Here is a 112189-nt window from a genome sequence, read left to right as displayed (position 1 = left end):
AGCAAACCGGAATAGCCAGTTACAGCGATGCAAAAAAAAGCCCCTTGCGGGGCTCGTGCGGTGGATCGCGAAAATCGGTTATTAGTGCCAGCGGCCGTGACCGTAGCCGTAGCCGCGACCATGTGGGTGGCCATAATACCCGTGCCGCCAATAAGGACGGCCGTAATATCCGTATCCATAGCCGCCCACGACGACTGCCGGCGGCGGCCCATAAACGACAGGCGGTGGCGGCGCGACATAAACCGGCTGCGGGGGAGCGACATAAACCGGCGCGGGCGGCGCCTGATACACCGGATACGCCGGCACGCTGATACCGACCCCGACCGAAACATGCGCTTGTGCGACACCCGCGGCACCCAGGCCGAGGGTGCCGGCGATCAATAAACTACCGAGCTTTTTCACTTTGGTTCTCCTCGCCGCTTAGGCCGACCGGTCCATCCGGTCGCGCGGCTGCGTACTCTGAATTTAGCGAAAAACGTGCGCGGACGCTCGGGCCATTTGTTGCAAATTGCAAGGTCTGCGAATGCCGCGCGGGCGGACTGGCGATGCATCGGGCTAGGAACTGGCCGAGCGGCAAGGTGGACGGCGCACCGGCCATCTAGCTGCGTCGAGCGAACGTGCGATTGAAGTAACGCATCTTTACAAATCAAATTAAAAGCCCCGCCGGACTGACCGCCCGGCGGGGCTGTGTATTGTGTCTCGACTCCTTTTGAGGCGATCAGCCTACTTTCACATAAGCGAATTCGCGCGTGACATTAGGCGGGACATACGCCCCACCGATTACGACACGCGGCGTCAATCGCTTCTTCTGATCCCACCAGCGACGCCTTTGCGCCTGGCTCAAGAAACGCAGATGCTTTCGATAAGAGAAAATGCTCATGCGACCTCCGAACGTAGCGTTTTGAAACGTGGAGGAAAGCAGCCGCTTAAAAAGCGGACGATGCGTTTCCGTTAATCACTCTTGTCTTTAGTATTCGCGCCCGGTTCGTTCATCAATGTTCGCAAAAGAACCAAAACACGCAAGCCGCGTGCGGTGAACCACATAATCAGCAGAAAACATGCCATCGATTAAACGGCGCAATGCCGCGAGATCCGTAACGGCGTCCGATTCAATCGTTTTCTGTCGTCCTATGCTGCCATCTTTGCGTGAAACGCGCTCGCGGAAAGCGTCGTGCGGCGGCAACATCAGGGTTTGCGGCAATGCGCGCGTGCATACGCTATGCTTGCGATCTGCTTTCAGTCGACTGTGAGAGGAAACGCTCGCCGTTGTTCGACAACGCGCCCAAGCCGCCCCGCAGCCATGTTATGGTGACGTCCGGCGCGCCACCGGCATTGACGGTGGGCGGGGAACGCAAGGCGCCAGTGGCTTGCAAGAGAAAGAAATCGCGGCGCTCGCGGGCAGCGGCACGAGCGCGACGACTTCACATGACATCCAGTCCAGAGAACGAACAATGATCAAGGTCACTCATTACGACTCGCGCGACGCAGCGTGCGCGTTCGCCGCGCCAAGCCAGCGTCTATCCCGGCGGCCGTCGTAGCGGCTGCCTGCGTCATTCGTTCCTTCGCTTTTCCCGACCCCGGCGCGGCGCTCGTCCCGCGCACGTTTTCCAGAGGACCCGAGATGTTCGGCGATATCGCCCGTTTTCTGCTCAATACCGTTTTCACCCTGTTCGGCGCGGCGCTGCTCCTGCGCGCGTGGATGCAGGTCGTGCGCATGCCGCCGTACAACCCGGTTTCGAATGCCGTCATGCAGGCGACCAACTGGATCGTGCTGCCGCTGCGCAAGATTCTGCCGGGCGGCAAGATCGACTGGGCCAGCATTGTCGCCGCCTATATCGCGGCGCTCGTTTATGTGACGTTGATGGTCTATCTCGCCGGCGTCGATCCGACGGTCATGCTGCCGATGCTTCTGCTCGTCGCGGCGCTGACGGTCGTGAAGTGGGCGCTCAACCTCATCATCTGGATGACGATTCTGATGGCGCTGCTTTCGTGGCTCAATCCGCAGTCGCCGGCCATGCCGCTGCTCTATCAGATCACCGCGCCGTTTCTCGAGCCGCTGCGCCGCATCTTGCCGCGTTTGGGCGGCATCGATTTGTCGCCGATACTGCTTTTCGTGATCGTGCAGGTTCTGTTGATGGTCGTGACGCGCGTCGCGGTCTCGATGACGCTCTTCGGCATTTGAGTGAGGCCGCGCCGCCCGCGATTGCGCGGCGGCGCGCGTTGCGCTTACAATAGTCGGCTCACGCGGGCGTCGTATAATGGCTATTACCGTAGCTTCCCAAGCTACTGACGTGGGTTCGATTCCCATCGCCCGCTCCAGAATCACGAGCAACACATGAGCAGCACATAAGCAGCAATTAAGCAGCAAATAAGCGAAAGCCGCCTTCCATACAGCGAGGCGGCTTTTTAGTTTCCGCGCGACGCTTCTTCGCCTTCCGACCCCGCCATGAACGACCAATCCCACGATTCCCACGACGACGACGCGCATGCCGCCGGTGAGCGTACCGAGAGTGCGGCATCGCAGCCGCTGCATCATCGGCGCATTCGCAGTTTCGTGACGCGCGCGGGCCGCGTTTCGCCGGGGCAGCAACGCGCGATGGACGAACTGGGTCCGCGTTTCGTCGTGCCGTACGCGCCGGAACTGGCGGACTGGGACGCCGTCTTCGGCCGGCAGGCGCCGCGCGTGCTGGAGATCGGTTTCGGCATGGGCGCGACGACGGCGGAAATCGCGGCCGCGCGCCCCGGCGACGACTTCATCGGCGTGGAAGTGCACGAGCCGGGCGTCGGCGCGCTGTTGAAGCTGATCGGCGAGCAGCAGCTCGGCAACATCCGCATCCTCCAGCACGACGCGGTCGATGTGCTCGAACACATGATCGCGCCCGCGAGTCTCGACGGCGTGCACATCTACTTTCCCGATCCGTGGCACAAGGCGCGGCACCACAAGCGCCGGCTCATTCAGCCGAAGTTCGTCTCGCTCTTAAGCTCGCGCGTGAAGCCGGGCGGCTATCTGCATCTCGCGACCGACTGGCAGAACTACGCGGAGCAGATGCTCGACGTGCTGTCGGCGGAACCGACGCTCGAAAATACCGCGGACGGCTACGCGCCGCGTCCGGATTACCGGCCGGTGACGAAGTTCGAGCGGCGCGGCTTGCGGCTCGGACACGGCGTCTGGGATCTGCTCTTTCGCCGCAAGTAAGTCGCGCTGAAAAAGACAACGCCACGGCTAGCCGTGGCGTTGTCTTTTGTGCGGCACGCGAGCCGGATCAGTCCGCCCAGCTCAACCCGCCGCTATAGCCGACGATCAGGATCAGCAGCCCGAAACCGATGCGATACCACGCGAACGCCGTGAAATCGTGCGAGGCGACATAACGCAGTAGCCAGCGCACGCAGATGAAGGCGCTCACGAACGCGGACACGAGCCCGACGGCGAAGAGCCCGAGGTCGTTCACGCTGAGCGAGCGCCAGTACTTGGCCATTTCGTAGAGCGTCGCGCCGAAGATGATCGGAATGGCGAGGAAGAACGAGAATTCGGTGGCCGCGCGGCGCTCCAGCCCGAAGAGCATGCCGCCGATGATCGTCGCGCCCGAACGCGAGGTGCCCGGAATCAGCGCGAGACATTGCGCGAGGCCGACCTTGAGCGCGTCGGCGTACGAGAGGTCATCGACCGAATGCACGCGCGGCGGCGCCCCGCGATCCCGCTGGCGCGCCTCCGCCCACAGAATCACGATCCCGCCGACGATCAGCGCGACCGACACCGGCACCGGCGAGAACAGCACCGACTTGATCTTCTTCTCGAGCAACAGGCCCAAAACGATGGCCGGAATCGTCGCAATGATGACGTTGATCGCAAACCGCCGCGCGTCCGGACGGCTGCCGAGCCCGCCCACCACCGAGCCGATCTTGGCGCGGTACTCCCAGCAGATCGCCAGAATCGCCCCGAACTGAATGACGACGTCGAACGTCTTGGCTTGCGCGTCGGTGAAATTGAGCAGACTGCCCGCGACGATCAGGTGCCCCGTGCTCGACACCGGCAGAAACTCGGTCAAGCCTTCCACGACGCCCAGCACGAGCGCCTTCACCATCAAAATCCAGTCCATCCGTCAGCCCTTGTTCGCTTTTTTGCTGTGGGTGTGCAGCACTGCGCGCCGAGATTTCGAATCACTTCTCGACAATCTGAACGCGTATGCCGTTTGTAAGGACTGTGATTGTACCGGGTTCGTAAGACACGCCCGCAAATTGCAGCTCTTCCGGCTTGAACGTGTAGATCGGATAGCGGTCGAGCAATTGCGCGGCGAGCAGCGCGCCGGCCGCCGCAATTTGTTGGTTGTACTGGGCAGCGTCGCCGGTTAGCTGCGAATCGTCAACTGTTGGCGAGACGAGCACGACCGAGCGGCTCGGTGCGTCGTAGGCCAGTTGCGTCGACAACGTGAACGCGCCGTTCACCGGGTTCGGCATGAAGGGCGTGGACAGCCGCGCGTCCACGCGCACCGTGACGCGGTTGCGGTCCGCCGCCATGCCGACCACAGGATTGCTGAGCACGACATCGAAAATCTGCCGCGCGGTGCGTTCCAGCGGAAACTTGCGCGCGACCGCTTCCTGTACCTGCTTTTGCGAAAATGTGTAGTGATCCGGAATAAACGGAAAGATGGATGCGGCATGCGCCGTCGATACGAGCGCGAGTGCCGGCCACGCGGCGAGCGCGCCCAGCAGCAACCGGCGCCTGAGCGGCGCGACGGGTCGTGGCATGCGGGAATCTCCTCTACTGAATGTCGTGACGGTGCTTGGACACACGAAGTTCATTGCGGTTGCGTGTCGATTTCGAGCCGCGCGAGCCATTGAACGGCGTGCTCGCGCGTTTCGCCGCACATCTCGGCCGACGGCTGCAGGCCGCCGCAGCACGCGGGCCGGCGCGGATCGCCGAAGATCTTGCAGCGCAGGTCATCGTCGAGCTGGACGCACGGCTCGCCCGCGCGCTTGCCGTTGGGCATGCCGGGAATGGCGCTCGTGATGGACGGCGCGATGCAGCACGCGCCGCATCCTTCGCGGCAGGCATGAGGGGACGAAGACGAAATTGACATGGCAAGAACGAGACAGCGGACGATCCTCCATTCTCCCATGCCAAGCCAAAGCGGCTGCGACGTTATCACGCAAGGCGCGCGCGCACGCGCCCGCGTAAGATCGGCGCAACTCCAAGGCTGCCCATGACTCTCGCCGACACCCTCTTTCGCCCGGACCTGCTCGCGCGCTACGACGCGCAAGGCCCGCGCTACACGTCGTACCCCACGGCCGTCCAGTTCACGGATGCGTTCGATCCCGCGCACTACTTCGAAGCCGCACGCCAGGGCGGCGCATCGGCGGATCTGTCGCTGTACTTCCACATTCCGTTCTGCGACACCGTCTGCTTCTACTGCGGCTGCAACAAGGTCGCGACGAAAAACCGCGCGCACGCCCGCCCGTATCTGGACCGCATGAAGCGCGAACTCGCGATGCAGGCCGCGTGCTTCGATACGCGCCGCCCCGTCACGCAGCTTCACTGGGGCGGCGGCACGCCGACATTCCTTTCGCACGGCGAGATGGCCGAACTCATGGCCGCGACCGCCGAGCACTTCAATCTCGTGCCCGATGCGCGCGCCGAATATTCGATCGAAGTCGATCCGCGCGAAGCGTCCGCCGAAACCATCAACGTGCTGCGCGAACTCGGCTTCAACCGGCTGAGCCTCGGCGTGCAGGACTTCGACGAGCGCGTGCAGCAGGCCGTCAACCGCATCCAGCCGCGCGCGATGACCGAGGACGTGATGCGCGCGGCGCGCGAGCACGGCTTCGAGTCGGTGAGCGTCGATCTGATCTACGGCTTGCCGCATCAGAGCGTCGAGAGCTTCACGCGCACGCTGGATACGATCATCGCGCTCGCCCCGGACCGCGTCTCCGTGTTCGGCTATGCGCACATGCCCGCGCTCTTCAAGATGCAGCGTCAGATCGACGAAGCGGCGCTGCCTTCGGCCGCCGTGCGGCTCGCCATTCTGCAGCGCGTGATCGAGCGGATGAGCGATGCGGGCTACGTCTACATCGGCATGGACCATTTCGCGCTGCCCGGCGACGAACTCGCCCGCGCCTTCGAGGCCGGCACGCTCCAGCGCAACTTTCAGGGCTACAGCACGCATGCGGACTGCGATCTGATCGGCATAGGCGCGTCGTCCATCGGCAAGGTCGGCGACGTCTACGCGCAAAACGCGCGCGATCTCGCCGACTACGCAGCCGCCATCGACGCGGGCCGCTTCCCCATTCAGCGCGGCGTGCGCCTCACCGCCGACGACCTCTTGCGCCGCGACGTCATCATGCGGCTGATGTGCGGCGGCGTCCTGCGGTTCGCGGACGTCGAGCGCGAACACGGCATCGTCTTCGCCGACGCCTTCGCGCCCGAACTCGCGCGCCTCGCGCCGATGGCCGACGACGGCCTCATCGACATTGCGCCGGACGCCATTCGCGTGCTGCCGGCCGGACGCATGCTCGTGCGCAACGTCGCATCGGTGTTCGACCGCTATCTGGGACAGGCCAGCCTCCGGCGCTTCTCGCGGACGATCTAGACACACGACTCATCGCGAGGTCGGGTATTTCTTACTGCGCTGGCTTAGAATGACAGCCACCTTGGGCATCCGGCTTGAATTCGCCAACCGCCCGCCCCTTTCACCGCCGATGCGCCGCGCCGCCGCCCGCATCGGACCGCCGCCGGCACGATGACCGAAGCCCGCCGCACGCTTCGCCTGCGCCGCCGCCGGCAACGCCACTGCTCGATGCCATGCCGACCACTTCGCCGCAGTTCCCCCCGCTAGCCCTCCTCGCCGCAGAACTGAAGTGCGGCCGCACGACGAGCCGCGCGCTCGTCGAGACCGCGCTGGAACGGATCGCCGATCCCAACGGCCAGGGCTCGACCGTCTTCCTTCAGGTCGATGCGGAACACGCCCGCGCCGCCGCCGACGCCCACGACGCGCTGCGCCGCGCCGGCACGGTGCTCTCGCCGCTCGCGGGCATTCCGGTGTCCGTGAAAGATCTCTTCGATGTCGAAGGTCAGGTGACGCGCGCCGGATCGCGCGTGCTCGCGAACGCGGAGCCCGCCCGCGCCGACGCCGTCACGGTGGCGCGCCTGCGCCGCGCGGGCGCGGTGATCGTCGGACGCACGAACATGAGCGAGTTCGCGTTTTCGGGGCTCGGCCTGAATCCGCACTACGGGACGCCGCGCTCGCCGTACCGGGCGAACGGGCGGGACGACGCGCGCATCGCGGGCGGATCGTCGTCGGGCGCGGCAGCATCGGTCGCGGACGGCATGGCCGCCGTCGCGCTCGGCACCGATACGGGCGGCTCGCTGCGCATTCCCGCCGCGTTCTGCGGCCTGACCGGCTTCAAGCCGACCGCGAGCCGCATTCCGAAGCAAGGCGGCGTGCCGCTTTCCAAGACGCTCGATTCGTTCGGCCCGATCGGCGCGACGGTCGCGTGCTGCGCGCTCGTCGACCGCATTCTGGCGGGGCGCGAGCCGGACGTGCCCGCCACCCGCCCGCTCGACGGCGTGCGCCTCGGCGTGCTCACGAATTACGTGACGGACGGCGTGGAAGCGCCTGTCGCGCAGGCCGTGCAGGCGGCGGTCGATCATCTCGCCGCTGCCGGCGCGCTGGTGGAAGACGTGCGCTTCGCGCCGCTCGACCGCCTGCCGGAAATCAACCGCTTCGGGCTGGTGGCGATCGAGGCGTACGCGTGGCATCGCAAGCTGATTGCCGAGCACGCAAGCGAATACGACCCGCGCGTGCTCGCGCGTCTGATGCGCGCGGAAACCGCGAGCGCCGCGGACTACATCGAACTGTGCGAGGCGCGCGCCGCCATGATCGAGGCCGCGCGCACGACGCTCTGGCAACGCTTCGACGCCATTGTCTGCCCGACGGTGCCCGTGCTGCCGCCGCGCATCGCCGATCTTGAAGCCGACGACGACCGCTTCGCGCGCACCAACGCGCTCGTGCTGCGCAACCCGACGACCTTCAATTTCCTCGATGCCTGCGCGCTGTCGCTGCCGTGTCATCGGCGCGGCGAGGCGCCCGTCGGCCTGATGCTCGCGGGCGCGCCGAACGCCGACGACACGCTGCTCTCCATCGGACGCGCGGTCGAAGCCGTGCTGGAGACGACGCGCTGACACGCCGCATCGGTCACGAAAACGCGGCTGTGTTTCGCACCGGGCGATCGCGCTAGAATTCCTGCGCGATGCCCGCCCGGTCAGGTGCTTCCTTCTCGAAACGTTGCGAAACAATGAACAACCATCTACATCAATTCACGATGCACGAGGACGACCGCGCGCTGCGCCGCGAGCGTCGGCTCTTGACGCTCTTGGGCTTCGTGTGTCTCGCGCTCGTCGCCGGGGCGCTGTATCTGCAGTTCTTCCATGGCGAAGACCCGTGTCCGCTTTGCATCATCCAGCGCTACTTCTTCGTGCTGATCGCCGTGTTCGCGTTTCTCGGCGCGGGCTTCAACGGCTGGCGCGGCGTCGCGCTGCTGGAGGCGCTCGTCGCGCTTTCGGCGCTCGGCGGGCTGGCCACGGCCGCGCGGCACGTCTACATTCAGGCGAATCCCGGCTTCAGCTGCGGCTTCGACGCGTTGCAACCCGTCGTCGACAGCCTCCCGCCCGCGCGCTGGCTGCCGCAAGTCTTCAAGGTGGCGGGGCTTTGCGAGACCGCTTATCCGCCGATTCTCGGGCTCTCGCTGCCGCAGTGGTCGCTGGTCGCGTTCGCCATTATCTTCGCGCTGGTTGCGTTGAGCCTCCGGTCGAGGCGCAAAACGCGGGCGGCGGCGCTTTGACTCGCCTTCGGCGCGGGCATTCACGTCCCGCGCGTCTTGCCTTTCCCTCGCATTTCACTTCCCCGCATCAGCGCTTCCGCATAATCTGAATACGATCCCAAAAATATTTTTGGGATATTGCGGTGCTATGGTCGAGGCTGGATGGCGATCTACGTGCGCGCAGTCCGCATGACATGCCCGAATTTCGGGATGCAGCGGAAACCGCGTAACGCGCGCCTGGTCCGCAATGTCCCTGCCCGGCTCATGACAACGCACACCATCCGCTTCCTGCACCGCGGCGCCGTCCGCGACATCGCCGATGCGCCCGCCACGCGCACCGTGCTTCAGCATCTGCGCGCGAACGACTGCACCGGCACCAAAGAAGGCTGCGCCGAAGGCGATTGCGGCGCGTGCACCGTGGTCGTCGGCGAACTCGATTCAGCGGGCGAGCTCGCGCTCAAGGCCGTCAACGCGTGCATCCAGCTTCTGCCGACGCTCGATTCGCGCGCGCTTTTCACCGTCGAAGATCTGCGCAACGCCGACGGCGCGCTGCACCCGGTGCAACAGGCGCTCGTCGATTGCCACGGCTCGCAATGCGGCTTCTGCACGCCGGGCTTCGTCATGTCCCTGTGGGCGCTGTATCACGCCCATCCGCGCGATGCCGGCCCGCCCTCGCGCGACGAAATCGCCGCCGCCATTTCCGGCAATCTGTGCCGCTGCACCGGCTACCGGCCGATCATCGACGCCGCCGAGCGCATGTTCGACTACCCGCCGCCGGCTTTCGACCGCGATGCGATCCGCGCAACGCTCGCCGGCTTGCGACGCGAACAGACGTTCGAGTACCGCGCTCCGGACGCGCGCGGCGAAAGTTTCGGTGCGCCGGCGTTCCATGCGCCCGTCACGCGCGCCGAATTCGCCCGCCTCCGGGCAGCGAACCCGGACGCGCGGCTGCTCGCGGGCAGCACGGATATCGGTCTGTGGATCACCAAGCAGTTTCGCGATCTCGGCGACATCCTCTTTATCGGCAACGTCGAGGAACTGAAGCGCATCGAGCGCGACGCGCAGACGCTGACGATCGGCGCGGCGGCATCGCTCGAAGATGCCTATGCCGCGCTCACCGCCGATTACCCGGAACTCGCCGAACTGTGGACGCGCTTCGCGTCGCGCCCGATCCGCAATGCGGGCACGCTCGGCGGCAACATCGCGAACGGCTCGCCGATCGGCGATTCGATGCCCGCGCTCATCGCGCTCGACGCCGAACTCGTGCTGCAACTCGGCGACAAGACTCGCACGATGCCGCTCGACGCGTTCTATCTCGCGTATCAGAAGACCGCGCTTCAGCCGGGCGAATTCGTCGCGGCGATTCGCGTGCCGCGCTCGGGCGCGGACTTGCGGTTCCGGACGTACAAGGTGGCGAAGCGCTACGATCAGGACATCTCCGCCGTCTGCGCCGCCTTCGCGATCCGGCTCGACGACAGCCATCGCGTGACGCGCGCGAGGATTGCGTTCGGCGGCATGGCGGCGACGCCCAAGCGCGCGGCGCAGGCCGAAGCGGCGCTCGTCGGCGCGCAGTGGAGCGACGACACCGTGCGCGCAGCCATGAACGCGCTCGATGCCGACTTCCAGCCGCTCACCGACATGCGCGCATCCAGCGCGTATCGGGCGAAGGTGGCGCGCAACCTGCTGCGGCGCTTTCATCTGGAGACGCGCGCCGACGCGCCGCTCGCGCTGGCCCAAGTGAACGCGTTCGCGTACGCCGCGCATGCGTCGATCTCCGAGGAGCAGCCATGAACAAGGCGAGCGAACCCATCGCACTCGATACGGCACTGGATGCCGCAGCCCGCCCCGCCGACGCCGACGCCGCGGGCGCCGCGCTGCCGCACGAATCGGCGGCGCTGCATGTGAGCGGCGAGGCGGTCTACACCGACGACATCCGCGAATTGCGCGGCACGCTGCACGCGGCGCTCGGGCTGTCGCGGTACGCGCACGCGCGCATCGTCTCGATGAATCTCGACGCCGTGCGTGCCGCGCCCGGCGTCGTCGCGGTTCTGACCGCCGCCGACATTCGCGGCGAGAACAACTGCGGCCCTGTGCTGCACGACGACCCGATCCTCGCCGCCGACGAAGTGCAGTACCTCGGCCAGCCGGTGTTCGCCGTGATCGCCGAGACGCACGACCTGGCGCGCCGCGCCGCCGCGCTCGCCAAAAGCGACGATGTCGTGCGCTACGAGCCGCTCGAAGCCGTGCTCACGCCGCGCGAAGCCAAGGCGCGCAAGCTGTTCGTGCTGCCGCCGCTGCATCTGAAACGCGGCGATCCGGACGCGCGCATCGCGGGCGCGAAGCATCGCATCGCCGGGGAATTCGAGGTCGGCGGGCAGGAGCAGTTCTATCTCGAAGGCCAGGTGGCGTACGCGGTGCCGAAGGAAGCGGACGGCATGCTCGTCTACAGTTCGACGCAGCATCCGAGCGAAATGCAGCAGGTCGTCGCGCACATGCTCGACTGGCCGACGCACGCGGTCGTGTGCGAATGCCGGCGCATGGGCGGCGGCTTCGGCGGCAAGGAATCGCAATCGGCGCTCTTCGCGTGCGTCGCGGCGCTCGCCGCGCATGTGCTGAAGCGCCCGGTCAAGCTGCGCGCCGATCGCGACGACGACTTCATGATCACGGGCAAGCGCCACGACGCGGTCTACGAATACGAAGCGGGCTTCGACGACGACGGGCGCATCGTCGGCGCGCGCGTCGAGATCGCGCTGCGGGCCGGCTATTCGGCGGACTTGTCGGGCGCGGTCGCGACGCGCGCCGTCTGCCACTTCGACAACGCGTACTTCTTGAGCGATGTCGATATCCGCGCGTTCTGCTGCAAGACGAACACGCAGTCGAACACGGCGTTTCGCGGCTTCGGCGGTCCGCAAGGCGCGCTCGTGATGGAAGTGATGCTCGATGAAATCGCGCATCGGCTGAAGCGCGATCCGCTCGATGTGCGGCGCGCGAACTATTACGGCATCGACGAGCGCAACGTGACGCCGTACGGCCAGACGGTCGCGGACAACGTCCTCGCCCCGCTCACCGACGAATTGATCGCGACGAGCCATTACCACGCGCGCCGCCAAGCGATCGCCGCGTTCAACGCGACGAACGACGTGCTCAAGCGCGGCATCGCGTTCACGCCGGTCAAGTTCGGCATCTCGTTCAACGTGCCGTTTCTGAATCAGGCCGGCGCGCTCGTGCATGTCTACAAGGACGGCTCGGTGCTCGTCAATCACGGCGGCACGGAAATGGGCCAGGGGCTCAACACGAAGGTCGCGCAAGTGGTGGCGAGCGTGCTCGGCATCGGCCTCGCGCGCGTGCGCGTGACGGCCACCGATACGTCCAAGGTCGCCAATACGTCGGCGACGGCGGCATCCACCGGAAGCGATCTCAACGGCAAGGCGGCGGAAGCGGCGGCGCTGACCATCCGCGAGCGGATCGCGGAACTGGCCGCGAAGCAACTCGGCGGCGCAGCGGCCGACGTGCGCTTTCACGGCGGCGTTGTCGAGGCGAACGGCGGGCAAATGCCGTTCGAGCAACTGGTCGCGGCGGCGTATCTCGCCCGCGTGCAGTTGTGGTCCGACGGCTTCTACGCCACGCCCAAAGTCCATTGGGACGCGAAGACGCTGACGGGCCATCCGTTCTACTACTTCGCGTACGGCGCGGCGGTGTCGGAAGTCGTCGTCGATACGCTCACCGGCGAATGGAAGCTGCTGCGCGCGGACGTGCTGCACGACGCAGGGCGCTCGATCAATCCGGCCATCGACCTGGGTCAAGTGGAAGGCGGCTTCATTCAGGGCATGGGCTGGCTCACGACCGAGGAACTGTGGTGGAACCGCGACGGACGCCTGATGACGCACGCGCCTTCCACCTACAAGATTCCCGCCGTCAACGACACGCCCGCCGCGTTCCACGTCGCGCTCTTTCGCGGCGCGGGCAACGAGAATGTCGAGCCGACCATCTTCCGCTCGAAGGCGGTCGGCGAGCCGCCGCTGTTGCTCGCGTTTTCGGTGCTGCTCGCGATCCGCGCGGCGATCGCGGGAGCTTCGCCCGATGCGCAGGACGCCCCGAAGCTGCGCGCGCCCGCCACGCCCGAAGCGATTCTCGACGCGCTGGCTTCGCTTGCCGTCGAAGCCGAGTCCGCCGCCCCGGTAAACTAGCGCCTGCGACGACGCAACAACCCGATCCTCTCCCGGAGCCTCATCCATGCAAGTTTGGCTGAACGACCTGCAACACCTGCTCGCGCACGGCGACGCCGTCGTGCTCGTGACGGTCGCGCGTGTCGAAGGCTCCGCACCGCGCGAGCCGGGCACGAAGATGATCGTCACGCGCGAGGACGCCCGCTACACGATCGGCGGCGGCCATCTCGAATGGAAGGCGATCGAAACCGCCCGGCAAGTGCTGAAGGACGGCATGCGCAGCCCGCGCATGCGCAGGCTCGAGCGTTTCGCGCTCGGTCCGAGCCTCGGCCAGTGCTGCGGCGGCGCGGTCGTGCTCGCGTTCGAGCGGCTCGACGTATCGGACCTGAACTGGGTGACTTCGCTCGCCAAACGCACGGCGGCCGGGCTTTCGACGGTGCGCAGCGTCTCTTTCGCGCCGATGCCCGACGCCGTGATGCTGTCCGATCCCGAGCCGGGCGCCGACAGCGCCGACTGCCTGTTGTGGGACGGCGCGGGCTTCGACGAGAGCGGCGCGCTGCTCACCGAAACCATCGCGCCGCGCGACTTTCAGGTGGTGCTGTTCGGCGCGGGTCACGTGGGCGCGGCGCTCGTGCGCGTGCTCGCCACGCTGCCCTGTCACGTGCGCTGGGTCGACGAGCGCGACGCCGCGTTTCCGGCCGCGCAGTTCGTGCCGGACAACGTGACGATCGAGCCGAACGACGCGCCCGACGAAGCCGTCGACAACGCGCCGGCCGGCACGTACTTCATCGTCATGACGCACAACCATGCGGTGGATCTCGTTCTGGCCGAACGCATTCTCGCGCGCGGCGACTTCGCGTTCTTCGGCATGATCGGCTCGCACACGAAGCGCAGGCAGTTCGAGCACCGGCTCGCCGCGCGCGGCATCGACCCCGCGCGCATCGCGAGGATGGTGTGTCCGATCGGCATCGACGGCATCGTCGACAAAGCGCCCGAAGTGATCGCCGTCGCGGCAGCCGCCCAGCTGCTGCAGGCCGTGGAAGCGCGTGCCGAGCTTTCCGCGTCGTCGCAACAGACCGCTTGACCCCGAGCGGAAGCCCCTAGCATCGACATAAGAACCCAGCCCATGAATCCCACACTCGCCGACAAGATCGCGCGCGCGCCGAAGGCGGAACTGCACATTCACATCGAAGGCTCGCTCGAGCCGGAACTGATCTTCGCGCTTGCCGAAAGGAACGGCGTGAAGCTCGCGTACGACTCCATCGACGCGCTGCGCGCCGCGTACGCGTTCACCGACCTGCAGTCGTTCCTCGACATCTATTACGCGGGCGCGAGCGTCCTCTTGCATGAAGCCGATTTCTACGACATGACGATGGCCTACGTCGAGCGCGCGCTCGCCGACCACGTCACGCACGCGGAAATCTTCTTCGACCCGCAAACGCATACGGAGCGCGGCGTCGCCATCGAGACGGTCGTCGCGGGCATCGAGCGCGCGCTTGCGGAAGGCGAGAAGCGCGGCCTCACGTCGAAGCTGATTCTCTGCTTCCTGCGTCATCTGTCGGAGGAAGACGCGCTCGCCACGTACGAGCGCGCGCTGCCGCTCTTCGACCAGTACGCGCACCGGCTGATCGGCGTCGGGCTGGATTCGTCGGAACGCGGACATCCGCCGTCGAAATTCGAGCGCGTCTTCGCGAAAGCGCGTGAGCGCGGGCTGAAGCTCGTCGCGCATGCGGGCGAGGAAGGTCCGCCCGCGTATGTCTACGAGGCGCTGGACGTGCTCAAGGTGGATCGCGTCGATCACGGCGTACGCAGCATCGAGGACGCGGCGCTCGTCGCGCGTCTCGCGGATGCGCGCATCGCGCTGACCGTGTGCCCGCTCTCGAACATCAAGCTCTGCGTGTTCGACGACATGACCAAGCACACGCTGAAAGACCTGCTGGATCAGGGCGTCGCGGTGATGATCAATTCGGACGATCCCGCGTACTTCGGCGGCTACGTCAACGCGAACTACTTCGCCATCGTCGATGCGCTGAAGCTCTCCGACAAAGAGGTCTACACGCTGTTGAAGAACAGCCTGGAAGCCTCGTTCGTCACCGACGAGGAACGCGCCGCGATGGTCGCGCGCCTCGACGCGTACTGGAAGCAGTAACCCCAAGCACTAACCGCACTAAAGCAAGACAGATGGATACCACAGCAACAACACAACGCGACACCACCGCCCTCGAACGATTCTTCGGCATTCGCGCGGCCGGCTCGCGCACGAAAACCGAGATCGTCGCGGGCATCACGACGTTTCTCACGGCGATGTACATCATCGTCGTCAACCCGGGCATTCTTTCGCAGGCCGGCGTGCCGTTTCCGGCCGCGCTCACGGCAACCGTCATCGTCAGCTTTCTCGGCAGCTGCGCGATGGGCCTCTATGCGCGCAATCCCGTGCTGGTCGCACCCGGCATGGGCATGAACGCGCTCTTCGCCTTCGTGATGGTCCACGGCGGCAAGATGCCGTGGCAAACGGCGCTCGGCTGTGTGTTCTGGGCCGGCGTGATCTTCGCGGTGCTCGCGGTATTCAACGCACGCAAGCTCGTCGTCGATGCGATTCCCGCGAACCTACGCCATGCGGTGTCCTGCGGCATCGGCTTGTTCATCAGCCTCATCGGGCTCGTGAACGCGAAGTTCGTCGTCGGCGATCCGGTGACCATCGTGCATTCGGCCTCGCTCAATCCGGTGGTCATCACGTTCCTGATCGGCCTCGCCGTCACGACGATTCTCGTCGCGCGCAAAGTGACCGGCGCGCTGATGCTCGGCATCGTGTTCACGACGATCATCGCCATTCCTATCGGCCGCGTCTGGGGCGACGGCACCGCGTACTGGCCCGCCGCCATCGCCACGAAAACGCTCGTGAACTGGAACGGCCTGTTCTCCGCGCCGGACTTCTCGGGCATCTGGCAACTGGACCTCACGGGCGCGCTGAAAGTGGTCTACTGGCCGTTCATCTTCGTGATGCTGTTCACGTCGTTCTTCGACGCGCTTTCCACGTTCATGGCGATCTCGGAGGCCGGCAAGCTCTTCGACGCGAACGGCAACCCGCGCAACATCCGGCAGTCGATGATGGTCGACGCCTTCTCGGCGCTCGTTTCCGCGCCGCTCGGCACGAGTCCCGCGAACGCGTATATCGAATCGGCGGCAGGCATCTCGGCGGGCGGGCGCACCGGTCTCGTCGCAGTCGTCGCGGGGTTGTGCTTCCTGCCGTTCCTGTTCCTCTCGCCGCTCCTGTCGCTCGTTCCGGCGATCGCGACCGCGCCCGCGCTCGTGCTGGTCGGCGTGTTCATGATGGAAGCGATCACGCAGATCGAATGGCATCGATTCGACGAGGCCATTCCCGCGTTCCTCGCGATGATCCTGATTCCGCTGACCTACTCGATCACCGACGGCGTCGCGTACGGCTTTCTCGCGTTCGTCGTGCTCAAGGCCGCGACCGGGCGCGCGAAGGAAATCAAGCCGGCGATGTGGATCATCGCGGCCTTCTCGCTCGTATTGCTTTCGCAGTTGTAGACATCACTAGAAATCGGAGACGTTGCACCATGACTCAGACCGCCTACCGCGCCCAGTTGCTCACCTTCCGCGAAGACCCCGCGCTCGCCGCCGACGGCGCAGTGTACGAGGCCGACGGCCTGTTGATCGTCGAGGACGGCAAAGTGGTCGCGGCGGGCGCGTACGCGTCGCTGCGCGACAGGCTCGGCGCGGACGCGACCGTGTACACCATGCGCGACAAGCTGATCGTGCCGGGCTTCATCGACTCGCACATTCACTTTCCGCAGACGGACATGATCGCGTCGCCCGCGCCGGGTCTTCTGCCGTGGCTCAACACGTACACGTTTCCGACCGAGCGCGGCTTCGAGAACCCGGCCGTCGCGCGCGAGACGGCGAGCTTTTTCCTCGATGAACTGCTCGCCTGCGGCACGACGACGGCGCTCGTCTACTGCACGGTGCACAAGCAATCCGCGGATGCGTTCTTCACCGAGAGCGAGGCGCGCAATCTGCGCATGGTGGCGGGCAAGGTGCTGATGGATCGCAACTGCCCCGAGTTTCTGCGCGACACGGCGCAATCCGGCTACGACGACAGCGCCGAGCTCATCGCGCGCTGGCATGGCCGCGGACGTCAGCATTACGCGCTGACGCCGCGCTTTGCGCCGACATCGACGGAAGCGCAGCTGGAAGCGTGCGGCGCGCTCGCGCAGCAACATCGGGATGTGTTCATTCAGACGCACGTCGCGGAGAACACCGACGAGATCAAGTGGGTCGAAAGCCTGTTTCCGGGGCACCGCAGCTATCTGGACGTCTACGATCACTACGGCCTCTTGCGGCGGCGCGCGGTGTACGGCCACTGCATCCATCTCGACGATACCGACCGGCAGCGCATGGCCGAAACGGGCGCGGTGGCGTCGCATTGCCCGACTTCGAACCTGTTTCTCGGCAGCGGCTTGTTCGATTTCGAGAAAGCTGGCGCGTCCAAGATGCCGGTCGCGCTCGCGACGGACGTGGGCGGCGGCACGTCGTTTTCCATGCTCCAGACGATGAACGAAGCGCACAAGGTCGCGCGTCTCACCGGGCATCACCTGAGCGCGACACGCATGTTCTGGCTCGCGACGACGGGCGCGGCGCAAGTGCTCGAACTCGACGACAAGATCGGCACGCTCGCGCCCGGCAGCGAAGCGGATTTCGTCGTGCTCGATCCGGCCGCGACGCCGCTGCTCGCCCGGCGCACGGCGCGCGTCGAGTCGCTCGAAGAACTGCTGTTCGCGTTCGCGCTGCTCGGCGATGACCGCGCCGTGTTCGAAACCTACGCGGCAGGCAGGCGCGTGCACGAGCGGGAGCGGCGCCGGACGACGGCGCTGGAACTGGCGGCCTGAGTATTCAAGAAGCGCCCTTCGCACGAAGGGCGTTCTTCTTTGCGGGATGGACCGGACGCGCTCATTCGAGCACAATTTTTGCGCGCTCGCTAAAGTGCAAGCTTTCGTCCATCACCGTGAAGATTCGTTATGAAGGCCGCTGCGCTTTTCTTTCGCCTAGCCGCATCCATTGCGCTCGCCATGTCGGCCGCGCCGTCGCATGCACGCGCAATCGAAGCGCAACTCGACTGCCACTCCACCGCGCACGACTTCATCGCGCCGCTTCAGCGAGAAGGTTTGATCGAGAAGAAGCCCATGCGTGTCGAGCCGAACTCGGTCAACGCATTCAAGGCGGTCAAAGGCGCGACGCTGACGGCATACGGTTTCAAGGTGTATGCGGTCGTCGGCTACCAGAAGGACGATCCGATGTTCAAACAGGGAAACGGTGAGCCGATCGCGGATTCGGCTTACGGCGTGGTCGTCTGGGCGAGCGACGACGCCGTGAAGGAAAAGGTCGACGCAGCGGGCAGCGACGCGGACGTGCACCACGTCGCGCCCTTCATCACGGCGATCTTCTGCAAAGGCCGTTAGCTGTTAATGCAGCAGTTCCGCGACGGATGCGATCAGGCGATCCATGTCGCTGGCATCGAGCGCGCCCATCGTCGAGATGCGGAACAAGGTCTTCGACAAGCCGCCCTGCCCCGCGTAGATCACGAAGCCCTTGGCCTTCAGCGCATCGTGCAGCGTTTCGTAGCTGATGCCCGCCGGCAGCCGGTACGCGCGCAGCACGACCGACGACTCGTCCGCCGGCAACGCGCTCTCGATACCCAGCGCAGCAAAGCCCGCGCGCACTTGCTCGGCGAGCGCCGCATAACGCGCGTGGCGCTTGCGCCAGCCGCCTTCGTCCTCGAACTCGCGCAACGCCTCGACGAGCGCGTAGTACGCGTGCACGGACGGCGTGAACGGCGTGTTGCGCGCGTCCTGCAACTTTGCGAGCCGCGCGATGCCGAGGTAATAGGTGCGGCTCGCGGCCTTCGCCAGCGCGTCGCGCCGCGCGATCACGAACGCCGCGCCCGGCACGCCGTGCAGGCACTTGTTCGCGGTCGCCGCCACCGCGACGATGCCGCCGCCGTCGAAGTCGATTGCTTCCGCGCCGAAGCTGCTCACGCCATCGACCAAGAGGCCGACGCCGCGCTGGGCGCACGCCCGCGAGAGCGCATCCAGCGGATTCAGGCGGCCGGTCGTCGTTTCGTGATGAATGATTGCGACGTGCGAGAACGCCTTCTCGTCGATCATGCGGATGATCGCGTCGGTGTCCGGCGCCTGCATCCATTCGTACTTCAGCACTTCATGCTCGATGCCGTACTGCGCCGCGATCTGCGCGATGCGGTCGCCGTACACGCCGTTCTCCACGACGAGCAGCCGCCCGCCTTCCGGCACGAGGCCCGCGATCATGCTTTCGACGGCAGCCGTGCCGGAGCCGGTCATTAGCACCGCCGTCCACTTCGCGGGATCGAGATCGTACGCCGCGACGAGCCGCGTTCTCGCTTCGTCCTGCAAGTCGAAGAACTCCGGCTCGCGATGGCACAGGTCCGTCCGCAGCAGGCTGTTGCGCACGCGTTCGGTCAGCGTGACGGGGCCGGGATTGAGCAGCAGCATCAGCGTTCTCCGATGTGTCGTTGCAAACGTGCGCGCACGTCTTCCGGCGTGACTTTCGGGCGCGGCAGGTCGGCGGGCGTGCCCGTGGTGATCGACAGCCGCGCGAAGCGCGCGCCTTCGGGCGCTTGCGCGTCGAAGAGGCGGTCGATCACGCCGATGTCGTCGCCGTCGAGCGCGAGCGCGTACCCGCACGCCGACGCGATCGACGCGAAGTCGACGCCGCGCGAGACGGTCGCCTGTCCGCCGGTCGATTCGTGCGCGCCGTTGTCGAGCAACAAGTGGATGAGGTTGGACGGGCCGTAGGCGCCGAGCGTCGAAAATGCGCCCATGCGCATGAGCGCCGCGCCGTCGCCGTCGAGCGCGACGACGGTGAGATCCGGACGCGACAACGCGAGCCCGAGCGCCATCGGCGTCACGCAGCCCATGGAGCCGACGAGATACAGCTGGTTCTCGCGGTCGTCGATAGCGTACAACTCGCGGCCGCAGAAGCCGGTCGAGGCCAGCACCACGGTCGAATCCTTAGGCGTGCGTGCGATCACGCGCTCAAGCGCAGCATGACGCGTCACGCGCTCGCCTGCGAATCGGTCGACCGGCGCAGCGGCTTGACCGGAGCGCACGCCCGACAGCCCGGTCTTCTTCAGTTCGTACGGCGCGACGCTGCCCTTCTGCATCACGAGCGCGTACGGGCGGCCGGTGCGGTCCATGTATTCGGTCGCGCGGTCGAGCGCCGGACCGATGGCGTCCGCTTCGGTCGGGAAAAGCTCCCACGGAATCTCCATCGTGTCGAGCATTTGCGGCGTGATCGGGCCCATCAGCGCGTGCTGCGGCTCGTCGGCGACGCCCGGCTGGCCGCGCCACGTCACGATCAGAAGCTGCGGCAGCCGGAACGTCCACGTGAGCGAGGTCAGCGGGCTCACCGCGTTGCCGAGTCCGGAGTTCTGCATCATCGCGATGCCGCGACGTTTGCGCTCGCCGTTCCCCGCGCCGTTCCCCGTGCCGCTTCCCGCGCCAAGCGCCACGCCTGCAATCAGCGCGACGGCATCGCCTTCGTTCGCCGCCGACACGTAATGCAGCGATTCGTCCTGCAGCACGTAGTTGATGAACGGCGTGAGGAACGAGCACGGCACGCCCGCATACCAGTCGAAGCCGCGCGCGCGCGCCGCCTCGACGAACTGGGCGGCCTCAATCACGCGCGTTCTCCAGACCTTCCGAGCCGATCGGCGTCTGCCCGTGTGCGAAGTCGCCCGCGCGGCGGAAGTCGTCGAGGTCGTTCACGCCGCGCCAGTGGCCGTGCACGTACTGCACTTCGATCTTCTCGCCCGCCGCGACGAGCGCATTCAGCAGCGCGGCCATGTCGAGCGTATCGAAGTCGGGCCGCGCCTGAAGCTGCGCGAGCACCGCGAGCAGGCGGTCGCGCGCACCGCTGCGCACATTGATGAGACCCATCCAGCGGCCCTGCGGCGCGCGTCCTTCGGTCAGAGCGTGTCCCGCGCCGACCACGCTTTCCAGCCACACTTTCTGGCCGAAGAGCGCGCGGTCATCCGGTTGCGAGCAGTAAGCGAAGTCGGTCGCGGACGCGCCCGATTCCGGCGTCTGCGACGAATCGACGACGACGCAGAAGTCGCTCGGCGATTCGACGAGATCGCGCAGGATATAGCTGCGAAACAGCAGGTCGCCGTAGGAGAGCACCGTGTCGCCGGTGATGTGCTTCGCGGCGCACGCGAGCGATGCCAGTTCGCCCGTCGACGCGTGCTTGTCGTTGACGACGAGGCGCACGCCCGACGTATCGATCGCATCGGCACGGTAGCCGCCGACCACGGTGATGTCGTTGATGCCTTCCTTCTTGAACGCCTCGACGAGATGGCGCAGAAGCGGCTTGCCCGCGACCGGCAACATCACTTTCGGACGATCGGCCGTCACGGCTTCGAGTCCCGCGCCGCGGCTCGCCGCCAGCACGACCGCGCTGCGCTTTTCGTTGGCGGCCGTCAGATAGATGTTCTCGGCGGCGGAGTATTCGTCGGCGTCTTGCAGGCGGAAGATCTCGTTGACCGTCGCGATGCGGTCTTCCACATTGACGAGCGTTTCGCTGTCGTGGATTTCCTTCGCGATGGCCTGCATCGCGGAAACGGCGCCGCGAATCAGATGGTTCGCCCAGATCACGCAGCTGATGCCCGCCTGACGGAACGCGTCGGTCGGCGTGCTGTAGTACTTGGTCGGCACGATCACGAGCGGACCGCGCCCGGCCCATTCGCGCGCGAAGGTCAGGATTTCGTCGGGCTTCGAGAGCTTGCTGTGGATCAGGATCGCGTCCGCGCCCGCCTGGCGATACGCTTCGGCGCGCTTGAGCGCTTCCTCCATGCCCCAGCCCGCGATCAGCGCCTCGACGCGCGCCACGATCGAAAAGTTAGGATCGCTTTGCGAATCCTTGCCGGCCTTGATCTTGCCGCAGAATTCGTCGATGTCGGCGAGCGGCTGCGCTTCGCCGTTGATGAAGCTGTTGGTCTTCGGGAACTGCTTGTCCTCGATGCACACGCCCGCGATGCCGCGCTGCTCCAGCTTCTTCACGAGCCGGCGCACGTTGTTGAAGTTGCCGTAGCCGGTGTCGCCGTCGAGCAGAATCGGCAGATCGCTCGCGTCGGCCATGAATTCGAGGTTATCGACAACCTGCGTCCAGCTCGCTTCGTTGTTGTCGCGCACGCCGAACTGCGCCGAGATCGAGAGGCCCGAGCCCCAGATCGCCTTGAAACCGGCTTCCTTCGCGATGCGCGCGGAAATGCCGTTGTGCGCTTCCATCAGGAATTCGAGGCGGCTGCTTTGCAGCATCTCGCGCAGGCGCATGGTGCGCGAGTAGCCGACGGGAATGGTTCGGGGTGCGTTCATTGTTGGGAGGCTCCTGCAAACTGACGTAGCGGTTGCAACTGCGGCAGCACTTCGTCGGCTGCGCGCTTCACGTCGTTCTGAAAGTCGATTTCGATCCACGGCGCGCCGGTCACATCGGCGATATCGAACACGTGGGCTTTTTCCAGCAGCAGGTCGCGCACCGCTTCTTCGTGCGGCATCTTCCCGCGGCCGGTTTCGACATAATCCGCGACGATATCGGCAAGACGCGCGGCCGTCTTCTCGTCGAAGCGGAAGAAACCGACCGATTCGCCGATGGTGTCGTACGCGAGGCCCGCCGCGACCTGCTTGCGCAGTTCCACCGGCACGCCGTTCTCGATGCACAGCTTCACCGGCTCGTCGCCGGCTTCGAAGTCGCGGTCGATCAGCAGGCGGTTAACGGTTCCGCCCGCGACCAGCGGTTCGATGATGCGCTCGTCGTAAAGCACGTCGGCGTCCATCAGCAGCACGTCGCCGCCGCGCGTCATCGCCTCGCGCGCGGTGTGCACGGACAGCACGCTGCCGAGCGTGAATTCCTCGTTCACGACGATTTCGGTCTTCGGCTTCCAGTCGATCGACGCGAGTTCCGCCTCGATCTGTTCGTGCTTGAAGCCGGTGACGAAGACGATTTCATCGACGCCCGCGCCCTTCAGATAATGAAGATGGCGTTCGAGGAGCGAAGCGTCGCCAAAGCGCAGCAGGCATTTCGGCTTTTGCTGGCCTTCGGGCTGAACAAGACGCAGTCCCATCCCGGCCGCAAGAATAATTGCGCGCATGGTTGTTGTTCCCTTCGAGGGTGAATCAGTCGATATCCGGCACGCGCGCAAGACGACGGCGCTGCCAGCCTTTTTCAACGAAATGCAGATAGACGATGCCCGGCACGCCGAGCAAGAGCTCGCGGGCGCGCTTGGCGAGCGAGAGCGCCAGCGCCGTTTCGGGCGGCAGGCCGACGAGGCGCGCGAGCAGCAGATAACCGCCCTCCTGCACGCCGAGCGAGCCGGGAATGGCAAAGGCCGCGCCGCGAATCGCCTGACCGAGGCTTTCGAGCAGCAGCGCTTCCGTCCAGCCGACCGGATGCCCGAGCAGATCGAGCACGATCCAGACTTCGCCCGTGCCGACGATCCAGCCGAGAAGGCTCAGGCCGAAGCTCGCCGCCACCTTGCCGCGCTCGCGATACAGCGCGTGCACTGCCGTATCGACCGCCTCGGCGCGCGTGACGAGCGACGACCAGTCGCGCTTCTTCGAGAAGCGCGCGGCGATGCCGGACGCAAAGCGCATCGCACGGCCGAAGAGACCGCGCCGCTGCGCGAGATAGAACCCGAAGATCATCGCGCCGATCACGCCCACGACCGCGAGCACCGCGATCGACACGACCGTCGACGAGCCGCCCGCCGCGTAGCTCGTCAACAGCACGACGCCGACGAGCGCGAAGAGGAGTTGCGCGACGGTCTGCATCGTCGTGCTCACGGTGATGACGGCGGCGGCGTCGCGTGCGCGCATGCCGCGCTGCGAGAGATGGCGGACCATCAGCATGGGCCCGCCGATCTGCCCGGCGGGCATCAGGCTATTGACCGATTCGCCTGCCCAGCGCGCGAGCAGCGCGTCGCGCAGCGCGACGTCGCGTTCGTTGCGGGAAAAGAGCACGCTGATCGCGCCGGCGTCGAGCGCGAGCGGCGCGAAGTGAAACGCGGCCACCGCAAAGAGGCCCCAGCCCGCGTCAGCGAGCGTCGACGCGACCGAGCCGAAACCTTGCCAGCCGAGCAGCGCGATGAACAACACCACGCCGATCGAGAGCAGAAACGTGCCCGCGCGACTCATGCCTGTCCGTTTTTGCCGCCTTTGCGGCGAAAGACCTGCTTGAAGCCGAAGTACGCGATCGAGTCCTTCATGTTCGAGATGAAACGCTGGAACGGCCGCATCTCCGGGTTCGTGACGTACTCAAACGTGAGCGACACGCGCATCTCGTTTTCGCCGAGCGGCGTGACGCGATGCCGTAGCTTGTCGCCGTCGAAGAACACGAGCGCGCCCGGCGGATACTGCACCGAGCCGGGTTCCGGCGTCGCGTTCGGCGTGCGCGTATGCAGTTCATAGTCGAGACGGCAGGACGAGTCGTCGATCACGCCGAGCAGCATGGTGTAGCGGCGCCCGTTGTAGTACGACGTGTCGTAGTGCCAGCCGATGTGATCGCCGGGGCGCGTATAAAAATAGAGCGCGTAGGCGTGAGGATCGTCTTCGGGCGAGAGTTGCAGCTTGTCGCCGCTCACCGCCCCCAGCCACTTGATGAGCGCTTCCGAGCGGTACAGGTCCGCGATGAACGGCGCGAGCTTGTCGAGCGTATGACGGCTCACGCTGCCGCCTGCCTTGTGGCCCGGCAGATAGTTGCGGTTCACGGCCGGCATCACGTCGTGCACGGCGGCGATCAGGCGTTCGGTGTAGTCGCGCGGAAGGAACTCGTCGAGATAAAGGAAGGAGCCTTGTTTCTCGTAGTCCGCGTGCAGTTTGGGCGTGGGCAGCGAGGCGAGGCGCGCGTTGAGGGTCGCGTCGATATCGCGCGACGACGGGAGGCTCGCAGGGTCCGCGTGTGACTGTCGAGGTTGCTGGTTGACCGGAGTTGCCGTATCGCTCATCTCACCGCCTGGAAATCGTTGCCGTCCTTGCGCGCGGCGTGCGCCGACTGCGCCGACTGTGCCGTCTGTGCCTTGGCGCGTACGGTGGCCTCGGCGCGCACGCGGCGCGTCACGCGCCGGTAGTCCACCGCGACGAACACCGCGAACAACGGCGCGCCGATGGCCGCCGCGATCAAGAACGGCGTCATGCCGTTCAGCACCGTCACGACCGGCAGCAGATACAGCACGTCTTCGGTTTCGAAGCCGGCGACCGAAGCCTGCTTGGTGCCGGACTTGCCGACCATCGACTCGATGCGCATGCGCAGGAAGAAAATGAGCGCGACCGCGACGCCCGCCACGCCGCCGAGCCACTGCGCGGCCGTCGCGTACGAAGGATGATGCACGGCGACGTAGAAACCGATGCCCGCGAAGAGCAGTACGGTCACGAGCGCGTCGCACGCAAGGTCGTAAAAGTGTCCGATCTTGCTCGACTGACCGCTGATGCGCGCAAGCTCGCCGTCGGTGTGATCGACGAAATTTGACAGCGCGATCAGAAGCGCGCCGAGCGAGCACAGCCAGAAGTCGCCGAGCGAAAGGTAGTACGCGCCGCCGAGCCCGATGGCAAGGCGAACGGTCGTCAGATGATTCGGCGTGACGGGCGTGCCGACGAGCGGCGTGACGAGGCGGCGGGCGAGCCGGGCGTCCCATGCGGCGGGCTCGGGAACGGCTTTCGGATGGGGCGGACACGGTTTTGTCATGACCGCGAATATATCGCTTATTGACCGCCGCTGCATATATTGCGGCGCGGTCGAATGCCCTCTGCTGGCGCGTTCCGGCGTGCCGCAAGCCACCGTCACTCAGCAGTTTTGGGCGCTGTTGCCGGTGCCGGCGCGGCCCCGCTCGCCGTCGAATCGAGCGATGCCGCCGTTTCGTTGCCGATGCCGCCGTTCTTGTCCACCGGCAGCGTCACCGTGCGCACCGTGCCGTTGCCGAGCGGGAAGTCGGCGAGCGCGCTGCGGGCGAGATACGGCATCGCGCGATACAGCGAGGCGTCTTCGGACGAATTCACCGCCGTCACCTTGTAGACCTCGCGTCCGGTCGCCCGGTCGGTCATGCGGATTTGCAGCGCGTGAATATAGACGGGGTAACTCTGGTCGACATAGCCCGTCGGACCCCACGGGCCGTATGGACCGAAGCCGCCCCACGGGCCCCAGAAGGGACGGCCGTAGTAGCCGTACCACGGCCATGGATCGTAATAGACGGGCCGGCGCACCGTCACCAGGTCGCCGCGCACCGAATACGCGAGCGCCACCCGGTAATGCGCGCTCGCTTGCGGCGCCTCCTTGAACGCGTATTTCGACAATTCGCTCGCGACGAGCGTCTCATAAGTCTTCTGCTCGATGCTGTTCTGCTGTTCGTCAGCGCGAGCGAACGCGTACGTGCGCGTGGCGTCGCTGCCGGTCCAGTCCGAGAACGCGGTCACCTGCGTCTGGACGTAGGTGGTGCAGCCCGCGAGCCATAGCGCGCCCGTCAGGCAGGCCGCGCGCATCAGGCGATGGATCGAGAGATTCATGGTCATCCTCACTTCGTTGACTGCGCTTCGGGCGACGTCGCACTGCGGCGTCCCACTCACCGGACTCACGATAGCCAACCGTTTTGTACAATGGTTCGACCTGCGGAGCCCGCATTCGTGCCGTACTCATGCACATGATCGAGCGGGCCGCCACTCTCACCGAGAAGATCTTGCCATGTCCAACACGCCCGCACCGACCGCGTCCGCTGTGATTCGCCGCGAGGACTATACGCCGCCCGCTTTCCTCATCGATTCGGTCGCGCTGGAATTCGACCTCGTGCCGTCGCGCACGGTCGTGAAGAACACCATGCGCCTGCGCCGCAACCCGGACGCGCCCGGCCACGCGCCGCGCCTCGAACTGATCGGCGAGCAACTCGAGTTCGTGCGCGCGGCGATCAACGGCGCGGCGCACGCGGATGTGCAGACCAGCGACAACGGCCTGTCGATCGGCGATCTTCCCGGCGACGCGTTCGAGCTGAGCATCGAAAGCATCTGCAATCCGGAGCAGAACACGACGCTCTCGGGACTTTACGTGTCGAGCGGCAACTTCTTCACGCAATGCGAGGCGGAAGGCTTCCGGCGCATCACGTACTTCCTTGACCGTCCGGACGTGATGGCCACCTACACCGTCACGCTGCGCGCCGACAAGGCGGCGTATCCGGTGCTCTTGTCCAACGGCAATCTCATCGAAGAAGGCAATCTGCCCGATGGCCGCCACTTCGCGAAGTGGGAAGATCCGTTCAAGAAGCCGAGCTATCTGTTCGCGCTCGTCGCAGGCAAGCTCGTCGCGCTGGAAGAACGCATCAAGACCGGCTCGGGCAAGGAGAAGCTGTTGCAGGTGTGGGTCGAGGAACACGACCTCGACAAGACGCGCCACGCGATGGATTCGCTCATCCACTCGATCCGCTGGGACGAGAAGCGCTTCGGGCTGGAACTGGATCTGGACCGCTTCATGATCGTCGCCGTGAGCGACTTCAACATGGGCGCGATGGAGAACAAGGGCCTCAACATCTTCAACACGAAGTACGTGCTCGCCAATCCGGAAACGGCGACGGACACGGACTTCTCGAATATCGAAGCGGTGGTCGGCCACGAGTACTTCCATAACTGGACCGGCAACCGCGTGACGTGCCGCGACTGGTTCCAGCTGAGCCTGAAGGAAGGGCTGACGGTGTTCCGCGATCAGGAGTTCTCCGCCGACATGGCCGCCGGCGACGCCGATGGCGCGGCGAGCGCCGCCGCCCGCGCGACGAAGCGCATCGAAGACGTGCGCGTGCTGCGGCAGATGCAGTTCGCCGAGGACGCCGGCCCGATGGCGCATCCGGTGCGCCCGGAGAGCTACGTCGAGATCAACAATTTCTACACGATGACCGTCTACGAGAAAGGCTCGGAAGTCGTGCGGATGTACCAGACGCTGTTCGGCCGCGACGGCTTCCGGCGCGGCATGGATCTCTATTTCCAGCGCCACGACGGCCAGGCCGTGACCTGCGACGACTTCCGTCAGGCGATGGCCGACGCGAATCATCGCGACCTCGCGCAATACGAGCGCTGGTACAGCCAGGCGGGCACGCCGCGCGTCACCGTTCGCGCGTCCTACGACGCCGCGAACAAGAAGTACACGCTGACGCTCGCGCAAGGCTACGGCGAGACGTCGGAAGCCGCCCGCGCGACGCAGAAAGGACCGCTGCTGATTCCGTTCGCGGTCGGTCTGATCGGCGCAAACGGGGCGGATCTGCCGCTGCGTCTGGAAGGCGAAAAGGAGCCGAGCGGCACGACGCGCGTGCTCGAATTCACCGAGCGCGAGCAGTCGTTCACCTTCGTCGATGTCGCCGAGGCGCCCCTGCCCTCGCTCTTGCGCAATTTCTCGGCGCCGGTGATCGTCGAATTCGACTACACGAATGAACAGCTCGCGTTCCTGCTCGCGCACGACAGCGACCCGTTCAACCGCTGGGAAGCCGGCCAGCGCCTCGCCACGCGCGAGTTGCTCGCGCTTGCCGGGCGCGCCGCCAACGGCGAGACGCTTTCGATCGGCGATGAAGTCATCGCGGCGTTCGCGCAAGTGCTCGACGACACCACGCTCACGCCCGCCTTCCGCGAACTCGCGCTGATGCTGCCGTCCGAGAGCTATCTCGCCGAGCAGATGAGCGTGTCGGACCCGGCCGCCGTCCACGCGGCGCGCGTGTTCATGAGCCGCCGGCTCGCGTCGCAGTTGCGCGACAAGTGGCTCGCCGTCTACGAGGCGAACCAGACGCCGGGCGAGTATCGGCCGACGCCCGAAGACGCCGGCAAGCGCGCGCTCAAGAATCTGGCGCTCGCCTATCTGAGCCAGCTCGACGATCCGAGCGACGCCGTGCGTCTCGCGCAAAAGCAGTACGACGACGCGAACAACATGACGGACCGCTCCGCCGCGCTTTCCGCGCTGCTGCTCGCGAGCGCAACCGCTGGCGCGGACGCGACCGTGGCGGACGCGGCGCTGGCGGACTTCTATCGCCGCTTCGAGAAGGAGGCGCTGGTGATCGACAAGTGGTTCGCGCTTCAGGCGACGCAGCGCGGCGGCGACGAGCGCAAGGTGATCGATATCGTGCGGCAGCTGATGCAGCATCCCGCGTTCACGCTGAAAAATCCGAACCGCGCGCGCTCGCTCATCTTCAGCTTCTGTAGCGGCAATCCCGCGCAGTTCCACGCGGTCGACGGCTCCGGCTACGCGTTCTGGGCCGAGCAAGTCATCGCGCTCGACGCGCTGAATCCGCAGGTTGCGGCGCGGCTCGCGCGCGGACTCGAGATGTGGCGGCGCTTCACGCCGGCGCTGCGCGAGAAGATGCACGCGGCGTTGAGCGAAGTCGCGTCGAAGGCGAAGTCGCGCGACGTGCGCGAAGTGGTCGAAAAGGCATTGGCGGCGTAACCGCGCTTTGCCCGTTCAGTGGCCGTCGCGCGATGTTTCGCGCGGCGGCCATTCTTGTTTATGGCGGCGACGGCCGGTGCTGTCACACGGGCGAGCAGGATCGAGCGGTTAGAATCGTGAATATTCGTCTAACGCTCACCGGAGCCCAGCATGTCCTCCATTTCAAGCCGTACCACGCTCACGAAGTATCTGATCGAGCAGCAGCGCGAACACCAGAACCTGCCCGCCGACTTGCGTCTTCTCATCGAAGTCGTCGCGCGTGCCTGCAAGCAAATCGGCTATCAGGTGAGCAAGGGCGCGCTCGGCGATGCGCTCGGCTCCGCCGGCAGCGAAAACGTGCAGGGCGAAGTGCAGAAGAAGCTCGACGTGCTCTCGAACGAAATCCTGCTCGAAGCCAACGAATGGGGCGGCAACCTGGCCGCGATGGCATCGGAAGAGATGGAAAAGATCTTCCCGATTCCGAACCGCTATCCGAAGGGCAACTATCTGCTGACGTTCGATCCGCTCGACGGCTCGTCGAACATCGACGTCAACGTGTCGATCGGCACGATCTTCTCGGTATTGCGCTGCCCGGACGGCGCTGACCCGACGGAAGCGGTCTTCATGCAGCCGGGAAGCGCGCAAGTGGCTGCGGGTTATGCAGTGTACGGGCCGCAGACGGTGCTGGTGCTGACGACGGGCAATGGCGTCAACTGCTTCACGCTCGACCGCGAACTCGGATCGTGGGTGCTGACGCAGCGCGACATGCAGGTGCCGACCGAAACGCGCGAATACGCGATCAACGCATCGAACAGCCGCCACTGGTACGAGCCGGTGCAACGCTACGTCAACGAACTGAACGAGGGCAAGGACGGTCCGCGCAAGGAAGACTTCAACATGCGCTGGATTGCGTCGATGGTCGCGGACGTGCATCGCATCCTGAATCGCGGCGGAATTTTCATGTACCCGGCCGACAAGCGCACGCCGGATCGCCCCGGCAAGCTGCGCCTCATGTACGAAGCGAATCCGATGGCGTTCATCGTCGAGCAGGCGGGCGGTGCCGCGACCGACGGCGAGCGGCGCATCCTCGATATCGTTCCGACGAGCCTGCACCAGCGCGTGCCGGTGTTCCTCGGTTCGAAGAACGAGGTGGACCGCGTGACCCGCTACCATCTCGAAAAGAAAAATTGATTCAGGGTCTTGCCAAATCGAGAATGTGGTCGCTATAATCCTGTTTCTCTGATGCCGGAATAGCTCAGACGGTAGAGCAGCGCATTCGTAATGCGAAGGTCGGGGGTTCGATTCCTCTTTCCGGCACCACAAGATTCAAGCAGCAAACCAAAACCCGCGTTCATGCAAATGACGCGGGTTTTTGCTATTGGTGGTCTCGCATTGGTGGTCTCCTATCGGTGGTCTCGAACGCGCGCGACACCGGCCCTCCCCTCAGCGCAATTGCCCGCCCCTCTCCACTGCTTCCCGATTCGGTTCTCGACGGAAATACGCAAAAGCATTTCGCATTTGGACACTCGGAATGTCGAAGTTGCGCCGAATGTGCGCTTTCGTACAACGACGAACCTTTTTCCGCTTTGCACCACAGCGTCAACGAAGGTTTCCCGGTATCGTTATATCCATAGAGGAAAGGCGACGATCCAGCGTGGACACGCCGCAGCGCCTCGCGCGACGGGGCTGTGCGCTGTCCCGACGGCCTGGTCCACTGCGGTTGTTTTTGCTAAAACTTAAGTAAGCGGGTTTATCCGCCAGCGAGAATTACCGACCGCCGCACGAACGGTCATATGCTTGATCGGTTGCCGCAGGTTCGCGCTCAAGCCGAAGCCACGCCGAACCGATAACGCTTAATTAGAGGATCAGTTAATCGGCCATTGCGGCGGCGCACGAGACATGCAGCAGCCGCGATCGCCAGCAATCGAATGTCGATGTCACCCGAGGAGAGAACCATGGACGCCAAACCGACGAAAATCCCGACGCCCGACAAGGTACATTGTCCGGACCCGGAGCCGGTAGCCGTCGAGTTTCTCGCGACCGAACTGCCCGAGCACGTGCGCGCGTTCTTCGACGAACAGCGCAAGCTGGCTTCGGTCAAATAGGCGGCTGCGCTGAACCATCACGCCGCCGTCGTGAACACGACGCCCGGTGCGCGCGGCGCGCACGGACTTCTCAGTCCGCACATGGCGCTCGCCAGGAAGCGTCACGCCCTCTCCTTCTGAAACGAGTCGGGCTGACGCCTGGCTTCGCTCGTCTGATCTCAGAGCCCGCACGACTGCGCGCCTGCGCTATGCTGGCGCTTTTGCGCGAACCGCCCAGACGATGCGCCACCGATCGGCCCCCGCTCTTCTCTCTCTTCTTCCTCGCCTGACCGTCGCCTGCACGCTGCTGCTCGCGGCCGTCGCGCCCGCGCAAGCAGATGGCGACGACACGGCGTTCACCAACCTCATCGCGCTCGTTTCGCAACGCTTGGCACTCGCGGAACCGGTCGCCCGCTACAAGTGGGCGCGCCACGAGCCGATCACCGACGCGCCGCGTGAAGCCGCGCTGCTCCGGCACGTGGACGAAAGAGCGCGCGCCGCGGACATCGATCCCGACTTCGCGCAACAGTTCTTCCGCGATCAGATCGACGCGAGCAAGGACGTGCAGAACGCGCTCTTCGCGAACTGGCGCGCGCTGAAGGCCGCGCCCGAAGGTTCGCCGCCCGATCTCGCCACCGACACGCGTCCGAAGCTGGATCGCCTGACCAGCGCGCTGTTGACCGCCCTTTCCCGTATCGAGCCGATGCGCCACGCCGATGACTGTCCGCTGCGCCTCGCCGACAGCCTCGCGCGCTGGAAGCACGTCACGCGCTATGACTCGTCGATGAACGCGCCGCTCGGGCGTGCGTTGTCGCACGTGTGCGCGGCCGGGGGCGTCGGCGCGGTCGGCTGACGTTACGAAGTCGCGCTCGCCAGCACGTCCTGCCGCAACGGCACGAATGCGAGACCGCGAGCAAGACGTTCGCCGAGAATGCGGTAGATGGCCAAGTCGAAGCGCGCAGGCTCCGCCTTCCCGCGCAATTCGCCCGCTTGCTCGAGCGACTCAGCGGTGCCGAAGTACTGCCAGTTGTCGATCACATGCCATGCGCGTTGCCCGCTTGCCGCGTCGCGTTCCTCGATTGCGACGGCGCCTGCGTGCGGCCACGGCATGCCGCGCGCATCGCCAGAACGCGACTTCGGCGCGCGATTGAGCGAAGGACGCAGCGTCGCGATCATTTGCGCTTCGGCAAGCATCGCGCCGATTTCGCCGCCCGTCGCCTTCCATTCCACGCGCCGCACGAGCGCGGCCAGGCGCAAATCTTTTGCAGGTCGGCGCGGCCCGGTCAAATGCGAACGCACGCGCTGGCGCAGCCGCACGCTGCGGCCGACATAGAGCGGTGCGTCGTCGTCGCCGAAGAACACGTACGCGCCGCAGCCGGCCGGAATGCGCTCGATCGTGTCTTCGTCGATCTGCGCCGCGAGCCGGAACCGGCGCGTCACGCGGCCCACGTGCTCCGCAACCGTCTCCGGCGCGTGCGCCCGATGCAGATGCTGCCAGAACTGCCAGAGAAGATCTGCATCGGCGAGCGCGCGATGCCGGGCGGCAGGCACGAGCGCGTGACGTTCGACGAGCGCATCCAGACCGTGCCGCGTTTCGGCCGGATACACCGCCCGCGACAGTTGGACCGTGCACAGCACGTCCGGCACGAAGCGCATGCCGATGCGCCTGAACTCGCCCTTCAGAAAACTGTGGTCGAAGTGCGCGTTGTGCGCGACGAAGAGCCGCCCGTCCATCCGGTCGAGCAGGCCGGCCGCGAGTTCGGCGAATGTCGGCGCGTCGCGCACCATCGCGTCGTCGATGCCGGTCAGCTGCTGAACGAAAGCGGGAATCGGCCGCTCAGGATTCACGAGCGAGGTCCACTGCGACACGCCTTGCGGCCCGGCCTCGACGATTCCGATTTCAGTAATGCGATCGACGCCGAACGTGCCCCCTGTGGTTTCGAGGTCGACGAAAACCAGAGGGGTGGAAGGCAGGGTGAGCGCGGGAGGGAAATGAGGGTGCATCGTGATCTGAGACAATGCGGCGGCTTCGGCCGTGCAGCGGAGGTTTCTGAATTGCCCATTCTAACGCACCGGTATCTCGCAGGCATCGGCGGAAAGTTCGGAGAAAGCGGGTGTGGGCGGCATTCCATCGGATATCTTTAGGGCATCGGCGTAAGTATTTTCACCGATTTACCGGCGCATTATGCAGTCGCAGGGGCGACCATAACGCATAAGCCTTTTGTGCGCTTCCGCTCATATTTACCGCTTTGCAATCTCGTATAAGACTCGAGTGAGCAGACCCTTCAGCGAATATTTTTCGGAAATTTGGCGTGGTAGGGCTCGCCGGGCGTCCATCGCGGGACGCAGCCTTCCCGACAAGGTTGCTGCGCCGAGCCTCTCGGGTTGCGCAGCCCCCGCGAGGCCGCGCGCGACGCGCTATGGCAGATTATCTCCCATGGGTCCGTATTCATAACGCGTATTCAATCAGCCTCAGTTGGATCACCCGCAGCTTTACTTCCCATATAACGCGCAATGCAAAAGGAGCGATGCTCCCGACTGATTATCTCGCACGGTCTTCAAGTGCCATTGCGCAAGATTAAGTGTTAACTCGCCTTGCCTGATTCTCCGCCCGAGAGGATCATTGGGATTAGAACGCTGCGTAATGAACGGGAGGATCGACGATGAATTACTTGACGCACTTTGCGCAATGGCTGAAATCACGCGTCGGTCCGTCGTTTTCACCGAGCACGCCGTCGATATCGCCACTTCCATTTGCACCGGCATGGCATGGCGACCACTGGCAAAACCTGCTTGCATCGCCGATGGACGCCCGCCGCTATGTCATGGAGGACTGGGCGACGCCGCTCGACGACGACCTGGTGCCGGACTCGGACGAAGCCGTCGGCTTGCAGACGCTTTGATCCGCCGCGACGTACAGAAATCGGCAAAAAAAGCGCGACCCAAAGGCCGCGCTGACAAAGTTTGGAGATCTTTTCCGTCAACGAAAAAGTCTGCTTCGGAAAGCAGAAATGACAGTATAGCCACGGCCATCGCAATAATTACCCTCAGGCGCAGCAATCTTCTGTTGCCGATTCCTCAACAATCGGTTTTCTTAGAGTTTTCCGATTGCCTAAGCGTGCGAATCGTGTCGCACATCTGCAACGCGGATTGGTTGACACTTAATCGCGCGACACTTTATTCAACGATAAAGCATTGAAAGTAAAGGCGAAAAACGCCTCTTTCGATCATTGCTAATCGGAGAATGATTTATTGCGCGAACTGGAACGTCCCGTCTGTAACACCGTCTTTACACTTCGTCTGGTCCGGAAACAAATGTGTCGCCCCTGGCGGCACGTTGCTCCTCCGACCGCGCCTCTCGCAGCCGGTCGCAGCGAGGTTTCCTCAAAGCCTGGGTTCCTTAGGCCCAATCTGCTCTCGGAGTTACAAAGATGAAAAAGACTCTCATGGTCGCAGCCCTCACGGGCGTCTTCGCTACCGCAGCTCACGCGCAAAGCAGCGTCACGCTCTACGGCCTGATCGATGCGGGCATCACCTACACGAACAATCAGAACGGCCACAGCAACTGGAAGGCGACGAGCGGCGCGGTCAACGGCAGCCGTTGGGGCCTGCGTGGTTCGGAAGACCTGGGCGGCGGCCTGAAGGCGATCTTCACGTTGGAGAACGGCTTCAACATCATGAACGGCACGAACGGCCAAGGTGGTCGTGAGTTCGGCCGTCAGGCATATGTCGGTCTGTCGAGCACCCAGTTCGGCGCCGTTACCCTCGGTCGTCAATATGACTCCGTGGTCGACTTCCTCGGGCCTCTGGCTCTGACGGGCACGCAATACGGCGGCACGCAGTTCGCCCACCCGTTCGATAACGACAACCTGACCAACACGTTCCGCGTCGACAACTCGGTCAAGTACACGAGCGCGAACTACGCTGGTCTGAAGTTCGGCGCGATGTACGGTTTCTCGAACCAGGCTGGCGGTTTCGCGAACAACCGTGCGTATAGCGCGGGCGTGTCGTACAACTACGGTCCGTTGAACGTGGCGGGTGCGTACTTCCAGACGAACAACAGCGCGCCGCTCAATGCAGCGGGCGCGGCAATCGCGGGCGGCGCGGTCACGGCTGACCAGGCTCCGTTCTCGGCAGGCCGTCAGCGCATCTTCGGTGGTGGCCTGAACTACGCGTTCGGTCCTGCGACGGTCGGCTTCGTCTTCACGCAAACCATGCTCGACAGCGGCGTCGGTCTGACGAACGTCGGCTCGCAAGGTCTCGGCAACATCGCGCTGGGCAACAGCGTGCGCTTCCAGAACTACGAAGTGAACGGCCGCTACAACCTGACGCCGGCTCTGTCGCTGGCAGCGAACTACACGTTCACCGATGCGCGCATCGAAGGCGTGAAGCCGAAGTTCCACCAGGTCGACCTGCAAACGGCATACGCGCTGTCGAAGCGTACCGACGTGTACCTGCAGGGCGAGTACCAGCACGTGACGAACACGGACGGCACGAACATCGGCGCGACGATCAACGGCGTTGGCATTTCGTCGACGTCGAACCAAGTCTCGGCAACGGTTGGCGTTCGTCACCGCTTCTAAGCCTCGGCTGCAGTTCTGCTTGTCAAAAAGCCGCTCTTCGGAGCGGCTTTTTTTTCGTCCGTTCGTCGCGTGACGCGCGAACTAGCGCGGATATCGCACATCAAGAATATCGATCTGCTGCACGCCCGCCGGCGTGTGCAGCGGCACCGTATCGCCGATTCGCGCCTTCAAAAGCGCCCGCGCGACCGGCGAGATCCAGCTCACGTGCCCGCGATCCAGATCGACCTCGTCGACGCCGACGATCGTCACCGTATGCACGATGCCGTCGTCGCCCGCGTAGTCCACCGTCGCGCCGAAAAAGACCTGATCGACGTTCTCCTGCTTGCGCGCATCCACGACCTCCGCGAGATCGAGGCGCTTCGTCAGAAAGCGGATGCGCCGGTCGATCTCCCGCAGGCGCCGCTTGCCGTAGATATAGTCTCCATTCTCCGAGCGATCACCGTTCGACGCCGCCCACGACACGAGCTTGACCACTTCGGGGCGCTCGTTGTCGAGCAGTTGCAGCAACTCGTCACGCAGCCGCTGATGGCCCGCAGGCGTGATGTAGTTTTTCGCGCCGGCCGGCACATCCGGCTGGGCCAGTTCGAGATCGTCGTCGCTCTCGTCGGATTCTTTGACAAATGCCTTGTTCATGATGCAAACCGATTCCAGAATTCCGCGCATCGCGCGCTGAGTGTGTAGAGGCGTGTAATCGTCAACTTACCACGGCGCTAGCCGGTCTCAGCCACTTTTCGGTCAACGCCTCTTCCTTTTTCAAACAGGCTTGGCTATAATTCCGCTTCTGCGTGCGGCTGTAGCTCAGTTGGATAGAGTACTTGGCTACGAACCAAGGGGTCGTGGGTTCGAATCCTGCCAGCCGCGCCACTTTTTCCGGTGTTTGGCTTCAAAGCCGAACACCAGCGCTTAACCAAAAGCGCGTTGAAGTCACAAGTAGTAGTACCGTTTAGTAGCACCGTTTTGCGTGCGGCTGTAGCTCAGTTGGATAGAGTACTTGGCTACGAACCAAGGGGTCGTGGGTTCGAATCCTGCCAGCCGCGCCACTTTCGAAGGGCCTTCCATCCGGAAGGCCCTTTTTGTTTTGGCCGCGCTTATCGCTACGCTTATGGTCAGGGACGCGGCGGCGACTTGATATCGCCGATGCGCGCGTTGGGCGCCGGCACATCCTCGGCCGAGATGAACGCCGTCGGCTCGCTGATCGCTTCCGCGCGCGTGCCGAGCAAGGTTTGCGGGTGCCGCAAGTAGACATCCTCGACGGTATCGCCGAACGAATGCCGCACGAACGCGCGCAAGAGCGCCACGCGTAGCGACGGCCCCCGCGCGCGCACCGGCTCGCCGTCCTTGCCGAACGTCGCGGTGCATTCCACTTCGCCGCGTCCCACGTCGCTCATTTCCAGCCGGCAGGCGCGCTCCAGCACGACAGAGGCGGCCTCCCACGACGTCGACGGCAGAAACCGCCCGTCCCACGCCTTGCCGCGGTCGTTGCCGCGGATCGAAAGCGTCGTGCCGCTGTCGGTGAAGTGGATTTCCCTGATGAAGTCATGAAGGCCGCGCGCCACCCAGTAATCGAGCGTGGGGCCTTCGAGGTCGGATGTATTCATATCGGCGCTCTCCATGCTTTCGGTCGACTGACGACCGCATGCACGCCGCGTTCCCGCGCCGGATCAGTAGTCGGCGCGTTCCCGGTCGATGCGCATGCCGCCGTCCTGATTGCGATGATGCGGCTCGTCGCTCGGACGCTCGCGCGCAATGCGCATCACGTCCAGATTCGTGCGCACCCGACGCATCACATTCGCGAGATGCACGCGATCGCTCACCTGAATGACGAAGCGCAGCAGCTTCGCTTCCTGAGAGACGTCCTCGTCCATCGCGATGTGAACGATGTTCGCGTCCGCCGACGTGATATCCGCCGCCACGCGCGCGAACACGCCCTTCGTGTTCTTCACGAGCACCTTCACGGCGACATCGAAGAGACGCCCCGGCTGCGGCGCCCATGCCACGTCGATCCAGCGTCCCGGATCGCGTCGGTGGATGCGCTGCGCGACGCGGCATTCCGTCGTGTGGATCGCCATGCCGAGCCCGATGCCGATATAGCCCATGATGTCGTCGCCGGGAATCGGGCGGCAGCACGGCGACAATTGCACCGACATGCCTTCCGTCCCGGTGATGACCACGGGCGGCGCGGTATTGGTGTTATGGTGCTCGCGATGCGGGTGATCCTCGTCGTCGGCGATGCCGTTCATCAGCACTTCGATGCGCTTGGCCATGACCGCCGCCACGCGCCGGCCGAGGCCGATATCCGCGAAGATTTCCTGACGCGTCTTGTTGCCGGTCCACTGCACGAGCTTTTCCCACACTTCCGGCGTCACGTCCGACAGCGCGAGTCCGTAGCCCTTGAGACTTTGATCGACGAGGCGCTCGCCCAGCTGCACGGATTCGTTCAGGCGCATCGTCTTCAGATAGTGACGGATGGCCGAGCGCGCCTTGCCGGTGCGCACGAAGCCGAGCCACGCGGGATTCGGCTTCGAATACGGCGCCGTGATCACTTCGACGATATCGCCGCTCTTCAACTCCGTGCGCAGCGGCAGCAGTTCGTTGTTGATCTTGACCGCGACGCACTGATTGCCGAGGTCGCTGTGAATCGAATACGCGAAGTCGAGCGCCGTCGCGCCACGCGGCAGCGGCATGATCTTGGACTTCGGCGTGAATACATAGACCGCGTCCGGGAACAGGTCGATCTTGACGTGTTCGAGAAATTCGCTGGAATCGCCCGCCTCGCTCTGGATGTCGAGCAGCGACTTGAGCCATTGATGCGCGCGCTTCTGCACGTCGTTCAGATCGGCGCCGCCGTTCTTGTAGAGCCAATGCGCCGCGACGCCTGCCTCGGCGATCTCGTGCATCTTGCGCGTGCGAATCTGGAACTCGATCGGCGCGCCGAACGGCCCGACGAGCGTGGTGTGCAACGACTGATAGCCGTTCACCTTCGGAATCGCGATGTAATCCTTGAACTTGCCCGGCACGGGCTTGTAGAGCGCATGCAGCGCGCCGATGCACGTGTAGCACTCCAGCGCGCTTTCCACGACCACGCGAAAGCCGTACACATCCAGCACTTGCGAGAACGACAACTGCTTGTCCCGCATCTTCTTGTAGATGCTGTAGATGGTCTTTTCGCGGCCGGTGACTTCGGCGCTGATCTTCGCGTCGGCGATCGTGCGCTGCACCGCTTCGAGAATCTTGCCGACCACTTCGCGCCGGTTGCCGCGCGCCGCCTTCACCGCTTTTTCGAGCGTGGCGTAGCGGTTCGGGTTGAAGTTCGCGAAGCTCAGGTCCTGCAACTCGCGATACGTGTTGTTGAGGCCGAGCCGATGCGCGATCGGCGCGTAGATATCCAGCGTCTCGCGCGCGACGCGCCGGCGCTTCTCCGGCGGCACCGCGCCCAGCGTGCGCATGTTGTGCAGCCGGTCGGCGAGCTTCACCAGAATGACGCGCACGTCGCGCGCCATCGCGAGCAGCATCTTGCGGAAGTTTTCCGCCTGCGCTTCCTCGCGGTTGCGGAATTCCATCTTGTCCAGCTTCGACAAGCCGTCGACCAGTTCCGCGACTTTCGCGCCGAATCGCTCGGCGATTTCCGTCTTGGTCACGCCCTGATCTTCGATCACGTCGTGCAGGAGCGCGGCCATGATGGACTGCGCGTCCAGCTTCCAGCCCGCGCAGATTTCCGCGACCGCGACCGGATGCGTGATGTACGGCTCGCCGCTCTGGCGATATTGCCCGAGATGCGCTTCGTCGCTGAAATGGAAAGCCGACTTGACTTCCTTGATCTCGTCGGCGGAGATGTAGCTTGCCAGCGCGTTCGTCAGATTCGCGATGGAAACGACGTCGTGCTTGCGCGGCTGCTCCGGCGTGGCGGTCGGCCCGAACAGATGGCGAAACGACTGTTCGAGAACCGCGTCGATGTATTTGCGCGCCGCGTGCGGCTTGTCGGCATCGAGAAGCGAATCCTGATCGATCTCGACGTCCGGTTCCACTGAAGCGGAGACGGGCAGCGGTGTCTGACTCATGTTCGCCTCCGTGTTCGTCTGACGCGCCGCTTGTCCATCAGTTGCGCCGGGTTTGCAAAAAGTGAAACGGATGAAACGGGTAAAAGAGGTCGAAAGAACCGCCCGTCAGACGGGCACTTTCTTCAGCATTTCGACGCCCACCTGCCCCGCCGCGATTTCGCGCAGCGCGACGACGGTCGGCTTGTCGCGGCTTTCGATTTTCGGGGTGTGGCCTTGCGCGAGCTGACGCGCGCGATACGTTGCCGCGAGCGCGAGCTCGAAGCGGTTCGGAATTTGTTTCAGGCAGTCTTCGACAGTGATGCGGGCCATGTTTGTATCCTTCTCGATGTGGGTTTTATTCTACCTTATGTGACCGATACGACTCGGCCACCGCTCGCGTCATTGCGGGTGCGTGGGATGAATGCCGAGCTCGACGAAAAGCTGCGTGTGACGCGCGTATTGCGACGTGAAGCGCAGGCGCGTGGCGGCCACGAGACAGCGCAGTTCGTTGAGCGCGCGATCGAAGTTCTCGTTGATGACGACATACTCCGCTTCCGACGCATGCGCCATCTCGCTGCCCGCCGCAAGCAGCCGCCGCACGATCACGTTGGGCGCGTCCTGGCCGCGCTTCTTCAGGCGGTCTTCGAGCGCATCCAGCGAAGGCGGCAGAATGAAAATCTCGACCGCATTGCGAAAGCGCTTCTTGACCTGCTGTGCGCCCTGCCAATCGATTTCGAGCAGCACGTCGTGGCCCATCTTCATCTGGTCCTCGATCCACAGGCGCGAGGTCGCGTAGTAGTTGCCGTGCACTTCCGCGCTTTCCAGAAACTCGCCCTTGTCGTGCCGCTCCATGAATTCGTCGACGGACACGAAGTGATACTGCACGCCGTTGGTCTCGGCCGGGCGCGGGTCGCGCGTCGTGTAGGAAACCGACAGGCGGATGGCCGGGTCCTGCGCCAGCAGCGCGTTCACGAGCGTGGACTTGCCCGCTCCCGACGGCGCGACGACCATGAACAGGTTGCCGGGATAAATGCCCGTGTAGGTGCTATGCGAGCGGTGCGTGGTGTTCGGCATGATCGAGCGTTACTCCAGATTCTGTACTTGTTCGCGCATCTGTTCGATGAACAGCTTCAGCGTCATCGACGCATCCGCGAGTTCCTTGGCGGCCGCCTTCGAGCCGAGCGTGTTCGCTTCGCGATTGAGCTCCTGCATCATGAAGTCGAGCCGCTTGCCGACCTTGCCGCCCTTTTGCAGCACGTGGCGCGTTTCCGTGAGATGCGCGCTTAAGCGCTGCAACTCTTCCGCGATGTCGATGCGAATGCCGTACATCGTCACTTCCTGGCGGATGCGCTCGGCGATTTCATCGCGCGGCACGCTCGTCGTCGTGGCATTGTCCGACGTCGCGATGCCGAGCGCGTCCTGCAGGCGCTCGACGATCTTCTGCTGATGCTTCGCGATCAGTTCGGGCACGAGCGGCGTGATGCGCGCGACGATCGCTTCCATCTCCGTCACGTTGTTGATGAGCACGCTGGCGAGCGCCGCGCCTTCGCGCGCGCGCACTTCGATGAGATCCGCGATCGCCTGCTTGGCGCACGCAAGCACCGCTTCGCGCAGCGCGTCCTGCGAGACCGAGCTTTCCGCGAGCACGCCCGGCCAGCGCAGGATTTCGCCGGTGCGCATGCGTTCGGCATCCGGAAAGACGTCGAGCACCGCGCGCTCCAGCGTGGCGAGTTGCGTGAGCGCGTCGCGATTGAGCGCGCCGGCATTGGCCGTCTGCTCGACGCGATTCAGGTTGATGCGGATATCGACCTTGCCGCGCGAGAGCTTCGTCATCAGCATTTCGCGCATTTGCGGCTCGGTGGCGCGCACGTCTTCGGGCATGCGGAAGTTCAGGTCGAGAAAGCGCGAATTCACCGTGCGCAATTCCACCGAAACGCCGACGCCTGCGCCGCCCGCGCCGTCCGCTGCGACTTCGCGCGTCGCGCTGGCATAGCCTGTCATGCTGTAGATCATGGTACGTCTCGCGATGTGCGCCTTCGCTTGCCGAAGGCCGGTTCAACGAAACGCCCGGCGCGAATGAAGGTGCGCTGGGATTGGCACGCGTTTGGCCGCCGGGCGATGAACCCGCATTATCCCATTTTTGCCGCGCGCCCCGCCCGCTCCGGGCGCGCGCCGCGCATTCCGCAGCCGGCAACGCCGCCCGGTGATTGACGATAAAATCGCACCACCTGGCGCACCGAACATTCGAATCGCGCCCGACTCTTTCTTCCCTCGCTCACCATGACCGACTCTCCCCTGCTCAAGCCTTCCATCGCCCGTCCGAGCGGCCGCCGCGCGAGCCAGTTGCGCGACGTGCGCATCACACGGCATTACACGAAGCACGCGGAAGGATCGGTGCTCGTCGAGTTCGGCGATACGAAGGTGATCTGCACGGCGAGCATCGCCGAACGCGTGCCGGCGTTTCTTACCGGACGCGACCAAGGCTGGCTCACCGCCGAATACGGCATGCTGCCGCGCGCGACGCACACGCGCAGCGACCGCGAAGCCGCGCGCGGCAAGCAGACCGGCCGCACGCAGGAGATTCAACGTCTGATCGGCCGGGCGCTGCGCTCCGTGTTCGATCTGAACGTGCTCGGCCCGCGCACGCTGCATCTCGACTGCGACGTGATCCAGGCCGACGGCGGCACGCGCACCGCGAGCATCACGGGCGCGTTCGTCGCCGCGCACGATGCCGTGACGAAGCTGCTCGCGAGCGGACGCATCGCGCAATCGCCGGTGAAGGATTTCGTCGCGGCCATTTCGGTCGGCATCTTCGAAGGCTCGCCCGTGCTCGACCTCGACTACGAAGAAGACTCGCAGTGCGATACCGACATGAACGTCGTGATGACGGGCGCGGGCGGCTTCGTCGAAGTGCAGGGCACGGCCGAAGGCGCGCCGTTTTCGCGCGACGAGATGAACGCGCTGCTCGACCTCGCCGATAGCGGCATCAAGGCGCTGATCGCCAAGCAGAAGGCCGCGCTGGAGATCGAAGGTGTCTGATTCACATGGCATCGGGCATGGCATCGGCCGCGTCGTGCTCGCGTCGAATAACGCGGGCAAGCTGCGCGAGTTTGCGTCGCTTCTGAACGCCGCGGGCATCGAACTGATCGCGCAGGGCGAACTGGGCGTGCCGGAAGCCGAGGAGCCGCATCCGACATTCGTCGAGAACGCGCTGGCGAAGGCGCGTCACGCATCGGCATTGACCGGCCTGCCCGCCCTCGCCGACGATTCCGGCCTCTGCGTGCGTGCGCTGAACGGCGCGCCCGGCGTGCACTCGGCGCGCTACGCGATGAAGCACGGCGGCGAAAAGAGCGATGCCGCGAACAACGCGCGGCTCGTCGCCGACCTCGCGAACGAGGCTGACCGCCGCGCGTATTACTTCTGCGTGCTCGTGCTCGTGCGTCACGCCGACGATCCCGAGCCGCTCATCGCGGAAGGCCGCTGGCACGGCGAAGTGATCGACACGCCGCGCGGCGCCCACGGCTTCGGCTACGACCCGCACTTCTTCCTGCCGGCGTTCGGCGCGACCGCCGCCGAGCTGGAACCGGCGCGCAAGAACGCGGTGAGCCATCGCGCGCTTGCATTGCGCGATCTGCTGCAACGACTAAAGGAACTCGCGTGAGCAGCGGACCGAAGACGATCAACATCGTGCAGGCGTTCACGTCGCCCGGAAGCATCCGGCTGACGTCGCTGCCGCCGCTTTCGCTGTACGTGCATTTTCCGTGGTGCGTGCGCAAGTGCCCGTACTGCGACTTCAACTCGCACGAGTGGAAGGACGATACGTTCCCCGAAGAACGTTATCTCGATGCATTGCGCGCCGACCTCGAACGCGCGTTGCCGCTCGTCTGGGGACGGCACGTGCATACCATCTTCATCGGCGGGGGCACGCCGTCGCTGTTGTCGGCCAAAGGGCTCGACAGGCTGCTCTCGGACGCGCGCGCGCTCTTGCCCATCGACGCCGACGCCGAGATCACGCTCGAAGCGAATCCCGGCACATTCGAAGCGGCGAAGTTCGCGTCGTTCCGCGCGAGCGGCGTGAACCGGCTGTCGATCGGCATTCAGAGCTTCAACGAGGCGCATCTGAAGGCGCTCGGCCGCATCCATGACGCGACGCAGGCTCAGCGCGCCGTCGAGATCGCGGCAAAGCACTTCGACAACTTCAACCTCGACCTGATGTTCGCGCTGCCGCAGCAGTCGCTCGACGAATGCCGGCGCGATATCGAGACGGCGATTGCGTTCGCGCCGCCGCATCTGTCGCTGTATCACCTGACGATGGAGCCGAACACGCTCTTCGCCAAATATCCGCCCGCCCTGCCCGACGACGATGCCGCCGCCGACATGCAGGACTGGATTCACGAGCGCACGCGCGATGCCGGCTACGAGCGCTACGAAGTGTCGGCGTATGCGAAACCGCATCGGCAGAGCCGCCACAATCTGAATTACTGGCGCTTCGGCGATTACCTCGGCATCGGCGCGGGCGCGCACACGAAGCTGTCGTTTCCGTCGAAGATCGTGCGGCAGGCGCGCTTCAAGCATCCGGCGACTTACATGGATCACGCGCTGTCGCAAACCGAAAGCGCGATTCAGGAAGAGCGCCAAGTCGGCCCGCGCGATCTGCCGTTCGAGTTCATGCTGAACACGCTGCGGCTGGTCGAAGGCTTTCCGGTGCATGCGTTCGTCGAGCGCACCGGACTCGCACTCTCGGCGATCGAGCCGGCGCTCGTCGAAGCGGAGAAGCGCGGCCTCATCACGCGCGATTTCGAGCGCATCGCGCCGACCGAGCGCGGCCAACGCTTCCTCAACGATCTGCAAGAGCTTTTTCTGGACGATTCGGCACGATGAGCGCACCGACGATGGCGCCGGGCTCCGTCATGCGGCATCGCCCGTTCGCGCTCTTCTGGACGGCGCGCGTGATGTCTTCCGTCGCGTTTCAGATGATGTCCGTGGCAATCGGCTGGCAGGTCTATTCGATTACGCACAGCGCGTTCGCGCTCGGTCTCGTCGGCCTCGCGCAGTTCCTGCCGATGTTCGTGCTGACGCTCGTCGTCGGGCACGTCGCGGATCGCTATGACCGGCGCACGATTGCGTATATCTGTCAGACGGTCGAGAGCGTCGCGGCGCTCATGCTGTGTCTTTACGCATGGCGCGGCTGGAATCACGCCGGCCCGATCTACGCGATCGCCGCGATCACGGGCGCGGCGCGCGCGTTCGAATCGCCGTCGATGGCGGCGCTCCTGCCGAACCTCGTCGCGCGAAACCAGTTGCAGCACGCGAGCGCCTGGTCGACGTCCGCGAACCAGACGGCGCAAATTCTCGGCCCCGCGATGGGCGGCCTGCTCTACGGCCTGGGCGCGTCGACCGTGTACGGCGCGGTGTGCGTGGCGTTTCTCGTTGCCGCATTCGCGGTCGGCGCGATTAAAATCGAGAGCGCCGTGCGCGTGCGCGCGCCGTTGTCGTTCGAGGCGCTGTTTTCGGGCATCGGCTTCATTCGCAGCAAGCCGGTGATTCTCGGCGCGTTGTCGCTCGACCTGTTCGCCGTGCTGCTCGGCGGCGCGACGGCGCTGCTGCCGGTTTTCGCGCGCGACATTCTGCACACGGGGCCGTGGGGACTCGGCATTCTGCGCGCGGCGCCGGCCGTGGGCGCGCTCGCCGGGTCCATCTGGCTCGCGCATTTTCCGCTGCGACGGCGCGCGGGCACGGCGCTCTTCGCTGGCGTAATCGCGTTCGGCATTGCGACGATCGTCTTCGGGCTCTCGCGCAACGTTTATCTTTCGCTGATTGCGCTGGCGGCGCTGGGCGCATCCGATGTGATCAGCGTGGTCGTGCGCATGTCGCTCGTGCAGTTGCAGACGCCGGACGAGATGCGCGGTCGCGTCGGGGCGATCAACTCGCTCTTTATCGGCACGTCGAACCAGCTCGGCGAATTCGAATCGGGCATGACGGCGGGCCTGTTCGGCGCGGTGCCGGCGGTGCTGATCGGCGGATTCGGGACGATCATCGTCGCGCTTTTGTGGATGCGGCTTTTTCCCGCGCTTAGGGCGACGCGTACGCTCGAAGGCTGAGGTCCTCGACGCCGACGAGTTGCGCTACAATACGCGCCTTGCTGGAGGTGTGGCCGAGCGGTTTAAGGCACCGGTCTTGAAAACCGGCGAAGGAGCGATCCTTCCGTGAGTTCGAATCTCACCGCCTCCGCCAAAATCTTGGACGCGCGCTTTTTCTTCCCGTCTAAATAATCCCTGAAACGCACGGGGGGTGCGGCTCCCCGGTCGGAACGCCTTTCGGAACACCGAGATCAACGCCCAGCGCGGGTCCCCGCGAAAGGTTTGAAACAGTTGACAGTACAGGGCAATCTCGACTGCGCATGGGGCAGCGGCAGGACCCGAGACGGACAACTCCCGCTGGAACGGAGCGTAATCGATAGACGTCTGCCAGATCAATCGAACTCCTCTGTCGAAGCGCAGTAGTCCGCTGATATGATAACGGCCCGCTGTCCAACGACGTCATAAGCACAGCGATAAGCTGTCCATTCCGTCACCGTAGTAACAAAGCCAGCCTGAACCAGGAGCCCCAAGGTCCGGCATTCGCGTTCGTGGCGGCGAAGGCAAGCGTCACCGCAGGCAGCAAACAGCGAATCGACGCATCGCCTATTCCTTCAGATCCGCAGAGGTTGCCTCTTCGTCACAACGCCGTCCACACGATGATTCCCAATTGCACGGGACGACTGAGCCGATTGGCTCTCTCCCGATAAGTGCTGATGGGATGTGCGCGAGTAAGACGAGGACTGGCGCCGCTTCGGATGGCCTGCACTGTAAGTTAGGATTCCTTCGCGTCTCACCCAGACGCCCCGTTCACCGTCTCATCGAAGAACTGCTCGAACATTCAGACAAACCGCATTGCACCCCCACTCACCGCCGAGTATCGTCGCAAAGCTTCTTCGCGCGTTCCCCGTATCCGCGTGATGGGAGCCTTCGATGGTAGGTTGGCTTGGGCCTCGCCGAGCGCGAGGCTCTTTTTTGCCGCTGCGGTCACTTCTAACGGCAAGTGAACGCCGCGCCCGTTGCCGCATCTAACCGCGCTTATGACACAGCGCGGAGACCTGCCGATGCACCGCACTCGCAGCATCCCTCTTCTGTTGGCGCTCGCCTGCTGCGGCGAAGCGTCGGCGCCGGCGGACACATTGCCCAACGCCCAATGGCGCCGCGCCGACACCACTCTCTTCGATCTGGTCCAGAACGGCTACACCATCGTCGCGGTGACGAGCGCGCCCGCGCGCGACTCGGCGTCGCCCGAAGACACTTACATTCTGCAGAGGACGAACAGCGTGTACCGCTGCGTGGAAGCGCGCGAAGCGACGCGCCCGACGTCGCCGCTGCGCTGCGCCGAACTCGTCAAGCCTTACTCCGACTAGCCCGGCGCGCAACCGCGCTCAACCCACGGGCGGTTCGCCCTCGCCGGGCTGCTGGCCCGGGTTGTCGTGCGGCGCCTGCTTGCGCCCCTGATCGTCACGCTCCGGCAGCTTGCTCTTCTCGTTATCGCTGTGTTCGGCAGGCTGCGCGTCCTCAGGACGATTCGTCTCACCAGTCATGGCTCTCTCCTTGTACGTTCGATGTATCTGAGTAGCGGAGCAAAACCCGCACCCGGAAAGCGCTAATACCGCGCGGCGCCGGCAGCGGCTACTATTTCTTTATCGCCCTCTGCGCCACTCGTCCTCACGAATCATGATTGCGACGTCCGCATCGCCCGTTCGCATCGCCGCCGCCTGGCTCGGCATCGCGCTGATCCTCGCGACGACCGCCTGCACGTTCACGCCGCCGCCGAGCGTCGTTCAGGCGCGCGCCGCCGCGCCTTCGGCGGCGCCCGGGCTGACGCTCGATCAGTACAAGGCGCGCATCGCGGAGAGAATCTTCGAGCGCAATCCTTCGCTCGTGCTGCACGGCACGCCGCAGGCAATGCTGCGGTCCTTCGTGCTCGTCGCGTTTACGGTGGACCGTAGCGGGCGGCTCGTGCAATCGTCCGTGTATCGGACCAACGGCGACGACGAAGCCGAAGCCACAGCACTTGCCTCCCTGCGTCGCTCGGCCCCGCTGCCGGCGCCGCCCGTCCGCCTTCTGGACGGCAAAGGTCAGGTCGAATTGTTCGAAGGCTGGATGTTCAACGACAACGGACAGTTCCAGTTGCAGACGTCGCACTCGCCGCAAGCGACGAGCATCGAATAGCGCGAAGTGGCGCAGCCTCCCGCGCGTTGGTGCAGATTGGCGCTCGCCGGGCGCGATCGTTATAATTTTTGGCATCCCTCGCCGGTTCCACACCGGCCGGCCTTCGCCACGCGCTTACCCCGCGCGCCGTGCGAAGCGCCTCCAAGCATGGCCCGCTCGCACCACGCCTCGCGCACCACGCCTCGCGCGAGCCCGAGCCATCGCGCCCGACTTTCCAGACGCATGCAGCGCCCATCGAGCACGTCCCGCGAATGCGAGCGCGCAGCAACAGACACTACAACGCTATAAACGGAGACAGCATGTCATCACCTTCGCTTTCCGCCGCCAAGCCCGGCGACAAAGCCCAAAGCACGTCGCGCGTGATTTTCGCGAGTTTCATCGGCACCGCGATCGAGTTCTACGACTTCTACGTCTACGCGACCGCCGCCGCGCTCGTCATCGGGCCGGTGTTCTTCCCGCACGGTTCGCCCGCCGCACAGGCGCTGTCGGCGTTCGTGACGTTCGGCATCGCGTTTCTCGCGCGGCCGGTCGGCTCGTTTCTGTTCGGACATTTCGGCGATCGCGTCGGCCGAAAATCGACGCTCGTCGCGTCCTTGCTGGTGATGGGTGTGTCGACGACGCTCATCGGCTTCGTTCCCGGCTATGCGTCGATCGGCAGCCTCGCGCCCGTGCTGCTGTGCATCCTGCGCTTCGGGCAGGGCATCGGGCTCGGCGGCGAATGGGGCGGCGCGGCCCTGCTCGCTACCGAATACGCGCCGCAAGGCAAGCGCGGCCTGTTCGGGATGTTCCCGCAACTCGGGCCGTCGGTCGGCTTTCTGGCGTCGAACGGTCTTTTCTTCGGCCTCGCGCTCTCGCTGTCCGACGAGCAGTTTCGCAGCTGGGGCTGGCGCGTGCCGTTCCTCGTCAGCGCGGTGCTGGTGGCGCTCGGGCTGTATGTGCGACTTAAGATTGCCGAAACGCCCGCGTTCCGCGCCGCGCTGGAGCGTCACGAGCGCGTGAAGGTGCCGATCGCGACGCTGTTCAGCCGCTATCTCGCGCCGACGCTGCTGGGCGCGCTCGCGATGGTCGTCTGCTACACGCTCTTCTACATCTCGACGGTGTTCTCGTTGTCGTACGGCGTCGCGACGCTCCACTTCTCGCGCGAGAAGTTCCTCGGGCTGCTCTGCTTCGCGGTGCTGTTCATGGCGATCGCCACGCCGATCTCGGCCATCGCCAGCGACCGGTTCGGCCGCAAGCCGGTGCTGATCGTGAGCTGCATCGCGGCGATTCTGTCCGGTTTCGCGATGTCTCCGCTGCTCGGCAGCGGCAACACGGCTTACGTGGCGCTCTTTCTGACCATCGAGCTGTTCCTGATGGGCGCGACGTTCGCACCGATGGGCGCGCTCCTTCCCGAGCTTTTCCCGACGAACGTGCGCTACACCGGGGCGGGCGTCGCCTACAACCTCGGCGGAATTCTGGGCGCGTCGGTCGCGCCGTATATCGCGCAATTGCTCGCCAATCGCGGCGGGCTGGCGTGGGTCGGCGGGTATGTGTCGGCGGCAGCGGCGGTCAGCCTGCTGGCGGTGCTCGCCATGCGGGAGACGCGCGACATCGTGATGGAGTGAGGGCGTGGCCGGCGCGCTAGCGCGTGCGATGACGCGCGGAAGCGGAAAAGGCCGGCCTGCCCAGCAATCATTGGAGAAGCGCTCGGCTACTGTCGCGGTGTCGTAGCTGGCGCGCTCGTCAGCGCGAAGACGTACCCGAATGAAGCGGCGTTTGCGGGCCGTCGCTGTGTCGGGGACGTCAACGAGTCCCGCGACAACGACGAGCAGCCACGCACGCCAGCGCTCACCGATCGCACCGTTTGACCGCATGCGCGGGAACGGGCCGTCGATTCATGGCGGCACGAGGCTTGGCCGTCGCGTGCCCGACGCGCGCCGCCTTGGCTGCTCTCGCCGCTTTGCGCTCCGCCCAGAACCGCGCGAGCCACATCAGAAAGCCGACGGCGATCGCATCCGCGGCGATCCCCGCCAGCCAGTGCGACGGATACCGCCCGAGGTTCTCGACGCCCATCGCGCGCAACGCCGAATCCAGCACGAGCGACACCGCCGCGCCCGCGATAAAGCATACGAGCCCCTGCTGCCCCACCGTTACGATGCCCGGAAATCGACGAGCGAGCGCGCCGATCCACCCCGCGTAGACCGCGCGCGCGATGATCCACGCCACTGCGCCGAAGCTCACGATGCGCAGCGTCGCGAGGTTCTGCTTCATGTATCCGGGCGGCGCCTGCGTTTCCAGAAAGAGCTTCGCGAACGCAAACGTCAGCGCGAACGCAACCGCCAGGCAAGTCAGCGCCCGCGCGACGCGGCCCGCGTGGAAGTCGTCGCTGATCGGCTGCACGCGCGCGAGCACGCCAGTCACGAACATCAGCTGCCACGCGAACGGATTGAAGGACCACGCCTGCGCATAGGAAGCCGGAAGCGCGTTCGCAAGCGGCGTGGCCGCGAGCCAAAGGAGCAGGCTGCCGAACATCGCGACGACGGGCCTGCGCGCGGCGAGCGGCACGACGACCGGCACGGCGAGCGCGAAAAGCGAATACATCGGCAGGACCGACGACAGATACGGCTGCTGCCGCAGCAGCGCGACATCGAAGAGCAGGCTGAACGGATGCGCGAGAAGCGCCGGCCATTCGGTGTACTGGAGCATCGGCGAATCGATCCGCAGCAGCATCAGGAGCGCGCCGCCGATGAGCATCAGCACCGCCGTCAGCAGATACGCGCGGTAGATTTCCCAGCTGCGCCGGAAAAAGCGACGGCGAGCGGCCGAATCACTCCGGCGCGTCGCAAGCGCCGTGTAAGCCGCCGCCGACGCGTAACCGCCCAGAAACACGAACACTTCCGCGGAATCGCAAAAGGCGTACTGATGCAGCGTGAAGCGCGACAGCACGCTTCCCGATATGTGGTCCACCGCGATGATCAGAAGCACGATTCCCCGAAAGAAATCGACTTCGAGCGAACGTGCCGGCGGGGAAGTCATCTGTCGAATGCTCCTCGGACTGCGGTCGGGCGCGCCTCTCGGAAGCGATCGCGCGCATACGGGGTTTGTACCTAGCGTCGAAATAAAATTCCCGTGGCAACGTAATCAGGTACGTACTTTCAAGGTAACACCCTCAGACGGTCGGCAAGCTGGCGGCGACATGGCTTTTTCGCCGGTTTCGCCGCGCCCGCTTCGACCGATCCTGGACAACAACGGACTTGCATCGAGACCATCATGTCCCTCCACCTGACAAGCTCCCATCTCGTCGCGATGATCGCCATCGCGCTCTCGGTCGCCTTGCTGCTCGCGATCCGGTTTAGGCCTGCGACCTGGCGCGGCGTGGTGTGCGAGGCGCTCCTTGCCAACCTGAGCGCGATCGCGGCGGTCGTCGCTTTCGAAATGCTGACAGCCTGACTTTTTGCGGACTACTTTCGATTTCTTTGAACTCTGGCGAGCGGGCGTGGTCGGAAGCTGTATTGCCGTTCGCGTCGCTTGATTGCGGCGCGCCCGGCTCTCTTCTCCTCTCCGCTCCTGGTTGATAGGAGCGTTTCCTGGGCGCCTGGCGAAAGCCTCGCGCCTGTTCTTTTTTCCGCGCCCGCTTTCCTGTCTTCACGCTGGCGACGCTGATTGCGTTTTGAGATCGTCGTTATAATCGGCGCTTTGCCGGTGGCTTTCGCATGATCCGCGCGCTTCGTTCCCTCTCGACTCTCACCACGCGCCGAACGCGCAGCCTCTGGCGCCGCTACGGCATCTTCTGGCTGGGCGCGATTCTCGTCGGTCTCGTCGCCGTGTATTACGCGCGGCTCATCGACTGGGGATACGGCCTCTTCATGGGCTTTCGCGCGGAACATACGTGGCTGCCGCTCATCGTGACGCCGGCGGTCGCCGCGCTTTGCGTGCTTGTCACGCGCGCGTTCTTTCGCGGCTCGGAAGGCAGCGGCATTCCGCAGGTGATCGCCGTGCTGCACAGCCCGACATCGGCGGCGGGCGGGCGTCTGCTCACGCTCAAGATTCTCGCCAGCAAGATCGCCGTTTCGTTCCTCGCCATTCTCGGCGGCTTTACCATCGGTCGCGAAGGGCCGACGGTGCAGGTCGGCGCGGCGCTCATGTTCAACATGCGGCGCTTCTATCCGCGCTCGAATTCGCTGATCGAACGCCAGCTCGTGCTCGCCGGCGCGGCCGCCGGATTGTCCGCGGCATTCAACACCCCGCTCGCGGGCATCGTGTTCGCCATCGAGGAACTCACGCGCAGCTTCGAAGTGCGCGCGAGCGGCGTGCTCATCACCGGCATCATCATCGCGGGTATTGTCGCGCTCGGGCTCAACGGCAACTACACCTACTTCGGCACCATCGACGTCGGCGCGCACTTTCCGAAGGTGCTGGCCGTGGCCGTCGTCGTGACGGCGATCGTCACCGGCATCGCGGGCGGCGTGTTCTGCTGGCTGCTGCTCAACACGAGCAAATGGATTCCCGCGCCGTTGCGCAAGCTCCATGCGTCGCAGCCGGTCGCGTTCGCCGCGCTGTGCGGGCTCGTGATCGCGGCGGTCGGCATCGTGTCGGGCGGCAACACCTTCGGCAGCGGCTACGCGGAAGCGCGCGGCCTGCTGGAAGGACGCGAGCATCTTTCGGTGTTCTATCCGCTCCTGAAGATGGTCTCGATGATCGGCTCGTATCTGCCCGGCATTCCGGGCGGGATTTTCGCGCCGTCGCTGTCCATCGGCGCGGGCTTCGGCAACGTCCTGCACATGGTCTTCTCGGACATGCAGTTGCCGATGCTGATCGCGCTCGCGATGGTCGGCTATCTCGCCGCCGTCACGCAATCGCCGATCACCGCGTTCGTGATCGTGATGGAGATGATCAACGGGCACGCGCTCGTCATCTCGCTGATGGCCACCGCGCTCATCTCGAGCCGCGTGTCGCGCGTGTTCGCCCCGCCGCTCTACGAGGCGCTCTCTGAGCGCTACATGACGCCGCTCGCACATCCCGCCGCGCCTTCGCCCGAAGTGCCGGACCCCGAGACGGAGGCCGCTGCCGAGGCGGCAACACCGCAGAAATAGCGCGCGCAAACGATAGCGCGGCAAACAAAAAGCCAGGATCGCGCGATCCTGGCTTTTTCATTTCGGTGTCCGCGACAGCACGCGCCGCGCGGACCGATGGCGGCGCTAGGCCTGTGGAATCTCGATCTTCACTTCCAGCACTTCGAGATCGTCCTGACGTTCGAGGCTCACCCGAATATCGTCATCGGAAATCTTCACGTATTTCGAAATCACGGCAACGAGTTCTCGTTGCAACGCCGGCAGGTAATCGGCGGCGGCTTTGCCACCCGCGCGCTCGTGCGCAATGATCAACTGCAAGCGTTCCTTCGCGACCGAAGCGGACTTCTTCTTCTCGCCCAGCAAAAACGAAAGAATCGACATTGCGTCCCCTTACTTGGTGCCGAAGATGCGTTGCAGCAGACCAGGCTTCTGATAGTCGGTGAAACGCAGCGCCTTGTCCTCGCCGAGGAAACGCGACACCACGTCCTTGTAGGCTTCCGCGACATCCGTGCCGTCCAGATGCACGGCCGGCAAGCCCTGATTCGATGCATGCAGCACCGCTTCCGATTCCGGAATCACGCCGATCAGGTCGATGCGCAGAATCTCCTGAATGTCGTTGAGCGACAGCATCTCGCCTTCGGACACGCGCTTCGGGTTGTAGCGCGTGATCAGCAGGTGCTCCTTCACGGGCTCCTTGCCTTCCATCGCGCGCTTCGTCTTCGACGCGAGAATGCCGAGAATGCGGTCCGAGTCGCGCACGGACGACACTTCCGGATTCGTCACGATGAGCGCCTCGTCGGCGAAGTGCATGGCCATCAGCGCGCCCGACTCGATACCGGCCGGCGAATCGCACACGATGTACTCGAAGTCCATCTTGATGAGTTCGTTGATGACCTTCTCGACGCCTTCGAGCGTGAGCGCGTCCTTGTCACGAGTCTGAGACGCCGGAAGGATGTAGAGGTTCTCGCACTTCTTGTCCTTGATGAGCGCCTGATGCAGGTTCGCCTCGCCCTGGATCACGTTGATCAGGTCGTACACCACGCGGCGTTCGCAGCCCATGATGAGGTCGAGGTTGCGCAGACCGACGTCGAAGTCGATCACGGCCGTCTTGTGGCCGCGAATCGCGAGCGCCGATGCGAAACTCGCGCTCGTGGTCGTCTTGCCGACGCCGCCCTTCCCCGAAGTCACCACAATGATTTTTGCCATACAAGTACCTTGTGTTCGTCAAATGGGTCCGCCTGCGCTTCCTGCATGAGCGCGCGCCAAACGCACCGGGCGCGCGGCTTCAGGTCAGCCGCAGCGGTTCGATCATGAGTTTTTCTTCGTCCAGCCAGATTTGCACGGGCTTGCTCGCCACGTCGGCGGGCAGCGGGTTCTCGGTCGTCCGGTAGATCCCCGCGATGGAGATCAGTTCCGGTTCGAGACACGTGCAGAAGATGCGCGCGTCCAGATTGCCGTGCACGCCGGCGAGCGCGCGGCCCCGCAGCGGCGCATAGACGTGGATGTTGCCTTCCGCGATGACCTCTGCCCCGTACGACACGAGCCCGAGCACGATGAGATCGCCCTTCGCGTAGACCTGCTGCCCGGAGCGCAGCGGCCGGTCGATGATGGTCGCCGGTTGCGGCACCGCGGGCGGCGCTTCCTTCGCGACGGCCGCTTCGATGACGGCCGCGGCTTCGGTGTTGGGCTTGGCTTCGTCCACCGATGGCTTCGGCGCGCCGCGACGATCGCGTGCTTCGAGGATCGGCAGGCCGCCCGAGTTCGCCCATTGAATCGCCCAGGTCTGCGCGGGCAGCGCGACGACGCCGACCGGCCGCATGCGCACGCTCTTGAGCAGCGCTTCCAGGTCCGCGAGCGAGATGCGTTCGCCTTCGCCGTCGCCCGAAGCCGCGAGACGCCGCACGTCGATGGCGACGACATCGTTAGCAAAGAATTCGGGAGTCGCCTCGAAGCGCCGCGTGAGTTCGGCGCGCAGGGCATCGAGGTCTGGAGTCTTGACGACGAAGAGAAGCGTGTCGACGGAGCCGCTGCGCAGTTCGAAGAAGGGCGTTTTGTTGAGCGACATAGGAACGGCCAAAAATTTTGCGTATTTTACAGGCGTACACGCTCGCGGCCATAGTTTTTAAGACCGATTTGCAGCCGCTGGAAAGGAAGAACGCGCGACGAGATGCGCCCGAAAGACTCAGGCGTCGCGCCCGGTCTTCATGTGACGCACAAACAGCGATTCGGCTTCCCGCTCGTTCGCAGGCATGGCGCGGCGATCGCCCGTGGGACCGAAGCCGAGCCGTTCGTAGAAGCGCATCGCGGTGCGGTTTTCATCGGCGATCCACGCATGCACTTCGGATACGCCCTGCTCGGCGAGCCATTGCGACGCGACGTTCACGAGCAGTTCACCGCCGCGCAGATGACGCACGGCCGGCGCGACCCACAGCGCGCTCACGAACGCGCGCTTGTTGCCGCTCTCCTCGATGTACGCATGCACGAGCCCTGCGGGATGACCTTCGGTGTACAGCAGAAACGTCGCGAGCCGGGGCGAGCTGGCGTGCAGCGCGGCGGTCTGATCGAACGACGCGGGATCGACGAGCAGCGCATCTTCGAGCGTCTCGCCGAACGCGTAGGGCGCTTCGCGCAGCGACGCCGTGCGAAGTTCGCGCAGAACCGAACCTTGTTGCGCGGCAATGCGGCTGACGGTCAGTGAGGGACTCATGCGGGCAATTATCTCTCTGGCTTTCTGGCTGTGCTTCGAACGCCTTGCAGCGGCTCGGACACATGGCCCATTCGCGTAGCTTCAACCGAACGGGCGAACCCGTCAATTCCTAAATCCTTGCAAAGTGCCTTACAGCGCACAGGGTTCGCGCGCGGCCGGTCGAGGGCGCGGCTCAGGGTGCCGGATACGCGCCCGTGCCGTCCGGCCACGGCGTGAGGACCTCGTAGCCGTCGTCGGTGACGGCGACCATGTGCTCCCACTGCGCGGAGAGCGACCGGTCCTTGGTGGTCACCGTCCAGCCGTCGCGCGATTGCTGCGTGGCCGCGCGGCCCGCGTTGATCATCGGCTCGATGGTGAAGACGAGGCCCGGCTTCAGTCGCAGACCCGTGCCCTTCTGGCCGTAGTGCAGCACTTGCGGGTCTTCGTGATACACGCGCCCGATGCCGTGGCCGCAGTACTCGCGCACGACCGAGAAGCCTTCGCGATGCGCGACCGACTGAATCGCGAAGCCGATATCGCCGAGCGTAGCGCCGGGACGCACCTCGCGAATGCCTGCGAGCATAGCTTCGTAGGTCGTCTCGGTGAGGCGGCGTGCTTCCTTGCCAGGCGTGCCCGCGTAATACATGCGGCTCGTGTCGCCGAAGTAGCCGTCCTTGATGATGGCGACGTCGATGTTGATGATGTCGCCGTCTTTCAGTTCCTTCGGTCCCGGAATGCCGTGGCAGACCACATGGTTCACCGAGGTGCAGACGGTCTTCGGAAAGCCCATGTAGCCGACGTTCGCCGGCACGGCCTTCAGTTCGTTGACGATGAACCGGTTGCAGATGGCGTCGAGTTCGTCCGTGGTGACGCCGGGGCGGACGTGTTCGGCGATCATCGCGAGAACTTCGGCGGCCATGCGGCCAGAGATGCGCAACTTTTCGATGTCGGCGGGGGTCTTGAGCGTGATGGCCATTGAGCGATGCGGATGGATTCGTGCCGCCTGCATGCGGGCGCCGGGCCGCCGTTCGCGGACGTTCGACGCGCGCCGCGCACGAGGACAATGAGGCCGATGATAGCATTCCCGCTTTCGTCGCCGGCTGCTTTCAGGCTGCATCCCTTGCCCGATCGCTGCCCTTGCGATGCGGCTTCGTCTGTGTTCAAGTGCGACGAATCGACTTTTTGTACGGAGCGTTATGAGCTTGTATCGGTTGAGTTTGGCTTGCCTTCTGGCGTCGGCTGCGGCGGCGCTCGCCGCGTGTGGATCGACGAGTGGCCCGGAACTGCGGGCATCGAAACCCGTGATCTATGTGTCCTCGGCGCGAACGGCGTCGGATGTGTCCAGCTGCCTTCAGCGCATGCTGCCGTCGGCGCAGATCACGCGCGATCAGGGCTCGACCGAGCTTCTCGTCGACTCCAACGCGTGGCTCGTGACGCTGACGCCGTCCGGTTATGGCTCGATCGTCAAGGTGCAGCACGCTGCGTCGGACGACGGCGGCGTGCCCGAGCCCGAACTGCGCTTCGATGTAGCGCGCTGCGCGGTTTGAGGGCGCTTTACGCGATACGCGCGCCCGCCTGTTCGCTCGTCTGTTAAATGATGAACGCATGGCATTCATGCGTTCGAACAGACGCCCGAAACGGAAAAACCCCGCAAGCCTGACGACTTGCGGGGTTTTGAATTTTGGCGGAAAGGGTGGGATTCGAACCCACGGTACGGGGAAACCGTACGCCTGATTTCGAGTCAGGTACATTCGACCACTCTGCCACCTTTCCGTCTACCAGCTTCCTGCTGCCGGCCTTCGCTGAACGGGTCGTTGCTCAACGAAGAATCGAAGTATATCGAAGTCGTGAAAGCTTTCCAAGCACCTTTTTGCAAATAAACATCATGCAGCCGGCGCTTCAATTCGTTCCGCGCCGCGCATGTAGGGACGCAGCGCGGCCGGAATGGTCACCGAGCCGTCCGCATTCTGGAAGTTCTCCAGCACCGCGACGAGCGTACGGCCGACCGCGAGCCCCGACCCATTGAGCGTGTGCACGAACTCCGGCTTGTTCTGCGCGTTGCGAAAGCGCGCCTGCATGCGCCGCGCCTGAAACGCCTCGGTGTTCGAGCAGCTCGAGATCTCGCGATACGTGTTCTGCGCCGGCAGCCACACTTCCAGATCGAACGTCTTCGCCGCCGAGAATCCCATGTCGCCCGTGCAGAGCGTGATCACGCGATACGGCAGTTCGAGCTTCTGGAGAATGGCTTCGGCCTGTCCGACCATCTCGTCGAGCGCCGCGTACGAGTGTTCGGGCGCGACGACCTGCACCATCTCGACTTTGTCGAACTGATGCTGGCGAATGAGACCACGCGTATCGCGGCCATACGAACCCGCCTCCGAGCGGAAGCACGGCGAATGCGCCGTCAGCTTCACCGGCAGCGCGCTCGCTTCGAGAATGCTGTCGCGCACCGTATTCGTCAGCGAAATCTCGGACGTCGAAATGAGGTACTGCGTGACCGTGTTCTCGTCGCCGCCCTTCTCGACGCGGAACATGTCGTCGGCGAATTTCGGCAGCTGGCCCGTGCCGTAGAGAATCTCCGGATTCACGATGTACGGCGTGTACGCCTCGGTGTAGCCGTGCTGTTCCGTATGCGTGTCGATCATGAACTGCGCGAGCGCACGATGCAGCCGCGCAATCGGTCCGCGCAGCAGCGTGAAGCGCGCGCCCGAGAGCTTCGCGCCGGTCTCGAAGTCGAGGCCGAGCGGCGCGCCGACGTCCACGTGGTCCTTCACCTCGAAGTCGAACGCGCGCGGCGCGCCCCAGCGCCGCACTTCGACGTTCTGCGTCTCGTCCTGGCCGACGGGCACGCTTTCGTGCGGCAGGTTCGGCACCGTCAGCATGAGGTCCGACAGGCGCTTCTGGATGTCTTCGAGCTTCGCCGCCGATTCCTTCATCGTGTCGCCGATGCCGCTCACTTCCGCCATCACCGCCGACGTGTCCTCGCCGCGGCCCTTCATCGCGCCGATCTGCTTCGACAGGCTATTGCGGCGCGCCTGCAGTTCTTCGGTGCGCGTCTGAATCTCGCGGCGCTCGGCTTCGAGCGCGGCGAAAGCGGCGACGTCGAGCGTGTAGCCTCGATCGGCGAGGCGCTTCGCGACGCCGTCCAGGTCTTTGCGGAGGAGTTGAATGTCGAGCATGGCGGGGCTGCGTTTGTTAAGTATTCGGAAACGCCGATTCTAGCGCACGGGCTCAGGCGTTCGCGGTCATCGCGGGATCGCTTGGCGAAATGCGCCTCGTGCCGCAGCGAAACGACGCTCAACGCTTCTTCGGGTCCGGATGCTCACGGCGCCAGGCTTCGTCGAGTTCGGAAAGCCGCGCGAGCTTTTCGCCGATCTTGCCTTCGAGGCCGCGCGGCGTCGGCTGATACCAGTGCGGTTCGCGCATGCCTTCCGGCAGATACGTTTCGCCCGCGGCGTACGCGTCCGGCTCGTCGTGCGCGTAGCGGTACTCGTGGCCGTAGCCGAGTTCTTTCATCAGCTTGGTCGGCGCGTTGCGCAAATGCACCGGCACGCCACGCGACTGGTCCCGGCCGACAAAACGCCGCGCCTCGTTGTACGCGTTGTAGCCCGCGTTCGACTTGGGCGCGACGGCGAGATAAATGAGCGCCTGCGCGATCGCGAGTTCGCCCTCCGGCGTGCCGAGACGCTCGTACGTTTCGGCGGCGTCGAGCGCGATGCGCGCGCCGCGCGGGTCGGCAAGCCCGATGTCCTCCCACGCCATGCGCACGATGCGCCGCACGAGATAACGCGGGTCCGCGCCGCCGTCGAGCATGCGGCAGAACCAGTACAGCGCGGCGTCCGGATTGCTGCCGCGCACCGACTTGTGCAGCGCGCTGATCTGGTCGTAGAACGCGTCGCCGCCCTTGTCGAAACGGCGCAGGTTCTCGGCAAGCGCGCTACCGAGCAGCGCGCCGTCCACCTCGGTTTTCTTCTGCTGGGCCGCTGCCCGCGCGACGATTTCCAGATTGTTCAGCAGTTTGCGGCCGTCGCCGTCGGCCGAACCGACGAGCGCTTCCCGCGCTTCGTCCGTGAACGTCAGTCCGCCGAGCTCGGCCGTGGCGCGTTCGAGCAGTTCCTTGAGCTCGTCGGCATCGAGACTCTTCAGCACGTACACGGCCGCGCGCGACAACAACGCGCTGTTCACTTCGAACGACGGATTTTCCGTCGTCGCGCCGACGAACACGAAAAGCCCCGACTCGACGTGAGGCAAGAACGCATCCTGCTGGCTCTTGTTGAAGCGATGCACCTCGTCGACGAACACGAGCGTCTGCCGCCCGTTCGCGCGATGAATCTGCGCGGTCTCCACCGCCGCGCGGATGTCCTTCACGCCGGAGAGCACCGCCGACAGCGAGATGAATTCGGCGTCGAAGGCCGCTGCCATCAAGCGCGCGAGCGTGGTCTTGCCGACGCCGGGCGGGCCCCACAGAATCATCGAGTGGGCCTCGCCCGACTCGAACGCGACGCGCAGCGGCTTGCTCGGCCCGAGCAGATGCTTCTGCCCGATGACTTCGTCGATGGTGCGGGGACGCAGACGCTCCGCGAGCGGAACGGTGCCACGGTTTTCTTCGAACATGTGCTGTGGACGCAATTGGAGCGATTGAAGCAAATGGATGCGGGCTCTCGCGCGGAGTCCGCACGCGGCGATAAGCTTGCGCTTTTTCCCGTGCGCCCGGCATCGGCCGTTCGGCCTAGTTTTCAAGCCGCGCGACGGCAGGCACAATCGCGCACGATTCGGGTGATTATGACAGCCGCGCGCCGGGCGCGAATGGCGCCGCTCCAACCGACTTCTATAGGCAGACCTTTCGATGCAGCAAGAGAACACTTCCACCTACGCGCCGCTCGTGCCGGTGCCCGCCGAGCGCCGCGCCTTCGGCGTGAGCGACGCCTTCGCGCTCTGGTTCTCGCTCGGCATCGGCTTGCTCGTCGCGCAGGCGGGCGCGCTGCTGGTGCCGGGACTTTCGCTGCCGCACGCGCTCGCCGCCATCGCCATCGGCACCGTGATCGGCGTCGTGCTGCTGGCGCTCGCGGGCGTGGTCGGCACGGATACCGGGCTCGCGGCCATGTCCTCGCTGCGGCCGACGCTCGGCGTGCGCGGCGCGTCGGTGCCCGCCGTGCTCAATGCGGTGCAACTGGTCGGCTGGGGATCGTTCGAGATCATCGTGATGCGCGATTCCGCCGACGCGCTCGCCAAACAATCCTTCCATCTCTCGATGCCGCTCGTCTGGACGCTCCTTTTCGGCGCGCTCGCGACGCTGCTCGCGGTGAGCGGACCGCTCTCGTTCGTGCGGCGCTTTTTGCGCACATGGGGCATCTGGCTCCTGCTCGGCGGGGCCGGCTGGCTCACGTGGAATCTGCTGTCGAAGCACGATCTCGCCGCGCTGATGGCGCGCCCCGGCACCGGCGAAATGGCGTTCGGCGCGGGCATCGACCTCGTGGTGGCAATGCCGCTGTCGTGGCTGCCGCTCATCGCCGATTACACGCGCTTCGGCCGCAGCGCGAGCGGCACGTTTCGCGGCACGCTGCTCGGCTACGGCATCGCGAATCTCTGGTTCTATGCGCTCGGCGCGGTGTATGGGCTGGCTGCGGGCGGCGGCGACACGCTGCTCACCGTCGCGCTCGCGCAGGCGGGCGGCGGCATTGCGCTGCTGCTGATTCTGATCGATGAAATCGACAACGCCTTCGCCGACATTCACTCGGCGGCCGTGTCCACCGGCACGTTCTGGGCGCGCGCGAGCGTGCCGATCTTGTCGGCGGCGTTCGGCGCGCTGTGCACGCTGGTCGCGCTCGTCGTGGCGATGGGCAAGTATCAAAACTTCCTGCTCTTGATCGGCTCGGTGTTCGCGCCGCTGTTCGGCGTCGTGCTGGCGGATCACTTCATCGTGCGAAAGCGCCGCGTGGATGCTGCCGCCCTCGGCCGTCTCGACGGACGCTACGGCTACTCGGGCGGCTGGCACGTGAGCGCGTTCATCGCGTGGGCGGTCGGCATCGCGGCCTATCACGCCATTAACGCGTGGCTGCCGAATCTCGGCGCGACGCTGCCGGCGCTCGCGCTCGGCGCGGTGTGCTATCTGCTGCTGGTGTCGACGCGGCGGGCGGCGGTCGCCTCGTGACCTCATCGCCAGCGCGCGAGGATTCGGCTCGCAAATCAACGCGCTAGGCGACTTGTCAGGCGCTTTTCCACAGGGCGTTGCACAGAAGTTGTGGAGAACTCTTTGGGGCGCGCGCTGTTATCTCCGTTGACGCGATGCCTTCATCGCGAATCTAGCGACGGCGCTAGCGTGTTGTGATTGCAGCTTCTTAGCAGTCGAAACTATCGAACATCTGCCTAGGCAACACGCATCGCGTTTTTTTCAACCGCGCAAGCGAAAAGTCATTGTCGAATCAATCGGAGTCCTCTTATTATCGTCTGACGCATTGACGGATCGAGTAAGACCGCATCCGCCGATGCGCGCGGTATCGAACCGCGACAACACGACCAATAAGGGGAACACGATGAACAACATGACGCTGCGCAGAGCGGGAAGCTGGCGAATTGCAATGGCAGGCGCGGCCGCCTGTTTCGCCCTATCGGCGAACGCGTACACCATGCCGGGCGGCACGATCACGTTCCGAGGCGCGCTTGTGTCGCCACCGTTCGCGATATCAGCGCGACCAGCCATGCACGCAGGCGCATCGACCACGCTGAGGCAAAACGGACGAACGGCGACCGTCGCGTTCGACGCTTTCCCGAACAGCACCCCGAATGCCGTGGTTTCGCTGATGGTCGACAACCATCGTGCGAAATCGGATGCCCTCGTCACGGACTTCGTCGACGGCAACGGCCATCGCATCGCGGCAGCCAGCGACGGTGCATTCCGCGTCGGCGCTTCGGGCGGACTGTTGTCGATGCAAAACAGATCGCCGTCAGCGATGCGCGTGACGCTCGTCACGGAATATCGCTAGACGCGCCATAAGCGACGCGCGGCTCAGAAGAGCCGCGCCGCGACATCATCCGTTGATGACGTCCGCGCCTTTCGGCACGCTGAACTTGAAGGTGTCGGCCTTGACCGGCGGGTTCTTCTGGATGTTCGAGAACGTGAGCAGCGTCACGTTGCCGAATACGTCGTGCAGTTCCATCGCTTCGAGATTGCCGTCCTTGAAGCCGATGCCGACCGTCTGGAATTGCGTGTCTTTCGCCTTCGGCGTGAGTTCGAGCCAGTCGATGCCGCCTTTCACGCCGGCATCGCGCAACGTGAAGTTCTTCTCCAGATCGTTGCTGCCGAAGAGAATGGCCGCCGGGCTCGCGCCGAGCGCGCCGCCGAGATTGCGCACCGTCACCTGGTTCAGGTCCTTGTCGTAGACGTAGAGCTTGTCGCCGTCGGCCTGCAACAACTGCGAATACGGCTTCTCGTAGGACCAGATGAACTTGCCGGGCCGCGCGAACATGAACGTGCCGGTCGATGTCGCGCCCTTGGTCGGCGTCGTGGTGCTGCTCGCGCCGTTGTTGACCTTGCCGGGCGCCTTCACTTCCTGCTGCGTGAAGTCGCCGCGCGCCGCGTGAACCTGCGACACGAACATCTTCAACTGCTCGGTGCCGCTCGCGAATGCATGCGATGCAAACAGCATCGACGCCGACAGCAGCGCCGCGCCGAGTGCCTTCTTCCCCGTGTACTGCTTCATGCCGTTGTTCTCCTTCGAAAGCCGCCCGCGCTATTCCGACTCGCGCGCGGGCGTGAGGATCTCGCGGTTGCCGTTCGACGACATGGCGGACACGAGACCCGAATTCTCCATCTGTTCCAGAAGGCGCGCGGCGCGGTTATAGCCGATGCGCAAGTGCCGCTGCACGAGCGAAATCGACGCGCGCCGGTTCTTGATGACGACCTCGACCGCCTGATCGTACAAAGGATCGGACTCGCCATCGGTCGAGCCGGTTCCGCCCGCGCCCGCCGCGCCTTCGTCGCCCTCGCCCGCCAGGCCGCCTTCCAGAATGCCTTCGATGTAATTCGGCTCGCCGTGCTCCTTCAGCTTGTCGACCACGCGATGCACTTCCTCGTCCGACACGAACGCGCCGTGCACGCGCACCGGCAAGCCCGACCCCGGCGGCAGATACAGCATGTCGCCCATGCCGAGCAGCGATTCGGCGCCCTGCTGATCGAGTATGGTGCGCGAGTCGATCTTCGACGACACCTGGAACGCCATGCGCGTCGGCACGTTCGCCTTGATGAGGCCGGTGATCACGTCCACCGACGGGCGCTGCGTCGCGAGAATCAGATGGATGCCCGCCGCCCGCGCCTTTTGCGCGATACGCGCGATCAGTTCTTCCACCTTCTTGCCGACGACCATCATCAGATCGGCGAGTTCGTCGATCACCACCACGATATTCGGCAGGCGCGTGAGCGGCTCGGGATCGTCGGGCGTGAGGCTGAAAGGGTTCGGGATCTTCTCGTCGCGCTTTTTCGCCTCGTCGATCTTCGAGTTGAAGCTCGCGAGATTGCGCACGCCCATCTTGCTCATGAGCTTGTAGCGGCGCTCCATTTCGGCGACGGCCCAGTTCAGCGCGTGACCGGCCTGCCGCATGTCGGTGACGACCGGGCACAGCAGATGAGGAATGCCTTCGTAGACGCTCATTTCGAGCATCTTCGGATCGATCAGGATGAGCCGCACCTGCTCGGCGCTCGCCTTGTAAAGCAGCGAGAGGATCATCGCGTTGATGCCGACCGACTTGCCCGAACCCGTCGTGCCCGCGACCAGCAAATGCGGCATTTTCGCGAGGTCGGCGCACACCGGATTGCCGCCGATATCCTTGCCGAGGCCCATCGTGAGCGGCGAGGCCGCCGCCGCGTACACTTCGGAACCGAGAATTTCGGAGAGCTTGACCGTCTGCCGGCGCTGATTCGGCAATTCGAGCGCCATGTAGTTCTTGCCCGGAATCGTCTCGACCACGCGGATCGACACCAGCGACAGCGAGCGCGCCAGATCCTTCGCGAGCCCGACGATCTGGCTGCCCTTCACGCCCGTCGCCGGCTCGATCTCATAGCGCGTCACGACCGGCCCCGGATACGCGGCGACCACGCTCACCTCCACACCGAAGTCCTTCAGCTTCTTTTCGATCAGACGCGACGTGTATTCGAGCGTGTCCGCGGCGATGGTTTCCTGCGTCTTCGGCGGCGGATCGAGCAATGCGATGGCCGGCAATGTGGAATCGCCCGGCAGGTCGGCGAAAAGCGGCACCTGCTTTTCCTTCTCGACGCGCTCCGAGCGCGGCGGCGTGGCGACCGGCGGCACGATCACGATAGGCTCGTGATCTTCGCTTTTCACGCGCGAGCGCACGACCTTGCCTTCGCGCTTGGATGCGGCTTCTTCGCCGAGCTTGCGGTCGCGGCCGGCTTCGCGGCGCAGTTGCGCGCCGGTGATCGCATTGAGAATGCCCTCGCCGACCTTCTCGCACACCGAGAGCCACGAGAACCGGAAGTACAGCGACAGACCGATGGCGAGCGCAATCAGCAGAAACAGCGTCGCGCCCGTGAAGCCGAGCGCATGCGAAACGTGCCGCGCGATCATGTCGCCGACGACGCCGCCCGGCGCGCGCGGCAGCGGCACCTTGAGCGACCACATGCGCAGCGCCTCGATGCCGTCCGTTGCGAGCAGCACGAGCACGAACGCGAACGCTTCGGCAAGCCAGGTGCGGTCGCGCGGCGCGTTTTCATCGTCCGACGATGCTTGCGCCGCCGGCTCCGCGATGCGCCGGTAATTCGCGACGATGCGCCGCCCGAGCAGCACGACGAGCCAGTACGACGACAGCCCGAACACGAGCAGCAGAATGTCCGACGTGTACGCGCCGACGCGCCCGGCCCAGTTGGAAATGCGATCGACGCTCACCGCGTGCGTCCAGCTCGGATCTTTCCGGCTGTACGAAATGAGCGCCATGACGAGGAAGAGCCCGAGGGCGACCTGGAGAATCCAGCGAATCTCGGTGAAGAGCCGCGACATGCGGTGCGGCAACGCCTGCGGGCTCGCGGAATAGGATGCTTTGGCCATTGATTCGGTGTCGCTTGTCGCGGCCTTTGTCGAGTGGATCGGGGCCGCATGAACGGTGACCTATTGTAAACGCTGCATTGCGGTGAAAGGCGCAAAAACGGCCGCGTTCTTGCAACCTGTAACACTCCTCACATGCCGTTCATCGCCCGTTTCTGCGTGAAATCTGCGACGCGCGCCTATCAAAGCGATTGAAAGGTTCACTCGGAACGCTTTCGCAGCGGCCTTTATAATCGAGGTTTCGCATCCAACTACGGGTCATCGGCGGCACGCATCGGGTGCCGAACTTGCTGCGCGAAGCAGAGCGCATGCACTGCCGATCCGACCATCCATAACGGACCACCATCATGTCATCACCGCAACCCGCGCCCAAACACGCCAAAGTGCTGATTCTCGGTTCCGGCCCCGCCGGCTATTCCGCCGCCGTCTACGCGGCCCGGGCGAATCTGGAGCCGCTGCTCGTCACCGGCCTCGCGCAAGGCGGCCAGCTGATGACCACGACCGACGTCGAAAACTGGCCGGGCGATCCTTCGGGCGTGCAGGGTCCGGAACTGATGCAGCGCATGGAAGAGCACGCGCGCCGGTTCAACACGGAAATCGTCTTCGACCACATCCATACGGCGAAGCTCAACGAGCGTCCGCTGCGTCTCATCGGCGATGCGGGCGAGTACACGTGCGATTCGCTCATCATCGCGACCGGCGCGTCGGCGCAGTATCTCGGCAATCCGTCGGAACAGGCGTTCATGGGCAAAGGCGTGTCGGCCTGCGCGACCTGCGACGGCTTTTTCTATCGCAACGGCGAAGTCGCGGTGATCGGCGGCGGCAACACGGCCGTTGAAGAAGCGCTGTATCTGTCGGGCATCGCGAAGAAGGTGACGGTCATTCACCGCCGCGACAAGTTCCGCGCCGAGCCGATCCTGATCGACCGCCTGCTCGCGAAGGAGAAGGAAGGCGTCGTCGACATCAAGTGGAATCACGTGCTCGACGAAGTGACCGGCGACGAATCCGGCGTCACGGGCCTGCGCGTCAAGCACACGCAGACCGGCGAAACCACGGACATTGCGCTGCAAGGCGTGTTCGTCGCGATCGGCCACAAGCCGAACACCGAGCTCTTCGCGGGTCAGGTGGAAATGAAGAACGGCTACATCATCACCAAGGGCGGCACGAGCGGCAACGCGACGGCAACCAGCATCCCCGGCGTGTTCGCCGCGGGCGACGTGCAGGACCACATCTACCGCCAGGCCATCACCAGCGCGGGAACCGGCTGCATGGCCGCGCTCGACGCGCAGCGTTATCTCGAAGCGATCGACGAAACGCCGACGCCGCACTCGATGAGCCACGAAAAGGATCGGTAAGCACGAAGGCGCGGCGCGCCTTCACCTTGACGACGCATTTCGTCGAAGAACGGGCCCCGGTTCGCGCCGCCGGCCCGTTTTTTGTTTCCTACGTTGTCGATGCCCGTTTCGCGCCGGCGTATCCGAGGATGACCGCGCCCGTGGCACAATCGGCGCGCTGCGTCGGATCGCCGCCTCCCTTCCGCCGCTGCCCGCGCAGCCGTACCTTCTGGCCGAACGATGCCGAAAAATCATCCTCACCCGAACGAACCGAAGCCTCGCCGTCCGCAGACGCCACGCCCGGCCGCTGTCGAAAAGCCTCCGGCCGCCGATCCGCGCGACGTCAAGGACGCCGTCAAGCGCGAGGGGCTCGCGGGCCTCGCCGGGCTCAAGGACGCGCTCAAGTCGGACGCCGACAAGCGCGCCGCCGAACGCGCGGCGGCGGTGCTCGCCGAGCGGGAAGCAGCGGCGCACGCGGACGAGTTTCGCCGGTCCATCGGCCAGATCGAGCCGCTCAAGACGCCGCCGCGCATGACGGTGACGCGCGTGCCCCCGCCGCCGCTTCCGCTGCAAAGCCGCCGCGACGAGGAAGCCGTGTTGCAGGAGGCGCTTTCCGACGAATACGACCCGGAAAGCCTGCTCGATATCGACGAGACGCTTTCCTACTGCCGGCCAGGCATCAGCCAGGAAGTCGTGAAGAAGCTGCGGCGCGGCGCGTGGATCGTCCAGGCGCAGCTCGATCTGCACGGCATGCGGCGCGAAGAAGCACGCGAGGCGTTGGCGGAATTCATCCGCGAATCGGTGAAGCGCGGCCTGCGCTGCCTGCGCGTGATCCACGGCAAAGGGCTCGGCTCAATCGGCAAGGAACCGATTCTCAAAGGCAAAGTGCGCGCGTGGCTCACGCAGAAGGCGGAAGTGATTGCCTTCTGTCAGGCGCGTCCGCACGACGGCGGCGCGGGGGCCGTGCTCGTGCTGTTGCAGCCGGGCGGCACGCCGCGGCACCACAATCATCCCCAAGACAAGACCCGCTGACCGAACGACCGTGCATCCGAGACTCACCCTCGCCATTTCCATCATGGAGGCGTTCGCGATCTTCGCGTATGCGCTCTCCGGCCTCATCGAAGCGAGAAAGCGGCGGCTGGACGCCGTGGGCGCCTTTCTCGTCGCGCTCGCCACGGCGTTCGGCGGCGGCACGGTGCGCGACGTGCTGCTCTCGCGCCGGCCGTTCTACTGGGTCGAGCATCAGGATTACGTGCTCGCGATCTTCGCGATGGCGATCTTCGCGCCGCTCTTTCTGCGCCTGACTTCGCGCCTGTTCGACCAGCGCGCGCTGCTCGTCACCGACGCGATCGGACTCGGCCTGTTCAGCGTGTCGGGCACGTCCATCGCGCTCGATGCGCAGATGCCCGCGTTCACCGCGACGATGATGGGCGTCACGACCGGCGTCTTCGGCGGCATCATGCGCGACGTGCTGTGCAACGAGATTCCGCTGATTCTGCGCGATTCGCGGCCCTACGCGGTGTGCGCGTTCGCGGGCTGCTGGATCTATCTCGGCCTCGCGCAACTGGACGTCGACACCATCTACAACGTGCTGCTTTCGACGGCGTTCATCCTCGTCGCGCGGCTCGCCACGTTCAAGCTGGACATTCGCCTGCCGCATTAGGGCGGGCGGGAAAACCCGTCCGTTTGCTACAATCGCGAAGTCAATCCGCCCCGTCCGGCCGCTCGCGCCGGGGCTTCGGGGCACCGGTTTCCTGTCGTCAACACGCACACAGAACATGAACATCGAGCAAGCGCGTTTCAACATGATCGAGCAACAGATTCGTCCCTGGGATGTGCTGGACCTGGACGTGCTCAACCTGCTGTCGATCGTCAAGCGCGAGAACTACGTTCCCGCCGCCTATCGCAATATCGCTTTCGCGGACCTCGAAATTCCGCTGCCGGGCGGCGAGCGCATGCTGGCCCCGAAGATCGAAGCGCGCATCCTGCAAGAACTGACGGTGCACAAGGGCGAGACGGTGCTCGAAATCGGCGCGGGCTCGGGCTACATGGCCGCGCTCCTCGCGCATCGCGGCCGCAGCGTGACGACCGTCGAAATCTCGCCGGAACTGGCCGAATTCGCGAAGCAAAATCTCGCGGCCAACGGCGTGACGAATGCTGAAGTGGTCGTCGGCGACGGCGCGCGCGGCTGGAGCCAGGGCGCACCGTTCGACGTGATCTGCGTGTCGGGCGGCCTGCCCGTGATGCCGCAGGAGTTTCTGGAACTGCTGAACATCGGCGGGCGCATCGCGGCGTTCGTCGGCACGGCGCCTGTGATGGAAGCGCAGATCATCACGCGCATCGACGAGAAGCAGTTCCGCGTGTCGGCGGTGTTCGAGACTTTCGTCGCGCCGCTGAAGAACGCGCTGCATCCGCCGGCGTTCAATTTCTGAGCGTTCCACTTTCGCCGCCGGGCCGCCGGGCTTTCCCGCACCCGGCGTCCGCTTTGCCCACACTCTCCGCGCCCGCCATTCCATGCAAAACCTGACCGCATCCGAACTCGCCGCGTGGCTCGCGGATTCTTCCCGCCCCGCTCCCGTTTTGCTCGACGTGCGCGAGCCGTGGGAACTGCAAACCGCGAAGATGGAGAACGTCGTGTCCATTCCGATGCGCGACATTCCCGCGCGCAGCGAGGAACTGGAAGACGACGCGCAGATCGTCTGTATTTGCCATCACGGCGCACGCAGCGCCCAGGTCGGCATGTTCCTCGAATCGCGCGGCTTCACGAATATCTTCAATCTGTACGGCGGCATCGACGCGTGGTCGCGTCAGGTCGATCCCTCGGTTCCGACGTACTGAATTGCTGCGGGCGCACTCGCCCGCGCCTCGTTCCACTATTTCGGCTATTTCGGCGCCCCACAAAGCAAAGGCCGCATACGCTCTCACGCATGCGGCCTTGTCACGCTGAACCCACGCCCTAGACGACGTTCATTGCCAGCGCGCTCGCCCGATAATGCTCGGCGGCCTTTTCGGCATCGCCCAGTTGCTCATGCAGGCGCGCCAGCGCCCGATGCGTCCGGATCTTGAGCGGCTCGTTGTCGGCCAGTTTGAGCGCCGATTCGAGGAACGCCTGCGCCTTGCCCCACAACTGTTGATGCAGGCACAAGCGCCCGAGCGTGAAAAGCAGGTCCGCGTCTTCCGTGCGCTCCTTTTGCCAGGCTTCGGCGCGCTGAATGAGCGGGAACGCATCGCCGCCCACGACGCAATCCGGATAGCGCCGCAGCAGCCGCGCGTCCCAGTTATGCGCGAGCGCCTCCTCGACGATCTTCCTCGCCTCCGCGCGGCGGTCCAATGCGATCAGCAATTCCGCGGCGAGATCCGCGAGACGCGGCGACTGGCGCTCCGTCGCGGAAAGCGACTGCCACAGTTCCAGCAGCGCGTCCGGATTGTGCCGCCGGTCGCGCAGCAGATTCTCCGCCGCGACCTGCCGCAAACGCACCGCGACCGCCGGATGCAACGCCTCGCGCTTCTCCAGCATGCGCACGAGCTTCAGCACTTCGGCCCAGTTCTTCAACTGCTGTTGCGCGCGCAGCGCGATCTGCTGCGCGTGAATGCGCCGCCCGCCCTGCGCCTGAATCTCCGTCAACGCGACGAGCGCGCCGTCCGCGTCGCGGCCATCGGCGCGCATGTCGGCGGTGGCCATCAGACGCGCGTCCTGCCAGTCCGCTCCGCTGATCTGCGCGAGCCATTCATCGCGACGCCCGTATTCATGCAGCCGATGCGCCGCATTCGCGCCGATCAGCCCCGCCGCGCCCTGATTCTCCGCGACGGAAAGCGCATCGCGCGCAGCCTTCTCCGCCTTCGAGAAACGCCCGGCGTACAGGTGGCCGATGGCATCGCGCAACGAAGCGTTCGCCTTCGCGAGCCGGCTGCGGGCGCGGTAAGCGGCCACGCGCTGCGGCATTTTCCAGACGCCGCGCGCCGCCCGAATCAGCGTGTACAGCGCGATGAACAGCACGACGAGCGCCACCGCGAACAGATTCAGCGACACGTCCACGCGATACGGCGGGACGACGATCAATACCTGCCCGCCATTGAAGCCGCCGACCGTCGCGACGATTACCGCGACCGCGAAGAGCAGCGCGAGCCAGATGAGTCCTCGAATCGTCATCATCCGCCTCGCTTGAACTGATGAACGGCGGCAAGGCTCGCGTCCAGGTTCGGCACGGCGACCGCGAGCGACGACTGATCGACCTGCTTCACGAGATCGCGCACGGCGGCGACCTTCTTGGACGAGGGATCGAAGTAGCGGCCGAGCGCGGCATCCGCTGCCCCGAGATCCGACTTCAGCGTGGATTCGCTGCGCGAAAGCAGCGATAGACGCGCCGACAACAGGCGCAGCTTCACGTTCTTGCGCACGAAGTAGCCCTGGTCGGGCGACGTGAGCATGGCGTCCGCATTGTCGATGCGCCGCACCGACACGAGACTGGACAACTGCTGTCCGATGCCGCTTGTGATCTGCCGCCACAGCACCTTCCAGCGCGGCTCGCCGGTGGCCGCCGCGATCGACGCGCTGTCGCCCGGCGCCGCGGCCTGCGCCCGCGCGGGCTCGATCGGCGCTTCGCCCGCGAGCGGCAAGCCGTCGATCTGCTCGATGGCGGTATCCAGCTTGATCGCGAGACCGGTGAGGTCGGTGGTTTGCGTCGACTTCAGTTTGTCGATGTCCTGCGCGATGGCCTTGCGGATCGCCACGACTTGCGGGCCGGTCGTCGCGGCGAGGCGCGTGTCGGCGCTTTGCAGCGCGAAGAGCGCGAGCTGGACGTTGCCGGTCAACTGCAACTGCTGGCTCGCGCTGGAGAGAATCTGCTCGACTTCCGCGATCGTCCAGTCGTCGCGGTTGCTCGCGAGATCCTGATACTGCTGCTGCAACGCCTGACTGTGCGCTTCGGCATCTGCGAGCTTGCCCTGCAACTGGATCAACTGCGTGTTGAGCGCGGAGGTCGCGCTCGCCGCCTGATCGGCCTTCGCGCGCAGAGCGGCGTTCCGCGCGTCGGCTTCTTCGACGCGCTGCGCCATTTCCTGTTCCTTGCGGTCCACTTTGCGGTTCAGCGCGTAGCCGCCCGCGCCCGCCGCCACCGCCAGAATGGCGATGACGAACCACAACAACACAGTGCCCGCGCCGCCGCGCCGCTTCTGTTGTTCATACGGCGTGAAGGGCGTGTTCGGCGGCAAGGGCGGTGTCACGTTCGGCTGAGGTGAAGCTTTCTTGGAATCGTTCGAGTCAGTCATGCGTGATTGAGCCGTTTGGTGGGCCGGCGGCGTGGCCGGCGATGTGTCGGTCGCTCGAGAGAATGCGCCGGCCGTCGCCTGCGCGTCGGGCTCCTGATTCGCTGCCGAGGCGTAAGGAAACAGCGCCTCCAGCGTATGCACGATGCGTTCGTCGCCGGCGCCGGACACCGTAATCCTATCAAAACCCGTTTGGCGCGCGGCTTCGGCAATGCGCGGGTGCGGGCAGACGACGGGCGCGTGCTTGAGCCGCGCGATCTCGTCGGCGGTGAGATGCTCGCGGGCGAGCTCATCCAGATTGCGCACGCCTTCCGAACTGGTGAGCAGCCACGCATGATCGCCGCCCAGCAGCGCGTGAATGCGCTCCCACTTTCGCATCGACGGTTCGGGCAGCAGACGCCGGTACGCCGCGACCTTCGTCACTTGGGCGCCGGCCTGTTCGAGCCGTTCGGCGAGCCACTCGCGCCCGCCGTCGCCGCGCACGATCAGGACGCGCCGGCCGTCGAGTCCGTTCGCGCCGAAGTGCGCCTCGATGGCGGCGTAGAGCGCCTCGGAATCGAAACGCGGATCGTCGGCCTCTTCCGACGGGCTGATCACGCGATGCGTCGGCGCATGCACGCCTTGCCGCGCGAGCGCCGCGACGCTGCCCGGCCCGACGACCGCCACCGGCACGTCCGCCGGCCACGGCGCGAAGAGGCGGCCGAACGCATGATCGACCGCGTTCGGCGACACGAACACGACGAGCGCGTAGCGCTCCGGCGCGTACAGCTCGTCGAGCGCGGCGCGAAGGGGCGCGTCGTCGGCGACCGGCGCGATGTCGATGAGCGGAAATTCGAACGCGTCGAAGCCCGCGCCGTGAAGCCGCTCGACGAGCGCCGACGACTGCCCGCCCGGACGCGTGATGACGACGGTGGCGCGGATCGCGCTCGCCATCAGGAAGCGTTCGCCGCGGGCGGCGGCTCGTTGGGCGCGTCGGCGCGGCTCATCGTCGAAAGCGCGTTGACGATCTCGCTCGCGCCCTGCGCTTCGAGATCGGCCGACACCCGCTGACCGAGCGCGAGCGCGCCAGCCAGATCTGGCGCGCGCACCGCCTCCTCGGCGCGCAGCATGCGCTTGCCGTCAGGCATCGACACCGCGCCGCGCAGAAACAGCGCGCCGTCGCGCCATTGCGCGAACGCGGCGAGGGGCACTTCGCAGCTTCCGCCGAGCGCGCGCGACACCGCGCGTTCCGCTTCGACGGCGAGTGCGGTGGCTTTGTCGTGCAGCGGCGCGAGCCACGCCGCGAGTTCCGGGCGATCCGCGCGAATTTCGATGCCGAGCGCGCCCTGCCCCGCCGCCGGCAAGCTCTCCGACGCATCGAGGCATGCGCGGATGCGCGATTCGAGGCCGAGCCGCTTGAGACCCGCCGCCGCCAGAATGATCGCCGCGTAATCACCGCGATCGAGCTTGGCGAGGCGCGTGTCGAGATTGCCCCGCAGCGGACGCACGTCGAGATGCGGAAAGCGCGCGCGGATCATCGCTTCGCGGCGCAAGCTGGACGTGCCGACCACGCTGCCCGGCGGCAGCGCCTCGAGCGATTCGAAGTTCGGCGACACGAAGGCATCGCGCGGGTCTTCGCGTTCCAGAATGGCGCCGAGCGTGAAGCCTTCGGGCAACTGCATCGGCACGTCCTTCAGCGAATGCACCGCGAGATCGGCGCGGCCTTCCGCGAGCGCGGCTTCCAGTTCCTTCACGAAGAGGCCCTTGCCGCCGACCTTGGACAGCGTGCGGTCCAGAATCTGATCGCCGCGTGTCGTCATTCCGAGAATTTTGACGTCGCAAGATGGATATAATTTGTGCAGCGCACACCGCACATGCTCGGCTTGCCACATCGCGAGCCGGCTTTCCCGCGAAGCGATGACAAGCGTGGCGGGCGGTGTCGTTGAATGCGTCTCGGAATTCATTGATGCTCGATCGAATACGGGATGAAATAACGAACAATGGTAGCACGCACGCCACGGTCCATTCGGGCATGGGCGGCGCGCGAGAGCCTTGTCCGGCGCGCCTTTCCGAGCGCCGGGAAGCGTGCTTGGCGCATGGGGAGACACATGCGCCGCGCGCGGACGCCTCGCACACGTTCATCTTGCTGGTCCGCATGACTTGCTTCGCGCGGCGCCGCACAGGCCGCCGTTTCGCCGATGGTCCCTGGCTTCGCCTATCAGAGAGCAGAGAGAGGAACTCAACGTGACGTCTTCCGCATCGGCCCGCCCGGCGCGCCGCAACGCCGCATCGCCCGACTCATCCTCCGACACGTCCATCACGGCGCCGTCGCCTTCCATTCCGAAGACGCGGGCCGCAGGCGCCGCGAAAGCGTCCACGGCGGTGGTCGACGTCGAGGAGAAGCCGGGCGTCGAAGTGATGGCGAAAGCGCCGAAAGCGGAGAAGCCGTCGAAGAAGGCCAAGGCCGCTTCGGTCGCGGACGCGAGCGTCGCCGCTGAATCCCCGGAAGCCGATTCCGCCGACCGCGCAAAGCCCGCGAGCCGCGCCCGCGACGACAAAGACCGTCCGCTCTTCGAAGACATTCGCTTTCTCGGCCGCGTGCTGGGCGAAGTGCTGCGCGAGCAGGAAGGCGACGCCGTGTTCGACATGGTCGAAGCGATTCGTCAGACCGCCGTCAAGTTTCGCCGCGAGGACGACGTGGACGCCTCGCAGACGCTGGAAAAGCGCCTGCGTGCCTTGTCGCCGGAGCAGACGGTGTCCGTCGTGCGCGCGTTCAGCTATTTCTCGCATCTGGCGAACATCGCGGAAGACCGTCACCACAACCGCCGCCGCCGCATTCACGCGCTCGCGGGCTCGGCGCCGCAGCCGGGCACCATCGCCTATGCCATCGAGCGCATGCGCGAGCAGAAGAACGTCAGCGCGACGCGCAAGATGCTGCAGAACTTTTTCGACGACGCGCTGATCGTTCCGGTGCTCACTGCGCATCCGACCGAAGTGCAGCGCAAGAGCATCCTCGACGCGCAGCACGACATCGCGCGTCTGCTCGCCGAACGCGATCAGGAACTGACCGCCCGCGAACGCGCGCAGAACGAGTCGGTGCTGCGCGCGCGCGTGACCTCGCTCTGGCAGACGCGCATGCTGCGCGACGCGCGCCTGACTGTCGCCGATGAGATCGAAAACGCGCTCTCATACTATCGCGCGACCTTCCTCGCGGAGATTCCCGCGCTCTACGCCGACATCGAAGCCGCACTCGCCGAGCACGGCCTGCCCACGCGCCTGCCGCCGTTCTTGCAGATGGGAAGCTGGATCGGCGGCGACCGCGACGGCAACCCGAACGTCACGGCGGAAACGCTCGATGCCGCCATCACGCGGCAGGCGACCGTCATCTTCGAACACTATCTGGAAGAGGTGCACAAGCTCGGCGCGGAACTGTCGGTGTCCAATTTGCTTGCCGGAGCGAGCGATGCGCTGCTCGCGCTCGCCGATGCGTCGCCGGACCACTCGCCGCATCGCACGGACGAGCCGTACCGGCGCGCGCTGATCGGCATTTACACGCGGCTTGCGGCGAGCGCGCGCGTGCGGCTGGGCGAAGGCGTGGTGGCCGTGCGCAGCGCCGGGCGCGGCGCGGCCCCGATCCGCGCGACGCCGTATGCCGACGCCGCCGAGTTCACGCGCGATCTGAACGTACTGATCGAATCGCTTGCGCAGAACCACGGCGCGTCGCTGGCGGCGCAGCGCCTTTCGCCGCTCGCGCGGGCGTCGGAAGTGTTCGGCTTCCATCTCGCGAGCATCGACTTGCGGCAAAGCTCGGATATCCACGAAGCGGTCGTGGCCGAATTGCTCGCGCGCGGCGGCGTCGTGGCCGATTACGCGTCGCTCGACGAAGCGCAGAAGCGCGAAGTGCTGCTGAAGGAGCTCGGACAGCCGCGGCCGCTGCGCCTGCCCTACGCGCAATACTCGGATCTCGCGAAAAGCGAACTCGGCGTGCTGGAAGCGGCGCGGGAAATCCGCGAGAAGTTCGGCGCGCGGGCGGTGCGCAACTACATCATCTCGCACACGGAAACCGTCAGCGATCTGCTAGAAGTCATGCTGCTGCAAAAAGAAACCGGCGTGCTGCAAGGCTGTCTCGGCAGCAAGGACGACGCCGCGCGCGACGGCCTGATGGTCATTCCGCTCTTCGAAACCATCGCGGACTTGCGCAATGCGCCCGTCATCATGGGCGAGTTCTTCGCGCTGCCGGGCATCGACAAGCTGGTCGAGAATCAGGGCCAAGAGCAGGAAGTCATGCTCGGCTATTCGGACAGCAACAAGGACGGCGGCTTTCTGACGTCGAACTGGGAGTTGTATCGCGCGGAACTGGCGCTCGTTGCGCTGTTCAAGGAACGCAAGACGACGCTCAGGCTCTTTCACGGGCGCGGCGGCACGGTCGGGCGCGGGGGCGGTCCGACGTATCAGGCGATTCTTTCGCAGCCGCCCGGCACCGTCGACGGCCAGATTCGCCTGACGGAGCAAGGCGAAGTGATCGCGAGCAAGTTCGCGAACGCGGAAATCGGGCGGCGCAATCTGGAGACGGTCGTGGCCGCGACGCTCGAAGCAACGCTGTTGCCGCACGAGAACGCGCCCGCGCAACTGCCGCAGTTCGAAGCGACGATGCAGACGCTCTCGGATGCCGCGATGTCCGCGTATCGCGCGCTCGTCTACGAGACGCCCGGCTTCACCGACTATTTCTTCGCGTCGACGCCGATTGCCGAAATCGCGGAACTGAACATCGGCAGCCGGCCGGCGTCGCGCAAGCTGCAAGACCCGAAGCATCGGAAGATCGAGGATTTGCGCGCCATTCCGTGGGGCTTCTCGTGGGGCCAGTGCCGGCTGCTCTTGACCGGCTGGTACGGCTTCGGCAGCGCGGTGACCGCTTATCTCGACGAAGCCGGATCGGATGCCGAGCGCAGCCGGCGTCTTGCCGCGCTTCGCAAGATGCACAAGACCTGGCCGTTCTTCAAGAACCTGCTGTCGAACATGGACATGGTGCTCGCGAAGACCGATCTCGCGGTGGCGTCGCGTTACGCGCAGCTCGTCAGCGACAAGAAGCTGCGCAAGCTCGTGTTCGACAAGATTGTCGCGGAACACGAGCGCACCTGTCGCGTGCTCACCGAGATTACCGGCCGAAGCGAGCGGCTTTCCGACAACCCGCTGCTCGCGCGTTCGATCAAGAACCGCTTTCCGTACCTCGATCCGCTGAATCACTTGCAGGTGGAACTGCTGAAGCGCCACCGCGCGGGCGATCAGAACGTGCGGCTGCGGCGCGGGATTCATTTGACCATCAACGGAATCGCGGCCGGGCTGCGCAATACCGGCTGACGCTTTCCGCGAGGCAAAGCGGCTTATTCGCGCCGCTTTGCCTCGATCATCAACGCGTCCAGCTCGAACGAAAAGTCCTCCTTCACGCCGAAGTACTGGCGCACTTCCTCGGGCGCGTTCTTCCACATCGATCTGATCGCCGTCACGCGCTCGGCCGGCGTGCGCATGCGCGTCACCCATGCGTCGAACTCCAGCGGAAGGCGCCAGCGTTCGGTCACGCGCGCGTCGAAGCCGGCTGCGTCGAGCATCGCGATCCATTCGTCCGCGCGATAGTCGCGGATATGCGATGCGTCGCGCAGCACTTCGATCGCCTGAATGTGCGTGTCGAAAAGCGGATCGTCGATGCCCGCGATGTCGATGAACTTGAGCCGCCCGCCCGGCTTCAGCACGCGATGCACTTCGGCGAGCGCCTTTCGCACGTCGCGCCAGTGGTGCGCGCTCATGCGGCTGATCGCCCAGTCGAACGAGGCGTCGTCGAACGGCAGCGTTTCGGCCGCGCCCTGCTGCGTGCGGATGGTGGTCAGCCCGCGCTCCTTCGCGGCGTCTTCGACGGTGGCGAGCATCTGCGGCGCGATGTCGTAGGCCACGACTTGCTTCACATGCGGCGCGACCGCAAAGCTCGCGTGACCCGCGCCGCAGCCCATGTCCAGCACGGTCGCGTTGCCGCACGTCGCGGCGAAGGTCGCGGCGAGGTTCTGCAAATCGGCGCCGGTCGCGTGGACCTGACTCGTGAGATACGCGGCGGCAGTGCTGCCGAAGGCGTCGGCGACCTGTTCGTGGTGTTTCATCGTGACTCCGCATGGTGAGCGTGTTGTGCATCGGATTCCGGTCGCCGCAGCGCCGGCCTGTCGATACAATAGAGCCCGCCTTGTACCGGTACAAGTTGACTGGTTATCCTGGTATCCGAACCACCCGTCGCGCGCCGACGTTTGAGTCCGAAGTCCGCATGAACCGAACCGAAAACAAGCCCGCCGAACCGCTCGCTGATACGCCCGCGCGCGCGCTCGGCGAATTCATCCGCACGCATCGCGAACGTCTGTCGCCGCTCGCGGTCGGTTTGCCGCCGGGTCCGCGCCGCCGCACGCCGGGCCTGCGCCGCGAGGAAGTCGCGCAACTGTGCGGCGTGAGCCCGACCTGGTACACGTGGATCGAGCAGGGCCGGCCGGTTTCCGCTTCCGCCGAAGCGCTGGCGCGCATCGCCGTCGCGCTGCAACTGTCGCGCGCCGAACGCGCGTATCTCTTCGAACTCGCCGCACAGCGCGATCCCGCCGAGCCCGATCCCGCCGCGCAGGACGTCCCCGCCGCGCTGTTGCAGACGGTCGGGCTGATCGGCGCGCCCGCCTACGTGCTCGACCGTCAGTGGAACGCGCTGCGCTGGAACGCGCCGGCGGCGGACCTCTTCGTCGGCTGGCTCGACGGCGAGCACGACCGCAATCTCTTGACCTACACGTTCACGTCGCCGGCGGCGCGAACGCTGATCGTCGACTGGGAAACGCGCGCGCGGCGCCTCGCCGCCGAATTTCGCGCCGATTCCATCCGCCATCTGAACGATCCGCCGACGCGCGCATTGATCGACGCGCTGAGCGCCGCAAGCGATGCATTCGCGCGCTACTGGGCCTCGCAAGACGTGTTCGAGCGCGAAGGCGGCGAGCGCGCGTTCGATCATCCGTCGCGCGGGCGCGTGGTGTTCAATCAGATCACGTTCAAGCCGGCGCATCGCGAAGACCTGAAGCTCGTGATTCTGGTCGGGGACGCGTAGCCCCGAATGTTAAAATTCTCGTCTTTCTGACGCCTCGAACGCCGAAAACACACCATGACGTCCCAACTTCACAAAAAAGGCGAAGCCTGGTCGGCTCGCTTCTCCGAGCCGATGTCGGAGCTCGTCAAACGCTATACGTCGTCGGTGTTCTTCGACAAGCGGCTCGCGCTCGTCGACATTCAGGGATCGCTCGCGCATGCGTCCATGCTCGCGGCGCAGAAGATCATCGGCGCGGACGACCTCGCGGCCATCGAGCGCGGCATGGCGCAGATCAAGGGCGAGATCGAGCGCGGCGAGTTCGAGTGGAAGCTGGATCTGGAAGACGTGCACCTGAACATCGAGGCGCGGCTCACCGCGCTGATCGGCGATGCGGGCAAACGGCTGCATACCGGCCGCTCGCGCAACGATCAGGTCGCGACCGACATCCGCCTGTGGCTGCGCGGCGAGATCGACCGCATCGGCGACTTGCTGAAGGACCTGCGTCTCGCGCTCATCGACATGGCGGAGAAGCACGCGGACACCATCATGCCCGGCTTCACGCATCTGCAAGTGGCGCAGCCGGTGACGTTCGGGCATCACCTGCTCGCGTACGTCGAAATGTTCACGCGCGATGCCGAACGCATGCGCGATTGCCGCCGTCGCGTGAACCGGCTGCCGCTCGGCGCGGCGGCGCTCGCGGGCACGAGTTATCCGATCGACCGTCACGCGGTGGCGGCCTCGCTCGGCTTCGACGGCATCTGCGCCAATTCGCTCGATGCCGTCTCCGACCGCGATTTTGCGATCGAATTCACGGCGGCGGCCGCGCTCATCATGACGCACGTCTCGCGCTTCTCCGAAGAACTCGTGCTGTGGATGAGCCCGCGCGTCGGCTTCATCGACCTGGCGGACCGCTTCTGCACCGGTTCGTCGATCATGCCGCAGAAGAAGAACCCCGACGTGCCCGAACTGGCGCGCGGCAAGACGGGCCGCGTGAACGGGCATCTGATGGCGCTGCTCACGCTGATGAAAGGTCAGCCGCTCGCGTACAACAAGGACAATCAGGAAGACAAGGAACCGCTCTTCGACACGGTCGATACGGTCGCCGACACGCTGCGCATCTTCGCCGAAATGGCTGCGGGCATCACGGTGAAGCCGCAGGCGATGCGCGCGGCGGCCCTGCAAGGCTTCGCAACCGCCACCGATCTCGCGGACTATCTCGTGAAGCGCGGCCTGCCCTTCCGCGATGCGCACGAAGCCGTGGCGCACGCGGTGCGCATCTGCGACGAGCGCGGCTGCGATATCGCGGATCTCTCGCTGGACGCGATGCGCATCGAACTGCCGAACGTCGCGCATCTGATCGGCGAGGACGTGTTCGACTATCTGACGCTCGAAGGCTCGGTCGCGAGCCGCAATCATCCGGGCGGCACCGCGCCGGATCAGGTGCGCGCCGCGGCCAAGGCGGCACGCGAGGCGCTCTGAAAGCCATCTTCGGCGCATCTGAATGACCCGCACGACCCGCATCATGCGGGTCATTTTTTTGCGGCATTCGCGTAACGAAACCATCATTGCATTGCGCAGGATTGCGTTCACGTCTTCCATCGACGTCGAACCGCATGATGAGCCCGCATGAAACGCCTTCGGCAACGACGGCTTCCACACTCACTCATCCGTGCCCTCCCCGAAACATCGATTCGAGAAACGGATGCGCCCTTCGTAGCGCGTCGACCCTCGAAATCGAATTCTTGCGATGCCTGTTCTTCTTTTGCAACTTGCTTCGCATGGGTCGTTGGGCTATCAATACATCCGCATGACCTCGCGCTGGCGATCCGCTTATCACGTCGAACGCCACGGCTAACTCAAAGATCGAAACGCACAACGCACAACAAAGTGACGGAGCCGTTTTCATGAATCGACTTGGTAAGCAATCCAAAGTTTTGCCGCTCGTTTTGGCCGCGATCGTCGCGTATTCGACATCCGCATCGGCCGCCGAGTGGCAGGAAGGCGCGACCTACACGGCAGGCACGACCGTCACATACAACGGCCACACATATCAGGCGCTGCAGACGCACACGGCCTATGCGGGCGCGGGATGGACGCCCTCTTCGACGCCGACGTTGTGGAAAGATCTCGGGGCGTCGGGCGGAACGCCATCGCCGGCTCCAGCGCCCGCGCCGGCTCCCGCGCCGACGCCGACGCCGACGCCGACACCCACACCCACGCCCGCACCGACGCCCACTGCGTGCTTCACGGCGTGGTCGGCAACGCAGGTCTATGCGAACGCGGGCAGCCGCGTGACGTACAACGGGCGCAATTTTCAAAACAAGTGGTGGACGCAAGGCGAGAATCCTGCGCAATCGGGGCAATACGGCGTGTGGCAGGACATCGGCGCATGCTCTGGCGGGCCGACGCCGGCTCCTGCTCCTGCTCCTACGCCGACTCCAACACCAACGCCAACACCGACGCCAACACCAACACCAACGCCAACGCCAACGCCAACGCCAACGCCAACGCCAACACCAACACCGACACCAACGCCAACACCGACGCCGACGCCGACGCCAACGCCGACGCCCACGCCAACACCGTCCCCCGCGCCCGTCGGCGGTCGGGAAATCGGCGGCTATTTTGCCCAGTGGGGCATCTACGATCGCAATTACAAGGTGAAGGACGTCGACGCGACCGGTTCGGCCAGACTGCTCACCTTCATCAATTACGCATTCGGCAACATCTATCAGAAGAACGGCGGTTACGAATGCGGCATCGTCAACAAGGCGGAGCCGGGCGCGACCAACCCGAGCGCGCCGGATGCAGGCACCGGCGGCGATGCATGGGCCGACTACCAAAAAGGCTTCTCCGCGAACGAAGCCGTCAGCGGTCAGGCCGATGCCTGGGACTTCCCGCAAAACGATCCGCGTTACGGCAGCGGCAAGGCCGGACCGCTCAAGGGCAACTTCAACCAGTTCAAACAGTTGAAGGCCAAATATCCGAACCTCAAGGTCATCATTTCGATCGGCGGATGGACGTGGTCGAAGTGGTTCGGCAAGGCCGCATCGACGGATGCAATGCGCAAGCAACTGGTCGCATCGTGCATCGATGTCTACATCAAGGGCAATCTGCCGTTCGACTCGGGCTCGAACGCGGGCGGCGAAGGCGTCGGCGCGAACGTGTTCGACGGCATCGATATCGACTGGGAATTTCCCGGCGGCGGCGGCCAGCCGTACAACGTCGTCGATCCGAACGACAAGAAGAACTACACCCTGTTGCTCGCCGAGTTCCGCAAGCAACTGGATGCAATCGGCTCGCAAAACGGCAAGCACTACTACCTGACTGTCGCCATCGGCGCGGGCGGCGACAAGATCGCCATGACCGAGCCGGCTGAATACAGCAAGTCGCTCGACTGGATCAACATCATGTCGTACGACTTCCACGGCGGCTGGGAAGCGAACGGGCCAACGGACTTCCAGGCGCCGCTCTTCGGCGACCCCGACAGCCCGAACTACAAGGCAGGTCAATACGCGCCGACCTACAACGTCGACGGCGCGGTGAAGGCGCTGCTCAACGCGGGCGTGCCGGCGACGAAGATCGTCGTGGGCATCCCGTTCTACGGACGCGGCTGGTCCGGCGTGAGCGCGGGCCCGAGCGGCAACGGTCTCTATCAGAAGGCGACCAAGCCCGCGCCCGGCAAGTACGAGGAAGGCATCGAGGACTACCGCATCCTCAAGAGCGCAGCGGGCACGCTGTACGAGCATCCGGTCGCGAAGACGTCCTACAAGTTCGACGGCAACAACTGGTGGTCCTATGACTCGCCGGCCGCCGTGCGCCTCAAGATGGACTACGTCAAGGCGCAAAGCCTGCGCGGTTCCTTCGCCTGGGAACTGGACGGCGACGGCCCGAGCGCCGAGCTTCTGAAAATCATGAGCGACGGACTCAAGTGATTCGTGAACGGAAGCGCGCGTGTCGCATGACGTGACGCGGCGACCGCGCGCATGGCGACGTATCGAAATCTGGCGGGAGCAGCCATGCACCGACTCTCACTCAAAGCCGCATGCGCGACGGCGGCGGCTTCACGCGCGCGGCTCGCCCGCCGCGCAATCAGTTGGCGGCAACGCGGATTCACGTTGCTGGAACTGCTCGTGGTGTTGCTCATCATCGCGCTGCTGGCGGGTTATGTCGGGCCGAAGCTCTTCGGCGAAGTGGGCAAGGCGCGCAGCAAGACGGCCGCCTCGCAAATGAAGGGCATCGGAAGCGCGCTCGATCGATACCGGCTCGACACGGGACACTTTCCGGGCACGGACGCCGGCCTCGCGGCACTCATGACCAACGTGGGCAACGCGAGCGGATGGGAAGGCCCGTACATGAGCAGCGCGATTCCGAACGACCCGTGGGGCAAGCCCTATATCTATCGCTCGCCAGGCGAAGGCGGCAAGGACTACGACCTGATGACCTACGGCGCCGACGGCAAGCCCGCGGCTCGGGCGAGGACGCGGATATCGTCAACAAATGACGAGCGCACCGGTCATCATGCGATATCGCGCCCGGGTGGATAGCGAAAGCGGCCCGCAGGATCTCGAACTCGACGCCGACGACGAAGCGCAGTTGCGCATGCGGCTCGCGGAGATGGGCCTCTCGCTCGTCGACGCGGCGCCGCTCGACGCGAAAAAGCGCGGGTTTTCGCTACGCAAGCCGGTGTTCGAGCGCGGGCTCTTCACGCAGGAACTCATTGCGCTGCTCGAAGCGGGACTCAGCCTCGTCGAGACTGTGGAAACGCTGCGCGACAAGAGCAAGGAAGGCTTGAACCGGACCGTGCTGCAAGGCATCGTCGCGGCGCTGTACGAAGGCGAGCCGCTCTCGCGCGCGCTCGAACGTCAGCCCGAACACTTTCCGCCGCTGTATGTGGCGACGGTGGCATCGGCGGAGCAGACCGGGCATCTGGCCGAGGCGCTCAAACGCTATCACCATTACGACGCGCGGCTCTCGACGGTGCGCAAGAAAGTCGTGTCGTCGATGGTCTACCCGTCGATCGTCATCGGCACGGGCGCCATGATCATCCTGTTCATGGCGTTCTACGTGATCCCCAAGTTCAGCCAGGTTTTCGCGACGATGAAGGACATGCCCTTCACCGTCCGCATGATGCTCGCGTGGGGCAATCTGGTGGAGGCGCACGGCGGCGTGCTGCTCGCGGCGCTCTTCGCGGCGCTTGCCGGCGCGGCCCTGTCGCTGCGCAGCGCGAAGGTCCGCGAGCGGCTGATGTCGGCGTTCTTCCGCTTGCCGAAGCTCGCGGACTACCAGCGCCTCTTCGGCCTTACGCGCTTTTATCGCACGCTCGGGCTGCTGCTCGCAGGCGGCATGTCGATGGTGACATCGCTCGAACTGGCCGCGCAGGTCTTGCCCGCGCATCTGCGAAGCGCATTGTCCGAGGCGCTCGACGAGATTCGCGCAGGCAAGCCGCTTTCCGGCGCGCTGCCCGCAGCGAACCTGACGACGCCGGTCGCCGAGCGGCTCATCCGCGTCGGCGAACAGAGCGGCGAACTCGCCGACATGGTGACGCGCTCCGCCGAGTTCTGCGACGAGGAACTCGACCGCGCCATCGACACGCTCATGCGCATAGTCGAACCGGTGCTGATGCTCGCGGTGGGCGGCATCGTCGGAACCATCATCTTCTTGCTGTACATGCCGATCTTCCAACTGGCCGGCGCGGTGGGGTGACAACATGAACGAAGCCGTCAGCGCACCGGCTCGCCGGCGTCAGCAACAGGTCTGGGACGACGCCGGCCACGATCCCGCCGCCTATCTCGATACGGTCGCGAGCATGCTTCACTTGCGCGCATTCGACGCCGCCGCGCTCGAAACGCTCGAACCGCGCTTCGACCTGCTCTCCTTCGGCGACGCCGCCTCGCGCAAGTGCCTGCTCGCCGCCGATTCCAGCCGGACGGAAGCCAAACTCTGGCTCCTGCTCGCCGATCCCTTCGACCCGCTCTTGCGCGCCTGGGCGATGAACCGCGTCAAGAAGCCGTTCGCCTTCGGGATCTGCGTGCCGTCGGAGTTGATGGCGTTCCTCGCGCTGCACGAGTCGGCGCACCAGGCGCTCATGCAGATCAATGTCGAAGGCCAGTCGGCGGCGATCGCCGATGCGGGCGTCGAAATCACGCTGGCGACGCTCGCCGCCGACTCGCATCCGGTCATACGGCTCGTCAATTCGTCGCTATACGACGCGCTCAAGGCTCGCGCATCGGATATTCATATCGAAAGCACGGCGACGGGACTCGTCATCAAGTACCGCATCGACGGCGTGTTGCAGGAAACCGCGAGCGCGAACGGCATCGACACGGCGGAACAAGTGCTCTCGCGCCTGAAGGTGATGGCGGATCTCGACATCGGCGAGCGGCGCATTCCGCAGGACGGGCGCTTCAAGGCGATCATCAGCCAGCGCGAGATCGATTTCCGCGTGTCCATCATGCCGTCGATCCACGGCGAGGATGCCGTCCTGCGCGTGCTCGACAAACAGCGCGGCGAAGCGACGACGAGCGCGCTGCGGCTCGATTCGATCGGCCACGAGCCGGAGATCGTCCACGCGATCCGCAAGATCGCGCACGAGCCGTACGGCCTTCTGCTCGTGACGGGACCGACAGGCTCCGGCAAATCGACGACGCTCTACGCCACGCTCACCGAGATCAACACCGGCGACGAGAAGATCATCACCATCGAAGATCCGGTCGAGTACGAACTCGCGGGCGTGCTGCAGATCCCGATCAACGACAAGAAAGGACTGACCTTCGCACGCGGGCTGCGCTCGATCCTGCGCCACGATCCCGACAAGATCCTCGTCGGCGAGATTCGCGACGGCGAGACCGCGAACATCGCGGTGCAGGCGGCGCTCACGGGCCACCTCGTGCTCACCTCCGTGCACGCGAACAACGTGTTCTCCGTGCTCGACCGGTTTCTGCACATGGGCGTCGACATGCACAGTTTCGTCGATGCCCTGCTCGGCGCGGTCGCGCAACGGTTGATGCGCAAGAACTGCCCGCACTGCGTGCGCGACGACGATCCGCCCGACGACGCCATGCTGCGCGCCTCGGCGCTTTCGCGCGAGCAGGTGGCGAACTGGCGCTTCAGGCGCGGCGCGGGCTGCGAGATGTGCCGGCGCACCGGTTATCTGGGGCGTCAGCCGATTGCCGAAGTGCTGCGTCTGAACGATGCGATCAAGCAGTGCTTCGTCGAGCGGCGCCCGATCATGGAACTGAAACAACTGGCCTACGACAGCGGCTTCGTGCCGATCCGGCAGATCGCGCTGCGCGCGGTGGCCGACGGGCGCACGACGCTCGCCGAAGTCAATCGCGTCACCATCGTCGAAAACTAGGCGCAAGGCGCACGATGTCGCGTTTCTCCGATCACATCGACTCTCTGCGCGCGAAGGCGGCGGCATCGGCCAGCGCCGCGTCCGGCCTTGTCAGCCGCACGACGATCCTGCTCGAAGGCGCGCGCGCACGCGTGCCCGGCACGGCGCGCATCGCCGGTTCGTTTTCGCCCGGCGATGTCGCGGCGGCGCTCAAGGCCATCGAAACGCTCGCGCCGAAGCCGTCGCGTCTCGGTCTGCATGCGCTGCGGGTGGTGGCCGGCGCGCCTTTCGCCCGCTATCACGCGCTGCCGTGGCAGCCGCTCGCGAAGCCGCAGGACTGGATTGCCGCCGCACGCGTGCAGTCGTTGCAGACCGGCGCGGGCAGCGAGACATCGCGCTTTGCCGCGACCGACGGCAACTGGCGATGCCCACGCCTCGTCGCCGCGATGCCGGAGGCGTTGTGCGCGGGCATCGAAAAGATGTGCAAGACACGCAGGCTGATGCTGAGCGGCATCGAGCCGGCTTACACGTTCGCGCTGCAACAGCACGCGGCGCGGATTCGCGACGGTTCCATCGCCATCGTCGCGCTGGAGACCGTGGACGAAGGCGCGGCCGTCGCGCAAATCGGACTGCGAAACGGCGGCGGCTGGACGGGCTTTATCGCGCTGCCGGTGGCAGGCACGCTCGACGACGTGCTGCGCGATGCCTTCGTGCTCTGCGCCGACCAGGGCGCGCCGTCGCCCGCGCGCCGCTACGTGATCGGCCCGGGCGACGGCGCGCGCTGGTCGGCAGAGGCGCCGGGCATCGAATGGCTTGGCGCTCCCTGGGACGAAGCGACATGAAAGCGCCGCGCATCGATTTGCATCGCGCGAATCGTCCAGGCGCGGCGGCGGGGCTCGCCGCGCTCGTCGCGGGCGTCGCCGCGGTGATCGCGGCGATGCAGGTCCGCGATGCGCTCCACGCGAAAGGCGAGGCGCTGGACGAGCGCGAGTCCGTCATCGCGAGAAAGGAGGCGCATTTTGCGCGCATCAGCAACGCGCATCGCGGCGGCAGCGACGCGCGCAGCGCCGCGCTGATGGCGCAGCAACGCTACGCGGCCGAGCCGGCGCGCGATCTGATCGAAGCGGGATGGCATCCGAATATCGCCTTTCTGACGATCGATATCGTCACGGCATCGCGGCAGATCAACATGCAGTTCGAGACGCGCTCGGTGCAGGAGGCGATTTCTTACGCCGACTGGTTTCAGGCGCAGCCGCAAACCGAAAGCGTGACGCTCAAGCGGCAGACGGAAAAGCCGGGGCCGCCGGCGCCGTCGGTGCAAACGTCGTTGCAGGTGACGTGGAAGGCTTTCGCCAGCGCGCCCGCGCGGGGGGCGGCGGCGGCGGCTACTGCCTCGGCGACGGCGGCTGCCTCGTCGACTGCCTCGTCGACTGATGCGCCAGCTTCCGCGCCGCCGACTGCCGCGCCGACACCCGCTTCGACGGCCCCGCCAGCTCCCGCCTCACCCACGCCTGCGCGAACCCCGCCCGCCCCGCCGACGCCCACCGGCCACGCATCCGGAGGCCGCCGATGAACCGCTGGACGTGGGAACTGCGCCGTTTGAGGTGGCGTCTCGGGACGTTCGGGCTGATCGCGCTGCTGCTCATAGGCGGCGCGGCCGTGATCGCGCTGGCGGACATCGTGCCGCTGCGCCGCGACATCGCCGCGCGCGAAGCCGAGCTCGACGCGCGCGCCGCGAAGCTCACGCAACCGCCGCCGTCGTCGCCCGATGAGGCGGTCGCCCCCGTCAGCGCCGAACAACGATATTTCGTATTCCTTCACAGCATGCACGCCATCGCCGCGAAGAACGGCCTGACCATCCCGCAGGTCACGTATCAGCTCGCCGCGCAAGACAAGGATTCGTCGCTGCGCCGATATATCGTGGAGGCGACGTTCACGAGCCGCTATCTTCCGCTGCGCAACTTCGTCTTCGAGATGCGAACCTTGCCGGGCACGCGCTGGGAGCGCGTCACGATCTCGCGGCCGAACATCGGCGCGACGGATCTGGAAGTGCGCCTGCAATGCGCGTTCGTCGTGGAAGCGTCGAAATGAAAGCCCTCGACACGCGCGCGCTGAAAGTGTCGAGGCCGTTTTTGCTGCTCCTCGCGCTGACGCTCGGGCTGATCGCATTCGTGTACTTCCGGGGCGAAACGCAGGACGCCGCGCCGGCCGTGGACACAACGACGCCATCGACGCCATCCGCGCCCGGTGCAGCCGCGCCGCAGCCCCCCGCCAGCGCGCCCGATACGCCCGCGCCCGAAACCGTCGCGAATGCCGCGAGCGCGCCCGTCGATCTGTTTCCGAGCCAGAACTGGCAACCGCCGCCGCCCCCGCCGCCGCCACCGCCGCCGCCCGGCTCGGTCAAGCCGCCCCCGCCGCCGGAGCCGCCGCCGCTGCCCTTTGCCGTGCGCTCGCTGTGGCTCGATTCGCGTGGCGCGTTCTACATCGTGCTGTCCGGCACCGGACGCGAGTTCCGGCTCTGCGCGAGTTGCCAGAACAAAGGCTTCCTGCACCCGGGCGACACGATCCTCAACGCCTACCGGATCGACGAAATCGACCGCAAGCACGTCCGCTTCACGTACCTGCCGCTCAAGCGCCAGCAAACGCTGCCAATCGGGGGAATCCAATGATCCGGCTGAAAGACGTGGCCGTGTGGCTGCTGCTGCCGCTTCTGAGTTCGTGCGCGGGCGAACTGCATCGACAGGACCTGCAAAACCGGCTCGCCGGCATGCCGCCCGACGCGCAACTGGACCTGCTCGCGCAGCAGAGCGCGGAGTATCCCGACGATCTGGAGATCAAAAGCTGGTACATGAGCCTGCGACGCCGGCTGTCGGTGGAGTATCTGCAACGCGCGACGGTCGCGTATCGCGCGGGCGACTCCGCGCAGGCACTCGCGTGGGCGCGCCGCGCGCAAGCCGCCGCGCCCGGCGACGACCAGCCGCGCGAGCTGATCGAGTGGATCAACCGGCAAGCCGCCATCGACGGCGCGCTGCAATACGCCGAATCGATCCGGGTGGACCAGCCGCAAGCGGCGCTTGCCATCGCCACGGACGCGCTCGCGAAGCAGCCCGAAAACGCCCGCGCCGCGCGTCTGCGCGACGAGCTGCTCACGCCGAAAGCCGCCGATCTCGCGCCCCGACTGAACAAGGACATGGATCAGCCCATCACCGTGCAGTTTCGCGACCAGCCGCTCATCAGCATTTTCGAACTGATGTCGAACATCACGGGGCTGAATTTCAGTTTCGATCGCGACGTGCAGTCGGGCGCGCCGACCACCATCTACGCCAGCAACACGCCGGTCAAACAAGTGCTGACCATGGTGCTTCAGGCCAATCAGCTTTCGAGCAAGGTCGTGGGCGACAACGCCATCCTCATCTATCCGAAGCGGCCGGACAAGGAAACCGAGTACCGCGATCTCGTCGTTCGCACGTTCTATCTCACGAACTCGTCGGCGGCGCAGGTGCTCGGCGTGCTCAAGCAGATGGTCAAGACGCGCGACGCCGTGCTGGACGAGCGCACCAACGCCATCGTCATGCGCGACGCGCCGGAAACGCTGAAGGTGGCGGAGCGCATCATCCGCGCGCTGGACGTGACGCCCGCCGAAGTCGTCATCGATGCGCAGATTCTCGAAGTGTCGTCGTCCGATCTGCTGCATCTGGGCATTCAGTATCCGGACAACATCGTGTTCGGATTGCAGTCCGGCACCGCAGCCGATCAGACCACGCTGCCGCCGAACACCGTCACGCTCCAGCAATTGCGCAACCTCAACAGCAGCGACGTGCTCGTGCGTATCGGGCCGGTGGGCATCGACTTCCTCCAGACGCAGGGCAAGACGCGGACGCTCGCGAACCCGAGCATCCGCGTGAGAAACCGCGAGAAGGCGAAGGTGCTGATCGGCGACCGGCTGCCTGTCGTGACGACCACGCTGTCGAGCAATTTCAGTTCCGAGAGCGTCAACTATCAGGACGTCGGGCTGTCGCTGGAAGTCGCGCCGGTCATCGTCAACAACGACGAAGTGCAGGTGAAGCTGCACATGGAAGTGTCGAACGTGACCGACACGATCACGACATCGACGGGACTCGTCGCGTATCAGATCGGCACGCGCACGGCGGACACTGTGATGAGCGTGCGCAACAACGAAACGCAGATGCTCGCCGGCCTGCTCCAGCGCAACGAGCGCGCAGCCGCGAGCGGCCTGCCGGGACTCAGCCGCCTTCCGCTGCTCGATCGCATTTTCGGCGACCGCACCAACGACGCCCACGAAACCGAACTCGTGCTCTTGCTGACGCCGCGCATCGTGCGTAGTCAGGCGATGCCCGCGGGCAACGTCGTGCAGTTCGATTCGGGCACGGAAAGCCGCATCACCACCGAACGCGACGTGGTCGGCGGAAACCAGGCCGCGCGCCTGCCGCCTCCGGCCGCGCCGCAGACATCCGCGCCGCCGCCTCAGCAGCCTCAGCAGCCTCAGCAGCCGCCGCAGCCGCCCGCGCCGCCAGAGCCGGTGGGCGCGTTGCCGCCGCCGCTGCCGTCGTCACGCATGTCGCCGGCTGCCGCGCCCAATGGGCCGCCGCGCACGCAGCCCTGAACCACCGCATGAGCCGATCACGATGCAACGAGGCTTCACGATCATCGAACTGCTGGTGACGCTCGCGATTCTCGCCGCGCTCGCAATGGTCGCCGCGCCGCTCGTTCAGGTGGCGGCGCAGCATCAGCGGGAAGACGAACTGCGTCGCGCGCTGTGGAGTATTCGCGATGCGATCGACGCGTACAAGAAAGCCGGCGACGAAGGAAAGATGGATCGCGCGCCGGGCGATGCGGGCTATCCGCCGAAGCTGGCGACGCTCGTCGAAGGCGTGGTCGACAAGACCAGTCCCACGCACGCGCGCATCTACTTCCTGCGGCGCGTGCCGCGCGATCCGATGTGCGACTGCCCGAGCCGCTCGGACGAGGCCACGTGGGGCAAGCGCAGCTACGCGAGCGACGCGGAATCGCCCGCCGAAGGCGACGACGTCTACGACGTGTATTCGCTCTCGGAAGGCACGGGGCTCAACGGCATTCCCTACCGGAGATGGTGATGGCGATGCTACGCAAGCTGCGTCGCGCGTTCACGCTGATCGAGCTGCTCGTGGTGCTGGCGATCATCGCGACGCTGCTGACGATCGTCGTGCCGCGCTACTTCGGCCAGGCGGACAAGGCGAAGGAAACGGTGCTGCACGAAAACCTCGCCGCGATGCGCGATTCGATCGACCACTTTCGCGCGGATCAGGGCCGCTATCCGCAATCGCTCGACGAACTCGTGCAGAAGCACTATCTGCGCGAGATTCCGCTGGACCCCGTTTCCATGAGCCGCTCCACATGGACTGTCGAGCCGCCCGCCGACGGAACGCCGGGCGTCTACAACGTGCGCAGCGGCGCGAAAGGCAAGGCGAAAGATGGCACCGATTACAGCGCGTGGTAGGCAACGCGGCTTCGGCATGTTGTGGGCGCTGATGTCCGTGGCGGTCATCGGCATCTATCTGATGAAGGTCGGCGAGGTCTGGAGCACGCAGACGCAGCGCGCGAAGGAAGACGAACTGCTGCGTCGGGGCGACGCGATACGCGCGGCCATCAAGGCGTACGTCAAGGCGGACAAGAGCGGTGCGTTCCCGAAGGAATTGAAGGACCTCACACGCGATCCGCGCGCGTCGTTCGTGCGGCGCTACCTGCGCCAGCCCTACGACGATCCCATGACCGGCGGCGAGTGGCAAACCATTCGCGGGCCGGGCGGCGAGCTGTACGGCGTCTATAGCGCATCGACGCAAGCGCCGCTCAAGAAGGACGGATTCTCCGACAGCGACGCGAGCTTCGCGACGCAGACGAGCTATTCGGAGTGGAAGTTCACCCATTTCCCCGACAGAGGCATGACCCGGCGCTGACCGTCGCCGGACGTTCGCGTGTGGAGGACTGAGATGTCATCGATTCGAAGAAAGCTGGCGGTGCTGCCCGCCGCATTGCTGCTCCATGCCGGCGCGGCGCTCGCGCAGGAAGCATGGCGCGAGGGGGCGACCTATTCGGTCGGCGCCACCGTGACGTACAACGGGCGCGTGTATCAGGCGTTGCAGACGCACACGGCGTATCCCGGCGCGGGATGGACGCCATCGGCGTCGCCGACGTTGTGGCGCGATGTCGGCGCGGCCGACGCGGTGCCTGCGCCTGCGCCTGCGCCTGCGCCTGCTCCTGCTCCTGCTCCTGCTCCTGCTCCTGCTCCTGCTCCTGCTCCTGCTCCTGCTCCTGCTCCTGCAGGATGCTATGCGGCGTGGTCGTCGAGTCAAACCTATGCGCAGCCCGACACCCGCGTGACATACAACGGCCGAAACTATCGCAACAAGTGGTGGACCCAAGGCGACAACCCCGCGCAATCGGGCATGTATGGCGTCTGGGAAGACCTCGGCGCATGCGGCGGAGCGCCGGCACCTGCACCTGCACCTGCGCCTGCGCCCGCACCTGCGCCTGCACCTGCACCTGCACCTACACCTGCGCCTGCGCCGGCACCTGCACCTGCACCTGCACCTGCACCTGCGCCTTCGCCCGCACCCGCCCCTGCTCCTGCACCAACGCCGGCACCGGCACCTGCGCCCGCACCTGCCCCCGCTCCCGCTCCCGCACCAACCCCAACGCCTGCGCCTGCTCCATCGCCATCACCTGCGCCTGCCCCTGCTCCCTCTCCAACGCCCGCGCCCGTGCCGAGCGCCGCCTACAAACCGAAAATCACCTACATCGCCGAACCGGCGGGCTATCCGACGCCCGCGCAACTGAGCGCCACCGAGAAGACGCTCGTCGATCAGACCAACGGACTCATCGCGATCGTGCGCGACGCGCTGCGCGTCTTGCCCGACGACGACGTCAACGCCGTCGTCCCCGGCCGCGCGGCGAATCCGTCGAACGTGAGGCGTGTCGAGTCGGTCATCGACGAGCAGAAGTTCGATCAGCTCTTCCCGGTGCGCGACATCCACTACTCGTATGTGAACTTCCTGCGCGGCGTCGCGAAGTTCCCGGCGTATTGCGGCGACTATGCGGACGGACGCGATGCGCTCGCCATCTGCCGCAAGCTGCTCGCGACATCGTTCGCGCACTTCACGCAGGAAACCGGCGCGAACTGGCCGTCGCTCACGCCCGCGCAAGTGCGCTCCGGCTATCCGGATCACAACAACGCCGTGCTCGCCAAGATGCCGCAGGACACGCCGATTCCCTTCTGGCAGCAGGCGCTGTGGTTCCTGCGCGAATCGGGATATCAGGAAGGATCGGCGGTCGGCGCGTATCAGCAATGCGAGCCGGGCTCGCACGCGACCAACTGGATCTTCTATGCGTGCGCGAAGAATTCGGCGGGCCGCTATCTCGACTACTTCGGACGCGGCGCGAAGCAGCTGTCGTGGAACTATAACTTCGGGCCATTTTCGCAGGCGCTCTACAACGATCCGAACATCCTGCTCGACAATCCGGGCCGCGTCGCGGATACGTGGCTGAATTTCGCGTCGGCGATCTGGTTCGCGGTGACGCCGCAAACGCCCAAACCGCCGATGACCTGGGCTATCGACGGCACCTGGAAGCCGAATGCGGTCGACCTCGGCAACAACATGAAGCCGGGCTTCGGCGCGACGGTGTTCATCATCAACGGCGGCATCGAATGCGGCAAAGGCGGCGCGGAGCAGCCGCAAGTCACCAACCGCATCAACGCGTACAAGGAAATGGCGCGCGAACTCGGCGTCACGATCCCGGCCGACGAGCCGCTCGGCTGCGCCAACATGCGCGGCTTCAACGAAGGCTCGGCGGCGGCGCTCAAGGCCTATCTCGACAAGGACTATTCGTGGGCCGACGGCAAGCCCGTGACCGGATGCAAGGTCGTCGACTACGGCATGCCCTTCTCGCTCGTCAATCCGGGCGATTACAAAGCCTGCACGGACTACTTCTTCCGGGGCAAGGTCGAATACAACGGACAGATCGTGATCGACAACACGAAGTAGACGCGCCGCGCGATCGACAGGACCGACCAAGTGGGCCGCTAGCGCACGGCGCGATAGCGGTCCACGAGCAGCTTCACGCGCGAAACGTACGCCTGCGTCTCGGCATAGGGCGGCACGCCGTCATGACGCGCGACCGCGCCTTCGCCGCTGTTGTAGGCCGCGAGCGCAAGGTCGACGTCGCCGCCGAAGCGCCGCAGAAGCCACGCGAGATAGCGCACGCCGCCGCGGATGTTCTGCGCGGCGTCGAACGGATCGCCCACCTCGAAGCGCGCCGCCGTCGCGGGCATCAACTGCATGAGACCCTGCGCGCCCTTGCCTGAGATCGCGTCGGCGCGGTATCCCGATTCGGCGTGAATCACGGCTCGCACCAGCGCGCGATCCACGCCGAACGATGCCGCCGCCGCGTCGATCTCGCGTTGGTAAGAACGCGTGTCGAGCGAGAGCGCGGCGACGTTCACGTCCGCGGCGGGCTCGCACAGGTTGCACGTTTCGATGTAGTGCAGCTCGATCACCGACACGCTCGCTGCGACGCGTTCCGGCTTGCGCGTGAGATAGTGCCGCACGCCGTCCTCGACGTAGCTGTAGATGCGCGTCGTGGCTTCGCGCCGCCGCAACGCGACGGGGCGCGGCATGGCGGGCGCAGACGCAGAGGCGCTGGTCGCCGGCAATGCCGGCTGCCGCCAGTTCATCGGCACACGGCTGCATCGCGCGTGTTCGATGCGCTCGCTGACATAGCTCACCGTGTTGTCGTCGGACTCGCAGCGCAGCATGATCGCCGCGTGCGCGTGACAGGCGCACAGCGCGCACGCGACGAGACACGCTCGCAACGTGCCGCGCGCTGTTTCAAGCACGGCGTTGTGAAGCGCGCGCTTTTGTGCTTCCATGAATGGACGTCCCGTCATCATCGCCAGGCCGCCATGAGCACCCTTCCTCGCTTCGATGCCGCATGGAAAACGTGGCTCGATGAGAACATCGTTCGCGGATGCACGCATCAATCGCTGATCGACGCCATGATCGCCGCGGACTTTCATCCGAACACCGCGCGGCTGATTCTCGCGCGTCACCTGGCGGGCGAAGCGTTCGAAGAGCCCGCTACGGCGCAAGCCGCCGATGCCTCCGATTACGTCTACGGTACGCCGATGCTGCCGCCCGGCCGCGTGCTCACCGCGAGCGACTGCGAAGCACCCAAGCTCTTCAGTTGCGGCCAGCCCGTCGTCGCGCTGCTCGCCGATGTCCTCACGCACGGCGAATGCGACCGGCTCATCGAAATCGGCCGCGCGCGCGTGCAACGCTCGTCGGTCGTCGATCCGGATTCGGGCAACGAGATCACCATCACCGAACGTCAAAGCGAAGGCGCGTTTGTCGATGCGTCGACGGATGCGCTCGTCGGCACGATCGACCGGCGACTCGCGGAACTCTTCCGGCAGCCCGTCGAAAACGGTGAGGACCTGCATATCCTTCGTTATGGCGTGGGCGGCGAATATCGTCCGCATTTCGATTATTTCCCCGAGGAGCAGGCGGGCAGCCGGCATCACATGCAGCGCGGCGGACAGCGGGTGGCGACCGTCATCCTTTATCTCAACGACGTCGCGCGCGGCGGCGACACGACTTTTCCGGCCGCCGGACTCGCCATCCATCCGCGGCCCGGTTGCGCGCTCTACTTCGAGTATGTCAACGAACTCGGCCAGAGCGATCCGAGAACGCTGCATGCCGGCACGCCCGTCGAAGAAGGCGAAAAGTGGATCGCGACGAAGTGGATCCGACGCGGACGTTTTCGCGCGGAGCAGTGAACGCATCGCGCGAAGCGCTTCGTCTCGCGCGATGCGCGGCTCACGACTACTTGCACGGCCCGATCTTTTCCCACGCGCCGTCCGAGTTCGTCGCCGGATCGACATTCGCCGACCACCACTTGTTGCGATAGTTCATGCCGTTGTAGCTCACGTTCGTGCCGGCGGTCGCGTAGGTCTTGCTCGCGCTCCACGGCGCCGCGCACGCCAGTGACGTTTGGCCGGAGCATGTACCCAGGTCTTGCCACGCCTTGTCGCTGCCGGAATTGGTCACCGGATTGTCGCTGTTCTCCCAGCGCGCGCTGTAGTTGTGTCCGTTCGCCGAGACCTGCTCCTTCGACTTGTAGATGGTGCCCGCCTGCCACGGCACCGCACACATGCCGCCGGTAGCTGGCGATGGTGCGGGTGCGGGTGCCGGTGCGGGTGCGGGTACGGGTGCGGGTGCGGGTGCGGGTGCGGGTGCGGGTGCGGGTGCGGGTGCGGGTGTCGGTGCGGGTGCGGGCGCTGGGGCAGGTGCGGGCGCGGGAGCCGGAGCAGGCGCAGGCGCAGGCGTCGGCGTCGTCGAGCCGGTGTAGTCCACCATGAAGTTGTAGTCCGTCGGGCCATCGACGTAAATGCGGTTCGCCGACGGCTCCTTCTGCGGCACGATATTGCCGTTGTTGTCGATCAGGCCGATATGCACGCGCCTCGACTGAGCGTTGATGGTCGTCGCCATCGCGTACATCCAGTCGGCGGCGTTCGTGGTCTGCGCCGTCACGATGTAGCTGATCGATTCGAGATCGTGGCCGTCCGGGTCGAATACGCGCAAGGTGATCTTCATGCCGGCGGGCTGGTTCTGCGCGGTCGTCGGCACCGGACGCAGTTCGCGCCACGTCGACTTGACCGCGTTGATGACCACGTCCGTACACGCGTAGAAAGCCTCGGCGCTGTCGTTGCGCTGCCAGATCACATAGATGATGCGCTTGCCCGTCTTGCCCGCCGGGAGCTTGCACTGCATCTTGTAGCGTCCGTTATCCAGCGTGACGTTGTTGATCTCGCAAAACGGCGCGCTGTCGAGATCGGACCATTTCAGCGGCTGGTTGAAATCGTAGTTGTCGTTCGTCATGTAGAACTGGAAGTATCGCGTGACGTGCGGCGCGGTCGCATTCCAGACAAACGTGAAGTTGCCGCTGAGATCAGCGGAAATCGAAGTCGCCGGCCAGTCGTTGCGACCGAGATCGAGCCCGTAGTAATTCGTCTTGCCGCCGCTGCACAGATGCCCGTCCGGCACGAACGCCTTGTGATCGCCGTTGGGCAACTGGTTGACGCCCGCCCAGTCATACAGAAACGCTGGCCCCGCGACGGCCACCGCCGCCTGGCACGCGGCCGACTTCGGATTTTCAGGCCCTTCGAGATAGCACGAATACACACGGCTCAACGGGGTCTCGAGCGTTCCGTGCGCCGATACGGCACATGGAACCGCAAGGGGAACCAGCACCAAAAAGACGTTGCGCCTGGCTGCGAGCATGAATGCCTCCGTTTTTGTCGTCTATGTGCGAGGTTTTTGGAAAAGGTGTCAAGACCGTTTCGATGCCGCAACCATCTTTACATTTAATTCGAACGCCTAACTTTATCCAACGCAAGCGTCGGCTGACCTTCATTCTAGTAGGTGTCGCCAGAAGCGGTTAGCACGAAGACGTCAAGGCGCATCGTGATCGACTCGCGCGGCGCATCAGTCGCCCGGCATCCGGCGCCTGGCCGCACCTTGCGAACGAAGCGCGTCGAGCCGATCGTTCAAGGTTCCGATACGGCGGCATGCTGACTTAGAATGCAGGACGCGCAACGTCTCGTCGCGTCGTATCACGTCGTATCGCGCCGCACGCCATTCATTCCGAAAGCAGACCCGAAACATGATCATTCGACCGAAGCTGCACTGGTTCCGCATGCTGTTCGTCTGGCGCGGCTCCGTGCTGCCGCAACTGTTACCGCGGCTCGGGCTGATCTTCGCGCTGTCGGTCGCAGCGATCTTCATGCACGACCACATGCGGCACTATCCGATCGGGCTCGGCACGCCGCCGTTCGCGCTCGTCGGCATTGCGCTCGCGGTGTTCCTGGGCTTTCGCAACAGCGCGAGCTACGACCGCTGGTGGGAGGGACGCAAGCTCTGGGGCTCGCTCGTCATTACGGCGCGTTCGCTTGCGCGCCAGGCGTTGTCGATGCCGCATCCGCGCGATCCCGTCGACACGCGGCGTTTTCTCGCGGCGATAGGCGGACTGGCGCATGCGTTGCGGCATCAGTTGCGCGGCACGGACGCGACGAGCGATCTCGCGCCGCGCCTGCCGCCCCAACTGCATGCGCGCGTCGCCGCCGCGCAGTACAAGCCCGCGCTGATCTTGCTGTGGCTTGGCGAATGGGTCGCGGCGAGAAAGCGCGAAGGCGCGCTCGACGGCTACGCGATGCTCGCCATCGACGCGAACCTGAACGCGCTGTCGAACGTGGTCGGCGGCTGCGAGCGGCTCACTTCGACGCCGCTGCCCTTCTCGTACTCGGTGATGATTCACCGCACGATTTATCTGTTCTGCGTGCTGCTGCCGTTCGGTCTTGTCGATGGCGCGGGCCTGTTGACGCCGCTCTTCGCGTTGCTGGTGGCGTATGCGTTCATGGCGCTGGAGGCGATTGCGGCGCAGATCGAAGACCCGTTTGGGCTGGAAGAGAACGATCTCGCTCTAAATGCGATCTGTGCGACGCTCGAAGCGGCGCTGCATGATATGGCGGCGGACCCGGCGTTCGAGCCGGCGCCGCCCGTGGCACGCGATTCATCGCGCAGATTCATCGTCGATTAGCGGCCGGTGCAGTCACGATTCGGGCGGTGAGATCGTCGAGCGCTTTGCTATCGAAAAGATCGATGCATTTCTTCGTTCCGAACGACGAGTGAACCGCGCCCGAGTAACGCCGGTTCGCGTACTCGGTCGCCAGCTTGTCGACAGCAAGGTATGCGTCAGCCGGGACACTGCCAGCTTCGAGATAGCTACTCGCGGTAGCGTTCGCGTCGTCCTTCGCCGGTGAGCCGGGATAGACCTTCGCGAGACAACGGCTCAGTGCCCATCGCTTCAAGAGCGCCTGTTGCTTCTCTGTCACTGACGCCGGGGAGGCGAGTGCAAGCTGGCCGAGCGCCAAAAGCATGACGCCTGCGACGAACAGGCGCATCAATGCAACTCCCACAGCGATGCCGTATCGGGAATGAACGTGCCGTTGTCCGGATTCTGAAGCAGGTGGCAGGAATCCGAACATGCAGCCCCGTTCCAAAGAGTGACGTGCCCTCGCGCATCCTTCCAGCCGTGTCCGCGTACGACAAGAATGCCTCGCTGACCCCGAAAGTCTGTTTCCTTCGGAGACTTCACTGTTTTGTCGGGCCTTCCGAACTCGCGCTCGAGGTAGGCCATCATGTCGTTCACCCGAAATAGGTACTGCTTTCCGTCAGCGCCCGATACAGTCGCATAGCCCGCTTCTTTCTTCACGGGAAAACCGGTGCTGTTCAGCACGTAGCTCATTCTTATCGGACATGCGTTCTGGAAGATACCTGACTTGATGTTATCGTCGACGCGACCGCCGATCAATTTCCCGACATCCGCCACGCTCATGCTTACCCGGGTGAATGCGAGCCATGCGCTCCCAAATGCTGGCCTGCCGCTCATGATGACCTCTTTGCTTTGCTATCGATCCGACAGCATGGTCGTGAACAGCTTGAACGAACACACGATTTGTCCTATTTACGCCTGAGGCGAATTGACCTCCGAATGTCAAAAGCGATTGCTCGCGCCGCGCCCTAGTCTGAATCGTTCATAATGGCGCGCGTTTCACCTCGGAGATTCGAATGAAACTGTTCTACAAAGCCGGCGCCTGCTCCCTTGCCTCGCATATCGTCCTCGAAGAATCCGGTCTGCCCTACGAGATCGAAGCCGTCGACCTGAAGACGAAAGTCACCGCAAGCGGCGCCGATTTCATGGCGATCAACCCGAAGGGCTACGTGCCCGCGCTTCAGCTCGATGACGGCAACGTGCTGACAGAAGGTCCGGCGATCATGCAGTACATTGCGGATCAGGTGCCGGCCAAGCACCTCGCGCCGCTCGCCGACGCGATGTCGCGCTATCGGCTGCAAGGCTGGCTGACGTTCATCGGCACCGAGTTGCACAAGAACTTCTCGCCGTTCTTCAACCCGGCCGCGACGAGCGAGTGGAAAGCCGCCGCGATGGCCAATCTGGAGCGCCGTCTCGCGTACGTGGCGAAGCATATCGACGACAAGCAGTATCTGCTCGGCAATGAGTACAGCATCGGCGACGCGTATCTCTTCACCGTGCTCGGCTGGGCGTCGTTCATCGACCTCGATCTGAACAAGTGGCCGGCGTTGACCGCGTATCAGGCGCGCGTCGCGGCGCGACCGGCGGTGCAGGCGGCGATGAAGGCGGAAGGCCTGATCTAAGCGATCCGCGCTTGCCCGAATGACAAACGGCCCTTCGATGAAGGGCCGTTCGTTTTTAGAGCGGGGAATCAGAACGAGATCAATCGCGCACGCAATCGACAAAATACTCGATGCGCCCGTTGATCATCTCACCGACGAGCCCGTGAATATCCGTGTGGAAGCCCGGGAAGCGCTCGTTGAACTCGCGCGCGAAGCGCAAATAATCGACGATCGTCCGGTTGAAACGCTCGCCCGGAATCAGCAACGGAATGCCCGGCGGATACGGCGTCAGCAGAATGCTCGTCACGCGCCCTTCGAGTTCGTCGATCGGCACGCGGTCGATCTCGCGGTGCACGAGCTTCGCATACGCTTCCGACGGCTTCATCGCGGGCTCCATGCTCGACAGATACATCTCGGTCGTGAGCCGCGCGATGTCGTTCGCGCGATAGACGCTGTGAATCTGTTCGCACAGATCGCGCAGCCCGATGCGCTCGTACGACGGATGCTGCGCGATGAACTCGGGCAGCACGCGCCACAGCGGCTGATTGTTGTCGTAGTCGTCCTTGAACTGCTGAAGCTCGGTGACCATCGAGTTCCAGCGGCCCTTCGTGATGCCGATCGTGAACATGATGAAGAACGAATAAAGCCCCGTCTTCTCCACGATGATGCCGTGCTCGGCCAGATACTTCGTCACGATGGCGGCCGGAATGCCCGTCTCGCCGAACTCGCCGTCCACGTCGAGCCCCGGCGTGATGATCGTCGCCTTGATCGGGTCGAGCATGTTGAAGTTCTCGGCGAGCGCGCCGAAACCGTGCCAGCGGTCGTTCGGCTTCAGCATCCACTCCTCGCGGTCGCCGATGCCCTCTTCGGCCAGCGCGTCCGGGCCCCAGACCTTGAAGAACCAGTCGTCGCCGTATTCGGCATCGACCTTGCGCATCGCGCGGCGGAAGTCGAGCGCCTCGGCAATCGACTCTTCCACGAGCGCCGGGCCGCCCGGCGCTTCCATCATCGCGGCGGCCACGTCGCACGACGCGATGATCGCGTATTGCGGCGACGTCGACGTGTGCATCAGATACGCCTCGTTGAAACGATGGCGGTCGAACGTGCTGTTCTCGCTGTCCTGCACGAGAATCTGCGACGCCTGCGAAATGCCGGCGAGCAGCTTGTGCGTGGAGTGCGTGGCGAACACGAGCGCGCCGGTGCGCGGCCGGCCCGCGCCGATCGCATGCATGTCCTGATAGAACGAGTGGAACTCGGCGTGCGGCAGCCACGCTTCGTCGAAATGCAGCGTGTCGAGCATGTCGCCGAGCAGATCCTTGATCATTTCGACGTTATAAATCACGCCGTCGTACGTGCTCTGCGTGATGGTCAGGATGCGCGGCTTGACCTTCGGGTTCTTCGCGAGCGCCTCGCGTGCGAACGGATTCGCTTCGATCTTGCGGCGGATGTTCTCGGGCTTGAACTCGTCGCGCGGAATCGGCCCGATGATGCCGAAGTGATTGCGCGTCGGCGTGAGGAACACGGGAATCGCGCCCGTCATCGTGATGGCGTGCAGGATCGACTTGTGGCAGTTGCGGTCCACGAGCACGATGTCGCCCGGCGCGACGGTCGCATGCCACACGATCTTGTTCGACGTCGACGTGCCGTTGGTCACGAAGAAGAGATGATCGGCGCTGAAGATGCGCGCCGCGTTGCGCTCGGAAGCCGCAACCGGCCCGGTGTGATCGAGCAGCTGGCCGAGTTCATCGACCGCGTTGCAGACGTCCGCGCGCAGCATGTTCTCGCCGAAGAACTGGTGGAACATCTGCCCGAGCGGATTCTTCAGGAATGCGACGCCGCCCGAGTGCCCCGGACAGTGCCACGAATACGAGCCCTCTTCCGCGTACTGCACCAGTTCCTTGAAGAACGGCGGCGCGAGCGAATCGAGATACACCTTGGCTTCGCGAATCACATGGCGCGCGACGAACTCCGGCGTGTCCTCGAACATGTGGATGAAGCCGTGCAGTTCGCGCAGGATGTCGTTCGGCAAGTGCCGCGAGGTGCGCGTTTCGCCGTACAGGAAGATGGGAATGTCGGCGTTGCGGCGGCGCACGGCGTTGATGAACGCGCGCAACGCGACGATGGCCGACGCCAGTTCGGGCGTGTCGCCTTCCACGACGACATTGTCGGCGTAGGGCAGCAGCTCGTCGTCGTCGATCGACAAGATGAAGCACGACGCGCGGCTCGACTGCTGCGCGAAGGCGGCGAGATCGCCGTAGCTCGTGAGACCGAGCACTTCGGCGCCTTCGCCCTCGATCGCCTCGGCCAGCGCGCGGATGCCGGAACCCGAGATGTTCTCGGAGCGAAAGTCTTCGTCGATGATGACGACGGGGAAGCGGAACTTCATGAGGCGAATCTCCAAATGGAACGACCGCTGCCCGAGACTTTTTCCCGGAGCCAGCGGTCCTTCGACAAGCGCGTGCCGTGTGCGGTTCTAGGGACGCGGAGCAATCAGGTTTTCGGCAGCGTCACGCCGTGCTGCCCTTGATACTTGCCGCCGCGGTCGGCGTAGGACGTCTCGCAGATCTCGTCGCTTTCGAAGAAGAGAACCTGCGCGACGCCTTCGTTCGCGTAGATTTTGGCGGGCAATGGTGTCGTATTCGAGAATTCGAGCGTCACGTAGCCTTCCCACTCCGGCTCGAACGGCGTGACGTTCACGATGATCCCGCAGCGCGCGTAAGTCGACTTGCCGAGACACACGGTCAGGCACGAGCGCGGAATGCGGAAATATTCGACCGTGCGCGCGAGCGCGAAGGAATTCGGCGGAATGATGCAGACATCGCCCTTGAAGTCCACGAACGATTTCTCGTCGAACGCCTTCGGATCGACGATGGTCGAGTTGATGTTCGTGAAGATCTTGAATTCGTCAGCGACGCGAATGTCGTAGCCGTAGCTCGACGTGCCGTAGCTCACGATCTTGCGGCCGTCCTCGGCCACGCGCACCTGATCGCGCACGAACGGCTCGATCATCTTGTGCTCTTCGGCCATGCGCCGAATCCACTTGTCGGACTTGATGCTCATAGGGGACGTACCCAACGTTGCGGCGTGAAGTCGCGCAGAGGGCGAGACTGCAGGCCTGCGGTGAAACGGCGCATGGCCGCGTGCGGCCAGACGAAAATGGAAGCGCGTATTTTACGCGGAACGACGCCCGCCGCGAGATCGGCCGTTCGGACGATGCCCTTATCGCCGGATGACGCCGCACGCAAGCGTCGGACCCACGTTGTGCGGGCTCATCGCGTAAGGGTCGGCCGCTTCGCGGTGCAGCATGATCGCGCGTGAGATGACCGAGCGCACGCCGTCGAGCGACACGTCCGTCGCCACGATGAAGCCGGTGGCCGCGCCCGTGGCGTCCGCGTGGATATTGCCGAGTTCGCCTTCGAGCCGGCTGCCGGCGCGCCCGCGGTCCGAGGGCAACGCGAAAACCGGGCTCGCGTCGCCGTTCACCGCGATGCAGTCGCCGCGTTCGTGAACTTGCAGCGCGTGGTCGCTGTTGGGTGGCATATCGACGAGGTTGTACGAAATCTGCACGCCGTCGGCGCGCTCGATGAGCGTCACGGTGCCGCGCGCCGTGTTGCCGGGCGTGGGCGTGAGCGTAGCGTCCGCGCGTTTCTCGTGATTCTGGAAGATGATGCCGCAGCCGCCGAGCAGCACGCTGCACACCGCCGCGGCCACGGCTAACAAGGCGAACCAGGCGAAGCGCGTCCGCCCGTTGACTCTGTCTCTCATGCGATCCTCTCGGCGGCCCGCCGACACCCGTTGCGTCGACGCTGCCGCGTCTCGAAGGCGACATGATACCGCGAGCCGCGCCGCACAAGGCTCGCGCGAGAGGGCCGCTTTGCCGCGGATCAGGTGTTCTGCACGACGATGCTCGGGAACTTCGAGGTCATGTCGCGCTGACGCTCGGCAACCGAAATCGCGACGCGCCGCGCAATCGCGCGATACGTCTCCGCAATCCTGCTTTCCGGCTGCGATACGACCGTTGGCTGGCCGGCGTCGGTGCGCTCGCGGATCGAGATGTCGAGCGGCAACGAACCGAGAATCTGCACGCCGTATTCCTTCGCCATGCGCTCGCCGCCGCCCGCGCCGAAGATGTGCTCTTCGTGGCCGCAGTTCGAGCAGATATGCGTGCTCATGTTTTCGACGATGCCGAGAATCGGAATGCCCACCTTCTCGAACATCTTCAAGCCCTTCTTCGCGTCGAGCAGCGCGATGTCCTGCGGCGTCGTCACGATCACCGCGCCCGTCACCGGCACCTTCTGCGACAGCGTGAGCTGGATGTCGCCCGTGCCCGGCGGCATGTCGACGACGAGGTAATCGAGATCCTTCCAGTTGGTCTGGCGCAGCAGTTGTTCGAGCGCGGACGTGACCATCGGGCCGCGCCACACCATCGGGTTATCCTGCTCGATCAGAAAGCCGATCGAGTTCGCCTGAATGCCGTGGCCGGTCAGCGGATTCATCGACTGATTGTCGGGCGATTCGGGCCGGCCGGAAATGCCGAGCATCATCGGCAGCGAGGGGCCGTAGATGTCGGCGTCGAGCATGCCGACCGATGCGCCTTCCGCCGCCAGCGCGAGCGCGAGGTTCGCGGCGGTCGTGCTCTTGCCGACGCCGCCCTTGCCCGACGCCACCGCGATGATGTTCTTGACGTTCGGCAAGAGCTTCACGCCGCGCTGCACCGCATGCGCGACCACTTGCGAAGAAACGTCGACGGCGGTATCGGTGACGCCTGGCACCTGCCGCAGCGCGTCCTCGACGAGTTTGCCGATCAACGCGAACTGCGTCCTGGCCGGATAGCCCAGCACGACGCTCACCGAAACCTTGCCGCCTTCGACCGATACGTTGCGAATGTTCTTCGTGTCAACTAACTTGCGATTGGTGTTGGGATCGGTCAGGTTAGCGAGTGCGGTGTCAATCTGTGCGCGGTCAATGCTCATTGATACTCCGTGGAACGAGGGTTGCTGCCGTGCGTCGCCGTGCAACAAACTGAGGAATTTGCAAGTAATTGTTAGCGCCGTTGCGCGCGACTTGGCTATCGCTGCACTATGCCGCTGCTGTCGTTTTCCGGGGACGTATCGCCGGGGAAAAACGGACGTTTCTCAATATTGTAGAGGCTCGTCCGAAAGCCCGTCCGAAGACCCTTTCGCACTGTCGGCGCGTGGGCGTCGAATCGCTTGTTGAATCAAGGAGATCAAGATGAAGATGAAGATGTTGACCCGTTTGTCCGTGTTCGCCGTCGCGGGCGCGCTCGTCGCAGGCTGCGCGTCGCAGCAAGGCACCAACGCGGCGGTCGGTACCGGCGTCGGGGCGGCCACGGGCGCGGGCATTGGCGCGATTTTCGGCGGCGGCAAGGGCGCGGCGATCGGCGCGGCCACGGGCGCGGCGGTCGGCGGCATCACCGGCTACAACTGGCAGTCCATCCGCAACAAGATTTCCGGCGACTCGAAGGGCACCGGCACGCAGGTGACCGAGCAGCAGGACGGCTCGCTGAAGGTCAACATCCCGAATTCCATCTCGTTCGATACGAACAGCTACGCGATCAAGCCGTCGTTCGACCCGGTTCTGAACTCGGTCACGCAAACGTTGCAGCAGCATCCTGAGCTGATCGCGAGCGTCGTCGGCCATACGGACAACACCGGCACGGCCGCGTACAACCAGACGCTGTCGCAGAACCGCGCGCAGAGCGTGGCGTCGTATATTTCGAGCCACGGCGTCGCGGCGCAGCGTCTGTCGGCGCAGGGCATGGGCCAGAACCAGCCGATCGCCGACAACTCGACGGAAGCCGGCCGCGCGCAGAATCGTCGCGTGGAAATCTATCTGCGCGCGACGGCGCAGCCGGGCCAGGTTCAGTAAGACCTGACTGTGAGGCGACGGGCGTGATCCGGCACCGTTTCAGAGGCGAGTGAAAAATTTTTGAAACTTGCCGGCGTGCCGCTGGTCTGTCGTTATGGTGGGTGGATGGCTGGGCCATCGCCTGCCATTCTCCTCTTGTCGTTGTTGCTCCGGGGCCCGATTGGACCCCGGTTTTTTTTGGGGCGGCAAATACCGCCGTTTCGCGCGCAGGCCGCCCCTACGCGACAGAAATGCTGAGGCGCTTGCCCAGCGACTTCAATGCGGCTTCGATAGCGTCGAGTTTCGACGGATGACGCGGATTCAGCAGCCGGTCCACCTGCGGCATGTGAACGTTGAGCCGACGCGCAAGCTCGGACTTTCGCACGCCTTGCCGCACCATTTCGTTAGCCAATAGAACTTTCGAGACGACGAGCGCCGGCAACCTAACGACGGCCTGCCCCTTGCGCGGCTTCGACGGAGGCGGCAATTCGCGTTTCTCATCGAAGTACATTTCGATGGCGCTTTCGAGCGCATCCAGCGCATTCAGAAGCGCCTCGGCTTCATCGTCGCCTACCGACACCGCTTCGGGAATGTCGGGGAACGTCACCAGGTAGCTGTTGTTGGTATCGAGCTCCAGGTTGACTGGATAAGACAACATGACTGTGTCAGCTCCCGCGTGCATGAGACTTTCTTTCACTTCAATCCCAGTTGTTTCTTGATCTGTTCGACTAGCTTGGTACCGATTTCCCTGCTTCCATGGTCGGGGAAATCGTTGTTCTTCCATGCAAGGTCACGCGAAAATGGCTTCCTTTCGCCGGCTTGAACTCAGCTCCTTGCTGGCGCAGCCACCTTTTGAATTCGCTGTACTTCATATGCCTCCTGCAGTGCCGGAGTCACAGTACAGCGTCTCTCGCGTCGCTCGATCAACCATAGCACAACATTTGTGTTGCATTTTGTCGTGACGCGTAGCGCGCTTCTCCTGGCGGGTTGATTTGCTTAACGCAACCCGCACCCGCGCGCCCTGCCCGCCCGCCCTGCTAAAATCGACATTCCCCTTTTCACCCGCTTCAGCACTCCTTCGGGCCGCGCCTCCATGTCAGCATCGTCAGCACCGATTTCCGCCACCGCGTCCGCCGCTTCGGCCAACGAAGGCGGCCGCCGCCAGATTCTCGTCACGTCCGCGCTTCCGTATGCGAACGGCCAGATTCATATCGGCCACATGGTCGAGTACATCCAGACCGACATCTGGGTGCGGACGCTGCGCATGCACGGCCACGAGGTCTACTACGTCGGCGCCGACGATACGCACGGCACGCCGATCATGCTGCGCGCCGAAAAGGAAGGCATCACGCCGAAAGCGCTGATCGAGCGCGTCTGGAAGGAGCACAAGCGCGATTTCGACAGCTTCGGCATCTCGTTCGACAACTACTATTCGACCGACGCCGAAGAAAACCGCGCGCTGTGCGACTCCATCTATACCGCGCTTCAGCAAGCCGGCCTGATCGACGCGCGCGACATCGAGCAGGCTTACGATCCGGTCAAGGAAATGTTCCTGCCGGACCGCTTCATCAAGGGCGAATGCCCGAAATGCGGCGCGAAAGACCAATACGGCGACAACTGCGAAGTCTGCGGCTCCACGTATCAGCCGACCGAGCTCATCAATCCGTATTCGGTGGTGTCGGGCGCGACGCCCATCCGCAAGACGTCGACGCATTACTTCTTCCGCCTGTCCGATCCTCGTTGCGAAGACTTCCTGCGCGGCTGGGTCGGCGGACTCGCGCAAGCCGAAGCGACCAACAAGATGCGCGAATGGCTCGGCGACAAGGGCGAAGCCAAGCTCGCCGACTGGGACATTTCGCGCGACGCGCCGTACTTCGGCTTCGAAATTCCCGGCGCGCCGGGCAAGTACTTCTACGTGTGGGTGGACGCGCCCGTCGGCTATTACGCGAGCTTCAAGAATCTGGCGGATCGCATCGGCGTGAATTTCGACGCCTGGGTGAAGCCCGGCTCGAAGGCCGAGCAGTATCACTTTATCGGCAAGGACATTCTGTATTTCCACACGCTGTTCTGGCCCGCGATGCTTCAGTTCTCCGGCCACCGCACGCCGACGAACGTGTTCGCGCACGGCTTCCTGACCGTGGACGGCGCGAAGATGTCGAAGTCGCGCGGCACGTTCATCACCGCGCAAAGCGTGATCGACACGGGCATCAATCCGGAGTGGCTGCGCTACTACTTCGCGGCGAAGCTGAACAGCACGATGGAAGACATCGACCTGAACCTCGACGACTTCCAGGCGCGCGTGAACAGCGATCTGGTCGGCAAGTACGTGAACATTGCGAGCCGCGCGGCGGGCTTCCTCATCAAACGCTTCGATGGCCGCGTGCAGGACAGCGCGATGCAGCATCCGCTTATCGCGCAACTGCGCGGCGCGATCCCGCAGATCGCGTCGTTCTACGAATCGCGCGAATACGGCCGCGCGCTGCGCACGACGATGGAACTCGCCGACGCCGTCAACGCGTACGTCGATACCGCGAAGCCGTGGGAACAGGCGAAGGACCCGGCGAACGCGGTCGCGCTGCATGAGACGTGCAGCGTGAGCCTCGAAGCGTTCCGGCTGCTCTCGTTGGCGCTCAAGCCGGTGATGCCGAAGCTCGTCGAATCCGTGGAAGCGTTCCTCGGCATCGCGCCGCTCGCATGGGCCGATGCCGAGCGCCCGCTTTCGTCCGCGAACGCGATCAACGCGTACAAGCATCTGACGACGCGCGTCGATCCGAAGCAGATCGAGGCATTGCTCGCGGCGAATCGTGAATCGCTGCAACCGGCCGCGCCGGAAGCGAGCGCAGCTACGAAGAAGGAAGCGAAGCAGGACGAGTCGGGCGTCATTTCCATCGACGATTTCGCGAAGGTCGATCTGCGCATCGCGAAGATCGTCGATTGCAAGGCAGTGGAAGGCTCCGACAAGCTGCTGCAACTGACGCTCGATATCGGCGAGGAGAAGACGCGTAACGTGTTTTCCGGCATCAAGTCGGCGTATCAGCCGCAGGATCTCGTCGGCAAGCTGACGGTGATGGTCGCCAATCTCGCGCCGCGCAAGATGAAGTTCGGCATGTCCGAAGGCATGGTGCTCGCCGCATCCGCCACGGACGAGAAGGCCGAACCGGGCCTCTACATTCTGGAGCCGCATAGCGGCGCGAAGGCGGGCATGCGCGTGAAGTGACGCGCGTCGGCGGAGAAAGAAAGGGCACGCGAAACCGCGTGCCCTTTTGCTTTCAGCCAGACCCGGCAATCAATCCGAATCCACCGCCGTCGCCGATGCCCCGAACGGCGCCGACACGCCCGACGCGCCCGATGCCGCCGAAGGCTGCTCCGCCGAACGCGAATCCGGCGAGCTCGACGCAAAGAGCCGCATCCACGAATTGAAGCGCCGCGTGTACGACAGATCCACGCCCTGATACGTCCCGCCATACGCCGTCACGGACCAGAAGCGCGACAGGCTCAACGTCGCCTTGACCGCGTTGGCCGCCGACTGCAGCCCCTGCTCGTAGCCGATCACGAGCCGCTCGTTGATTGCCTTCGAGATCAGCACCACTTGCTGATCCGTCAGGCCGACTTCGCTCGACCCGATAGAGAACTCGTCGAGCCCGAAGGTCTGCGCGATGCGCTTGCCGCTCGACCCGCCGATGAGCGCGAGCGCGCTCGTCATCGCGCTTTGCTGGCCGATGTTATTGCCCTGATCGGTGCCGTGGCCGAAGAGCAGCCACGAGAGCTTTTCGTTGTCCGGCACGTTCGGCTCCGAAATGAGCTTCGCCACCGGCGACTGCACCGTGCCCGTCACCTGCACGCCCGCCTCGATTTCCTGATTGCGGCGCATCGCGAGAATATTGAGGCCGGGATTCGTCACCGGGCCGTTGAACGTGAAGAAGCCGTTCTCGATGTTCAGCTTGCGGCCGAACGCCGTGTAGGTCGATCCGGGCGTCACGCGCACGTTGCCGACCGCGCGCAGCGGCATGTTCGGCGCGCTCATCGCGGTGATCGTGCCGGCAAGCCCGAGGCCGGCGCCCGCGCCCTTGAAACGGAACCGCTGCCCGAGGTCGATGTCGATATTCGCGCGCGGCGTGAACGGCCCGACCGGTTTCTCCGTCGCGGCTTCGAACGATTTCGCGTTCTCGCCCTTCACCGTGCCGTCCGCACGCATGACCACGACGTCGTCGCCGAGCGCGGGCGCGGAGCTTTCCGGCAAGTCGAAAAGTCCGTGATCGACGGTGAACTTGCCGTTGATCGCCATGCCGCCCGCAAGACCCGCATTCGCGATGCTCGCGCTGCCCGAGAGCATGAGTTGCCGGTCCGGTGACGCGAAGAGTTCGAGCTTGTCCGCGATGATGCTCGCCGTCAGATCGGGCTGCTGCTGGTCGAGCCGCACTTTGCCGGTCGCGCGCAAGGTGCCGCTCGCGCCGTGGAACTCCACTTGCCGGAAGTCGACGAGATTCTCGGACAGCGCAATCCGGATGATGCCGTCCTTCAGTTGCACGCCCTGATCCACGACCGTCGCCGACACGTTGTCGCCCGTCAGCGAACCGGAGAGCGTCGGCTTCGCGACGATGCCCGCGATCGTCAGCTTCAGCGCGAGCCTGCCGCCGAGCAGATAGTTCGCGCCGAGCAGGCCGCCGGTGGTGCGCAGTTCGGGAATGTTCGCATCGATGGCCCCGGTGAGCGGCGCATCGTCCGCGACGGTGAGCGCGCCGTCGCGGGTGACGAGCGTCGTGTGCGCGTTCGCGTCGATCACGCCGATGCGGCTTGCCTGCGCGTGCAGCGTCGCGTTCAGGCGATTGCC

Annotated in this window: 103 protein-coding genes, 6 tRNA genes and 1 pseudogene; 62 read left to right on the top strand and 48 right to left on the bottom strand. The window is 65.0% G+C overall.

The genetic code is table 11. The annotated features are described in order from the left end of the window. Positions 1-81: 81 nt before the first annotated feature. Together NCR35_RS05115 and NCR35_RS05110 are read right to left on the bottom strand one after the other, a co-directional pair. Positions 82-402 (bottom strand): hypothetical protein, encoded by a 321-nt coding sequence (locus tag NCR35_RS05115; RefSeq protein ID WP_250533417.1) that lies wholly within the window; start codon positions 400-402, stop codon positions 82-84. A 565-nt stretch (positions 403-967) separates the two neighbouring features. Next, on the bottom strand, positions 968-1186 hold the full coding sequence (locus NCR35_RS05110; protein ID WP_250533416.1) for a hypothetical protein: 219 nt from the start codon (positions 1184-1186) through the stop codon (positions 968-970). 435 nt (positions 1187-1621) lie between these two features. On the opposite strand from NCR35_RS05110, the gene NCR35_RS05105 reads away from it, so the two are divergent. The 3 genes from NCR35_RS05105 to trmB all read left to right on the top strand — a co-directional run bounded on the left by NCR35_RS05105 (position 1622) and on the right by trmB (position 3196). Continuing rightward, positions 1622-2182 carry a YggT family protein gene (locus tag NCR35_RS05105; protein WP_244848186.1) on the top strand — a complete coding sequence of 187 codons (561 nt, stop codon included), beginning with the start codon at positions 1622-1624 and terminating at the stop codon, positions 2180-2182. A gap of 62 nt (positions 2183-2244) precedes the next feature. Next, positions 2245-2319 (top strand) — tRNA-Gly (locus NCR35_RS05100). A gap of 127 nt (positions 2320-2446) precedes the next feature. Then, entirely contained in the window at positions 2447-3196 is a 750-nt protein-coding gene (trmB, locus tag NCR35_RS05095; protein WP_250533415.1) for a tRNA (guanosine(46)-N7)-methyltransferase TrmB, read from the top strand. Positions 3197-3263: 67 nt separating this feature from the next. Here the strand turns inward: trmB and NCR35_RS05090 are convergent, their stop codons facing one another. The 3 genes from NCR35_RS05090 to NCR35_RS05080 form a co-directional block, all read right to left on the bottom strand. Next, positions 3264-4097, bottom strand: coding sequence for an undecaprenyl-diphosphate phosphatase (locus NCR35_RS05090; RefSeq protein WP_250533414.1), 834 nt, complete (start codon positions 4095-4097; stop codon positions 3264-3266). 61 nt (positions 4098-4158) lie between these two features. Then, the gene (locus tag NCR35_RS05085; protein WP_250499184.1) at positions 4159-4746 is read right to left on the bottom strand and encodes a DUF1439 domain-containing protein; all 588 of its coding nucleotides are present in this window, start codon (positions 4744-4746) and stop codon (positions 4159-4161) included. A 50-nt stretch (positions 4747-4796) separates the two neighbouring features. Further along, complete coding sequence (locus NCR35_RS05080) at positions 4797-5078, bottom strand: YkgJ family cysteine cluster protein (RefSeq protein WP_250533413.1); 282 nt, start codon at positions 5076-5078, stop codon at positions 4797-4799. Between the two features lie 123 nt (positions 5079-5201). Here NCR35_RS05080 and hemN point away from each other — a divergent pair, with 123 nt between their 5' ends. The 10 genes from hemN to NCR35_RS05030 all read left to right on the top strand — a co-directional run bounded on the left by hemN (position 5202) and on the right by NCR35_RS05030 (position 18460). After that, positions 5202-6584 (top strand): oxygen-independent coproporphyrinogen III oxidase, encoded by a 1383-nt coding sequence (hemN, locus tag NCR35_RS05075; RefSeq protein WP_250533412.1) that lies wholly within the window; start codon positions 5202-5204, stop codon positions 6582-6584. 212 nt (positions 6585-6796) lie between these two features. Next, a complete protein-coding gene (locus NCR35_RS05070) occupies positions 6797-8176 on the top strand; it encodes an amidase (RefSeq protein WP_250533411.1) in 1380 nt (459 codons plus the stop codon). Between the two features lie 140 nt (positions 8177-8316). Then, complete coding sequence (locus NCR35_RS05065; protein ID WP_250471854.1) at positions 8317-8835, top strand: disulfide bond formation protein B; 519 nt, start codon at positions 8317-8319, stop codon at positions 8833-8835. 243 nt (positions 8836-9078) lie between these two features. Further along, positions 9079-10605, top strand: a complete 1527-nt coding sequence (gene xdhA, locus NCR35_RS05060; protein ID WP_250533410.1) for a xanthine dehydrogenase small subunit — start codon at positions 9079-9081, stop codon at positions 10603-10605. Further along, complete coding sequence (gene xdhB, locus NCR35_RS05055) at positions 10602-13001, top strand: xanthine dehydrogenase molybdopterin binding subunit (RefSeq protein ID WP_250533409.1); 2400 nt, start codon at positions 10602-10604, stop codon at positions 12999-13001. The genes xdhA and xdhB overlap by 4 nt, the downstream gene beginning before the upstream one ends. Positions 13002-13047: 46 nt before the next feature. Further along, entirely contained in the window at positions 13048-14064 is a 1017-nt protein-coding gene (gene xdhC, locus NCR35_RS05050; protein WP_250533408.1) for a xanthine dehydrogenase accessory protein XdhC, read from the top strand. Positions 14065-14106: 42 nt separating this feature from the next. Further along, positions 14107-15129: an adenosine deaminase gene (locus tag NCR35_RS05045; protein WP_250533407.1), complete on the top strand. Its 1023-nt coding sequence runs from the start codon at positions 14107-14109 to the stop codon at positions 15127-15129. 32 nt (positions 15130-15161) lie between these two features. Continuing rightward, positions 15162-16532: an NCS2 family permease gene (locus NCR35_RS05040; protein WP_244848172.1), complete on the top strand. Its 1371-nt coding sequence runs from the start codon at positions 15162-15164 to the stop codon at positions 16530-16532. A 29-nt stretch (positions 16533-16561) separates the two neighbouring features. After that, positions 16562-17890: a guanine deaminase gene (gene guaD, locus NCR35_RS05035; protein WP_250533406.1), complete on the top strand. Its 1329-nt coding sequence runs from the start codon at positions 16562-16564 to the stop codon at positions 17888-17890. 129 nt (positions 17891-18019) lie between these two features. Beyond that, positions 18020-18460, top strand: a complete 441-nt coding sequence (locus NCR35_RS05030; RefSeq protein ID WP_250533405.1) for a hypothetical protein — start codon at positions 18020-18022, stop codon at positions 18458-18460. Between the two features lie 3 nt (positions 18461-18463). On the opposite strand, the gene NCR35_RS05025 is transcribed toward NCR35_RS05030, so the two are convergent. From NCR35_RS05025 to NCR35_RS04990, 8 genes are all read right to left on the bottom strand, one after another. Continuing rightward, the gene (locus NCR35_RS05025; protein WP_250533404.1) at positions 18464-19528 is read right to left on the bottom strand and encodes a 2-aminoethylphosphonate aminotransferase; all 1065 of its coding nucleotides are present in this window, start codon (positions 19526-19528) and stop codon (positions 18464-18466) included. Continuing rightward, a complete protein-coding gene (aepY, locus tag NCR35_RS05020) occupies positions 19528-20718 on the bottom strand; it encodes a phosphonopyruvate decarboxylase (protein WP_250533403.1) in 1191 nt (396 codons plus the stop codon). Before aepY ends, NCR35_RS05025 begins: the two co-directional genes overlap by 1 nt. Continuing rightward, the gene (gene aepX / locus NCR35_RS05015) at positions 20711-22408 is read right to left on the bottom strand and encodes a phosphoenolpyruvate mutase (RefSeq protein WP_250533402.1); all 1698 of its coding nucleotides are present in this window, start codon (positions 22406-22408) and stop codon (positions 20711-20713) included. Before aepX ends, aepY begins: the two co-directional genes overlap by 8 nt. After that, positions 22405-23181, bottom strand: a complete 777-nt coding sequence (locus tag NCR35_RS05010) for a phosphocholine cytidylyltransferase family protein (protein ID WP_250533401.1) — start codon at positions 23179-23181, stop codon at positions 22405-22407. The genes aepX and NCR35_RS05010 overlap by 4 nt, the downstream gene beginning before the upstream one ends. A gap of 25 nt (positions 23182-23206) precedes the next feature. Then, positions 23207-24223 (bottom strand): flippase-like domain-containing protein, encoded by a 1017-nt coding sequence (locus NCR35_RS05005; RefSeq protein WP_250533400.1) that lies wholly within the window; start codon positions 24221-24223, stop codon positions 23207-23209. Then, on the bottom strand, positions 24220-25032 hold the full coding sequence (locus NCR35_RS05000) for a HalD/BesD family halogenase (protein WP_250533399.1): 813 nt from the start codon (positions 25030-25032) through the stop codon (positions 24220-24222). Before NCR35_RS05000 ends, NCR35_RS05005 begins: the two co-directional genes overlap by 4 nt. Further along, the gene (locus NCR35_RS04995; RefSeq protein ID WP_250533398.1) at positions 25029-25769 is read right to left on the bottom strand and encodes a CDP-alcohol phosphatidyltransferase family protein; all 741 of its coding nucleotides are present in this window, start codon (positions 25767-25769) and stop codon (positions 25029-25031) included. The genes NCR35_RS05000 and NCR35_RS04995 overlap by 4 nt, the downstream gene beginning before the upstream one ends. Before the next feature lie 95 nt (positions 25770-25864). After that, positions 25865-26584 (bottom strand): DUF4136 domain-containing protein, encoded by a 720-nt coding sequence (locus NCR35_RS04990; RefSeq protein ID WP_250533397.1) that lies wholly within the window; start codon positions 26582-26584, stop codon positions 25865-25867. A 175-nt stretch (positions 26585-26759) separates the two neighbouring features. Here NCR35_RS04990 and pepN point away from each other — a divergent pair, with 175 nt between their 5' ends. The 5 genes from pepN to NCR35_RS04965 all read left to right on the top strand — a co-directional run bounded on the left by pepN (position 26760) and on the right by NCR35_RS04965 (position 32402). Then, on the top strand, positions 26760-29486 hold the full coding sequence (pepN, locus tag NCR35_RS04985) for an aminopeptidase N (protein ID WP_250533396.1): 2727 nt from the start codon (positions 26760-26762) through the stop codon (positions 29484-29486). A gap of 150 nt (positions 29487-29636) precedes the next feature. Continuing rightward, positions 29637-30656, top strand: coding sequence for a class 1 fructose-bisphosphatase (locus NCR35_RS04980; protein ID WP_244848157.1), 1020 nt, complete (start codon positions 29637-29639; stop codon positions 30654-30656). A gap of 53 nt (positions 30657-30709) precedes the next feature. Beyond that, positions 30710-30785: transfer RNA gene (locus tag NCR35_RS04975), tRNA-Thr, on the top strand. A 635-nt stretch (positions 30786-31420) separates the two neighbouring features. Continuing rightward, positions 31421-31570: a hypothetical protein gene (locus tag NCR35_RS04970; protein ID WP_175939762.1), complete on the top strand. Its 150-nt coding sequence runs from the start codon at positions 31421-31423 to the stop codon at positions 31568-31570. Positions 31571-31790: 220 nt separating this feature from the next. Continuing rightward, positions 31791-32402, top strand: coding sequence for a chorismate mutase (locus tag NCR35_RS04965; RefSeq protein WP_250533393.1), 612 nt, complete (start codon positions 31791-31793; stop codon positions 32400-32402). Between the two features lie 2 nt (positions 32403-32404). Here NCR35_RS04965 and NCR35_RS04960 read toward each other — a convergent pair whose 3' ends face one another. Next, on the bottom strand, positions 32405-33553 hold the full coding sequence (locus NCR35_RS04960) for an exonuclease domain-containing protein (protein ID WP_250533430.1): 1149 nt from the start codon (positions 33551-33553) through the stop codon (positions 32405-32407). 659 nt (positions 33554-34212) lie between these two features. Here NCR35_RS04960 and NCR35_RS04955 point away from each other — a divergent pair. Continuing rightward, entirely contained in the window at positions 34213-34452 is a 240-nt protein-coding gene (locus NCR35_RS04955; RefSeq protein WP_250533432.1) for a hypothetical protein, read from the top strand. A 528-nt stretch (positions 34453-34980) separates the two neighbouring features. Then, positions 34981-36132: a porin gene (locus NCR35_RS04950; RefSeq protein ID WP_250533390.1), complete on the top strand. Its 1152-nt coding sequence runs from the start codon at positions 34981-34983 to the stop codon at positions 36130-36132. Positions 36133-36213: 81 nt separating this feature from the next. Here NCR35_RS04950 and greB read toward each other — a convergent pair whose 3' ends face one another. Further along, positions 36214-36765, bottom strand: coding sequence for a transcription elongation factor GreB (greB, locus tag NCR35_RS04945; protein WP_175939758.1), 552 nt, complete (start codon positions 36763-36765; stop codon positions 36214-36216). A 154-nt stretch (positions 36766-36919) separates the two neighbouring features. Here greB and NCR35_RS04940 point away from each other — a divergent pair. After that, positions 36920-36996 (top strand) — tRNA-Arg (locus tag NCR35_RS04940). A 99-nt stretch (positions 36997-37095) separates the two neighbouring features. Continuing rightward, positions 37096-37172: transfer RNA gene (locus NCR35_RS04935), tRNA-Arg, on the top strand. A gap of 66 nt (positions 37173-37238) precedes the next feature. Here NCR35_RS04935 and NCR35_RS04930 read toward each other — a convergent pair. From NCR35_RS04930 to NCR35_RS04910, 5 genes are all read right to left on the bottom strand, one after another. Then, complete coding sequence (locus tag NCR35_RS04930) at positions 37239-37730, bottom strand: phage protein NinX family protein (protein ID WP_244848154.1); 492 nt, start codon at positions 37728-37730, stop codon at positions 37239-37241. Between the two features lie 63 nt (positions 37731-37793). Then, positions 37794-40190: a RelA/SpoT family protein gene (locus NCR35_RS04925; RefSeq protein WP_250533388.1), complete on the bottom strand. Its 2397-nt coding sequence runs from the start codon at positions 40188-40190 to the stop codon at positions 37794-37796. A 105-nt stretch (positions 40191-40295) separates the two neighbouring features. Then, positions 40296-40499, bottom strand: coding sequence for a DNA-directed RNA polymerase subunit omega (gene rpoZ, locus NCR35_RS04920; RefSeq protein ID WP_006025620.1), 204 nt, complete (start codon positions 40497-40499; stop codon positions 40296-40298). 69 nt (positions 40500-40568) lie between these two features. Then, a complete protein-coding gene (gene gmk, locus NCR35_RS04915) occupies positions 40569-41243 on the bottom strand; it encodes a guanylate kinase (protein ID WP_175939755.1) in 675 nt (224 codons plus the stop codon). A gap of 9 nt (positions 41244-41252) precedes the next feature. Next, complete coding sequence (locus NCR35_RS04910) at positions 41253-42182, bottom strand: YicC/YloC family endoribonuclease (RefSeq protein WP_250533387.1); 930 nt, start codon at positions 42180-42182, stop codon at positions 41253-41255. 267 nt (positions 42183-42449) lie between these two features. On the opposite strand from NCR35_RS04910, the gene rph reads away from it, so the two are divergent. From rph to NCR35_RS04880, 6 genes are all read left to right on the top strand, one after another. Next, positions 42450-43208 (top strand): ribonuclease PH, encoded by a 759-nt coding sequence (rph, locus tag NCR35_RS04905; protein WP_250533386.1) that lies wholly within the window; start codon positions 42450-42452, stop codon positions 43206-43208. After that, positions 43201-43830, top strand: a complete 630-nt coding sequence (gene rdgB, locus NCR35_RS04900) for an RdgB/HAM1 family non-canonical purine NTP pyrophosphatase (RefSeq protein ID WP_250533384.1) — start codon at positions 43201-43203, stop codon at positions 43828-43830. Before rph ends, rdgB begins: the two co-directional genes overlap by 8 nt. Further along, positions 43827-45050, top strand: coding sequence for a radical SAM family heme chaperone HemW (hemW, locus tag NCR35_RS04895; RefSeq protein ID WP_250533383.1), 1224 nt, complete (start codon positions 43827-43829; stop codon positions 45048-45050). Before rdgB ends, hemW begins: the two co-directional genes overlap by 4 nt. After that, positions 45047-46270 carry an MFS transporter gene (locus NCR35_RS04890; protein ID WP_250533382.1) on the top strand — a complete coding sequence of 408 codons (1224 nt, stop codon included), beginning with the start codon at positions 45047-45049 and terminating at the stop codon, positions 46268-46270. Before hemW ends, NCR35_RS04890 begins: the two co-directional genes overlap by 4 nt. Positions 46271-46313: 43 nt before the next feature. Next, positions 46314-46403 (top strand) — tRNA-Ser (locus NCR35_RS04885). Between the two features lie 907 nt (positions 46404-47310). Then, positions 47311-47616 (top strand): hypothetical protein, encoded by a 306-nt coding sequence (locus NCR35_RS04880; protein WP_250533381.1) that lies wholly within the window; start codon positions 47311-47313, stop codon positions 47614-47616. A gap of 18 nt (positions 47617-47634) precedes the next feature. On the opposite strand, the gene NCR35_RS04875 is transcribed toward NCR35_RS04880, so the two are convergent. After that, on the bottom strand, positions 47635-47793 hold the full coding sequence (locus tag NCR35_RS04875; protein ID WP_250533379.1) for a hypothetical protein: 159 nt from the start codon (positions 47791-47793) through the stop codon (positions 47635-47637). 133 nt (positions 47794-47926) lie between these two features. On the opposite strand from NCR35_RS04875, the gene NCR35_RS04870 reads away from it, so the two are divergent. Further along, the gene (locus NCR35_RS04870; protein ID WP_250533377.1) at positions 47927-48424 is read left to right on the top strand and encodes a TonB family protein; all 498 of its coding nucleotides are present in this window, start codon (positions 47927-47929) and stop codon (positions 48422-48424) included. Positions 48425-48723: 299 nt separating this feature from the next. Next, positions 48724-50028: an MFS transporter gene (locus NCR35_RS04865; protein WP_250533375.1), complete on the top strand. Its 1305-nt coding sequence runs from the start codon at positions 48724-48726 to the stop codon at positions 50026-50028. Between the two features lie 223 nt (positions 50029-50251). Here the strand turns inward: NCR35_RS04865 and opgC are convergent, their stop codons facing one another. Continuing rightward, positions 50252-51439, bottom strand: a complete 1188-nt coding sequence (gene opgC / locus NCR35_RS04860) for an OpgC domain-containing protein (RefSeq protein ID WP_250533369.1) — start codon at positions 51437-51439, stop codon at positions 50252-50254. Between the two features lie 234 nt (positions 51440-51673). On the opposite strand from opgC, the gene NCR35_RS04855 reads away from it, so the two are divergent. Together NCR35_RS04855 and NCR35_RS04850 are read left to right on the top strand one after the other, a co-directional pair. Beyond that, entirely contained in the window at positions 51674-51853 is a 180-nt protein-coding gene (locus NCR35_RS04855; protein ID WP_244848904.1) for a hypothetical protein, read from the top strand. A 263-nt stretch (positions 51854-52116) separates the two neighbouring features. Further along, positions 52117-53496: a chloride channel protein gene (locus NCR35_RS04850; RefSeq protein ID WP_250533365.1), complete on the top strand. Its 1380-nt coding sequence runs from the start codon at positions 52117-52119 to the stop codon at positions 53494-53496. A gap of 105 nt (positions 53497-53601) precedes the next feature. Here the strand turns inward: NCR35_RS04850 and minE are convergent, their stop codons facing one another. The 5 genes from minE to map all read right to left on the bottom strand — a co-directional run bounded on the left by minE (position 53602) and on the right by map (position 57137). After that, positions 53602-53856, bottom strand: a complete 255-nt coding sequence (gene minE, locus NCR35_RS04845; RefSeq protein ID WP_106855712.1) for a cell division topological specificity factor MinE — start codon at positions 53854-53856, stop codon at positions 53602-53604. A gap of 9 nt (positions 53857-53865) precedes the next feature. After that, complete coding sequence (minD, locus tag NCR35_RS04840) at positions 53866-54681, bottom strand: septum site-determining protein MinD (protein WP_175939742.1); 816 nt, start codon at positions 54679-54681, stop codon at positions 53866-53868. 79 nt (positions 54682-54760) lie between these two features. Then, on the bottom strand, positions 54761-55540 hold the full coding sequence (gene minC, locus NCR35_RS04835; RefSeq protein WP_250533363.1) for a septum site-determining protein MinC: 780 nt from the start codon (positions 55538-55540) through the stop codon (positions 54761-54763). A gap of 117 nt (positions 55541-55657) precedes the next feature. Next, positions 55658-56182, bottom strand: a complete 525-nt coding sequence (locus NCR35_RS04830) for a GNAT family N-acetyltransferase (RefSeq protein ID WP_250533362.1) — start codon at positions 56180-56182, stop codon at positions 55658-55660. A gap of 172 nt (positions 56183-56354) precedes the next feature. Continuing rightward, on the bottom strand, positions 56355-57137 hold the full coding sequence (map, locus tag NCR35_RS04825; RefSeq protein WP_250533429.1) for a type I methionyl aminopeptidase: 783 nt from the start codon (positions 57135-57137) through the stop codon (positions 56355-56357). Between the two features lie 220 nt (positions 57138-57357). On the opposite strand from map, the gene NCR35_RS04820 reads away from it, so the two are divergent. Then, entirely contained in the window at positions 57358-57708 is a 351-nt protein-coding gene (locus NCR35_RS04820) for a hypothetical protein (RefSeq protein ID WP_250533361.1), read from the top strand. A 135-nt stretch (positions 57709-57843) separates the two neighbouring features. Here the strand turns inward: NCR35_RS04820 and NCR35_RS04815 are convergent. The 3 genes from NCR35_RS04815 to NCR35_RS04805 all read right to left on the bottom strand — a co-directional run bounded on the left by NCR35_RS04815 (position 57844) and on the right by NCR35_RS04805 (position 60775). Continuing rightward, positions 57844-57934 (bottom strand) — tRNA-Ser (locus NCR35_RS04815). A 110-nt stretch (positions 57935-58044) separates the two neighbouring features. Beyond that, complete coding sequence (gene serS / locus NCR35_RS04810; RefSeq protein WP_175939738.1) at positions 58045-59340, bottom strand: serine--tRNA ligase; 1296 nt, start codon at positions 59338-59340, stop codon at positions 58045-58047. 118 nt (positions 59341-59458) lie between these two features. Beyond that, complete coding sequence (locus NCR35_RS04805; protein WP_250533360.1) at positions 59459-60775, bottom strand: replication-associated recombination protein A; 1317 nt, start codon at positions 60773-60775, stop codon at positions 59459-59461. Positions 60776-61007: 232 nt separating this feature from the next. Here NCR35_RS04805 and cytX point away from each other — a divergent pair, with 232 nt between their 5' ends. Beyond that, positions 61008-62312, top strand: a complete 1305-nt coding sequence (gene cytX, locus NCR35_RS04800; RefSeq protein WP_250533359.1) for a putative hydroxymethylpyrimidine transporter CytX — start codon at positions 61008-61010, stop codon at positions 62310-62312. 240 nt (positions 62313-62552) lie between these two features. Here the strand turns inward: cytX and NCR35_RS04795 are convergent, their stop codons facing one another. Beyond that, positions 62553-62972 (bottom strand): hypothetical protein, encoded by a 420-nt coding sequence (locus tag NCR35_RS04795; RefSeq protein WP_250533358.1) that lies wholly within the window; start codon positions 62970-62972, stop codon positions 62553-62555. On the opposite strand from NCR35_RS04795, the gene NCR35_RS04790 reads away from it, so the two are divergent. Continuing rightward, positions 62962-63144: a hypothetical protein gene (locus NCR35_RS04790; RefSeq protein ID WP_250533357.1), complete on the top strand. Its 183-nt coding sequence runs from the start codon at positions 62962-62964 to the stop codon at positions 63142-63144. The genes NCR35_RS04795 and NCR35_RS04790 overlap by 11 nt on opposite strands. A gap of 45 nt (positions 63145-63189) precedes the next feature. Here NCR35_RS04790 and lolA read toward each other — a convergent pair whose 3' ends face one another. Both lolA and NCR35_RS04780 read right to left on the bottom strand, forming a co-directional pair. After that, entirely contained in the window at positions 63190-63861 is a 672-nt protein-coding gene (gene lolA, locus NCR35_RS04785) for an outer membrane lipoprotein chaperone LolA (RefSeq protein ID WP_250533356.1), read from the bottom strand. Between the two features lie 30 nt (positions 63862-63891). After that, positions 63892-66219: a DNA translocase FtsK gene (locus NCR35_RS04780; protein ID WP_250533355.1), complete on the bottom strand. Its 2328-nt coding sequence runs from the start codon at positions 66217-66219 to the stop codon at positions 63892-63894. A 344-nt stretch (positions 66220-66563) separates the two neighbouring features. Between NCR35_RS04780 and trxB the strand changes: the two genes are divergently transcribed. The 5 genes from trxB to NCR35_RS04755 all read left to right on the top strand — a co-directional run bounded on the left by trxB (position 66564) and on the right by NCR35_RS04755 (position 70388). After that, entirely contained in the window at positions 66564-67571 is a 1008-nt protein-coding gene (gene trxB / locus NCR35_RS04775) for a thioredoxin-disulfide reductase (RefSeq protein ID WP_250533354.1), read from the top strand. A 219-nt stretch (positions 67572-67790) separates the two neighbouring features. Further along, entirely contained in the window at positions 67791-68582 is a 792-nt protein-coding gene (locus NCR35_RS04770; protein ID WP_250533353.1) for a Smr/MutS family protein, read from the top strand. Positions 68583-68592: 10 nt separating this feature from the next. After that, positions 68593-69213 carry a trimeric intracellular cation channel family protein gene (locus tag NCR35_RS04765; RefSeq protein ID WP_175939730.1) on the top strand — a complete coding sequence of 207 codons (621 nt, stop codon included), beginning with the start codon at positions 68593-68595 and terminating at the stop codon, positions 69211-69213. Between the two features lie 115 nt (positions 69214-69328). Continuing rightward, positions 69329-69982 carry a protein-L-isoaspartate O-methyltransferase family protein gene (locus tag NCR35_RS04760; protein WP_250533352.1) on the top strand — a complete coding sequence of 218 codons (654 nt, stop codon included), beginning with the start codon at positions 69329-69331 and terminating at the stop codon, positions 69980-69982. Positions 69983-70064: 82 nt separating this feature from the next. Further along, complete coding sequence (locus tag NCR35_RS04755; protein ID WP_175939728.1) at positions 70065-70388, top strand: rhodanese-like domain-containing protein; 324 nt, start codon at positions 70065-70067, stop codon at positions 70386-70388. A 118-nt stretch (positions 70389-70506) separates the two neighbouring features. Here the strand turns inward: NCR35_RS04755 and NCR35_RS04750 are convergent, their stop codons facing one another. The 3 genes from NCR35_RS04750 to hemC are packed head-to-tail and all read right to left on the bottom strand — an operon-like array spanning position 70507 to position 74758. Further along, positions 70507-71700: a heme biosynthesis protein HemY gene (locus tag NCR35_RS04750; protein WP_250533428.1), complete on the bottom strand. Its 1194-nt coding sequence runs from the start codon at positions 71698-71700 to the stop codon at positions 70507-70509. Further along, positions 71700-73748, bottom strand: coding sequence for a fused uroporphyrinogen-III synthase HemD/membrane protein HemX (gene hemDX / locus NCR35_RS04745; RefSeq protein WP_250533351.1), 2049 nt, complete (start codon positions 73746-73748; stop codon positions 71700-71702). Before hemDX ends, NCR35_RS04750 begins: the two co-directional genes overlap by 1 nt. Further along, entirely contained in the window at positions 73748-74758 is a 1011-nt protein-coding gene (gene hemC, locus NCR35_RS04740; RefSeq protein WP_250533350.1) for a hydroxymethylbilane synthase, read from the bottom strand. Before hemC ends, hemDX begins: the two co-directional genes overlap by 1 nt. A gap of 280 nt (positions 74759-75038) precedes the next feature. Between hemC and ppc the strand changes: the two genes are divergently transcribed. After that, entirely contained in the window at positions 75039-78152 is a 3114-nt protein-coding gene (ppc, locus tag NCR35_RS04735) for a phosphoenolpyruvate carboxylase (protein WP_250533349.1), read from the top strand. 23 nt (positions 78153-78175) lie between these two features. Here the strand turns inward: ppc and NCR35_RS04730 are convergent, their stop codons facing one another. After that, positions 78176-78940 carry a class I SAM-dependent methyltransferase gene (locus NCR35_RS04730; protein ID WP_250533348.1) on the bottom strand — a complete coding sequence of 255 codons (765 nt, stop codon included), beginning with the start codon at positions 78938-78940 and terminating at the stop codon, positions 78176-78178. Between the two features lie 158 nt (positions 78941-79098). On the opposite strand from NCR35_RS04730, the gene NCR35_RS04725 reads away from it, so the two are divergent. The 15 genes and pseudogenes from NCR35_RS04725 to NCR35_RS04655 form a co-directional block, all read left to right on the top strand. Further along, on the top strand, positions 79099-79911 hold the full coding sequence (locus NCR35_RS04725; protein WP_244848121.1) for a helix-turn-helix transcriptional regulator: 813 nt from the start codon (positions 79099-79101) through the stop codon (positions 79909-79911). Between the two features lie 54 nt (positions 79912-79965). Next, positions 79966-81369, top strand: coding sequence for an argininosuccinate lyase (gene argH / locus NCR35_RS04720; RefSeq protein WP_250533347.1), 1404 nt, complete (start codon positions 79966-79968; stop codon positions 81367-81369). A 425-nt stretch (positions 81370-81794) separates the two neighbouring features. Continuing rightward, positions 81795-83825 (top strand): glycosyl hydrolase family 18 protein, encoded by a 2031-nt coding sequence (locus tag NCR35_RS04715; protein WP_250533346.1) that lies wholly within the window; start codon positions 81795-81797, stop codon positions 83823-83825. An 84-nt stretch (positions 83826-83909) separates the two neighbouring features. After that, complete coding sequence (gene gspG / locus NCR35_RS04710) at positions 83910-84437, top strand: type II secretion system major pseudopilin GspG (protein WP_350029182.1); 528 nt, start codon at positions 83910-83912, stop codon at positions 84435-84437. Beyond that, complete coding sequence (locus tag NCR35_RS04705; RefSeq protein ID WP_250533345.1) at positions 84391-85596, top strand: type II secretion system F family protein; 1206 nt, start codon at positions 84391-84393, stop codon at positions 85594-85596. The genes gspG and NCR35_RS04705 overlap by 47 nt, the downstream gene beginning before the upstream one ends. 4 nt (positions 85597-85600) lie before the next feature. Beyond that, on the top strand, positions 85601-87247 hold the full coding sequence (locus NCR35_RS04700) for a GspE/PulE family protein (protein WP_250533344.1): 1647 nt from the start codon (positions 85601-85603) through the stop codon (positions 87245-87247). Positions 87248-87261: 14 nt separating this feature from the next. Continuing rightward, the gene (locus NCR35_RS04695) at positions 87262-88068 is read left to right on the top strand and encodes a hypothetical protein (RefSeq protein ID WP_250533343.1); all 807 of its coding nucleotides are present in this window, start codon (positions 87262-87264) and stop codon (positions 88066-88068) included. Then, positions 88065-88799 carry a hypothetical protein gene (locus NCR35_RS04690; RefSeq protein ID WP_250533342.1) on the top strand — a complete coding sequence of 245 codons (735 nt, stop codon included), beginning with the start codon at positions 88065-88067 and terminating at the stop codon, positions 88797-88799. The genes NCR35_RS04695 and NCR35_RS04690 overlap by 4 nt, the downstream gene beginning before the upstream one ends. After that, positions 88796-89317 carry a hypothetical protein gene (locus tag NCR35_RS04685; RefSeq protein WP_250533341.1) on the top strand — a complete coding sequence of 174 codons (522 nt, stop codon included), beginning with the start codon at positions 88796-88798 and terminating at the stop codon, positions 89315-89317. Before NCR35_RS04690 ends, NCR35_RS04685 begins: the two co-directional genes overlap by 4 nt. Next, positions 89314-89895 (top strand): hypothetical protein, encoded by a 582-nt coding sequence (locus NCR35_RS04680; RefSeq protein ID WP_250533340.1) that lies wholly within the window; start codon positions 89314-89316, stop codon positions 89893-89895. The genes NCR35_RS04685 and NCR35_RS04680 overlap by 4 nt, the downstream gene beginning before the upstream one ends. Beyond that, a complete protein-coding gene (locus NCR35_RS04675) occupies positions 89892-91850 on the top strand; it encodes a secretin GspD/PilQ domain-containing protein (RefSeq protein WP_250533339.1) in 1959 nt (652 codons plus the stop codon). Before NCR35_RS04680 ends, NCR35_RS04675 begins: the two co-directional genes overlap by 4 nt. Before the next feature lie 22 nt (positions 91851-91872). Next, the gene (locus NCR35_RS04670; protein ID WP_244848110.1) at positions 91873-92340 is read left to right on the top strand and encodes a type II secretion system protein; all 468 of its coding nucleotides are present in this window, start codon (positions 91873-91875) and stop codon (positions 92338-92340) included. 5 nt (positions 92341-92345) lie between these two features. Continuing rightward, positions 92346-92723 (top strand): type II secretion system protein, encoded by a 378-nt coding sequence (locus NCR35_RS04665; RefSeq protein WP_502801648.1) that lies wholly within the window; start codon positions 92346-92348, stop codon positions 92721-92723. Further along, the gene (locus tag NCR35_RS04660) at positions 92698-93180 is read left to right on the top strand and encodes a type II secretion system protein (RefSeq protein ID WP_244848108.1); all 483 of its coding nucleotides are present in this window, start codon (positions 92698-92700) and stop codon (positions 93178-93180) included. Before NCR35_RS04665 ends, NCR35_RS04660 begins: the two co-directional genes overlap by 26 nt. Positions 93181-93213: 33 nt before the next feature. Further along, positions 93214-93624: pseudogene (locus tag NCR35_RS04655) on the top strand (carbohydrate-binding protein); the annotation flags it as partial. A gap of 148 nt (positions 93625-93772) precedes the next feature. Here the strand turns inward: NCR35_RS04655 and NCR35_RS04650 are convergent. Beyond that, complete coding sequence (locus NCR35_RS04650; protein ID WP_250533431.1) at positions 93773-93943, bottom strand: hypothetical protein; 171 nt, start codon at positions 93941-93943, stop codon at positions 93773-93775. Positions 93944-93984: 41 nt separating this feature from the next. Here NCR35_RS04650 and NCR35_RS04645 point away from each other — a divergent pair, with 41 nt between their 5' ends. After that, positions 93985-95265: a chitinase gene (locus tag NCR35_RS04645; RefSeq protein ID WP_250533427.1), complete on the top strand. Its 1281-nt coding sequence runs from the start codon at positions 93985-93987 to the stop codon at positions 95263-95265. Positions 95266-95303: 38 nt separating this feature from the next. On the opposite strand, the gene NCR35_RS04640 is transcribed toward NCR35_RS04645, so the two are convergent. Beyond that, the gene (locus NCR35_RS04640) at positions 95304-96149 is read right to left on the bottom strand and encodes a lytic transglycosylase domain-containing protein (RefSeq protein WP_250533337.1); all 846 of its coding nucleotides are present in this window, start codon (positions 96147-96149) and stop codon (positions 95304-95306) included. A gap of 33 nt (positions 96150-96182) precedes the next feature. Here NCR35_RS04640 and NCR35_RS04635 point away from each other — a divergent pair, with 33 nt between their 5' ends. Continuing rightward, the gene (locus NCR35_RS04635; protein ID WP_250533336.1) at positions 96183-97055 is read left to right on the top strand and encodes a 2OG-Fe(II) oxygenase; all 873 of its coding nucleotides are present in this window, start codon (positions 96183-96185) and stop codon (positions 97053-97055) included. Positions 97056-97101: 46 nt separating this feature from the next. Here the strand turns inward: NCR35_RS04635 and NCR35_RS04630 are convergent, their stop codons facing one another. Continuing rightward, on the bottom strand, positions 97102-98559 hold the full coding sequence (locus tag NCR35_RS04630) for a lytic polysaccharide monooxygenase (protein WP_284502882.1): 1458 nt from the start codon (positions 98557-98559) through the stop codon (positions 97102-97104). 382 nt (positions 98560-98941) lie between these two features. Between NCR35_RS04630 and NCR35_RS04625 the strand changes: the two genes are divergently transcribed. Further along, positions 98942-99874: a bestrophin family protein gene (locus NCR35_RS04625; protein WP_250533335.1), complete on the top strand. Its 933-nt coding sequence runs from the start codon at positions 98942-98944 to the stop codon at positions 99872-99874. Here NCR35_RS04625 and NCR35_RS04620 read toward each other — a convergent pair. Next, positions 99861-100238 (bottom strand): T6SS amidase immunity protein Tai4 family protein, encoded by a 378-nt coding sequence (locus NCR35_RS04620; protein WP_250533334.1) that lies wholly within the window; start codon positions 100236-100238, stop codon positions 99861-99863. The genes NCR35_RS04625 and NCR35_RS04620 overlap by 14 nt on opposite strands. Next, positions 100238-100726: a type VI secretion system amidase effector protein Tae4 gene (locus NCR35_RS04615; protein ID WP_250533333.1), complete on the bottom strand. Its 489-nt coding sequence runs from the start codon at positions 100724-100726 to the stop codon at positions 100238-100240. The genes NCR35_RS04620 and NCR35_RS04615 overlap by 1 nt, the downstream gene beginning before the upstream one ends. A gap of 179 nt (positions 100727-100905) precedes the next feature. On the opposite strand from NCR35_RS04615, the gene gstA reads away from it, so the two are divergent. Then, on the top strand, positions 100906-101511 hold the full coding sequence (gene gstA, locus NCR35_RS04610) for a glutathione transferase GstA (RefSeq protein WP_250533332.1): 606 nt from the start codon (positions 100906-100908) through the stop codon (positions 101509-101511). 79 nt (positions 101512-101590) lie between these two features. On the opposite strand, the gene NCR35_RS04605 is transcribed toward gstA, so the two are convergent. The 4 genes from NCR35_RS04605 to apbC form a co-directional block, all read right to left on the bottom strand. Continuing rightward, positions 101591-103876 carry an arginine/lysine/ornithine decarboxylase gene (locus NCR35_RS04605; protein WP_206467737.1) on the bottom strand — a complete coding sequence of 762 codons (2286 nt, stop codon included), beginning with the start codon at positions 103874-103876 and terminating at the stop codon, positions 101591-101593. A gap of 104 nt (positions 103877-103980) precedes the next feature. Continuing rightward, positions 103981-104550 carry a dCTP deaminase gene (dcd, locus tag NCR35_RS04600; RefSeq protein ID WP_014190693.1) on the bottom strand — a complete coding sequence of 190 codons (570 nt, stop codon included), beginning with the start codon at positions 104548-104550 and terminating at the stop codon, positions 103981-103983. Between the two features lie 159 nt (positions 104551-104709). Further along, complete coding sequence (locus NCR35_RS04595; RefSeq protein ID WP_250533331.1) at positions 104710-105255, bottom strand: superoxide dismutase family protein; 546 nt, start codon at positions 105253-105255, stop codon at positions 104710-104712. Between the two features lie 119 nt (positions 105256-105374). After that, the gene (gene apbC, locus NCR35_RS04590) at positions 105375-106463 is read right to left on the bottom strand and encodes an iron-sulfur cluster carrier protein ApbC (RefSeq protein ID WP_250533330.1); all 1089 of its coding nucleotides are present in this window, start codon (positions 106461-106463) and stop codon (positions 105375-105377) included. Positions 106464-106722: 259 nt separating this feature from the next. Between apbC and NCR35_RS04585 the strand changes: the two genes are divergently transcribed. After that, the gene (locus NCR35_RS04585; protein WP_244848097.1) at positions 106723-107379 is read left to right on the top strand and encodes a YiaD family glycine zipper/OmpA-like lipoprotein; all 657 of its coding nucleotides are present in this window, start codon (positions 106723-106725) and stop codon (positions 107377-107379) included. Positions 107380-107596: 217 nt separating this feature from the next. Here the strand turns inward: NCR35_RS04585 and NCR35_RS04580 are convergent, their stop codons facing one another. Continuing rightward, positions 107597-108142, bottom strand: coding sequence for a type II toxin-antitoxin system HicB family antitoxin (locus NCR35_RS04580; RefSeq protein WP_350029181.1), 546 nt, complete (start codon positions 108140-108142; stop codon positions 107597-107599). Between the two features lie 309 nt (positions 108143-108451). On the opposite strand from NCR35_RS04580, the gene metG reads away from it, so the two are divergent. Further along, positions 108452-110575, top strand: coding sequence for a methionine--tRNA ligase (gene metG / locus NCR35_RS04570; RefSeq protein ID WP_250533328.1), 2124 nt, complete (start codon positions 108452-108454; stop codon positions 110573-110575). A gap of 69 nt (positions 110576-110644) precedes the next feature. On the opposite strand, the gene NCR35_RS04565 is transcribed toward metG, so the two are convergent. Continuing rightward, positions 110645-112189, bottom strand: a 1545-nt coding sequence (locus tag NCR35_RS04565) for a translocation/assembly module TamB domain-containing protein (protein WP_250533327.1), incomplete at its 5' end; no start/stop codon positions are given.

The sequence above is a fragment of the Caballeronia sp. AZ10_KS36 genome (genome assembly GCF_023631105.1).
Taxonomy (GTDB): Bacteria; Pseudomonadota; Gammaproteobacteria; order Burkholderiales; family Burkholderiaceae; genus Caballeronia.
The sequence above is the reverse complement of the archived record's forward strand: the minus strand, read 5'-3'. Positions and strand labels throughout refer to the sequence as shown.

What these genes read in the sequence shown, in the direction of transcription:
- NCR35_RS05110 (WP_250533416.1), bottom strand. Translation starts at nt 1,186, where the DNA reads ATGTTGCCGCCGCACGACGCTTTCCGCGAGCGCGTTTCACGCAAAGAT.
- NCR35_RS05105 (WP_244848186.1), top strand. Translation starts at nt 1,622, where the DNA reads ATGTTCGGCGATATCGCCCGTTTTCTGCTCAATACCGTTTTCACCCTG.
- trmB (WP_250533415.1), top strand. Translation starts at nt 2,447, where the DNA reads ATGAACGACCAATCCCACGATTCCCACGACGACGACGCGCATGCCGCC.
- NCR35_RS05090 (WP_250533414.1), bottom strand. Translation starts at nt 4,097, where the DNA reads ATGGACTGGATTTTGATGGTGAAGGCGCTCGTGCTGGGCGTCGTGGAA.
- NCR35_RS05085 (WP_250499184.1), bottom strand. Translation starts at nt 4,746, where the DNA reads ATGCCACGACCCGTCGCGCCGCTCAGGCGCCGGTTGCTGCTGGGCGCG.
- NCR35_RS05080 (WP_250533413.1), bottom strand. Translation starts at nt 5,078, where the DNA reads ATGTCAATTTCGTCTTCGTCCCCTCATGCCTGCCGCGAAGGATGCGGC.
- hemN (WP_250533412.1), top strand. Translation starts at nt 5,202, where the DNA reads ATGACTCTCGCCGACACCCTCTTTCGCCCGGACCTGCTCGCGCGCTAC.
- NCR35_RS05070 (WP_250533411.1), top strand. Translation starts at nt 6,797, where the DNA reads ATGCCGACCACTTCGCCGCAGTTCCCCCCGCTAGCCCTCCTCGCCGCA.
- NCR35_RS05065 (WP_250471854.1), top strand. Translation starts at nt 8,317, where the DNA reads ATGCACGAGGACGACCGCGCGCTGCGCCGCGAGCGTCGGCTCTTGACG.
- xdhA (WP_250533410.1), top strand. Translation starts at nt 9,079, where the DNA reads ATGACAACGCACACCATCCGCTTCCTGCACCGCGGCGCCGTCCGCGAC.
- xdhB (WP_250533409.1), top strand. Translation starts at nt 10,602, where the DNA reads ATGAACAAGGCGAGCGAACCCATCGCACTCGATACGGCACTGGATGCC.
- xdhC (WP_250533408.1), top strand. Translation starts at nt 13,048, where the DNA reads ATGCAAGTTTGGCTGAACGACCTGCAACACCTGCTCGCGCACGGCGAC.
- NCR35_RS05045 (WP_250533407.1), top strand. Translation starts at nt 14,107, where the DNA reads ATGAATCCCACACTCGCCGACAAGATCGCGCGCGCGCCGAAGGCGGAA.
- NCR35_RS05040 (WP_244848172.1), top strand. Translation starts at nt 15,162, where the DNA reads ATGGATACCACAGCAACAACACAACGCGACACCACCGCCCTCGAACGA.
- guaD (WP_250533406.1), top strand. Translation starts at nt 16,562, where the DNA reads ATGACTCAGACCGCCTACCGCGCCCAGTTGCTCACCTTCCGCGAAGAC.
- NCR35_RS05030 (WP_250533405.1), top strand. Translation starts at nt 18,020, where the DNA reads ATGAAGGCCGCTGCGCTTTTCTTTCGCCTAGCCGCATCCATTGCGCTC.
- NCR35_RS05025 (WP_250533404.1), bottom strand. Translation starts at nt 19,528, where the DNA reads ATGCTGCTGCTCAATCCCGGCCCCGTCACGCTGACCGAACGCGTGCGC.
- aepX (WP_250533402.1), bottom strand. Translation starts at nt 22,408, where the DNA reads ATGAACGCACCCCGAACCATTCCCGTCGGCTACTCGCGCACCATGCGC.
- NCR35_RS05010 (WP_250533401.1), bottom strand. Translation starts at nt 23,181, where the DNA reads ATGCGCGCAATTATTCTTGCGGCCGGGATGGGACTGCGTCTTGTTCAG.
- NCR35_RS05005 (WP_250533400.1), bottom strand. Translation starts at nt 24,223, where the DNA reads ATGAGTCGCGCGGGCACGTTTCTGCTCTCGATCGGCGTGGTGTTGTTC.
- NCR35_RS05000 (WP_250533399.1), bottom strand. Translation starts at nt 25,032, where the DNA reads ATGAGCGATACGGCAACTCCGGTCAACCAGCAACCTCGACAGTCACAC.
- NCR35_RS04995 (WP_250533398.1), bottom strand. Translation starts at nt 25,769, where the DNA reads ATGACAAAACCGTGTCCGCCCCATCCGAAAGCCGTTCCCGAGCCCGCC.
- NCR35_RS04990 (WP_250533397.1), bottom strand. Translation starts at nt 26,584, where the DNA reads ATGAATCTCTCGATCCATCGCCTGATGCGCGCGGCCTGCCTGACGGGC.
- pepN (WP_250533396.1), top strand. Translation starts at nt 26,760, where the DNA reads ATGTCCAACACGCCCGCACCGACCGCGTCCGCTGTGATTCGCCGCGAG.
- NCR35_RS04980 (WP_244848157.1), top strand. Translation starts at nt 29,637, where the DNA reads ATGTCCTCCATTTCAAGCCGTACCACGCTCACGAAGTATCTGATCGAG.
- NCR35_RS04970 (WP_175939762.1), top strand. Translation starts at nt 31,421, where the DNA reads ATGGACGCCAAACCGACGAAAATCCCGACGCCCGACAAGGTACATTGT.
- NCR35_RS04965 (WP_250533393.1), top strand. Translation starts at nt 31,791, where the DNA reads ATGCGCCACCGATCGGCCCCCGCTCTTCTCTCTCTTCTTCCTCGCCTG.
- NCR35_RS04960 (WP_250533430.1), bottom strand. Translation starts at nt 33,553, where the DNA reads ATGCACCCTCATTTCCCTCCCGCGCTCACCCTGCCTTCCACCCCTCTG.
- NCR35_RS04955 (WP_250533432.1), top strand. Translation starts at nt 34,213, where the DNA reads ATGAATTACTTGACGCACTTTGCGCAATGGCTGAAATCACGCGTCGGT.
- NCR35_RS04950 (WP_250533390.1), top strand. Translation starts at nt 34,981, where the DNA reads ATGAAAAAGACTCTCATGGTCGCAGCCCTCACGGGCGTCTTCGCTACC.
- greB (WP_175939758.1), bottom strand. Translation starts at nt 36,765, where the DNA reads ATGAACAAGGCATTTGTCAAAGAATCCGACGAGAGCGACGACGATCTC.
- NCR35_RS04930 (WP_244848154.1), bottom strand. Translation starts at nt 37,730, where the DNA reads ATGAATACATCCGACCTCGAAGGCCCCACGCTCGATTACTGGGTGGCG.
- NCR35_RS04925 (WP_250533388.1), bottom strand. Translation starts at nt 40,190, where the DNA reads ATGAGTCAGACACCGCTGCCCGTCTCCGCTTCAGTGGAACCGGACGTC.
- rpoZ (WP_006025620.1), bottom strand. Translation starts at nt 40,499, where the DNA reads ATGGCCCGCATCACTGTCGAAGACTGCCTGAAACAAATTCCGAACCGC.
- gmk (WP_175939755.1), bottom strand. Translation starts at nt 41,243, where the DNA reads ATGCCGAACACCACGCACCGCTCGCATAGCACCTACACGGGCATTTAT.
- NCR35_RS04910 (WP_250533387.1), bottom strand. Translation starts at nt 42,182, where the DNA reads ATGATCTACAGCATGACAGGCTATGCCAGCGCGACGCGCGAAGTCGCA.
- rph (WP_250533386.1), top strand. Translation starts at nt 42,450, where the DNA reads ATGACCGACTCTCCCCTGCTCAAGCCTTCCATCGCCCGTCCGAGCGGC.
- NCR35_RS04890 (WP_250533382.1), top strand. Translation starts at nt 45,047, where the DNA reads ATGAGCGCACCGACGATGGCGCCGGGCTCCGTCATGCGGCATCGCCCG.
- NCR35_RS04880 (WP_250533381.1), top strand. Translation starts at nt 47,311, where the DNA reads ATGCACCGCACTCGCAGCATCCCTCTTCTGTTGGCGCTCGCCTGCTGC.
- NCR35_RS04875 (WP_250533379.1), bottom strand. Translation starts at nt 47,793, where the DNA reads ATGACTGGTGAGACGAATCGTCCTGAGGACGCGCAGCCTGCCGAACAC.
- NCR35_RS04870 (WP_250533377.1), top strand. Translation starts at nt 47,927, where the DNA reads ATGATTGCGACGTCCGCATCGCCCGTTCGCATCGCCGCCGCCTGGCTC.
- NCR35_RS04865 (WP_250533375.1), top strand. Translation starts at nt 48,724, where the DNA reads ATGTCATCACCTTCGCTTTCCGCCGCCAAGCCCGGCGACAAAGCCCAA.
- opgC (WP_250533369.1), bottom strand. Translation starts at nt 51,439, where the DNA reads ATGACTTCCCCGCCGGCACGTTCGCTCGAAGTCGATTTCTTTCGGGGA.
- NCR35_RS04855 (WP_244848904.1), top strand. Translation starts at nt 51,674, where the DNA reads ATGTCCCTCCACCTGACAAGCTCCCATCTCGTCGCGATGATCGCCATC.
- NCR35_RS04850 (WP_250533365.1), top strand. Translation starts at nt 52,117, where the DNA reads ATGATCCGCGCGCTTCGTTCCCTCTCGACTCTCACCACGCGCCGAACG.
- minE (WP_106855712.1), bottom strand. Translation starts at nt 53,856, where the DNA reads ATGTCGATTCTTTCGTTTTTGCTGGGCGAGAAGAAGAAGTCCGCTTCG.
- minD (WP_175939742.1), bottom strand. Translation starts at nt 54,681, where the DNA reads ATGGCAAAAATCATTGTGGTGACTTCGGGGAAGGGCGGCGTCGGCAAG.
- minC (WP_250533363.1), bottom strand. Translation starts at nt 55,540, where the DNA reads ATGTCGCTCAACAAAACGCCCTTCTTCGAACTGCGCAGCGGCTCCGTC.
- NCR35_RS04830 (WP_250533362.1), bottom strand. Translation starts at nt 56,182, where the DNA reads ATGAGTCCCTCACTGACCGTCAGCCGCATTGCCGCGCAACAAGGTTCG.
- map (WP_250533429.1), bottom strand. Translation starts at nt 57,137, where the DNA reads ATGGCCATCACGCTCAAGACCCCCGCCGACATCGAAAAGTTGCGCATC.
- NCR35_RS04820 (WP_250533361.1), top strand. Translation starts at nt 57,358, where the DNA reads ATGAGCTTGTATCGGTTGAGTTTGGCTTGCCTTCTGGCGTCGGCTGCG.
- serS (WP_175939738.1), bottom strand. Translation starts at nt 59,340, where the DNA reads ATGCTCGACATTCAACTCCTCCGCAAAGACCTGGACGGCGTCGCGAAG.
- NCR35_RS04805 (WP_250533360.1), bottom strand. Translation starts at nt 60,775, where the DNA reads ATGTTCGAAGAAAACCGTGGCACCGTTCCGCTCGCGGAGCGTCTGCGT.
- cytX (WP_250533359.1), top strand. Translation starts at nt 61,008, where the DNA reads ATGCAGCAAGAGAACACTTCCACCTACGCGCCGCTCGTGCCGGTGCCC.
- NCR35_RS04790 (WP_250533357.1), top strand. Translation starts at nt 62,962, where the DNA reads ATGGTCGACAACCATCGTGCGAAATCGGATGCCCTCGTCACGGACTTC.
- lolA (WP_250533356.1), bottom strand. Translation starts at nt 63,861, where the DNA reads ATGAAGCAGTACACGGGGAAGAAGGCACTCGGCGCGGCGCTGCTGTCG.
- NCR35_RS04780 (WP_250533355.1), bottom strand. Translation starts at nt 66,219, where the DNA reads ATGGCCAAAGCATCCTATTCCGCGAGCCCGCAGGCGTTGCCGCACCGC.
- trxB (WP_250533354.1), top strand. Translation starts at nt 66,564, where the DNA reads ATGTCATCACCGCAACCCGCGCCCAAACACGCCAAAGTGCTGATTCTC.
- NCR35_RS04770 (WP_250533353.1), top strand. Translation starts at nt 67,791, where the DNA reads ATGCCGAAAAATCATCCTCACCCGAACGAACCGAAGCCTCGCCGTCCG.
- NCR35_RS04760 (WP_250533352.1), top strand. Translation starts at nt 69,329, where the DNA reads ATGAACATCGAGCAAGCGCGTTTCAACATGATCGAGCAACAGATTCGT.
- NCR35_RS04755 (WP_175939728.1), top strand. Translation starts at nt 70,065, where the DNA reads ATGCAAAACCTGACCGCATCCGAACTCGCCGCGTGGCTCGCGGATTCT.
- NCR35_RS04750 (WP_250533428.1), bottom strand. Translation starts at nt 71,700, where the DNA reads ATGACGATTCGAGGACTCATCTGGCTCGCGCTGCTCTTCGCGGTCGCG.
- hemDX (WP_250533351.1), bottom strand. Translation starts at nt 73,748, where the DNA reads ATGGCGAGCGCGATCCGCGCCACCGTCGTCATCACGCGTCCGGGCGGG.
- hemC (WP_250533350.1), bottom strand. Translation starts at nt 74,758, where the DNA reads ATGAATTCCGAGACGCATTCAACGACACCGCCCGCCACGCTTGTCATC.
- NCR35_RS04730 (WP_250533348.1), bottom strand. Translation starts at nt 78,940, where the DNA reads ATGAAACACCACGAACAGGTCGCCGACGCCTTCGGCAGCACTGCCGCC.
- NCR35_RS04725 (WP_244848121.1), top strand. Translation starts at nt 79,099, where the DNA reads ATGAACCGAACCGAAAACAAGCCCGCCGAACCGCTCGCTGATACGCCC.
- argH (WP_250533347.1), top strand. Translation starts at nt 79,966, where the DNA reads ATGACGTCCCAACTTCACAAAAAAGGCGAAGCCTGGTCGGCTCGCTTC.
- NCR35_RS04715 (WP_250533346.1), top strand. Translation starts at nt 81,795, where the DNA reads ATGAATCGACTTGGTAAGCAATCCAAAGTTTTGCCGCTCGTTTTGGCC.
- gspG (WP_350029182.1), top strand. Translation starts at nt 83,910, where the DNA reads ATGCACCGACTCTCACTCAAAGCCGCATGCGCGACGGCGGCGGCTTCA.
- NCR35_RS04705 (WP_250533345.1), top strand. Translation starts at nt 84,391, where the DNA reads ATGACGAGCGCACCGGTCATCATGCGATATCGCGCCCGGGTGGATAGC.
- NCR35_RS04700 (WP_250533344.1), top strand. Translation starts at nt 85,601, where the DNA reads ATGAACGAAGCCGTCAGCGCACCGGCTCGCCGGCGTCAGCAACAGGTC.
- NCR35_RS04695 (WP_250533343.1), top strand. Translation starts at nt 87,262, where the DNA reads ATGTCGCGTTTCTCCGATCACATCGACTCTCTGCGCGCGAAGGCGGCG.
- NCR35_RS04690 (WP_250533342.1), top strand. Translation starts at nt 88,065, where the DNA reads ATGAAAGCGCCGCGCATCGATTTGCATCGCGCGAATCGTCCAGGCGCG.
- NCR35_RS04685 (WP_250533341.1), top strand. Translation starts at nt 88,796, where the DNA reads ATGAACCGCTGGACGTGGGAACTGCGCCGTTTGAGGTGGCGTCTCGGG.
- NCR35_RS04680 (WP_250533340.1), top strand. Translation starts at nt 89,314, where the DNA reads ATGAAAGCCCTCGACACGCGCGCGCTGAAAGTGTCGAGGCCGTTTTTG.
- NCR35_RS04675 (WP_250533339.1), top strand. Translation starts at nt 89,892, where the DNA reads ATGATCCGGCTGAAAGACGTGGCCGTGTGGCTGCTGCTGCCGCTTCTG.
- NCR35_RS04670 (WP_244848110.1), top strand. Translation starts at nt 91,873, where the DNA reads ATGCAACGAGGCTTCACGATCATCGAACTGCTGGTGACGCTCGCGATT.
- NCR35_RS04665 (WP_502801648.1), top strand. Translation starts at nt 92,346, where the DNA reads ATGCTACGCAAGCTGCGTCGCGCGTTCACGCTGATCGAGCTGCTCGTG.
- NCR35_RS04660 (WP_244848108.1), top strand. Translation starts at nt 92,698, where the DNA reads ATGGCACCGATTACAGCGCGTGGTAGGCAACGCGGCTTCGGCATGTTG.
- NCR35_RS04650 (WP_250533431.1), bottom strand. Translation starts at nt 93,943, where the DNA reads ATGGCGATGGAGCAGGCGCAGGCGTTGGGGTTGGTGCGGGAGCGGGAG.
- NCR35_RS04640 (WP_250533337.1), bottom strand. Translation starts at nt 96,149, where the DNA reads ATGGAAGCACAAAAGCGCGCGCTTCACAACGCCGTGCTTGAAACAGCG.
- NCR35_RS04635 (WP_250533336.1), top strand. Translation starts at nt 96,183, where the DNA reads ATGAGCACCCTTCCTCGCTTCGATGCCGCATGGAAAACGTGGCTCGAT.
- NCR35_RS04630 (WP_284502882.1), bottom strand. Translation starts at nt 98,559, where the DNA reads ATGCTCGCAGCCAGGCGCAACGTCTTTTTGGTGCTGGTTCCCCTTGCG.
- NCR35_RS04625 (WP_250533335.1), top strand. Translation starts at nt 98,942, where the DNA reads ATGATCATTCGACCGAAGCTGCACTGGTTCCGCATGCTGTTCGTCTGG.
- NCR35_RS04620 (WP_250533334.1), bottom strand. Translation starts at nt 100,238, where the DNA reads ATGCGCCTGTTCGTCGCAGGCGTCATGCTTTTGGCGCTCGGCCAGCTT.
- NCR35_RS04615 (WP_250533333.1), bottom strand. Translation starts at nt 100,726, where the DNA reads ATGAGCGGCAGGCCAGCATTTGGGAGCGCATGGCTCGCATTCACCCGG.
- gstA (WP_250533332.1), top strand. Translation starts at nt 100,906, where the DNA reads ATGAAACTGTTCTACAAAGCCGGCGCCTGCTCCCTTGCCTCGCATATC.
- NCR35_RS04605 (WP_206467737.1), bottom strand. Translation starts at nt 103,876, where the DNA reads ATGAAGTTCCGCTTCCCCGTCGTCATCATCGACGAAGACTTTCGCTCC.
- dcd (WP_014190693.1), bottom strand. Translation starts at nt 104,550, where the DNA reads ATGAGCATCAAGTCCGACAAGTGGATTCGGCGCATGGCCGAAGAGCAC.
- NCR35_RS04595 (WP_250533331.1), bottom strand. Translation starts at nt 105,255, where the DNA reads ATGAGAGACAGAGTCAACGGGCGGACGCGCTTCGCCTGGTTCGCCTTG.
- apbC (WP_250533330.1), bottom strand. Translation starts at nt 106,463, where the DNA reads ATGAGCATTGACCGCGCACAGATTGACACCGCACTCGCTAACCTGACC.
- NCR35_RS04585 (WP_244848097.1), top strand. Translation starts at nt 106,723, where the DNA reads ATGAAGATGAAGATGTTGACCCGTTTGTCCGTGTTCGCCGTCGCGGGC.
- NCR35_RS04580 (WP_350029181.1), bottom strand. Translation starts at nt 108,142, where the DNA reads ATGGAAGAACAACGATTTCCCCGACCATGGAAGCAGGGAAATCGGTAC.
- metG (WP_250533328.1), top strand. Translation starts at nt 108,452, where the DNA reads ATGTCAGCATCGTCAGCACCGATTTCCGCCACCGCGTCCGCCGCTTCG.